At 73.0% G+C, this 115,343-nt stretch carries 91 protein-coding genes, 1 tRNA gene, 15 pseudogenes and 1 riboswitch (2 of these 108 only partly in view); of the genes and pseudogenes, 69 read left to right on the top strand and 38 right to left on the bottom strand.

Annotated features, from left to right (window positions below; translation table 11 throughout):
* Positions 1-811, bottom strand: the 5' portion of a protein-coding gene (locus QQK45_RS01740) for an NAD(P)/FAD-dependent oxidoreductase (RefSeq protein WP_284291699.1). 491 nt of this gene lie to the left of the window's left edge; the window shows 811 of its 1,302 coding nt (coding positions 1-811); its start codon is at positions 809-811; its stop codon lies beyond the left edge, outside the window.
* A 69-nt stretch (positions 812-880) separates the two neighbouring features.
* Between QQK45_RS01740 and QQK45_RS01735 the strand changes: the two genes are divergently transcribed.
* The gene (locus QQK45_RS01735; protein ID WP_284291696.1) at positions 881-1,186 is read left to right on the top strand and encodes a DUF3017 domain-containing protein; all 306 of its coding nucleotides are present in this window, start codon (positions 881-883) and stop codon (positions 1,184-1,186) included.
* Positions 1,187-1,286: 100 nt separating this feature from the next.
* On the opposite strand, the gene QQK45_RS01730 is transcribed toward QQK45_RS01735, so the two are convergent.
* Entirely contained in the window at positions 1,287-2,324 is a 1,038-nt protein-coding gene (locus tag QQK45_RS01730; RefSeq protein ID WP_284291694.1) for an aquaporin, read from the bottom strand.
* Between the two features lie 288 nt (positions 2,325-2,612).
* Here QQK45_RS01730 and QQK45_RS01725 point away from each other — a divergent pair, with 288 nt between their 5' ends.
* From QQK45_RS01725 to QQK45_RS01710, 4 genes are all read left to right on the top strand, one after another.
* Positions 2,613-3,827: an NADP-dependent isocitrate dehydrogenase gene (locus tag QQK45_RS01725; RefSeq protein WP_284291691.1), complete on the top strand. Its 1,215-nt coding sequence runs from the start codon at positions 2,613-2,615 to the stop codon at positions 3,825-3,827.
* 147 nt (positions 3,828-3,974) lie between these two features.
* A complete protein-coding gene (locus QQK45_RS01720; RefSeq protein ID WP_284291689.1) occupies positions 3,975-4,292 on the top strand; it encodes a hypothetical protein in 318 nt (105 codons plus the stop codon).
* A gap of 95 nt (positions 4,293-4,387) precedes the next feature.
* The gene (locus tag QQK45_RS01715; protein WP_284291687.1) at positions 4,388-4,741 is read left to right on the top strand and encodes a type 1 glutamine amidotransferase family protein; all 354 of its coding nucleotides are present in this window, start codon (positions 4,388-4,390) and stop codon (positions 4,739-4,741) included.
* A gap of 44 nt (positions 4,742-4,785) precedes the next feature.
* Positions 4,786-5,826: a malate dehydrogenase gene (locus QQK45_RS01710; protein WP_284291684.1), complete on the top strand. Its 1,041-nt coding sequence runs from the start codon at positions 4,786-4,788 to the stop codon at positions 5,824-5,826.
* Between the two features lie 144 nt (positions 5,827-5,970).
* On the opposite strand, the gene uppS is transcribed toward QQK45_RS01710, so the two are convergent.
* Positions 5,971-6,762: a polyprenyl diphosphate synthase gene (uppS, locus tag QQK45_RS01705; RefSeq protein ID WP_284291682.1), complete on the bottom strand. Its 792-nt coding sequence runs from the start codon at positions 6,760-6,762 to the stop codon at positions 5,971-5,973.
* 94 nt (positions 6,763-6,856) lie between these two features.
* On the opposite strand from uppS, the gene QQK45_RS01700 reads away from it, so the two are divergent.
* From QQK45_RS01700 to QQK45_RS01680, 5 genes are read left to right on the top strand one after another with little or no spacing between them, the layout of a single operon-like run.
* Entirely contained in the window at positions 6,857-7,543 is a 687-nt protein-coding gene (locus QQK45_RS01700) for a bifunctional transcriptional activator/DNA repair enzyme AdaA (RefSeq protein WP_284291681.1), read from the top strand.
* Positions 7,544-7,545: 2 nt separating this feature from the next.
* Positions 7,546-8,490, top strand: coding sequence for a DNA-3-methyladenine glycosylase family protein (locus QQK45_RS01695; protein WP_284291678.1), 945 nt, complete (start codon positions 7,546-7,548; stop codon positions 8,488-8,490).
* Positions 8,487-8,999, top strand: coding sequence for a methylated-DNA--[protein]-cysteine S-methyltransferase (locus tag QQK45_RS01690; RefSeq protein ID WP_284291676.1), 513 nt, complete (start codon positions 8,487-8,489; stop codon positions 8,997-8,999). Before QQK45_RS01695 ends, QQK45_RS01690 begins: the two co-directional genes overlap by 4 nt.
* 52 nt (positions 9,000-9,051) lie before the next feature.
* On the top strand, positions 9,052-9,444 hold the full coding sequence (locus QQK45_RS01685; RefSeq protein WP_284291674.1) for a VOC family protein: 393 nt from the start codon (positions 9,052-9,054) through the stop codon (positions 9,442-9,444).
* Positions 9,444-9,734: a DUF167 domain-containing protein gene (locus QQK45_RS01680; protein WP_284291673.1), complete on the top strand. Its 291-nt coding sequence runs from the start codon at positions 9,444-9,446 to the stop codon at positions 9,732-9,734. The genes QQK45_RS01685 and QQK45_RS01680 overlap by 1 nt, the downstream gene beginning before the upstream one ends.
* 43 nt (positions 9,735-9,777) lie before the next feature.
* On the opposite strand, the gene purU is transcribed toward QQK45_RS01680, so the two are convergent.
* A complete protein-coding gene (purU, locus tag QQK45_RS01675) occupies positions 9,778-10,668 on the bottom strand; it encodes a formyltetrahydrofolate deformylase (RefSeq protein ID WP_284291671.1) in 891 nt (296 codons plus the stop codon).
* A gap of 47 nt (positions 10,669-10,715) precedes the next feature.
* Here purU and QQK45_RS01670 point away from each other — a divergent pair, with 47 nt between their 5' ends.
* From QQK45_RS01670 to QQK45_RS01655, 4 genes are all read left to right on the top strand, one after another.
* Positions 10,716-11,216, top strand: coding sequence for a GNAT family N-acetyltransferase (locus QQK45_RS01670; protein WP_284291669.1), 501 nt, complete (start codon positions 10,716-10,718; stop codon positions 11,214-11,216).
* A 472-nt stretch (positions 11,217-11,688) separates the two neighbouring features.
* Entirely contained in the window at positions 11,689-13,236 is a 1,548-nt protein-coding gene (gene mmsA, locus QQK45_RS01665; RefSeq protein ID WP_284291667.1) for a multiple monosaccharide ABC transporter ATP-binding protein, read from the top strand.
* Positions 13,237-13,321: 85 nt separating this feature from the next.
* Positions 13,322-14,587, top strand: a complete 1,266-nt coding sequence (mmsB, locus tag QQK45_RS01660; RefSeq protein WP_284291665.1) for a multiple monosaccharide ABC transporter permease — start codon at positions 13,322-13,324, stop codon at positions 14,585-14,587.
* Positions 14,588-14,692: 105 nt separating this feature from the next.
* The gene (locus QQK45_RS01655; RefSeq protein WP_284294908.1) at positions 14,693-15,784 is read left to right on the top strand and encodes a substrate-binding domain-containing protein; all 1,092 of its coding nucleotides are present in this window, start codon (positions 14,693-14,695) and stop codon (positions 15,782-15,784) included.
* 240 nt (positions 15,785-16,024) lie between these two features.
* Here the strand turns inward: QQK45_RS01655 and QQK45_RS01650 are convergent, their stop codons facing one another.
* From QQK45_RS01650 to QQK45_RS01635, 4 genes are all read right to left on the bottom strand, one after another.
* Positions 16,025-17,251 (bottom strand): sugar ABC transporter permease, encoded by a 1,227-nt coding sequence (locus QQK45_RS01650; RefSeq protein WP_284291664.1) that lies wholly within the window; start codon positions 17,249-17,251, stop codon positions 16,025-16,027.
* Positions 17,248-18,003, bottom strand: a complete 756-nt coding sequence (locus tag QQK45_RS01645; RefSeq protein WP_284294907.1) for an ATP-binding cassette domain-containing protein — start codon at positions 18,001-18,003, stop codon at positions 17,248-17,250. Before QQK45_RS01645 ends, QQK45_RS01650 begins: the two co-directional genes overlap by 4 nt.
* 85 nt (positions 18,004-18,088) lie before the next feature.
* Entirely contained in the window at positions 18,089-19,237 is a 1,149-nt protein-coding gene (locus QQK45_RS01640; RefSeq protein ID WP_284291662.1) for a substrate-binding domain-containing protein, read from the bottom strand.
* The gene (locus tag QQK45_RS01635) at positions 19,227-20,414 is read right to left on the bottom strand and encodes an ROK family transcriptional regulator (RefSeq protein WP_284291660.1); all 1,188 of its coding nucleotides are present in this window, start codon (positions 20,412-20,414) and stop codon (positions 19,227-19,229) included. The genes QQK45_RS01640 and QQK45_RS01635 overlap by 11 nt, the downstream gene beginning before the upstream one ends.
* A 72-nt stretch (positions 20,415-20,486) precedes the next feature.
* Positions 20,487-20,582: riboswitch (ZMP/ZTP riboswitch) on the top strand.
* A gap of 58 nt (positions 20,583-20,640) precedes the next feature.
* Here QQK45_RS01635 and glyA point away from each other — a divergent pair.
* The 3 genes and pseudogenes from glyA to QQK45_RS01620 all read left to right on the top strand — a co-directional run bounded on the left by glyA (position 20,641) and on the right by QQK45_RS01620 (position 24,104).
* Positions 20,641-21,933: a serine hydroxymethyltransferase gene (gene glyA / locus QQK45_RS01630; protein ID WP_284291658.1), complete on the top strand. Its 1,293-nt coding sequence runs from the start codon at positions 20,641-20,643 to the stop codon at positions 21,931-21,933.
* Positions 21,930-22,816, top strand: a pseudogene (locus tag QQK45_RS01625) (bifunctional methylenetetrahydrofolate dehydrogenase/methenyltetrahydrofolate cyclohydrolase). Before glyA ends, QQK45_RS01625 begins: the two are co-directional and overlap by 4 nt.
* Positions 22,817-22,824: 8 nt before the next feature.
* Positions 22,825-24,104: pseudogene (locus QQK45_RS01620) on the top strand (aspartate aminotransferase type Ic).
* 81 nt (positions 24,105-24,185) lie between these two features.
* On the opposite strand, the gene QQK45_RS01615 reads toward QQK45_RS01620, so the two are convergent.
* Positions 24,186-26,132 carry a glycosyl hydrolase family 18 protein gene (locus tag QQK45_RS01615; protein WP_284291655.1) on the bottom strand — a complete coding sequence of 649 codons (1,947 nt, stop codon included), beginning with the start codon at positions 26,130-26,132 and terminating at the stop codon, positions 24,186-24,188.
* A 277-nt stretch (positions 26,133-26,409) separates the two neighbouring features.
* On the opposite strand from QQK45_RS01615, the gene QQK45_RS01610 reads away from it, so the two are divergent.
* The 5 genes and pseudogenes from QQK45_RS01610 to QQK45_RS01585 all read left to right on the top strand — a co-directional run bounded on the left by QQK45_RS01610 (position 26,410) and on the right by QQK45_RS01585 (position 37,479).
* Positions 26,410-28,050: a beta-1,3-glucanase family protein gene (locus QQK45_RS01610; RefSeq protein WP_284291654.1), complete on the top strand. Its 1,641-nt coding sequence runs from the start codon at positions 26,410-26,412 to the stop codon at positions 28,048-28,050.
* A gap of 199 nt (positions 28,051-28,249) precedes the next feature.
* A pseudogene (locus QQK45_RS01600) lies at positions 28,250-31,818 on the top strand (GH92 family glycosyl hydrolase).
* On the top strand, positions 31,815-32,354 hold the full coding sequence (locus QQK45_RS01595) for a hypothetical protein (protein WP_284291653.1): 540 nt from the start codon (positions 31,815-31,817) through the stop codon (positions 32,352-32,354). Before QQK45_RS01600 ends, QQK45_RS01595 begins: the two are co-directional and overlap by 4 nt.
* A gap of 176 nt (positions 32,355-32,530) precedes the next feature.
* Entirely contained in the window at positions 32,531-33,979 is a 1,449-nt protein-coding gene (locus QQK45_RS01590; RefSeq protein ID WP_284291650.1) for a glycoside hydrolase domain-containing protein, read from the top strand.
* Positions 33,865-37,479 carry a glycoside hydrolase domain-containing protein gene (locus QQK45_RS01585; RefSeq protein WP_284291648.1) on the top strand — a complete coding sequence of 1,205 codons (3,615 nt, stop codon included), beginning with the start codon at positions 33,865-33,867 and terminating at the stop codon, positions 37,477-37,479. Before QQK45_RS01590 ends, QQK45_RS01585 begins: the two co-directional genes overlap by 115 nt.
* Before the next feature lie 16 nt (positions 37,480-37,495).
* On the opposite strand, the gene QQK45_RS01580 is transcribed toward QQK45_RS01585, so the two are convergent.
* The 3 genes and pseudogenes from QQK45_RS01580 to QQK45_RS01575 form a co-directional block, all read right to left on the bottom strand.
* Positions 37,496-37,741: a hypothetical protein gene (locus tag QQK45_RS01580; protein ID WP_284291645.1), complete on the bottom strand. Its 246-nt coding sequence runs from the start codon at positions 37,739-37,741 to the stop codon at positions 37,496-37,498.
* Positions 37,742-37,764: 23 nt separating this feature from the next.
* Positions 37,765-38,100, bottom strand: a pseudogene (locus QQK45_RS22805) (P-loop nucleotide/nucleoside kinase family protein); the annotation flags it as partial.
* Positions 38,097-38,738 (bottom strand): bifunctional 4-hydroxy-2-oxoglutarate aldolase/2-dehydro-3-deoxy-phosphogluconate aldolase, encoded by a 642-nt coding sequence (locus tag QQK45_RS01575; protein WP_284291643.1) that lies wholly within the window; start codon positions 38,736-38,738, stop codon positions 38,097-38,099. The pseudogene QQK45_RS22805 and the gene QQK45_RS01575, both read right to left, overlap by 4 nt.
* A gap of 122 nt (positions 38,739-38,860) precedes the next feature.
* Between QQK45_RS01575 and QQK45_RS01570 the strand changes: the two are divergent.
* From QQK45_RS01570 to QQK45_RS01510, 13 genes and pseudogenes are all read left to right on the top strand, one after another.
* A pseudogene (locus tag QQK45_RS01570) lies at positions 38,861-39,825 on the top strand (ABC transporter substrate-binding protein); the annotation flags it as partial.
* A gap of 36 nt (positions 39,826-39,861) precedes the next feature.
* Positions 39,862-40,134, top strand: coding sequence for a hypothetical protein (locus tag QQK45_RS01565; protein ID WP_488803260.1), 273 nt, complete (start codon positions 39,862-39,864; stop codon positions 40,132-40,134).
* A gap of 196 nt (positions 40,135-40,330) precedes the next feature.
* Complete coding sequence (locus QQK45_RS01560; RefSeq protein WP_284291639.1) at positions 40,331-41,143, top strand: carbohydrate ABC transporter permease; 813 nt, start codon at positions 40,331-40,333, stop codon at positions 41,141-41,143.
* Positions 41,140-42,003, top strand: a pseudogene (locus tag QQK45_RS21730) (carbohydrate ABC transporter permease); the annotation flags it as partial. The gene QQK45_RS01560 and the pseudogene QQK45_RS21730, both read left to right, overlap by 4 nt.
* A 31-nt stretch (positions 42,004-42,034) precedes the next feature.
* On the top strand, positions 42,035-43,027 hold the full coding sequence (locus QQK45_RS01550; protein WP_284291636.1) for a Gfo/Idh/MocA family protein: 993 nt from the start codon (positions 42,035-42,037) through the stop codon (positions 43,025-43,027).
* Entirely contained in the window at positions 43,024-44,013 is a 990-nt protein-coding gene (locus QQK45_RS01545) for a Gfo/Idh/MocA family protein (protein ID WP_284291634.1), read from the top strand. Before QQK45_RS01550 ends, QQK45_RS01545 begins: the two co-directional genes overlap by 4 nt.
* Positions 44,010-44,558: pseudogene (locus tag QQK45_RS01540) on the top strand (LacI family DNA-binding transcriptional regulator); the annotation flags it as partial. The gene QQK45_RS01545 and the pseudogene QQK45_RS01540, both read left to right, overlap by 4 nt.
* An 86-nt stretch (positions 44,559-44,644) precedes the next feature.
* A complete protein-coding gene (locus QQK45_RS01535; RefSeq protein WP_431310315.1) occupies positions 44,645-45,004 on the top strand; it encodes a substrate-binding domain-containing protein in 360 nt (119 codons plus the stop codon).
* Complete coding sequence (locus QQK45_RS01530; RefSeq protein ID WP_284291629.1) at positions 45,001-45,567, top strand: VOC family protein; 567 nt, start codon at positions 45,001-45,003, stop codon at positions 45,565-45,567. Before QQK45_RS01535 ends, QQK45_RS01530 begins: the two co-directional genes overlap by 4 nt.
* A pseudogene (locus QQK45_RS01525) lies at positions 45,564-45,842 on the top strand (sugar phosphate isomerase/epimerase); the annotation flags it as partial. The gene QQK45_RS01530 and the pseudogene QQK45_RS01525, both read left to right, overlap by 4 nt.
* A gap of 103 nt (positions 45,843-45,945) precedes the next feature.
* On the top strand, positions 45,946-46,458 hold the full coding sequence (locus QQK45_RS01520) for a sugar phosphate isomerase/epimerase family protein (protein ID WP_284291628.1): 513 nt from the start codon (positions 45,946-45,948) through the stop codon (positions 46,456-46,458).
* A gap of 136 nt (positions 46,459-46,594) precedes the next feature.
* Positions 46,595-47,434 (top strand): Gfo/Idh/MocA family protein, encoded by an 840-nt coding sequence (locus QQK45_RS01515; protein ID WP_284291625.1) that lies wholly within the window; start codon positions 46,595-46,597, stop codon positions 47,432-47,434.
* Between the two features lie 52 nt (positions 47,435-47,486).
* The gene (locus QQK45_RS01510; RefSeq protein WP_284291623.1) at positions 47,487-48,227 is read left to right on the top strand and encodes an SDR family NAD(P)-dependent oxidoreductase; all 741 of its coding nucleotides are present in this window, start codon (positions 47,487-47,489) and stop codon (positions 48,225-48,227) included.
* A 30-nt stretch (positions 48,228-48,257) separates the two neighbouring features.
* Here the strand turns inward: QQK45_RS01510 and QQK45_RS01505 are convergent, their stop codons facing one another.
* Positions 48,258-48,380 (bottom strand): hypothetical protein, encoded by a 123-nt coding sequence (locus tag QQK45_RS01505; protein WP_284291621.1) that lies wholly within the window; start codon positions 48,378-48,380, stop codon positions 48,258-48,260.
* Positions 48,381-48,436: 56 nt separating this feature from the next.
* Entirely contained in the window at positions 48,437-51,793 is a 3,357-nt protein-coding gene (locus tag QQK45_RS01500) for a phosphatase PAP2 family protein (RefSeq protein ID WP_284291619.1), read from the bottom strand.
* A 207-nt stretch (positions 51,794-52,000) separates the two neighbouring features.
* Here QQK45_RS01500 and QQK45_RS01495 point away from each other — a divergent pair, with 207 nt between their 5' ends.
* The 8 genes and pseudogenes from QQK45_RS01495 to QQK45_RS01460 all read left to right on the top strand — a co-directional run bounded on the left by QQK45_RS01495 (position 52,001) and on the right by QQK45_RS01460 (position 65,383).
* Positions 52,001-52,918, top strand: coding sequence for a LacI family DNA-binding transcriptional regulator (locus tag QQK45_RS01495; RefSeq protein WP_284291616.1), 918 nt, complete (start codon positions 52,001-52,003; stop codon positions 52,916-52,918).
* Positions 52,915-53,070, top strand: coding sequence for a substrate-binding domain-containing protein (locus QQK45_RS01490; protein ID WP_284291614.1), 156 nt, complete (start codon positions 52,915-52,917; stop codon positions 53,068-53,070). The genes QQK45_RS01495 and QQK45_RS01490 overlap by 4 nt, the downstream gene beginning before the upstream one ends.
* Before the next feature lie 487 nt (positions 53,071-53,557).
* A pseudogene (locus QQK45_RS23555) lies at positions 53,558-56,631 on the top strand (GH92 family glycosyl hydrolase); the annotation flags it as partial.
* A 45-nt stretch (positions 56,632-56,676) separates the two neighbouring features.
* Positions 56,677-59,499: an Ig-like domain-containing protein gene (locus tag QQK45_RS23550; protein WP_488803259.1), complete on the top strand. Its 2,823-nt coding sequence runs from the start codon at positions 56,677-56,679 to the stop codon at positions 59,497-59,499.
* 122 nt (positions 59,500-59,621) lie between these two features.
* Positions 59,622-61,463 (top strand): HSP90 family protein, encoded by a 1,842-nt coding sequence (locus QQK45_RS01475; RefSeq protein WP_284291612.1) that lies wholly within the window; start codon positions 59,622-59,624, stop codon positions 61,461-61,463.
* A gap of 55 nt (positions 61,464-61,518) precedes the next feature.
* Entirely contained in the window at positions 61,519-61,710 is a 192-nt protein-coding gene (locus tag QQK45_RS01470; RefSeq protein WP_284291610.1) for a hypothetical protein, read from the top strand.
* A complete protein-coding gene (locus tag QQK45_RS01465) occupies positions 61,683-64,547 on the top strand; it encodes a hypothetical protein (RefSeq protein WP_284291608.1) in 2,865 nt (954 codons plus the stop codon). Before QQK45_RS01470 ends, QQK45_RS01465 begins: the two co-directional genes overlap by 28 nt.
* A gap of 14 nt (positions 64,548-64,561) precedes the next feature.
* Positions 64,562-65,383: an exodeoxyribonuclease III gene (locus QQK45_RS01460; RefSeq protein ID WP_284291605.1), complete on the top strand. Its 822-nt coding sequence runs from the start codon at positions 64,562-64,564 to the stop codon at positions 65,381-65,383.
* Here QQK45_RS01460 and QQK45_RS01455 read toward each other — a convergent pair.
* From QQK45_RS01455 to QQK45_RS22790, 9 genes and pseudogenes are all read right to left on the bottom strand, one after another.
* Positions 65,371-65,664 carry a hypothetical protein gene (locus QQK45_RS01455; protein ID WP_284291603.1) on the bottom strand — a complete coding sequence of 98 codons (294 nt, stop codon included), beginning with the start codon at positions 65,662-65,664 and terminating at the stop codon, positions 65,371-65,373. The genes QQK45_RS01460 and QQK45_RS01455 overlap by 13 nt on opposite strands.
* 29 nt (positions 65,665-65,693) lie before the next feature.
* A complete protein-coding gene (locus QQK45_RS01450; protein WP_348525325.1) occupies positions 65,694-66,212 on the bottom strand; it encodes an MFS transporter in 519 nt (172 codons plus the stop codon).
* On the bottom strand, positions 66,110-66,661 hold the full coding sequence (locus tag QQK45_RS01445; RefSeq protein ID WP_284291601.1) for an MFS transporter: 552 nt from the start codon (positions 66,659-66,661) through the stop codon (positions 66,110-66,112). The genes QQK45_RS01450 and QQK45_RS01445 overlap by 103 nt, the downstream gene beginning before the upstream one ends.
* Positions 66,662-67,325: 664 nt before the next feature.
* Positions 67,326-68,585, bottom strand: a complete 1,260-nt coding sequence (galK, locus tag QQK45_RS01435) for a galactokinase (RefSeq protein WP_284291599.1) — start codon at positions 68,583-68,585, stop codon at positions 67,326-67,328.
* Entirely contained in the window at positions 68,582-69,805 is a 1,224-nt protein-coding gene (galT, locus tag QQK45_RS01430) for a galactose-1-phosphate uridylyltransferase (RefSeq protein ID WP_284291596.1), read from the bottom strand. Before galT ends, galK begins: the two co-directional genes overlap by 4 nt.
* Positions 69,802-70,191 (bottom strand): DeoR/GlpR family DNA-binding transcription regulator, encoded by a 390-nt coding sequence (locus tag QQK45_RS01425; RefSeq protein WP_348525324.1) that lies wholly within the window; start codon positions 70,189-70,191, stop codon positions 69,802-69,804. Before QQK45_RS01425 ends, galT begins: the two co-directional genes overlap by 4 nt.
* A gap of 8 nt (positions 70,192-70,199) precedes the next feature.
* Entirely contained in the window at positions 70,200-70,592 is a 393-nt protein-coding gene (locus QQK45_RS01420) for a DeoR/GlpR family DNA-binding transcription regulator (RefSeq protein ID WP_284291594.1), read from the bottom strand.
* Positions 70,593-70,677: 85 nt separating this feature from the next.
* Positions 70,678-71,064, bottom strand: a complete 387-nt coding sequence (locus QQK45_RS01415) for a TetR/AcrR family transcriptional regulator C-terminal domain-containing protein (protein ID WP_284291592.1) — start codon at positions 71,062-71,064, stop codon at positions 70,678-70,680.
* Between the two features lie 68 nt (positions 71,065-71,132).
* Positions 71,133-71,273 (bottom strand): annotated as a pseudogene (locus QQK45_RS22790) (TetR family transcriptional regulator); the annotation flags it as partial.
* On the opposite strand from QQK45_RS22790, the gene QQK45_RS01410 reads away from it, so the two are divergent.
* Positions 71,220-71,417 carry a hypothetical protein gene (locus QQK45_RS01410; RefSeq protein WP_284291590.1) on the top strand — a complete coding sequence of 66 codons (198 nt, stop codon included), beginning with the start codon at positions 71,220-71,222 and terminating at the stop codon, positions 71,415-71,417. The pseudogene QQK45_RS22790 and the gene QQK45_RS01410 sit on opposite strands and share 54 nt — an antisense overlap.
* Positions 71,418-71,442: 25 nt before the next feature.
* On the opposite strand, the gene QQK45_RS01405 is transcribed toward QQK45_RS01410, so the two are convergent.
* From QQK45_RS01405 to QQK45_RS01395, 3 genes are all read right to left on the bottom strand, one after another.
* Positions 71,443-72,597 (bottom strand): Mrp/NBP35 family ATP-binding protein, encoded by a 1,155-nt coding sequence (locus tag QQK45_RS01405; protein WP_284291587.1) that lies wholly within the window; start codon positions 72,595-72,597, stop codon positions 71,443-71,445.
* A 156-nt stretch (positions 72,598-72,753) separates the two neighbouring features.
* Positions 72,754-73,287, bottom strand: a complete 534-nt coding sequence (locus tag QQK45_RS01400; RefSeq protein ID WP_284291585.1) for a DUF1003 domain-containing protein — start codon at positions 73,285-73,287, stop codon at positions 72,754-72,756.
* Positions 73,280-74,587 (bottom strand): magnesium transporter MgtE N-terminal domain-containing protein, encoded by a 1,308-nt coding sequence (locus QQK45_RS01395; RefSeq protein WP_284291583.1) that lies wholly within the window; start codon positions 74,585-74,587, stop codon positions 73,280-73,282. Before QQK45_RS01395 ends, QQK45_RS01400 begins: the two co-directional genes overlap by 8 nt.
* 152 nt (positions 74,588-74,739) lie before the next feature.
* Between QQK45_RS01395 and QQK45_RS01390 the strand changes: the two genes are divergently transcribed.
* On the top strand, positions 74,740-75,744 hold the full coding sequence (locus QQK45_RS01390; protein ID WP_284291580.1) for an ROK family protein: 1,005 nt from the start codon (positions 74,740-74,742) through the stop codon (positions 75,742-75,744).
* 78 nt (positions 75,745-75,822) lie between these two features.
* Positions 75,823-76,743, top strand: a complete 921-nt coding sequence (locus tag QQK45_RS01385; protein ID WP_284291578.1) for a YflT domain-containing protein — start codon at positions 75,823-75,825, stop codon at positions 76,741-76,743.
* A 25-nt stretch (positions 76,744-76,768) separates the two neighbouring features.
* Here the strand turns inward: QQK45_RS01385 and QQK45_RS01380 are convergent.
* Both QQK45_RS01380 and QQK45_RS01375 read right to left on the bottom strand, forming a co-directional pair.
* A pseudogene (locus QQK45_RS01380) lies at positions 76,769-78,369 on the bottom strand (aminopeptidase P family protein).
* Between the two features lie 30 nt (positions 78,370-78,399).
* Entirely contained in the window at positions 78,400-79,290 is an 891-nt protein-coding gene (locus tag QQK45_RS01375; RefSeq protein WP_284291576.1) for an alpha/beta fold hydrolase, read from the bottom strand.
* A gap of 95 nt (positions 79,291-79,385) precedes the next feature.
* On the opposite strand from QQK45_RS01375, the gene QQK45_RS01370 reads away from it, so the two are divergent.
* From QQK45_RS01370 to QQK45_RS01355, 4 genes are all read left to right on the top strand, one after another.
* Complete coding sequence (locus QQK45_RS01370) at positions 79,386-80,252, top strand: PHP domain-containing protein (protein ID WP_284291573.1); 867 nt, start codon at positions 79,386-79,388, stop codon at positions 80,250-80,252.
* Between the two features lie 7 nt (positions 80,253-80,259).
* The gene (locus tag QQK45_RS01365) at positions 80,260-80,877 is read left to right on the top strand and encodes a MarC family protein (protein ID WP_284291571.1); all 618 of its coding nucleotides are present in this window, start codon (positions 80,260-80,262) and stop codon (positions 80,875-80,877) included.
* 78 nt (positions 80,878-80,955) lie between these two features.
* On the top strand, positions 80,956-81,411 hold the full coding sequence (locus tag QQK45_RS01360; protein WP_284291568.1) for a pentapeptide repeat-containing protein: 456 nt from the start codon (positions 80,956-80,958) through the stop codon (positions 81,409-81,411).
* The gene (locus tag QQK45_RS01355; protein ID WP_284291566.1) at positions 81,384-82,316 is read left to right on the top strand and encodes a pentapeptide repeat-containing protein; all 933 of its coding nucleotides are present in this window, start codon (positions 81,384-81,386) and stop codon (positions 82,314-82,316) included. The genes QQK45_RS01360 and QQK45_RS01355 overlap by 28 nt, the downstream gene beginning before the upstream one ends.
* Positions 82,317-82,321: 5 nt before the next feature.
* Here the strand turns inward: QQK45_RS01355 and QQK45_RS01350 are convergent, their stop codons facing one another.
* Positions 82,322-82,642: a DUF3467 domain-containing protein gene (locus tag QQK45_RS01350; protein ID WP_284291564.1), complete on the bottom strand. Its 321-nt coding sequence runs from the start codon at positions 82,640-82,642 to the stop codon at positions 82,322-82,324.
* Between the two features lie 127 nt (positions 82,643-82,769).
* On the opposite strand from QQK45_RS01350, the gene QQK45_RS01345 reads away from it, so the two are divergent.
* On the top strand, positions 82,770-83,489 hold the full coding sequence (locus QQK45_RS01345) for a GTP pyrophosphokinase (RefSeq protein WP_348525113.1): 720 nt from the start codon (positions 82,770-82,772) through the stop codon (positions 83,487-83,489).
* 14 nt (positions 83,490-83,503) lie between these two features.
* Here the strand turns inward: QQK45_RS01345 and QQK45_RS01340 are convergent.
* Positions 83,504-84,848 (bottom strand): annotated as a pseudogene (locus QQK45_RS01340) (uracil-xanthine permease family protein).
* A gap of 144 nt (positions 84,849-84,992) precedes the next feature.
* Here QQK45_RS01340 and QQK45_RS01335 point away from each other — a divergent pair.
* Positions 84,993-86,843: a beta-N-acetylhexosaminidase gene (locus tag QQK45_RS01335; RefSeq protein ID WP_284291562.1), complete on the top strand. Its 1,851-nt coding sequence runs from the start codon at positions 84,993-84,995 to the stop codon at positions 86,841-86,843.
* Between the two features lie 78 nt (positions 86,844-86,921).
* Here QQK45_RS01335 and QQK45_RS01330 read toward each other — a convergent pair whose 3' ends face one another.
* Complete coding sequence (locus tag QQK45_RS01330; RefSeq protein WP_431310209.1) at positions 86,922-88,628, bottom strand: DEAD/DEAH box helicase; 1,707 nt, start codon at positions 88,626-88,628, stop codon at positions 86,922-86,924.
* Between the two features lie 298 nt (positions 88,629-88,926).
* Here QQK45_RS01330 and QQK45_RS01325 point away from each other — a divergent pair, with 298 nt between their 5' ends.
* On the top strand, positions 88,927-89,796 hold the full coding sequence (locus QQK45_RS01325; protein WP_284291558.1) for a ferritin-like fold-containing protein: 870 nt from the start codon (positions 88,927-88,929) through the stop codon (positions 89,794-89,796).
* Here the strand turns inward: QQK45_RS01325 and QQK45_RS01320 are convergent.
* Together QQK45_RS01320 and QQK45_RS01315 are read right to left on the bottom strand one after the other, a co-directional pair.
* A complete protein-coding gene (locus QQK45_RS01320) occupies positions 89,693-89,920 on the bottom strand; it encodes a DUF3107 domain-containing protein (protein ID WP_284291556.1) in 228 nt (75 codons plus the stop codon). The genes QQK45_RS01325 and QQK45_RS01320 overlap by 104 nt on opposite strands.
* 641 nt (positions 89,921-90,561) lie before the next feature.
* Positions 90,562-91,242, bottom strand: coding sequence for a TetR/AcrR family transcriptional regulator (locus tag QQK45_RS01315; RefSeq protein WP_284291554.1), 681 nt, complete (start codon positions 91,240-91,242; stop codon positions 90,562-90,564).
* Between the two features lie 141 nt (positions 91,243-91,383).
* On the opposite strand from QQK45_RS01315, the gene QQK45_RS01310 reads away from it, so the two are divergent.
* Genes QQK45_RS01310 through QQK45_RS01295 form a run of 4 tightly spaced genes read left to right on the top strand, consistent with a single transcriptional unit; the run spans position 91,384 to position 98,605 of the window.
* Positions 91,384-91,767, top strand: coding sequence for a hypothetical protein (locus tag QQK45_RS01310; protein WP_284291552.1), 384 nt, complete (start codon positions 91,384-91,386; stop codon positions 91,765-91,767).
* Between the two features lie 33 nt (positions 91,768-91,800).
* A complete protein-coding gene (locus QQK45_RS01305) occupies positions 91,801-93,120 on the top strand; it encodes a UvrD-helicase domain-containing protein (RefSeq protein ID WP_284291550.1) in 1,320 nt (439 codons plus the stop codon).
* On the top strand, positions 93,045-95,114 hold the full coding sequence (locus tag QQK45_RS01300) for a UrvD/REP family ATP-dependent DNA helicase (RefSeq protein ID WP_284294898.1): 2,070 nt from the start codon (positions 93,045-93,047) through the stop codon (positions 95,112-95,114). The genes QQK45_RS01305 and QQK45_RS01300 overlap by 76 nt, the downstream gene beginning before the upstream one ends.
* A complete protein-coding gene (locus tag QQK45_RS01295) occupies positions 95,111-98,605 on the top strand; it encodes an ATP-dependent helicase (RefSeq protein ID WP_284291547.1) in 3,495 nt (1,164 codons plus the stop codon). Before QQK45_RS01300 ends, QQK45_RS01295 begins: the two co-directional genes overlap by 4 nt.
* An 11-nt stretch (positions 98,606-98,616) precedes the next feature.
* On the opposite strand, the gene QQK45_RS01290 is transcribed toward QQK45_RS01295, so the two are convergent.
* A complete protein-coding gene (locus QQK45_RS01290; protein ID WP_284291543.1) occupies positions 98,617-99,543 on the bottom strand; it encodes a macrolide 2'-phosphotransferase in 927 nt (308 codons plus the stop codon).
* 156 nt (positions 99,544-99,699) lie between these two features.
* Between QQK45_RS01290 and nudC the strand changes: the two genes are divergently transcribed.
* Together nudC and QQK45_RS01280 are read left to right on the top strand one after the other, a co-directional pair.
* A complete protein-coding gene (gene nudC, locus QQK45_RS01285) occupies positions 99,700-100,782 on the top strand; it encodes an NAD(+) diphosphatase (protein ID WP_284291541.1) in 1,083 nt (360 codons plus the stop codon).
* Positions 100,779-101,711: a class I SAM-dependent methyltransferase gene (locus QQK45_RS01280; protein WP_284291539.1), complete on the top strand. Its 933-nt coding sequence runs from the start codon at positions 100,779-100,781 to the stop codon at positions 101,709-101,711. Before nudC ends, QQK45_RS01280 begins: the two co-directional genes overlap by 4 nt.
* Positions 101,712-101,837: 126 nt before the next feature.
* Here QQK45_RS01280 and QQK45_RS01275 read toward each other — a convergent pair whose 3' ends face one another.
* Complete coding sequence (locus QQK45_RS01275; RefSeq protein WP_284294896.1) at positions 101,838-102,056, bottom strand: mycoredoxin; 219 nt, start codon at positions 102,054-102,056, stop codon at positions 101,838-101,840.
* Between the two features lie 212 nt (positions 102,057-102,268).
* On the opposite strand from QQK45_RS01275, the pseudogene QQK45_RS01270 reads away from it, so the two are divergent.
* Positions 102,269-104,347, top strand: a pseudogene (locus QQK45_RS01270) (ATP-dependent DNA helicase UvrD2).
* Between the two features lie 364 nt (positions 104,348-104,711).
* A pseudogene (locus tag QQK45_RS22785) lies at positions 104,712-105,044 on the top strand (WhiB family transcriptional regulator); the annotation flags it as partial.
* Here QQK45_RS22785 and QQK45_RS22780 read toward each other — a convergent pair.
* The gene (locus QQK45_RS22780) at positions 105,043-106,281 is read right to left on the bottom strand and encodes a ThiF family adenylyltransferase (protein WP_431310208.1); all 1,239 of its coding nucleotides are present in this window, start codon (positions 106,279-106,281) and stop codon (positions 105,043-105,045) included. The pseudogene QQK45_RS22785 and the gene QQK45_RS22780 sit on opposite strands and share 2 nt — an antisense overlap.
* Positions 106,282-106,454: 173 nt before the next feature.
* On the opposite strand from QQK45_RS22780, the gene QQK45_RS01255 reads away from it, so the two are divergent.
* The gene (locus QQK45_RS01255; RefSeq protein ID WP_036952184.1) at positions 106,455-106,961 is read left to right on the top strand and encodes a SprT-like domain-containing protein; all 507 of its coding nucleotides are present in this window, start codon (positions 106,455-106,457) and stop codon (positions 106,959-106,961) included.
* A gap of 12 nt (positions 106,962-106,973) precedes the next feature.
* On the opposite strand, the gene QQK45_RS01250 is transcribed toward QQK45_RS01255, so the two are convergent.
* Positions 106,974-108,494 (bottom strand): zinc-dependent metalloprotease, encoded by a 1,521-nt coding sequence (locus QQK45_RS01250; RefSeq protein WP_284291531.1) that lies wholly within the window; start codon positions 108,492-108,494, stop codon positions 106,974-106,976.
* A 177-nt stretch (positions 108,495-108,671) separates the two neighbouring features.
* Between QQK45_RS01250 and QQK45_RS01245 the strand changes: the two genes are divergently transcribed.
* From QQK45_RS01245 to QQK45_RS01215, 7 genes and pseudogenes are all read left to right on the top strand, one after another.
* Positions 108,672-109,670: a Rossmann-fold NAD(P)-binding domain-containing protein gene (locus tag QQK45_RS01245; protein WP_284291528.1), complete on the top strand. Its 999-nt coding sequence runs from the start codon at positions 108,672-108,674 to the stop codon at positions 109,668-109,670.
* 58 nt (positions 109,671-109,728) lie between these two features.
* Positions 109,729-110,556, top strand: coding sequence for a PDZ domain-containing protein (locus QQK45_RS01240; protein ID WP_284291526.1), 828 nt, complete (start codon positions 109,729-109,731; stop codon positions 110,554-110,556).
* Positions 110,526-110,840 (top strand): S16 family serine protease, encoded by a 315-nt coding sequence (locus tag QQK45_RS01235; RefSeq protein ID WP_284291524.1) that lies wholly within the window; start codon positions 110,526-110,528, stop codon positions 110,838-110,840. Before QQK45_RS01240 ends, QQK45_RS01235 begins: the two co-directional genes overlap by 31 nt.
* A 132-nt stretch (positions 110,841-110,972) precedes the next feature.
* Positions 110,973-114,018 (top strand): annotated as a pseudogene (locus QQK45_RS01230) (UPF0182 family membrane protein).
* A gap of 85 nt (positions 114,019-114,103) precedes the next feature.
* Positions 114,104-114,180 (top strand) — tRNA-Met (locus QQK45_RS01225).
* Between the two features lie 252 nt (positions 114,181-114,432).
* Complete coding sequence (locus tag QQK45_RS01220; protein WP_284291522.1) at positions 114,433-114,942, top strand: dsRBD fold-containing protein; 510 nt, start codon at positions 114,433-114,435, stop codon at positions 114,940-114,942.
* A 40-nt stretch (positions 114,943-114,982) separates the two neighbouring features.
* Positions 114,983-115,228 carry an acylphosphatase gene (locus QQK45_RS01215; protein WP_284291519.1) on the top strand — a complete coding sequence of 82 codons (246 nt, stop codon included), beginning with the start codon at positions 114,983-114,985 and terminating at the stop codon, positions 115,226-115,228.
* A gap of 7 nt (positions 115,229-115,235) precedes the next feature.
* On the opposite strand, the gene QQK45_RS01210 is transcribed toward QQK45_RS01215, so the two are convergent.
* Positions 115,236-115,343, bottom strand: the end of a protein-coding gene (locus QQK45_RS01210; protein ID WP_284291517.1) for a LacI family DNA-binding transcriptional regulator. 882 nt of this gene lie beyond the right edge of the window; the window shows 108 of its 990 coding nt (coding positions 883-990); its start codon lies beyond the right edge, outside the window; its stop codon occupies positions 115,236-115,238.

Raw genomic sequence — 115,343 nt, 5'->3', positions numbered from 1 at the left:
GCCCGACGGCGTCGCCCGCGATCGACCCGCGAGCGTCCACGGGCAGGGTGTCGCGCAGCCAGTCGGTGGCCGGGCGCGCACCGACCGCAGCGAGCACGACGTCGCCGTGGAGCACCGCACCCGAGGCGAGCTCGACGCTCGCGCCGTCTCCGCCGTCGTCGGGCCGGATCGCGACGACGGCCTCGCCGAGCCTCAGCTCGACCCCTGCGGCCGCGTACCAGGGAGCGAGGTGCTTCCCGACGTCCGCGCCGAGCTGGCGTTCGAGCGGGACGTCGAGGGCCTCGACGACGACGACCTCGCAGCCCGCCTTCGTGGCGACGCCCGCGACCTCGGCGCCGATCCACCCCGCCCCGACGGACACGAGCCGCGCGCCGGGTGTCAGGCGGGCGCGAAGACGGGCGGCGTCGTCCCAGGTGTGCAGGACCGCCGCGGCCTCCCAGCCGGCCGGGACCACGGGTCGCGACCCCACGGCGAGCACCACCGCGTCGGCCTCGACCTCGCCCGACGACGTCGCGACGACCACCCCGTCCGGCCGGACCTCGAGCGCGTGCGCGGGTTCGGCGGGGCGGAGGTCGTCGGCCAGGGCCGCGACGTCGACGCCCACCTCGTGCACGAGGTCTGCGGGGGAATCGCGTTCGAAGAGCTCCTTGGACAGCGGCGGGCGGTCGTACGGCGCCCGCCCCTCGGCTCCGAGCAGCGTGACCCGGCCGTCGAACCCCTGGGCGCGCAGCGCGGCGGCCGTCTGCGCGCCCGCGAGCCCACCGCCGACCACGACGACGCTGCGCAGGGAACCCTCACGATCTGACGTCACCCGCCCACCGTAGCCGCGCCCCCGCACCGGTAGGCTCAGGGCGACAGCCCCCCGCACCGTACGGAGCCCTTGCGTGTCCGAGCACCGCCCCCGACCGACGAGATCGTCGTCCCGCATCGCACCAGCGCGGCCGTGTGGCTCGTCGTCGTCGCGGTCGTCGCGGCCACCGTCACGTTCGCGGTCGTCGGGCCGCGCGCCGGGTGTTCGGTCGTGGCGGGTGTGCTCTTCGCGCTGGCGATCGCGCGCGCCGTCGGGCCGGAGCCCGGTCTGCCGGGGGTGGCGGTGCGCGGGCGGGTGATCGACGTCGTCGGCTACCTGCTGCTCGGTGCGGCCATCGCGGTGCTCGCTTTCACGTCGCCGAGCCTCGTCGCCTGAGCCGCAGGCCGGCCCTTCGCACGTGGGCGCGTGCGGACCCCGAACGCGCGAGAGTCGGTCGCCTGGCGGCGACCGGACTCTCGGGTGTGGTTCGGGTGGATCAGGCCTGCGGCTTGTCGGTGCTCTCGGCCTCGGTGCTCTCGGCGGCCTCGGTGCTCGCGGCTGCCTCGACCGTGTCGCGCAGCTCCGCGGTGGCCTCCTCGACCTTCTCCTCCGCTGCCTCGACGGCGGCGGTGACCGGGCTCAGCGGCTCGTCGGCGACGGCGCGCCGCGGTGCGGCGAAGGCCAGGTAGAACAGCGCGGCGATGCCACCGCCCACGAGCGGGGCGACCCAGAACAGCCAGAGCTGCCCCGCGACGCCGTCGAGCGTGAAGATGTTGCCCGTCGAGAAGATGGCCGACGCCGTCGAGCGGGCCGGGTTGACCGACGCGTTCGTGATGGGGCCGGAGACGATGATCGCTGCGAAGAGCGCGAAGCCGATCGCGATCGGCGCGAACTTGATCTTGGCTCGCTTGTCCGTCACGCCGATGATGACGCCCACGAAGACCGCCGTCACGACGACCTCGATGAGGAGTGCGGCGGTCAGCGAGAACTGCGCCTGGCCGGAGGAGAGGCCGGACAGCGGAGAGTGGTTCGCCCAGCCGTTGGCGGTACCCGAGAACAGCGAGCGCGTGCTCTTCTCGCTGAGCGCCTTGACGAGCGTGTCGGGGATGGTCGCGAAGAGCAGGGCGGTCGCGGCGGTACCGCCGACGACCTGGGCGATCCAGTACGGGACCAGGTCACGCCACTGGGCGCGCCCGGCGATCGTCAGGCCGAAGGTCACGGCCGGGTTGAAGTGCCCGCCCGAGACGTGCCCCACCGCCGCGATGAGCGCCGCGACGCCGAGCCCACCCGCGATCGCGACCGGGAACACGTAGCTGCCGTTCGAGAACCGGTTGTAGAGCGCGACACCGACGATCGCGAGCACGAGGCCGAACGTTCCGAACGCCTCAGCTCCGAGCCGTGCGGCGAGCGACGACTCCGTCCGGGCCGGGGGCGCCGCCTCCGCGGGCGCCGGGGCGACTGACTCCTGCGACATAAGGTTGACCTGTCCGTTCTGGTGAGGCGCAGCGGTGATCGCCACGCGGCGAAAGGGCATGCAGGCGCCATCTTGCCACCTGCTTCACCCGCAAACCCGCAGATCTTCCCGTCCGAGCGTGTGTTTCTCCTGGGAAGCGGCCGCTCCGTGGCTACTCCTGCTCGGTCTGCCCGCCGGCGCTCCGTGCCGAAGTCTCTTGACATCAAGTAATCTGGGTTACGGTGCCCGCGATCGCGGGCCGGCCCGCGCGGTGCGGGCGCCGACGTGCGGCACGAACGACGTCCCGTCATCGGTGCTCGGGCCTCGGGCCCCAGCAATCCAGGCGAATACCCCGGGAGTGACCCGCGCATGGCGAAGATCAAGGTCGAAGGTCCGGTCGTCGAGCTCGACGGCGACGAGATGACCCGCATCATCTGGCAGTTCATCAAGGACCGCCTCATCCACCCCTACCTGGACGTGGACCTCAAGTACTACGACCTGTCGATCCAGAACCGCGACGCGACCGACGACCAGGTCACCATCGACGCCGCGAACGCGATCAAGGAGCACCACGTCGGCGTGAAGTGCGCCACGATCACGCCCGACGAGGCCCGTGTCGAGGAGTTCGGCCTGAAGAAGATGTGGAAGTCCCCGAACGGGACCATCCGCAACATCCTCGGTGGCGTCGTCTTCCGCGAGCCCATCATCATCTCCAACGTGCCGCGCCTCGTGCCGGGCTGGACCAAGCCGATCATCATCGGTCGCCACGCGTTCGGCGACCAGTACCGTGCCACCGACTTCCGGGTCCCCGGCGAGGGCACGCTCACCGTCACCTTCACCCCGTCGGACGGGTCGGAGCCGATCCAGCACGAGGTGTTCCAGTACCCGGCCGGTGGTGTCGCGCAGGTCCAGTACAACCTCGACGAGTCGATCCGTGACTTCGCGCGGGCGTCCTTCGCCTACGGCCTGCAGCGCGAGTACCCCGTGTACCTGTCGACGAAGAACACGATCCTCAAGGCCTACGACGGGCGGTTCAAGGACCTGTTCGCCGAGGTGTTCGACGCCGAGTTCAAGGATCAGTTCGCCGCGAAGGGCCTGAGCTACGAGCACCGTCTGATCGACGACATGGTCGCCTCCGCCATGAAGTGGGAGGGCGGGTACGTCTGGGCGTGCAAGAACTACGACGGCGACGTCCAGTCGGACACCGTCGCCCAGGGCTTCGGGTCGCTCGGCCTCATGACGTCGGTCCTCCTGACGCCTGACGGCCAGACCGTCGAGGCCGAGGCCGCGCACGGCACCGTGACGCGCCACTACCGTCAGCACCAGCAGGGCAAGCCGACGTCGACCAACCCGATCGCGTCGATCTTCGCCTGGACCGGTGGGCTCAAGCACCGTGGCAAGCTCGACTCGACCCCCGAGGTCACCGGCTTCGCCGAGACGCTCGAGGACGTCGTCATCAAGTCGGTCGAGTCCGGCAAGATGACCAAGGACCTCGCGCTCCTCGTCGGCCCGGAGCAGAGCTGGCAGACGACCGAGGAGTTCCTCGGCACGCTCGACGAGAACCTCAAGGCGCGCCTCGCCTAGCTCTGGTACGCCCCGCCCGAGGGACGAGTGCACGCGATCTTCCATCCGCGCGCTCGTCCTCGCGCGCTCCCGCCAGACCCGCCACGATCGCGCGCACTCGTCCCGCCTTCGCCGACGGTGCACGGGCCGCACCCGTAGGCTCGGGTCATGAGCGTTCACCTCGTCGGCGGTGGTTGGTCGGTCGGCGTCGAGCCCGACGTGTTCGGGCGGTTCGTCGAGGAGGCCGGCGAGCGGGCGACGGCTCGCGGTTCCCGGACGGCGCGCGTCGTCGTCGTGGCGGTGCGCGACGGCGACCAGGTCGAGCACGCCGCGAAGCTCCAGGCGGTGCTCCGTGCCGCGGGCGACGCGCTCGACGTCGACGTCACCGTCGTCCCCGTCGCGGTCGCCGAGGGCGAGCCGCTGCCGGGCGAGGCGCTCGCGCCCGAGGGCAACCCGGTCGACGGGATCGTCGTCGGGGAGGGCTGACGCCCGCCTACCTGGACGCCGTCGCCCCGCACGCCGACGCGATCCGCGCGCACGTCGTCGCGGGTGCGCCGTACCTCGGCTTCTCGGCGGGCGCGATGATCGCGCCCGACCAGGCGCTGATCGGCGGGTGGCGGATCGGGGGCGTGGAGGTCAGCCCGGAGGACGGCTCCGAGGACCTCGACGACGTCACGGTCGTGCCCGGCCTCGGCCTCGTCGACGTGACGGTCGACGTCCACGCCGCCCAGTGGGGCAACCTGTCGCGGCTGGTCGCGGCCGTGGAGTCGGGGCTGCTGGACGGCGGCGTGGCCGTCGACGAGGACACGGTGCTCGTCGTCGGGCAGGGCGGGCTCGTCGTCGGCGGGCGAGGGAACGTCTGGCGTGCGGTCGGGACGGGCGGCGACGCCGAGGCAGGCGCTGCCGGTGTGATCGTCAGCACGCTCGTCGGGTGACCGCTCCGGGTGCCGGGCGCACCCTCGCCTGACACAGTGGGCTCATGCCCGCCATCCCCGCGAACGCCGCACCCGTCACCGTCACGGTCACCGGCGCGGCAGGCCAGATCGGCTACGCGCTCGTCTTCCGGATCGCCGCCGGCGACATGCTCGGCCCCGACGTGCCGGTCCGGCTCAAGCTGCTCGAGGTGCCGCAGGCCGTGCGGTCCGCCGAGGGCGTCGCCATGGAGCTCGACGACGGCGCGTTCCCGCTCCTCGCCGGGGTCGACGTGACCACGGACGCCCGCATCGCGTTCGACGGCGCCAACCTGGCCCTGCTCGTCGGGGCCCGCCCGCGCGGCCCGGGGATGGAGCGCAGCGACCTCCTCGAGGCCAACGGCGCGATCTTCGGCCCGCAGGGCGCCGCGATCAACGCGGGTGCCGCCGACGACGTCCGGGTGCTCGTCGTCGGGAACCCCGCGAACACCAACGCGCTCATCGCGCGCGCGGCGGCGCCCGACGTCCCCGCCGAGCGCTTCACCGCGATGACCCGCCTCGACCACAACCGCGCCCTCACCCAGGTCGCGAAGCACGCCGAGGTGCCCGTGTCGCAGGTCCGCCGCGTCACGATCTGGGGCAACCACTCGGCCACCCAGTACCCGGACGTCTTCCATGCGACCGTCGGCGACCGGCCCGCACCCGAGGTGCTCGAGGTCCCCGACGACGGCGCCGGCTGGCTGACCGAGACCTTCGTCCCGACCGTCGCCCAGCGCGGCGCGGCCGTCATCGAGGTGCGCGGCGGCTCGTCGGTCGCGTCGGCTGCGAACGCGGCCCTCGAGCACACGCGCGACTGGGTGCTCGGGACGCCGGTCGGCGACTGGACGAGCGCCGGCCTGGTCTCCCGGGGCGAGTACGGCGTGCCCGAGGGGCTGGTCTGCTCGTTCCCCGTGATCTCCGACGGCGGTCCGGCGCTCGGGCCCGACGCCGCCCGGTGGAGCGTCGTCGAGGGCCTCGAGCTGTCCGAGCTCTCGCGCGCGCGGATCGACGCGTCCGTCGCGGAGCTCGAGGCGGAACGCGAGGCGGTGCGCGCCCTCGGGTTGGTCTGAGGGGCGGCAGCGTAGCGGGACCCACCACCACAGCGGCTGTTGCGAGGTGCCGTGATATCTGGCATATCGGGACAGAAGCACCGGTGATTGCCCTGTGTGGTCGGCCTCTGTGGGGGTGGGCGCCGCTACGTCAGCGCGCCCGGCTCACGCACCGTGGCGACGCCCCCACGTGCGCAGGGCGCGCAGCAGGTCGAGCTCGCGGAACGCGGGCCAGTACACGTCGCAGAACTCCAGGTCCGCGTTCGCGCTGCGCCACGGGAAGAACCCCGACAGCCGCTGCTCGCCGCTCGTCCGGATGACGAGGTCGATGTCGTTGCGCGGTGAGGCGATGTGCTCGTCGATCGCGTCGGCGCTGACGAGCTCCGCGGCCGCGAGGGCGCCGAGCCCGTGGTCCGCAGCGTCGTCGAGCACGCACCGGATGGCCTCGACGATCTCCCGGTAGGGGTCGTAGCCGACCGCGAGCGTGAGGCGCAGCGGGCGCCCGCGCGTCGCGTCGGCGGCGTCCTTGAGGGCGCGGGTGACGTCGTCGGGCAGGAGGTCCGGCGCGCCCGACACCTCGAGCGCCCACAGGCCCCCGGGGCGGGAGACGCGGTCGGGGATGGTGGTGCGCAGCAGCTCGAGGAGGAACGCGACCTCGTCGCCCGCACGCTTGGCGAGGTTGTCGGCCGACAGCACGTACACGCTCGCCGCGCGCACGCCGGTGTCGGCGCACCAGCCGAGGACGTCGTCGAGGTGGTCGGCCCCGGCGCGGTGCCCGAACCGCGCGTCCGTGACCCCGAGGCTCCGGGCCCATCGGCGGTTGCCGTCCATGATGATGCCGACGTGCCGCGGGACGGGCCGCCGCGCCACTTCGCGGCGCAGCCGCCGCACGAGGGTCCGCTCGACCAGGGCACGGACGGGCACGCGCAGGGCGGCAGGAGAGGGAGGCCTGGGCACGTCTCAGGATACGGGTCGGGCACGCTCCGGCCGCCTCCACAGTCGTGTCCGAAACTCGCGAGTATCTGTCGGCGTGACCGCGCATGATGGACGCATGGTCCCCGACACCGAGAGCTGCGTACGGGCCGTCGCGAGCCGCGACGCCCGCTTCGACGGCCAGTTCTTCACGGCCGTGCGCACCACGCGCATCTACTGCCGGCCGAGCTGCCCGGCACCCACCCCGCGGGCCGAGAACATGACCTTCTACCCGACCGCCGCCGCCGCCCAGCGCGCCGGCTACCGCGCCTGCAAGCGCTGCCGCCCCGACACCACGGCCGGGTCGCCCGAGTGGGACGTCCGGGCCGATGTCGTCGGGCGGGCCATGCGCCTCATCGGCGACGGGGTCGTGGACCGCGAGGGCGTGCCCGGCCTCGCCCACCGCCTCGGGTACTCGCCCCGCCAGGTCCAGCGTCACCTCGCGGCGGAGCTCGGCGCGGGCCCCCTTCAGCTCGCCCGCGCGCAGCGCGCCCAGACCGCCCGCCTGCTCGCCGAGGGCACCGACCTCCCGCTCGCCGACGTCGCGTTCGCCGCCGGCTTCGGCAGCCTGCGCACCTTCAACGAGACCGTCCAGGAGGTGTACGCCCTCACCCCGGGCGACCTGCGCCGTCGGGCGCAGGAGGGCATCCGCCGCGGCCGCGCCGTCGTGCCCGACGACGTCGCTCGCCCCGGCCGGACGGCCCACCCGGGCGCGGGGGAGCCGGTGGCCGGCGCCCCAGGGGCGACACCGTCTGGACCACGCTGACGGTGCGTCTGCCGTACCGCCGGCCGCTCACGCCGGACAACCTGTTCGGGCACCTCGTCGCGACCGCCGTCCCGGGCGTCGAGGAATGGCGGGACGGCGCGTACCGGTCCACGGTCGCGCTCCCGCACGGCCCGGGGATCGTGGCGCTCGCGCCGCGCGACGGGCACGTCGAAGCCCGGCTCCACCTCGCCGACCTGCGCGACCTCGCGGCAGCGATCGGCCGCTGCCGTCGCGCGCTCGACCTGGACGCCGACCCCGAGGCCGTGGACGCGGCGCTCGCGGCCGACCCCGTGCTCGCCCCGCTGGTCGCGGCCGCACCGGGGCGTCGGGTGCCGCGCACGCTCGACCCGGACGCGTTCGCGCTGCGGGCGGTGCTGGGCCAGCAGGTCTCGACGGCCGCGGCCCGGACGCACGCGGCACGCCTGGTCCGGGCGCTCGGTGACGAGCTCGTCGACGCGGAGGGCGGGCTCACGCACGTCTTCCCCGCGCCGGACCGGCTCGTCCGCGCCGCCGACGACCCGTCCGAGGCGACGTCCCTCGCGCTCGGCGCCGCGCTCGCGATGCCCGCGTCGCGGCGCGCGACGCTCCTGTCCGTGGCGCGGCTGCTCGCCTCCGGCGAGCTCGACCTCGGTGCGGGCGCCGACTGGGAGCGTGCGCGCGCCCGGCTCGGCGAGGTGCGGGGCATCGGCCCGTGGACCGTCGAGATCGTCGCGATGCGCGCTCTCGGCGACCCGGACGCGTTCGTCCCGGGTGACCTGGGCGTGCGCGGCGCGGCCGGCGCGCTCGGCCTGCCCACGTCGCCCGCCGCCCTGACCGCTCGCGCGGAGGCCTGGCGGCCCTGGCGCGCGTACGCCGTCCAGCACCTGTGGGCGACCGGAGACCACGCCGTCAACCGCATGCCCACCGACCAGAATGTTCTTGTCCACCAGGAAGGGGACGCGGCATGACCATCAACACCGTCACCACCACGACCGTGCACACCGTGATCGACAGCCCGCTCGGCGCGCTCACGCTCGTCGCCGACGACGGTCGGCTCGCCGCCCTGTACATGACGGCGCAGCGGCACTTGCCGCCCGACGCGCGGCTCGGCGACGAGGTGTCCGTGGACGACCCGGTCTTCGCCGGTGCCGTGCGGGAGCTGCGCGAGTACTTCGCGGGGGACCGCACGTCGTTCGACCTCGACCTCGCGCCACGGGGCTCCGACTTCCAGCGGGCCGTCTGGCTGCGCCTGCGGGAGATCCCGTTCGGCGTCACCACGACCTACGGCACGATCGCCGCCGACCTCGGCCTCCCGCCGAGCGCGGCGCGCGCCGTCGGCGGGGCGGTGGGGCGCAACCCGCTGGGTGTCGTCGTGCCGTGCCACCGCGTCGTCGGCGCGAACGGCGCGCTCACCGGGTACGCGGGCGGCCTCGACCGCAAGGTGTGGCTGCTCGAGCACGAGGGTGTCCTCGTCTGAGCCTCGCCCCCTCGGCCGGCCGATATCCCGTTCTCGGCCTTAGCGTGGGCCGATGACCTCGTTCGTCGCCCACACGACCGTCGACTGCCGCGACGCGTACGCGCTCTCGGAGTGGTGGAAGCAGGTCCTCGGGTACGTCGACCTCGACGGTGACCCGAACGCTCCCGGGCACGAGGAATGCTTGGTCCTCGATCCCGACACCGGCCACCGGCTGCTGTTCGTCGAGGTGCCGGAGCCGAAGTCGGTCAAGAACCGCCTCCACCTCGACCTGCGCCCGCGCGAGGGCACACGCGACCAGGAGGTCGAGAGGCTGCTCGGGATCGGGGCGACGCTGGTCGCCGACCGGCGCGAGCCCGCGACCGGGCTCGGCTGGGCCATCCTCGGCGACCCCGAGGGCAACGAGTTCTGCGTCCTTCGGAGCGAGGCCGAGCTGGCGGACGCCTGATGCGGGTCGCGGTCCGCGTCCGCCCCGGCGCCTCGCGCACTCGGGTCGGCGGCAGCTACGGCGACGACGCGCGGCTCGTGGTCGCGGTGAGCGCCCGCGCCGTCGACGGCAAGGCGACCGAGGCGGTGCTCGCCGCGGTCGCGGACGCCCTCGGCGTCCGGCGACGCGCGGTCACGCTCGTGTCGGGTCAGACGTCACGCGACAAGGTCCTCGACGTCGACGCGTCCGCGGCCGGTCTGATCGACGCCGATCTGGCGGCCCGCCTCCGGACCCTGCTCACCGCCCCCTGACCGCGAGGTGGTACGGCCGCCGGTATACCTCGCGGGCTGGCGGTCAACGGAAGACGACGGTCCTCAGCCCGTCGAGCAGGACCCGGTGCTCCGCGTGCCACCGCACGGCCCGCGCGAGCGTCCGACGCTCGACGTCCTGGCCCAGCGCCACCAGCTCGGCGGGGTTGCGGGTGTGGTCGACGCGCTCGACCTCCTGCTCGATGATCGGCCCCTCGTCGAGGTCGCCGGTCACGTAGTGCGACGTCGCACCGATGAGCTTGACGCCCCGCTCGAACGCCTGGTGGTAAGGACGCGCGCCCTTGAAGCTCGGCAGGAACGAGTGGTGGATGTTGATCACGTGCCCGGCGAGCCGGGCGCACAGCTCGTCGGACAGGATCTGCATGTACCGGGCGAGGACGACGAGCTCGGCGCCGGTGCCCGCGACGATGCGGAGCAGCTCGGCCTCGGCCTCTGGCTTGGTGTCGCGCGTGACCGGGACGTGGTGGAACGGGACGCCGTAGAAGGTCGTGAGTTCGGCGAGGTCGGGGTGGTTCCCGACGACGGCGACGACGTCGAGCGGCAGGTCGCCCGCACGCTGCCGGAAGAGCAGGTCGTTGAGGCAGTGCGCTTCCTTGCTGACCATGATGACGGTGGGCACGGCACGGCCGACACGGTCGAGGCCCCAGACCAGGTCGAACTCCGCGACCACGGGGCCGAGCGCGTCGCGCAGCGCCGCCGCGCCGTCGTCGGGCGCGCCCGGGAGGGCGACCTGGACGCGCATGTAGAACCGGCCGGTCACGGGGGACCCGAACTGCTGGGACTCCGTGATGTTCCCGCCGAGCCCCGCGATCACGCCGGAGACGGCGTGGACGATGCCGGGGCGGTCGGGGCACGAGAGGGTGAGCACCCACTCGGGCCCGGCCGAGGGGGCTGCGGGGTCGTTCGCCGGATGCACCCGCCCAGGGTACGCGCGGGCCCACGGTTCTCTGCGACGATAGAGCCATGAGTGAGAAGCAGATCCGGATCGACCTCGTCGACGACGCGAGCGCCGGCGAGCTGCTCACCTTGAGGCGTGCGGCGTTCGTCACCGAGGCCCAGCAGTACGGCGACCCGAACATCCCGCCGCTCACGCAGACGCTCCACGAGCTGCGCGAGGACCTGGCGCGCGACGACGTGACGACGATCGGCGCGTGGGAGGGGCACCGGCTGGTGGGGTCGGTGCGTGTCGAGATCGAGGGGCAGAAGGCGACGTTGGGCCGGCTGGCGGTCGCTCCCGACCAGCAGGGCCACGGCGTCGGCACGCAGCTCATGTGGGCGGTTCTGCCGTACCTGCCGGAGGAGACCAAGGAGATCTGGGTCTTCACGGGCAAGGACTCGCTCCAGAACCTCGCGATGTACCAGCGCCAGGGCTACGAGGAGCAGTACGACAAGGCGGCCGGCGACCTGACGTTCACGTATCTGCGGCGGATCCTCGGTGAGGCGCAGGCCCGCTCTGCCGGCTGAGGAGAGCCGCTCGGGGGCGGTTCGTCCGACCTCGTGCGGGCGGCTCGGAGAATCGTTGTGATTCCGTGACGTTTTCGCCGTGACTGGTCAGCGATCTCGGGAGATCCTGGCCATGCCAGAAAGACCTGGACGACGCTCGGCGGGGGTGCGGACATCGGATCCGGTTCACGAGGGTGGTGCTTTCACCTTGCGTCGTACGGTCTGCCGATGCTCTGACCTGCGACGATGCTCGTCTCGATGTGACAACGGTGTCATTCGGACGGTGCGCGGCGGGGCGAGAGGAGCTCGTGTGGCACTCGAGGTTCACTGCTTGAACGATTGACCGGGCTCCGGTGCGCCAGGCCGCGCCGTCACGGTCCGAGCGACACTCCGCTTGAGTTCAGGAGTTGACGACAAGATCGCCGACGACCTACCGTCGTTCCCGCTCGCCGTTCGATGTCGACGACCTGTTCAGTGTGGAGAAGGAGGAGCGATGGCTGCAGCACCCGCCGTGCTCGAGATGCGGTCCATCACCAAGGAGTTCCCTGGTGTGAAGGCCCTGGACAACGTGTCGCTGACCGTGCGCTTGGGCGAGATCCACGCGATCTGCGGCGAGAACGGCGCCGGCAAGTCCACCCTCATGAAGGTCCTGTCCGGGGTCTACCCGCACGGCACCTACGAGGGTGAGATCTACTACCAGGGCGAGCTCGTCGAGTTCAAGGACATCCGCTCCAGCGAGCACGTCGGGATCGTGATCATCCACCAGGAGCTCGCGCTCATCCCCGAGCTGTCGATCATGGAGAACATCTTCCTCGGGAACGAGGTCCGCGGACGGTTCGGCATCGACTGGGGCGAGACGCGTCGCCGTGCCGAGGAGCTCATCGCCCGGGTCGGCCTGCGCGCCTCGCCGGACAGCCTCATCAAGAACATCGGCGTCGGGCAGCAGCAGCTCGTGGAGATCGCCCGGGCGCTGTCGAAGAACGTCCGCCTGCTGATCCTCGACGAGCCCACCGCCGCGCTCAACGAGGACGACTCCGAGCACCTGCTCGACCTGCTCCGCGGGCTGCGCTCCAAGGGCCTGACGAGCATCATGATCTCCCACAAGCTCAACGAGATCGAGGAGATCGCGGACTCCATCACCATCATCCGGGACGGACACACGGTCGAGACGCTCGACGTGCGCGCCGGCGAGATCAACGAGGACCGCATCATCCGCGGCATGGTCGGACGATCGCTGTCCTCGCGGTTCCCCGAGCACGAGCCGAAGATCGGCGAGACGTTCTTCGAGGTCAAGGACTGGCGGGTCGAGCACCCCGAGGTTCCCGGCCGCCTCGTCTGCAAGGACTCCACGTTCCACGTGCGGCGCGGCGAGATCGTCGGGTTCGCCGGCATCATGGGCGCCGGCCGGACGGAGCTGGCGCGCTCGATCTTCGGCCGCAGCTACGGCCGGTTCCTCTCCGGCACGATCACGATGGACGGCAAGGAGATCTCCATGCCGGACGTCCTGTCGGCCATCAAGCATCGTGTGGCCTACGTGTCAGAGGACCGCAAGGCGCTCGGCCTCAATCTCCTCGACACGATCCAGGAGACGGTGATCTCGGCCAACCTCCCGCGCGTGTCCAAGCACTCGGTCATCGACGACGACCGGTCGTACCTGGCCGCCGAGGAGTATCGCAAGTCCCTCAACATCAAGACCCCGACGGTCAAGGAGGGCGTCTCCAAGCTGTCGGGCGGCAACCAGCAGAAGGTGCTGCTGGCCAAGTGGATGTTCACCGAGCCCGACCTGCTGATCCTCGACGAGCCGACCCGCGGCATCGACGTCGGCGCGAAGTACGAGATCTACGGCCTCATCCAGCGACTCGCCGACAGCGGGAAGGGCGTCGTCGTGATCTCGTCGGAGCTGCCCGAGCTCATGGGGCTGTGCGACCGCATCTACACCGTCTTCGAGGGCCGGGTCACCGGCGAGATCCGTGGCGCGGACGCCACGCAGGAGGAGCTCATGCGGCTCATGACCGGAACCGGGCTCGCGCGGGCCCGCTGACCGCGCCAGTACCCCGCCCCACGACCACCAGGTCCGGGTGCCCGACGCAAACCCGGCACCCGGCAGAAGCGAAGGAAACTCAACGATGTCCTCCATCCGCCAGTTCGGCATGGGGCTCGCCCTGATCGTGCTGATCCTGTTCTTCCAGATCACGACGGGCGGGGACGTTCTGACCTCGACGAACGTCCAGAACCTCATCATCGGCAACTCCTACATCCTCATCCTCGCGATCGGCATGGTGCTCGTCATCATCGCGGGCCATATCGACCTGTCGGTCGGCTCGGTCGCCGCAGTCACCGGCATCATCGTGGCGCTCGCGATCCGCGACTGGGGCATCCCGTGGTGGCTCGGCGTGCTGCTGGGCCTCGGCGTGGGTGCCGTGATCGGTGCCTGGCAGGGCTTCTGGGTCGCCTACGTCGGCATCCCGGGGTTCATCACCACCCTCGCGGGCATGATGCTCTTCCGCGGTGCGAACCAGTGGATCGGCCAGTCGAACTCGGTGCCGGTGCCTCAGGGCTTGCAGGACTTCGGCGCCGGCTACCTGCCCGAGTGGGGTCCGAACACACAGCTGAACAACTCGACGCTGCTGCTCGGCATCCTCGTCGCCGTCTGGATCGTGTACTCAGAGGTCCGCCGTCGGCGCGCCGCGATCCGCCTCGGCATCGCACCGCCCTCGACCCGTGCCGCGGTGACGCGTGTGGTCGTGAGCATCGTCGTGATCGGCTACGTCACCTACCTGTTCGGCAGCGGCCGCTACGGCACCTCGTTCCCGATCCCGGGCATCATCCTCTTGATCGTCGCAGTGGTCTACCACTTCATCGCGTCGAAGACCGCCGAGGGACGCCACGTCTACGCCGTCGGCGGCAACCGTGCGGCTGCTGCGCTGTCAGGCGTCAACATCCGCCGGACGAACTTCCTCGTGATGATGAACATGTCTGTGCTCGCGGCCCTCGCCGGGATGATCTTCGTCGGTCGCGCGACCTCGTCGGGCCCGGCCGACGGAACCGGCTGGGAGCTCGACGCCATCGCGGCCGTCTTCATCGGCGGCGCCGCGGTGTCGGGCGGTGTCGGCACCGTCCTCGGCTCCGTCATCGGTGGTCTCGTGATGGCGGTCCTCAACAACGGACTCCAGCTCAGCGGCGTCGGCTCGGACAAGACCCAGGTCATCAAGGGCCTCGTGCTCCTGGTCGCGGTCGCGTTCGACGTCTACTCCAAGTCGCAGGGGCGGCCGTCGATCATCGGAAAGATCTTCCCGTCTCGCAAGGGTCGCGAGACGGGCACGACCCCGGGTCTCGAGGAGCCACGACCCGAGGTTCCCGTCGCCGACGGGGCGACGGCTGCCCAGGGCTGAGCCCGACCGTCACGGCAGCATTCCCACGCCAGTAATCCCCAGATCGTCCACACCGGGGCCCGACGAAGGGTCCCGCAACACAGAAGGATGGACAACACCATGAAGATGAAGGTCGCATCGACGATCCTCGCCCTCGGTGCCGCCGGAGCGCTCGTGCTCTCGGGCTGCTCCAGCTCCGACCGCGGCGGCGACTCGGACAAGACGTCCGACGCCAAGGGGTTCGCTCAGGACTCCGTGATCGGCGTCGCGCTCCCCCAGAAGACCTCGGAGAACTGGGTGCTCGCCCAGAACCTCTTCGAGGACGGGCTCAAGAGCGCCGGCTACAAGCCGATCGTCCAGTTCGCGAACAGCGGCGTGTCGGAGCAGCAGAACCAGATCCAGGCCATGGTCGAGAAGGGCGCCAAGGTCATCGTGGTCGGCGCGATCGACGGCTCGCAGCTGGGCAACCAGCTCAAGGCCGCGGCCGACCAGGGCGTCAAGGTCATCGCCTACGACCGCCTGCTGCTCAACACCGACGCGGTCGACATCTACGAGGCGTTCGACAACTTCAAGGTCGGCGAGCTCCAGGGCCAGGCGCTGCTCGACGGGCTCAAGGCGCGCAAGGGCGGCGGGCCCTACAACATCGAGCTCATCTCGGGCTCGCCCGACGACGCGAACTCGAAGCCCTTCTTCGAGGGCGCTATGAGCGTGCTCAACCCGAAGATCAAGGACGGCACGCTCAAGGTCGTCTCGGGTCAGACGACCCAGCAGCAGACGGCGACGCAGGGGTGGAAGCCCGAGAACGCGCAGAACCGCATGGACACGATCCTGTCGGCGAACTACAAGGACAAGGACCTCGACGGTGTCCTGTCCCCGAACGACACGCTGGCGCGTGCGGCCCTCACGTCCGCCAAGCAGGCCGGCAAGCCGGTGCCCGTGATCACCGGTCAGGACTCCGAGGTCGAGTCGGTCAAGTCGATCATGGCCGGCGTGCAGTACTCGACCATCTACAAGGACACCCGTGAGCTCGTGAAGGCCTCGATCGACGCGGTGAACGCGTACCAGAAGGGCGACGAGCCGACGGTCACCGACACCAAGTCCTACAACAACGGTGTCAAGGTCGTCCCGGCCAACCTGCTCAAGCCGATCATCGTGACCAAGGACAACGCTGCCGAGGTCTACGCGAACGACTCGACGCTCGCGCCGCTCACCAAGTGAGTTCCCCGTCCGGGGCCCGCACCGCGAGCCCCGGACGGCCAGAAGGGCCGCGGTCTTCGGACCGCGGCCCTTCGTCGTGCGCCGTGTCGTGCGCCGCGTCGCGCGCCGCGTCCGTGCGGTCTGCAAGGCCGCCGTGGCTGGCGACGTCGCACGACGGCGGTGAGGTTGGTGCGGTGGCAGCCGGGTGGCAGCCGGGTGGAAGCCAGATGATGGCAGCCAGTCGTCGTCTCGCAGCCGTCGTCAGACGGTCCCGTGGTTCTGGCGGCTGCGACGCGAGACGGAGTCGACGATCACGGCGAGCAGGAGGACGACGCCGGTGACGATGAACCGCGGCGCGTCACCCTGGAAGTTCATCAGGCTCAGCCCGTTGGCGATGGACTGCACGACGATGACCCCGAGGAGGGCGGACCACGCGCTGCCACGACCACCGAAGAGGCTCGTCCCGCCGATCACGGCAGCCGCGATGGCGTTCAGGTTCACGTCGCCGGTCCCGGCCGACAGCGTGACCGCGGTCAGGCTGCCGGCCGAGACGAGGCCACCGACCACAGCGAAGACCGAGCAGAGCATGAAGACGGTGAGATACACGACGTGCACGCGTACGCCTGCGCGCCGAGCGGCCTCGACGTTGCCGCCGACGGCGTAGATGGACCGCCCCCAGCGTGTGCGCCCGACGAAGAAGTTGACGACGACCACGACCACGACCAGGAACGCGAAGGAGACTCCCGTGCCGCGGTCCGTCGCGAGGTATGCCGCGACCCCGAGCAGCACGGCGAGCAGGAGACCCGCCTTGAGCGCCGAGACGGCGAGCGGGCGGCTCGCCAGCCCGGCGCGCTCGCGGCGCCTGCTCGTGCGCAGGTCGGACAGGAACAGACCTCCCGCGCCGAGCACGGCGAGCAGGTAGGCCTGCCAGGGGAGGAGGTACTCGAAGAGCGAGAACCGCACGATGAACGAGTCCGCCGGCAGGTTGATCGAACCGCTCGTGTTGAGGAGGGCGAGCTGGACCCCGAGGAAGGTGAGGAGCCCGGCGAGCGTGAGCACGAAGCTCGGCACGCCGAAGCGCGCGAAAAGGAAGCCGTAGAGGAGACCGATCACGGCCCCGGCGCCGAGCGCGACCGCGAGGACGAGCGGGAAGGGCCAGCCGTGGTTGACGAGCCCGACGCCGAGGACCGCCGCACCGAGTCCGCTCACGGAGCCGACGGACAGGTCGATCTCGCCCAGCAGGAGGACGAGCACCACGCCGACGGCGATGAGCCCCGGTCCGGCGCACTGGACGGCCAGGTTGACGAGGTTCTCCGCCCCGAAGAAGTCCCCGCCCGTGGCCACACCGAAGACGGCCCAGATGATGACGAGACCGACGACGACGGGCAGAGGGCCGAGCTCGCCGTGCCGGACGCGCGTCGTGAGCCGGGTGAGCAGGCTGGGGCCGCCGGGGATGGCGGGGCGCGTCGTGGCGAGCGGCGCGCTCATGCAGGCTCCTCGGTGAACGGGTTGCGGCTGGCGCCGTGGTCGGTGGCGCCGGTGATGGCGGCGATGATGTCCTCGTAGCTGATGTCGCGCGTGTTGAAGGTGCCGTTGTTGCGCCCGAGCCGCAGGACGACGACGCGGTCCGCGACGGCCTGGACGTCCGCGAGGTTGTGGCTGACGAACACGACGCCGTGGCCGCGCTCGCGCAGCCGCTCGATCAGGTTGAGGACCTCGGCCGTCTGCGCGACGCCGAGTGCGGCGGTCGGCTCGTCGAGCACCACGACCTTCGGCTCGCCGACGAGGGCACGCGCGATGGCGACGCTCTGGCGCTGGCCGCCGGACAGCGCCGCGACGTGCGTGCGGACCGACGGGATGCGTGCCGACAGCTGGCGGAGCAGCTCCCACGAGCGACGCTCCATCTCCTCCTCGTCGATGACGCCGCCGGTCGTGACCTCGTGGCCGAGGAACAGGTTGGCCACGACGTCGAGGTTGTCGCACAGCGCCAGGTCCTGGAACACCGACGAGATGCCGAGCTCCCTGGCGGCGGCCGGATCGGTGATGCTCACGACGGCGTTCTCGAACGTGATCGTGCCGTCGTCCTGCTGGTGCACCCCGGCGAGGATCTTGACGAGCGTCGACTTGCCCGCGCCGTTGTCGCCGACGAGCGCGACGACCTCGCCGGGGTAGACGTCGAGGTCGACCCGGGAGAGTGCGCGGACCGCGCCGAAGCGCTTCGTGATGCCGCGCAGCGACATCACCGGCTCGGTCGCCGGGACCCGCGGTCTGAGGTCGAGCTCGGTCGTGGTCACCCGTCGTACCCTTCGTCGGCGATGGCTCGCTTCATTCGAGGCCGATCCTTTCGCACGCCGCGGCATAGGGCGCGGTGCACAGGTCCTCGACCGTGAAGACGCCGTCCTTGACGACCGTGTCCGCGATGTCGTCCGCCGTGACGGGCACGGTGTCGAGCAGCATCGCGGGCACGACCTGCCCGGTCGCGGTGGTCGCGGTCGTCGGCAGCGAGACGCTCTTGCCGGCGGCGAGGTCCAGGGCCAGCTCGGCGGCCTTGGTGGCCTCGGGCTTGAAGGCCTTGTAGACGGTCATGTACTGCTCCCCGGCGATGACGCGCTGGAGTCCCGCGAGGGAGGCGTCCTGGCCGGTCACGGGCGGGAGCGTCGCGACCCCGGCGGACTGGAGGGCGGAGATGGCTGCGGCGGCCAGGTCGTCGTTCGCGGCGTAGACGCCCTTGATCTCGTCGGCGCCGACCTTGGCGATCTGGCCGGAGGCCCACTGCTGCGCCTTGATCGGGTCCCAGCCGGGCGTGTCGAACGAGCCGAGCACGCGGTACCCGGTGGTCTTGAGCACGTTCCTGGCGCCCTGCTGGTAGAGCCTGGCGTTGTTGTCCGTGGGCGAGCCGTTGATCTCGAGGATCCCTGCGTCGTCGGGCAGCCCGAGCGCTCGCATCCGGTCGACGAGGGAGCGTGCCTGGAGCTCGCCGATCTTCTCGTTGTCGAACGAGACGTAGGCGGCCAGGCCGCCCGAGTCGACGAGCCGGTCATAGGCGATGACCGGGATGCCCTTGGCCCGGGCCTGGGTGACGATGGCCGCCGCGGCCTGGCGGTCGAAAGGGTCGAGCACGAGGACGGAGACGTCCTGCGTGATCATCGCCTGGGCCTGTTGCTGCTGGGCGGCGGCGCTCCCCGCGGCGTTCTGGTACAGCACCTGGCATCGCGGGCAACGCTCCGCGACGGCCGCCTTGAACAGCGGGTAGTCGGCCGTGGAGTACCGCGGCGTGACGCTGTCGGGCAGCAGCAGGCCGATCTTCGCCTCGGTGGCTGGGCGCGTGCCGGTCCGGGAGCCTTCCGGGGAGACCCCGTTCGCGCAGGCCGTCAGCGTCACCAGCGCTCCGGCCACCGCCGACGCCGCCATGACGCGGACGAGCGGACCGCGCGCCGGGCGCCATCGGCGTCGGGCGCGGGCCTCACTCGTCATGGATCACGAGGTCCTGGATGTCGAGGGCATCGATCGCGAGCGCCAGTGCGCCGAGCACGGGAGCTCGGCCGCCGAGCTCGGTCTGGACCAGCTCCGGAAGGGCCCCGACGTCGCGCAGCAGACCGGCTTCGAACGCGTGGCGGATCGGACCGACGAGCAGCTCGCCCGCGCGTGCGAACTCTCCGCCGACGACGACCCGCTGGGGGTCGAGCACGTTGGCGAGACCGGCGACGGCGCGTCCGACGGCGCGACCCGCGTCGGCGATCGCGCGGATCGACTCGTCGTCGCCCGTGAGCGCCGCCACGACCAGGTCGGTGAAGTTGACTGCGCGGCTGCGCCCGGAGTTGACGACGTCGAGCACCGCGTCGATGCCCGCGACCGCCTCGAGGCACCCTCGGTTGCCGCACCGGCACACCGGCCCGTGGGGATCGACGACGACGTGGCCGAGCTCGCCGGCCGTCCCGTGCTGCCCGGCGAGCACCCGGCCGCCGGTGACGATCCCCGCGCCGATCCCGTCGCTCAGCTCCAGGACGACGACGTCGGACCGGCCGCGTGCAGCGCCGAGCCGGAGCTCGGCGAGCGCCGCGAGGTTGGAGGAGTTGTCGACGTAGGTGGGGCAGCCGACCCGCTGTGCCATGCTCTCGGCGATGGGGATGCCGTCCCAGCCGCGCATGAGCCCGCGGCGGGCGATCATGCCCGTGCCGTGGTCCACGGGCGCGGCGACGGCGATCCCGACGCCGAGGATCTCCTCGCGGTCCGCGTCGACCGACTCGATCATGTCGGCGATGAGGAGCGCCGCCTTGTCGAGCTCGCTGTCGGCCCGGTGGTGGCGGGCGAGCGGCATCCGGTGCTCGGTCACGACCGTGTACCGGGTGTCGGCGAGGGCGACGTGCATGTGTCGCGTCGAGACGTGGATCCCGACGGTCAGCCCGAGCTGGTGAGCGAGCGTGACGCGCTGCGCGCGGCGCCCGCTGCGGGTGCTGGGGGCGGTGTGCAGGACACCCGAGGTGCTGAGCTCCTTGACGATGTTCGAGACGGTCGCGGGAGAAAGGCCGGTGGTTCCGGCGAGTTCGACCTGCGTCAGGGCGCCATGGTGCTTGACCGCGTCGATGATGCGGCTGCGATTCGCCTCCCGGAGCGCGGCCTGGTTGCCGGTGGGGCGTCGTGGCTCAGGCACGTTCACATCGTAGCCGGGGCGGGCTCCCGAGCCGGGTCGGGGGCTTCCCGTCCGGCGGAGGTCGGCTAGCATGGGACGCGTCGCGACTGGCGCATCAGGTGGATCACCACCGGGGAGCGACGTGCTTTCTGACCGACGCAACACGGGTCGTTCGCCTGGGCCCCGGTCTCCGACCCTCGTTCCGTCGACGCGAGTCCGCGGGACACCGGCCCCGACAGGGAGAAGCATGAGCGCCCAGCCCAGCCAGAACGACGTCCTCGACCAGTCTCTCGCCGAGCTCGACCCCGAGATCGCGGCGGTCCTCGACGGCGAGCTCGCCCGCCAGCGCGACACCCTCGAGATGATCGCGTCCGAGAACTTCGTGCCGCGCGCGGTCCTGCAGGCGCAGGGCTCCGTCCTCACGAACAAGTACGCCGAGGGCTACCCCGGCCGTCGCTACTACGGCGGCTGCGACCAGGTCGACATCGCGGAGAACCTCGCGATCGCCCGCGCCAAGGCCCTCTTCGGTGCCGAGCACGCGAACGTCCAGCCGCACTCCGGCGCGACGGCCAACGCCGCGGTCCTGCACGCCCTCATCAACGCGGGCGACAAGATCCTCGGCCTCGAGCTCGCGCACGGCGGGCACCTCACGCACGGCATGAGGATCAACTTCTCTGGCCGCCTCTACGACGTCGCGGCGTACGGTGTCGACCCGCAGACCTACCGCGTCGACATGGACAAGGTCCGCGAGGCCGCGCTCGAGCACCGCCCCGACGTCATCATCGGCGGCTGGTCGGCGTACCCGCGCCACCTCGACTTCGCGGCGTTCCGGGAGATCGCCGACGAGGTCGGCGCGAAGCTCTGGGTCGACATGGCGCACTTCGCCGGCCTCGTGGCCGCCGGGCTGCACCCGAGCCCCGTGCCCTATGCCGACGTCGTCTCCTCGACCGTGCACAAGACGATCGGCGGTCCCCGCTCCGGCTTCATCCTGTCCAAGGAGGAGTTCGCCAAGAAGATCGACTCCGCGGTCTTCCCGGGCCAGCAGGGTGGACCCCTCATGCACGTGGTCGCCGCGAAGGCCGTGTCCTTCAAGGTCGCCGCGAGCGAGGGCTTCAAGGACCGCCAGGAGCGCACGCTCCGCGGCGCGCAGATCATCGCCGAGCGCCTCGCATCCACCGACGTCGCCGACAAGGGCGTGTCCGTCCTGACCGGTGGCACCGACGTCCACCTCGTGCTCGTCGACCTGCGTCACAGCGCGCTCGACGGCCAGCAGGCGGAGGACCTCCTGCACGACGTCGGCATCACCGTGAACCGCAACGCAGTGCCGTTCGACCCGCGCCCGCCGCGCGTGACCTCGGGTCTGCGGATCGGCACGCCGGCGCTCGCCACCCGCGGGTTCGGCGACGCCGAGTTCGCGGAGGTGGCCGACATCATCGCGACGGCGCTGCGCGACGGCGCGTCGTCCGACGTCGAGGGTCTGAAGAAGCGCGTGGACGCGCTCACCGCCCAGTTCCCGCTCTACCCCGGGCTGCAGCAGTGACCGCGCAGCGCCTCGACGGCACGGCGACCGCGGCCGCGATCAAGGACGAGCTGCGGGTCCGGGTCGTGGCGCTGCGCGAGCGTGGCGTGGTGCCCGGCCTGGGCACCCTGCTCGTGGGGAGGACCCCGGCTCGCTCAGCTACGTGGGTGGGAAGCACCGCGACTCCGCGGAGATCGGCGTCGAGTCGATCCGGGTCGACCTCCCGGCGGACGCCGGCGAGGACGAGGTCCATGCGACCATCCAACGCCTCAACGCGGACCCCGCCGTGACCGGCTATATCGTCCAGCTCCCGCTGCCCGCGGGGATGGACGAGCACGCCGCGCTCGTCGCGGTCGACCCGGCCAAGGACGTCGACGGGCTCCACCCGGCGAACCTCGGCGAGCTCGTGCTGGGCGTCGACGGCGAGATCACGACACCCCTGCCGTGCACGCCCGCCGGCTGCCTCGAGCTCCTGCGGCGGCACGACGTCCCGCTCGCCGGGCAGCACATCGTCGTGATCGGGCGCGGTCTCACGGTCGGGCGCCCGCTCGGGCTGCTGCTCACCCGCAAGGGCGTCGATGCCACCGTGACGCTGACCCACTCGCGCACGCGCGACCTCGCGGCCGAGGTGCGCCGGGCGGACGTCGTCGTGGCCGCCGTCGGGGTGCCGCACCTGGTGAAGCCCGAGTGGGTCAAGCCGGGCGCCGCGGTGCTCGACGTCGGCGTGACGCGCGTCGGCACGGCGGCGTCGGGCAGGGCGAAGCTCGCGGGCGACGTCGACCCCGGGGTCGCCGAGGTCGCGGGCTGGCTGTCGCCCAACCCGGGCGGCGTCGGGCCCATGACGCGCGCGATGCTCCTCAGCAACGTCGTCGCCGCGGCGGAGCGCGCCGCCGGCATCGCCTAGGAGGCCGCATGACCACGCTCGACGCCCTCGACCCCGAGGCGCTCGCGGAGCTCCACGAGCGCCTCGTGGCGCAGTACACGGAGCTGCAGGCCCGCGGGCTGAGGCTCGACCTGACCCGCGGCAAGCCGTCGGCCGAGCAGCTCGACCTCTCGAACGTGCTGCTCGCGCTGCCCGGCGAGGACGACTTCCGCGCCGCCGACGGGACGGACTGCCGCAACTACGGCGGGCTCGCGGGCCTGCCCGAGCTGCGGGCGATCTGGTCCGAGCTCCTCGGTATCCCGACGACTCAGCTCGTCGCCGGTGGGGCGTCGAGCCTGACGATGATGCGCGACGTCCTGACGTACGCGCTGCTCCACGGCCGCGACGCCTCGCCGCGGCCGTGGGGGCGCGAGGAGGCCGTCCGGTTCGTGTGCCCGGTGCCCGGCTACGACCGGCACTTCGCGATGCTGGAAGCGCTCGGCATCGAGACGGTCACCGTCGACATGACGGAGACCGGGCCCGACGTGGACGCGATCGAGCGGCTCGTCGCGACCGACCCGACGATCAAGGGCATGTGGCTCGTGCCCACGTACGCCAACCCGACGGGCGACACGACGACGCTCGAGGTCGCGGCCCGGCTCGCGGCCATGCCCGCGGCGGCGCCCGACTTCACGGTGATGTGGGACAACGCCTACGCGGTGCACCACCTGACAGAGGACGAGGCCAAGGCCGTGGACATCCTGGGGCTGGCCGCGGGCAGCGGGCACCCGGACCGGTTCGTGGTGTTCGCGTCGACGTCGAAGATCACCTTCGCGGGCGCGGGCGTGGCGTTCCTCGCCGGGTCGGACGCCACCGTCGCGTGGTACCTGGAGCACCTCGCGTACGGGTCGATCGGGCCCGACAAGCTCAACCAGCTCCGGCACGTGCGGTTCCTCCAGGACGCCGAGGGGGTGCGCGCTCTCATGCGGCGGCACCGGGACATCCTGGCCCCCAAGTTCGCGGCGGTGCAGGAGATCCTCGAGACGCGCCTGGGGGGCAGGGCGTTGCGACCTGGAGCAAGCCGCTCGGCGGGTACTTCGTCGATCTGGACGTCGTCGACGGGACCGCACGCCGGGTCGTCGAGCTCGCCAAGGACGCCGGGATCGCGCTGACCCCCGCCGGGTCCGCGTACCCGCACGGCGACGACCCCCGCGACCGCAACATCCGCCTGGCCCCGAGCTTCCCGCCCGTCGAGGAGCTGCGCGAGGCGATGGACGGGGTCGCGACCTGCGTCCTCCTGGCTGCAGCCGAGGCACGGTCGGCCCGCTGAGCGCGGGCCTTCTCCCGCCCCACGCGCGAGGGCGCCGCACCCATTGCGGGTACGACGCCCTCGCGCCACCTCGTCAGGCGGTCAGCAGGTGCCCTTGAGGGCCCATGGGCCCCACTGCTCGGCACCGGGCTTGTCGCCCTGCGTCCACCACTGGGCGGTGTAGATCTTCCCGTCGTACGAGACGGTGTCGCCGCCGGTGTAGACCTTCGTCGCGTCCCAGGCGGTTGCCGAGCAGTCACCCGGGTCGGTGGTGCCCGGGTCGGTCGGGTCGGTGGTGCCCGGGTCGGTCGGGTCAGTGGTGCCCGGGTCGGTCGGGTCGGTGGTGCCCGGGTCGGTCGGGTCCGTCGTCCCGCTGCACGTGCCGGTCGCCTTCCACGGGCTCGAGCCCGACGCACCGGGCTTGTCGCCCTGCGTCCACCACTGGGCGGTGTAGATCTTCCCGTCGTACGAGACGGTGTCGCCGCCGGTGTAGACCTTCGTCGCGTCCCAGGCGGTTGCCGAGCAGTCACCCGGGTCGGTGGTGCCCGGGTCGGTGGGGTCCGTGGTGCCCGGGTCGGTGGGGTCGGTGGTGCCCGGGTCGGTGGGGTCGGTGGTGCCGCCGCCTGCGAGGGGACCGGTCGCGCCGGTGCCCAGCTTGGCCATCAGAGCGGTGAGAAGCTCACCGCTGCGGTCGCCGTCGAGCTCCCACCACATGCCGCCGCCGAGGCCCTTCGACCGGATGTAGTCGGCCTTGAGCGCGACCGTCTGCGGGGTGTCGAGGCTCCACCAGTTGGTGCCGTCGTACCGCCACGCCGCGCCGACGTTCGCGTCGAACCCGCCGGTACCGAGGTTCTTGATCTTGTCGTAGTCCTCGATGCCCTTCTCGTAGGTCCCGTTGGCGGCGCCTGTCGCCGACGACCACGGAGTGGACGACGTCACCCCGGTCCAGCCCCGTCCGTACATCGCCATGCCGAGGCCGAGCTGGGCGGGCTTGATGCCGGCGTCCGTGTACTGCTTGATCGCCTTGTCCACGCTGAACTGCTTGTCGGAGTCGCGCGGGTCGGCGGGGTCGTCGTAGAGGTTGATCTGGTGGCCGTCGAGCGACGGGTTCCAGGCGCCCCACAGGTCGTAGCCCTGCACGTTCGCGTAGTCGAGCGACTGGAAGAGGGCGGGGTCGTTCCAGTGCCCCGCGGTGATGTCCTCGGGGTTGGCGGGTGCGAACGCCGACAGGATGTAGCGCTTGCCGTTGGCCGCGCCGTAGGCGTCGAGCTGGGTGCGGAACTCCTTGGCGAGCAGGACGAAGTTCTTGCCGTCGTTCGCCGGGTCGACGATGTTGCCGGTCAGGCCGTTGTTGGTGCCTGGCCACTCCCAGTCGAGGTCGAAGCCGTCGAACACGCCGGCGCCCGCACCGGAGCCGCCGCGTCCGTCGATGACGGGGAGATCGCCCTTGATGAACATGTTGACGCACGAAGACACGAACTTCTTGCGGGACGCGTCGGTGGCGGCGACCTGCGACCAGAACTTCGAGTAGCTCCAGCCGCCGATCGACATGACGACCTTGAGCCCCGGGTGCTTGGCCTTCAGCTCCTTCAGCTGGTTGAAGCTGCCGGCGAGCGGTTGGTCCCACGCGTCGGCGGTCCCGCTGACGGACGTGGCCGCGTCGTACGACTTGCCGTAGTCCGCGTAGGCGTCGCCGGCGCCGACGCCGTCGTCGGCGGTTCCTCCGGTGCCGACCGCCTTGATCGCTTCGAAGCACTGGCCGTCCTGGCCGATGTTCGCGAAGGCGTAGTTGATGACGTTGACCTTGTCGGCGGCGCCGGACCGCTCGAAGTCGCCGACCTGGTAGTTGCGGCCGTAGACGCCCCACTGGGCGAAGTAGGCGACGTTGCGGAAGCCGTTGATCGGGGTGTCGGGAGTGTCGGACGGCGATACCGCCGTGGCGATGGTCGCGGACTGGGCGGAGGGAGCCACTGCGAGCAGGGATCCCGTCAGGGCGGTCGTTGCCGCCAGCGCTGTGGCGACGCCTCGTCGCCGGAGGGTGAGCTGCATATCTCGTCCTCGAGTTCGGTGACCCGGCCACCCTCCCTGGGCGCCGAATCTGTGAGCAGGGTGAACAAAATGGTGGTACGTCCCGGCCTCTGACGCCATGAGGGAACACCGCAGAGTTCGTGGCGTGGCGCGCGGACACGTAGGGGATTTCCCGTACGTCCCTGCCGGTTGCTTGACCCCTCACGGGCCGCCTGACAGCGTTGCCGCGACGCACCCGAGCCCTGAGATCACTCACAGAAGAGGAAGTGGCAAAGCTATGCGTTCCATTCGAAGACTCGTGACGGCCGCCTTGGGGGCTGCCGCCCTGCTCGCGGGCGCGCTCGTCGGGCTGGCCCCGGCCCACGCCGCGCCGAGCACCATCCCGTTTACCATCACGAACGACTCGGGCCGCGGCGATGCGGTCTACGTCTACGTCCTCGGGCACCAGCTCTCGGCGCCCGACGTCGACGGCTGGTTCGACGCTTCCGGGCACTTCACGCCCTGGGGTGACGCGGGTCCGACCCCCGTGCGGATCGACGACTCCGCCGTGCGGATCGCGGGGCCCGCGAACCGCCAGTCGAAGACGATCACCCTCGCGCAGATGTCAGGCCGGATCTACTTCTCGTACGGTCAGCCTCTGCACCTGTTCAAGGTGAACAACTCGAAGTTCGTCCAGCCGTCGCTGGACAACCCGCAGGACGAGAACGCGAACGTCGACTTCAACTGGTCCGAGCTCACGTTCGACGCGGGCGGCCTGTGGATCAACAGCACCCAGGTCGACATGTTCGGCTCGCCGTACCAGGTCGGCGCGAAGGACGGCGCCGGCACCATCCACTCCGAGGGCCGGCTCAAGACCGACGGATTCCAGCACGTCGTGGACGCCGTGCGCAGCGCCGGGTGGAACGCGAGCGTGGTGGAGTCCGGCGGCAGCGTGCTGCGTGTCCTGTCCCCGGGCCATTCGCTGAGCCGGGGCCTGTCCGGCTCGCTCCTCGACTCGTCGATCAACGACGCGTGGAGCTACTACACGAGCCACGACCTCGTCTTCGTGCCGTACGAGGACCAGCCCTCGAATCAGTTCGTGGGTCGCGTCGGCGGTGACGGCGTGATGCACGTGCGCGACGGGGCGGGCAACGAGGTCTCCGCCATCGCGAAGCCCTCGACCAGCGACGCGTTGCTGTGCAACGGCGCGCTGGCCGACCACAACGCCGTCGACGGGGTCATCAAGCGAACGATCTGCGCCGACCTGCACCGTTCGGTGCTCTCGAACCCGGGCACGCACCCGATCACGAACGTCGATGCCTTCTACCAGGCGAACCCCACCAACCTGTACTCGAAGGCGATCCACGCGCAGATGGTCGACGCGAAGGCGTACGGCTTCCCGTACGACGACGTCACGCACCAGGAGTCGCTGGTCCACCAGCCCGACGTCACCGCCGCCTACATGCAGCTCGACCCGCGGACCGGCTCGGCGCCGGCGCTGGGCGAGTCCGGTGGCGGGACCGACCCGGGTGACGGTGGTACGACCGACCCGGGTTCGGGTGGTCTTCCGGTGGGTTCGGGTGCGATCACGTCGGTGGGGCACAACTTGTGCGTGGACGTGCCGTGGGCGAATCCTGCGGACTCGACGCAGGTGCAGATCGCGAGCTGTTCGGGTAATGGTGCGCAGACGTGGTCGCGGGGTTCGGACGGGACGGTGCGGGCGTTGGGTGCGTGCTTGGACGTGCGGGGTTCGGGGACTGCGGACGGGACGGTGGTGCAGGTGTATCACTGCAACGGGACGGGGGCTCAGCAGTGGGTGTACGACGCGGGGTCTCAGGCGTTGAGGAATCCGCAGTCGGGCAAGTGTCTGGATGTGCCGAACGGGCAGTTCAACGACGGTCAGCTGTTGCGGTTGTGGACGTGCAACGCGTCCGCTGCGCAGCGTTGGGCGCTCGGCTGAGTCCTCTGGGCTGAGCCGGACGGCGCCGAACGCGGACGTCGCGGGCCCGGTGTCCTTCGGGGCGCCGGGCCCGCGGTGTGTCCGGATCAGGCCACCGCTTGACATCAGCGTGCCGGTCCGACAGCGTTGTCAGTCACGTCGGGTCGCGCGATCCGGGCGGTCATCACCCAGGTAGTGGAGCCGTGCTCGAGGAGGAGCCATGACACCCAGGACCGGCATCGTCGGCGGCCTCGCCGCGCTCGTACTGGCAGGAGGTGGGGCGCTTGCGGTCGCGCCCGCCGCGCAGGCGGCGTCCGCGGGGGCCGTCGCGGACCCCGCGTCCTACGTGAACCCGTTCACCGGGACCCAGGACGAGGGCAACACCTACCCCGGCGCGACCGTGCCGTTCGGGATGGTCCAGCTCTCGCCCGACACCGGTCACAACACCGGCTACGACTACACGCAGTCGAGCATCCGGGGCTTCTCCCAGGTCCACCTGTCGGGCGTCGGCTGCGGCCTCGGCGGGTTCGTGCCGATCCTCCCGACCACGGGCGACGTCACGAAGACCGACGACGCGGCGTACGCCCTGAAGTTCAGCCACGACGACGAGACCGCCTCCCCGGCTCGTACGAGGTCGGCCTCGCCGCCCCCGACGGCACGGTGAAGGCCGAGCTCACCGCGACCGCGCACACGGGCGTCCAGCGCTACACGTTCCCGGCCACCACCAAGGCGGACGTGCTGGTCGACGCGGGCCAGGCCCTGTCGAGCGTGTCGAGCTCGAGCGTGAAGATCGTCGACGACCGCACGGTCGAGACCGCGACCACGGTGCACGGGTTCTGCCAGGACACCGAGCCGTTCACGGTCTACACGCGCACGACGTTCTCGCGGCCGTTCACGGCGTCGGGCACGTGGACGGGCGACACCGTGACCGCCGGGTCCGCCTCCGCGAGCTCGACCCAGCGGACCGGCGCGTACCTGCAGTTCGACACCACCGGGAGCGGTGACGGCGCCCGCGTCGTCGAGGCGCAGACGTCGCTCAGCTACGTCGACGCCGACGGCGCGGCCGCCAACCTGGCCGCCGAGGCCTCGGGCTTCGACGACGCGCTCGCCGCGGCCACGAAGGCGTGGGACGACCGTCTCGGCCAGGTGGCGGTGACGTCGTCCGACACCTCGGAGGCGGGGCAGACGCAGCTGAAGACGTTCTACTCGGCGCTCTACCGGACGTTCCTCGCGCCCAACACCGGCACGGACGTCGACCACCGCTACCGCGGCTGGGACGGCGACGTCCACACGGCCGACGGCTTCACGTACTACCAGGACTTCTCGCTCTGGGACACCTACCGCACGCAGCAGCAGCTCCTCTCGCTCCTCGCGCCCGAGCAGTCCGCCGACATGGCGTACTCGGTGGTCCTCGAGGGGGAGCAGGGCGGCTGGGCGCCGCGCTGGAGCTACGGGCCCGTCGAGACCAACATCATGACCGGTGACCCGGTCACGCCGTTCCTCGTCGACGCCTGGACCCAGGGCCTGCTGAAGGGACACGAGGACGAGGCGTACGCCGTCCTGAAGCAGAACGCGGACGGGGTTCCGCCGGCGTCGTCGCCGTCGAACGGGCGCGCCGGGAACGAGACGTACATCGCGGACGGCTACGTGCCGTACGAGTCGAGCGCGTCGGGCAAGCCCGGCGACTACGACCTCCAGCACGGCGGGTCCGCGACGCTCGAGTACGCGCTCGCCGACGCCGCGCTCTCGGTGATGGCGCAGGGCCTCGGTCACACCGACGACGCGGCCCGGTACGCCGACCGCGCGGAGAACTTCCGGTCGATCTGGGACTCGACGACGGAGTCGTTCCGTGCCCGCGGCGCGGACGGGCTCTTCGATGCCGAGACCGACCCGGCGAGCGCGCCGGGCTTCCACGAGGGCACGGCCGTGCAGTACCAGTGGCTCGTCCCGCAGGACATGCCCTCGCTCGTCGGGCTGATGGGCGGCAAGGATGCGGCCGAGCAGCGGCTCGACGACTTCTTCGCCTACGACAAGGTGCTGGCGAACCCGGCGGGCACGGCCAAGAACGTCTGGGTGAGCGGGTCGTACGACTACTACAACCAGGACAAGTACAACCCCAACAACGAGCCCGACCTCGCCGCCCCCTACAGCTACCTGTGGACCGGGCAGCCCTGGAAGACGACCGACGTCGTGCGGGCCGCCCTGACCCTGTTCACCGACGGGCCGACCGGCGTGACCGGCAACGACGACCTCGGTGAGATGTCCGCGTGGGACGTCGCGTCGTCGCTCGGGATCTACCCGATCCAGCCCGGCGCCGACCTTTGGGGGCTCTCGACGCCTGTGTTCGACCGGGTCGACATCGCGCTCGACACGGACTACTACCCGGCCGGGAACCTCACGATCACGGCCGACGGCGTCTCGGACTCCTCGCACTACGTCCAGTCCCTGACGACGCGGGCCGGCGGCGCCGACGACTCCGTCGATCGCGCGTACCTCACCGGCGACGAACTCACGTCGGCCGGGACGCTCGCGTACACGGTCGGCTCGAAGCCGTCGTCGTGGGCCACGGGCGACGACGCCGCTCCCGGTGCGCTGGTCTCCGGTGCGTCGATCCCCGACCGCCTGACCGCGGGGGTGTCCGTCCCCGCCGTCTACGGGACGCCGGGCACCGACGTCACGATCCCCGTCGCCGTCCTGGCCCAGGGCACGGGCACGCGGCACGGCACCGTGACCGCGACGTCCAAGGACCGGAGCCTGCGGGCGACCGGGGTGGGCACGTGGTCCGTGACCGCCGACGGCGGCGCCGCCCAGACCTCGGTCGACGTCACGGTGCACCTCGCGCCCGACACCACGTTCGGGAACCACGAGGTGAAGATCGCCGTCCGCGACTCCGCCGGGACGACGATCCGCGACACCATCGAGGTGGTCGTGGCCGGGAGCTCCCCGCTGCAAGGGGCGTTCAACGACGCCGGGATCGCGGACCGCGGCAAGGCCGCCTCGGGCGACTTCGACGGCCTCGGCTGGGCGTTCCTGCGCGACGAGATGGCGGGCGCCGGGCTCTGGGCCGGCGGCGAGCACACCGTGCCCGGCACCGACCTCACGTACGTCCTGGGCGGCGCGAAGACCGGACCGGACAACGTGGTCGGCTCGGCCACGCCGGCGACGACGGATGTGTCCGCCGCGCTCGGGAAGGCGCACCGGATCGCGTTCGTGGGAGCCGGGGCGAGCGGCAACCAGACCGGCGACCTGACGCTCGACTACGCCGACGGCACCACCCAGAAGGTCTCCGTGACGCTCACGGACTGGTGCTCCGGCAGCCCCGCGCAGGGCAACGTCCTGCTCGGGCGGACGGCACACCGCTCGTCCGGCGGCGGCACCGGCACCGACTCGGTCGCGTGCGGGCTGTTCGCGACCGACCCGGTCGCGCTGGCGTCCGGGAAGCACCTCGCGAGCATCACGTGGTCGACCAACGCCAAGCTCCACGTCTTCGCCGTCGCCTCCGATGCGCGGCCTGCCGCGGTCGTCGCGAAGAAGCCCATGAGGATCGCCGGCAAGGTGCGCGTCGGGGAGACGGTGCATGCCGTCGCACCGACGTGGAAGGTCGCCGGCGCGGCGACCACCTACCGGTGGAGCCTCGACGGGACGACGGTCGACGGCGCGAGCAGCGCGGACTACGAGGTCCGGGCCGCGGATGTCGGCAAGAAGCTCGTGGTCACGGCCGTCGGCCGTGCGGAGGGTACCTCGACGGCGCCGTCACCTCGTCCGCCGTCCGGGTCCGTCCTGCCGTGATCACGGCGAAGGACCCGGTGTGGATCTCGGGTGACGTCGTCGTCGGGGGCACGTTGACGATCCACCCGGGGACCTACTCGGTGACGGACCCGTCCTTCGCGTACTCCTGGTACGCGGACGGTCGCCGGATCGCGGGCGCGGACGCCGGCACGCTGGTGCTCGGCCTCGCGCAGGCGGGCAAGCGGATCACGGCGGCGGTCGTGGTGAGCGCTCCGGGTCACGAGGACCTCCGGGTCACGACGGGCCGGACGGTCCCGGTCGAGAAGGCGACGATCGGCATCACGACCAAGCCGGCCGTGAGCGGGACGGCGCGGGTCGGCTCGACGCTGCGGGTCACCGCGGGCGCGTACGACGTCGACGGCGTCAAGGTCTCGTTCCAGTGGCTGCGTGACGGGCGCGAGGTCCGCGGCGAGCGAGACTCTCGCTACGTCGTCGGGCAGGCGGACCGCGGGCACCGGCTCAGCGTGCGCGTGACCGCGACGAAGGCGGGCTACGAGGAGCGGGTCGGCGTCACCACGTCGACCCCGGTGCGCTGACCCGCCGAGATGGCGGGGAACGGCCGAGATACCGCGTCTGCAGCGGTACCTCGGCCGTTTCGCGGTATCGCGAAGGCCGACGTCCAGAACATTCATCCGGGCGCCTCGTCCGGGTCGCCTGCAGCGCTCGCGGCGCTGATTGACTCCGGCGCGTGAACCTGCGTACAGTCCCGCTCATGACAGCGTTGTCGCACGAGGGCTCTGCCCCGACGTCTCCCCGCACGCTCCGCCCCGCACGCCTCCGGCGTGCCGTGCTGCCCGCGGCGATCGCGCTCGTCACGAGCGCCGCCGTGGTGCCTCTCGCGGGGCCCGCCAGCGCCGCGCCCGCGAAGGCGGCCACGGACTACACGCAGTACGTCAACCCGTTCATCGGGACCGAGGGCGACCACGGGCAGGACGGGCCCGGCGCGTTCGCGCCGTACGGGCTCGCGACGGTGACCCCGACGACGACCAACGGCAACCACGTCGGCTACGAGTACACGTCCGACACGCTCCTCGGCTTCACGAACGTCGCGCTCGACGGCGTCGGGGGCGGGGGCGGGGCCGGCGACGTGCTCGTGGTGCCGACCTACCAGAGCTACACGTCCCGGCCGTCCACGAGCAGCTACCAGAAGGACATCCGCACCAAGGACGGCGCCAAGGACGAGTCGGCGACCGCCGGCTCCTACCAGGTCGGGCTCGACGAGTCCGGCAAGGACATCGACGCGCAGGTGACCGCGGCGACGCGGACCGGCGTCCACGACTACGCGTTCGACTCCGCGGGCCACGCGTCGCTCGTCGTCGACCTCCAGCACACGGGCAACGGGCGGCGGGCGACGGACCTCAAGGTCGGCACGATCTCCGACGGTCGCGCCACCCTCTCCGGCTCGTTCACCGGCTACTTCTACAACTCGGCCTACAAGCTCTACTACTACGCGGAGACGACGGTCCCGACGTCCTCGGTGCAGACCTGGGGCGCGGGCGGCCTGAGCAGCACGAAGACCTCCCAGGACGGCACGGACATCGGCGCCGTCCTCAACTTCGACGCGACCGCGGGCGAGCACGTCGGGCTCCGCGTCACGCTCTCGCCCGTGAGCGCCGCGCAGGCGAAGCGAGACGCGGCCGTGGAGGTCGGGGGCAAGACGTTCGACCAGGTCCGCAGCGCGACCAAGGCCGAGTGGAACGATCGCCTCGGCAAGGTCGACGTCGACGCGAGCACGACGAACGACCCGACAGGCGACCTGAAGACGGAGTTCTACACGCACCTGTACCGGCTGGCCGACACCCCCATGAACGCGACGTCGACCGACGGGACGTACCGGGGCGCCGACGGCGTGATCTACCACGCGGACGGCTACACGCACTACGACTCGTGGTCGCTGTGGGACGACTTCCACAAGTACGCGGCCGTCGCGTCGGTCTACCCGGACGTCTACCGCGACGTCGTCCAGTCGCTCGTCGACCTCTACGCCGAGGTCGGGACGAGCGGTAAGGGCGTCGGCAGCCTCCTGCAGTCCGTGCCGACCGTCCGGTGGGAGCGCGCGCCCGTCGTCGTGGCCGACGCCGTCTCCAAGGGGTCCAGCTCCAGGGCCTCGCGCAGGCCTACCCGGCTCTCGTCGCGCAGGTCGGCGGCCCCGCCAGCCTGACCAATCTCGACTCCCGCGCCGGCGGCCTGCTCGGCTACTCCTACGACGCCGACGGGCTCGCGGTGATCGCGGACGCGCTCGGCAAGACGTCCGACGCCGCGCACTACCGTGACGAGGCCGCCCGTTGGGCCAAGGACTACGACTCCGACGCCCTGACGACGGACGCCCGCGCGAAGGCGGCGACCGGCGCCGCGGCCGGCGTCGACCAGGTGGGGCTGCTCATGCCGCGCTCGTCGAACAGCGACACCGCGCCCTTCACGTACACCGACCCCGAGACGTGGCAGGCCGCGGGCCTCTACCAGGGCACGATCTGGCAGTACAACTGGTACGACGCCCAGGACCTCGGCGGCATGGTCGACCTCATGGGCGGCAAGCAGCAGGCCGCGAAGGCGGTGAACTACTTCTTCGGCACCTACACCGACGACTGCTCGCGCAACCTGCACCTGTACGCGAACGAGATCTCGGTGCACGCGCCGTTCCTGTTCAACTACGTCGGCGAGCCCGCCCAGACGCAGGACCTCACCTACCGCACGCTCACCGAGCCCGTCTGCACGAGCTACACGGCCGACGGGTCCTCGACGTCCGCGTCGAAGAAGTGGGTCTACCAGAACGCGCCCGACGGCATGCTCGCGACCATGGACAACGACGCCGGGACGATGTCCGGGTACTTCGTGTCCAGCGCGCTCGGGCTGTACCCGGTGAAGGCCGGCGGCGACACGTTCCAGATCACGTCGCCGATCTTCGACCGCACGACGATCCACTACCCGGGCGGCAAGGACCTCGTGATCGAGGCGCCCGGGGTGAGCGCCGCGAAGCACGACATCCAGAACGTGACGCTCAACGGCACGCGGCTGAACCGCACCTGGCTCACCGCGGCCGAGATGAACGCGGGCGGCGTGCTGCACTTCACGATGGGCTCGAAGCCCTCGTCGTGGGGCGCCGACGGCGTCTCCGAGGACTCGGCGGACGCGCACGTCTCCAGCGCCCTCTATCACCCGGGCGACGCGGTCTCGGCGTCGTCCCAGGTGTTCGAGGAGTCCGGCGCCAACGACGGCTCGATCGCGGCCCCGATCACGGTGACGGTCACCGGTGCCACGCTCACCGGCAAGGACGGCGCCGACCTCACGTCGAAGGTCTCCGTGACCGGGGTGCCGAAGGGGCTGCGGCTCAAGGCGACGAAGACGGGTCCGAGCACGCTCTCGCTCACGCTCACCGGACACGCCAGCCGTCACCTCGTCGACGACTCGACCGACGGCCTCGCCGTCACGCTGGGCACCGGTGCGTTCGACGGCACCGCGCCCAGTGCCGCCGATCGGGCGCTCACGCTCCAGGTCCGCTTCGCGGGCTACACGCTCACCCCGAGCACGACGACCCTGACGGCCGACACGCACCACGTCGTGCACGCCGTGGTCGACCTGACGCTCGCCGGCGGCGCGACGTTCGCCGGGCGGAACCACGCCACGCTCGGCCACGGCGCGGTCACCTTCCCCGGCCTGGACAGCGAGGTCAGTGCCCGGATCGCGAAGACCGGCGCCACGACCGCCGCGGTCACCTTCACGGGCAGGCTGCGCGACGCCGCGACCTCCCACTTCACCGTCCGGCTGGCCGACTCGGCGCTCGCGGGCGCGAAGGCGGCGCAGGTGACCGGCGCAGGGACGACGGCGCTCGACCCGTTCACCCTCGGCGCTCCGACCACGACCCGCGCGGACCTGCAGAGGCTGTACGACGACGCGCGGCTCGTGACGCAGGACCACTACTCGGCTGCGTCGTTCGCGACCCTCGAGTCCGCTGTCGCGGGCGCGAAGGCAGCCCTGGCCGACAAGGCCGCGTCGGAGTACGGCCTCTCCTCGGCGCTCGCGATCCTCAGGTCCGCCGCGGACGGGCTCGAGATCGGCGGCGACGGCTACCGGGTCCTGCAGGCCGAGGACTACGACCAGTGGTCGGGCGGCACGCTCAAGACCGAGAACGGCGGCAGCGGGACCGACGTCGGCGGCGTCTCGCCCGGGTCCTGGCTCGCCTTCCGCGGGCTCGACCTGTCCGACGCCCCGCTCGACTCCGTGGTGATCGACTACTCCCACAACCCGGGCACCGCGTCGGCGAGCTCCGCCGTCGAGCTGCACACGGGCTCGGCGACCGGCCCGCTCGTCACCACGATCAAGCTCCCGACGACGAACGGCTGGGCCAACTACACGGCCCTGACCCACACCTTCACGGCCGACGAGGCCGCGAAGCTCGACGGCACCCAGGACGTCTACTTCGTCTTCACCGGCGCCCTGGCCGCGGGCCAGAGCTGGGTCGCGAACGTCGACTGGTTCCAGTTCCTGGCCAAGGCCGACACGGTCGAGACCTCGAAGACCGTGCAGTTCGAGTCGATCCGCAGCGGGTACGGGATGCTGAACGCGGCCGACTCGGGGCTCGTCGCCGGGACCGACTACTCGGGGGCCGACCTCAAGACCGAGGCCGGATCCGTGGGCGGTCAGCTCGCCGGCACGAAGGACGGCGCCTGGGTCCGGTACCAGGGCGTCGACCTGGGCTCCCACCGCGCCACGACGCTGAGCGTGCGGTACGACGCGCCGACCACGAAGGTGGTCGACGGGAGCCTCGCGTTCTACGTCGACGCGGCGCCGTCGTCGGGGAGCGAGCCGTTCGTCACGGTGCCGCTGGCGGCCACGGGCTCGGGCTGGGGGACCTACGGCACCGCGACGGTGACCCTGCCGTCCGAGCTCACCGGCAGCCACACGATCTACGTCGCGCTCCACAGCACGCCGACGTCGAGCCAGCCCTATGTGGGCAACCTCGACTGGTTCGTGCTCGGGTACGGCGTCGACAAGACGGCGCTCGAGGCGGCGATCGCGAAGGACGCCGGTCTCACGAAGGACGCCGACCTCTATCTCGCCACCGACTTCGGGGTGTTCACCCGAGCCCTTGCCGCCGCGAAGGCCGTCGACGGCGACTCCGACGCCACGGCGGACGAGGTCGCGACCGCCTTGCGCGCGCTCACCGTCTCGGCCGGCCAGCTCGAGTGGAAGGTCACGAAGCAGGTCACCGAGCTCCTGGCCCAGGCCAAGACGGTCGACCAGGACGACGTCACCGCGGCGTCCTGGGCGAGGCTGCAGAAGGCGGTCGCTGCCGCCGAGGCGCTCGACCCGGCGACGAGCAGCCACCGCGCCTACGAGACGGCGCTCGCGAACCTCCGGTCCGCGTACGACCGGCTCGAGCCCGCGCCCATCGTCGCGAAGGACCCCGTGTGGATCTCGGGCGTCGTCGTCGTCGGGGGCACACTGACGATCCACCCGGGGACCTACTCGGTGGCTGACCCGACGTTCGCGTACTCCTGGTACGCGGACGGCAAGCAGATCGCCGGCGCCGACGAGGGTACGCTCGTGCTGACGAAGGCGCAGGCGGGCAAGCGGATCACCGCAGCGGTCGTCGTGAGCGCACTCGGGCACCCCGACCTCCGGGTCGTCACGGGCCGCACCGTTCCCGTCGCGAGGAAGTGATCCGCCGGTTCCGTGCTCACGGGGCGAGCGTGCCGGCCACGGCATCGAGCGACGTCAGGTCGAGCTCGGGCGCGTCCGTCCGGATCTCGATCTGACGGTCGACGCCCCGCCACAGGCAGGGCATGTCCCCGTAACGCGCCCAGAACTCGTCCCACGCGGCGAGCTTCGCACCGTCCCGCTGCAGACCTCGCGCGTGCACTCGCTCGCGCACCACCCCGGACGCCGCCGATGCCCGGACGAGCACCACGCGTGCGGGGGCCACCCTGCCTGCGTGCGCATCCGCTCGAGGAAGTCGTCCTGCTCGGTGAGGCCCGCGAAGGGTGCGTCGACGACGACGTCGGCGCCGGCCTGCAGGCAGTCGCCCGTCAGCAGGAACAACGAGCGATACTCCAGCGGCATCACGACGGACCGGTAGAGCGTGCTCGTCTCGCGATCGGCAGGTGACGTCCTGTGGGCGCGCAGGGTCTCCTCGACCAGCGGCGCGAGCCGGTCCTTGTCGACGAGTCCGCAGCGGTAGCGTGCCGCGATAGCGCGCGCGAGAGTGCTCTTTCCCGAGCCTGCCGGTCCGACGACGAGCCACGCCGTGGGGAGCGGAGGGCTCGTGTCCCGCGTCGCCGTCATCGGGCCTGGGCGACTGCGTCGAGGAACCGGCGGGCGCTGCGTGTGACGGCGCCGAGGTCGCCGTCCGGACGGTGTGCCTTGGTGATGCAGCTACCGACGCCGATCGCGGTCGCGCCGGCGCGGACCCATTCGTGCACGTTGTCGGGTGTGGCCCCTCCGGCGGGGACCAGAGGGATGTGGGCCAGGGGCGCGAGGACCGCGCGGGTCGCTGCGACGCCCATGGCCTCGGTGGGGAAGACCTTGACGAGATCGGCTCCGGCCTCGGCGGAAGCGAGGATCTCGGTCGGGGTCATGGCTCCCGCGACCGTCGCGACCTGGTAGCGATTGGCGACGCGCAGCATCGCCGGGCTGAGCTGCGGACTCACGAGGAAGCGCGCCCCCGCCTCGATCGCCGCGTATGCGGCGTGCTCGTCGAGGACGGTGCCGGCGCCCACGTGGAGCTCGGGTCGTTCGCGGGCGAGCCGCTCGACGACGCCGAGGGCGCCGGGAGTCGTGAGCGTGATCTCGACGGCGCGGACACCGCCGTCCGCGGCGGCGAGCGCGACGTCGTACGACTCCTCGGCAGTGTCCAGGCGGACGATCAGCACGGTCCCGGTGTCGACGATCGAGCTGAGCGTCGCGAGCTTGGCAAATCCCATGTGGAGGTCTCCTTCGACGGTCACAGGAGCGGGGGTTGACATGCGCCGTGGGGCGGTGCTTCCATCATACAACCGATTGCAGCAACCGATCGCATTGCTCTCGCGGAGCAAATGCCGACTCAATGGAGAGACGCATGAAGAGGACTCGCGCACTCGTCGCGGTCGCCGTGACGGCCGCGGTCGTCGCCCTGGCGGCCTGTTCGCCGGCTGACGACTCGGACGGTGGCGACGGTAGCGGCGGCAAGACGACGCTCACCTACTGGGACTTCATCGACCCGACGCAGGACAACGCGCGGTCCGAGGCGCTCAAGGAGAACGTCGCTGCCTTCGAGAAGGCGAACCCCACGATCGACGTCAAGCTCGAGGTGGTCTCGTTCGGCGACATGCTGAGCCGCCTGCCACAGGCGGCCGCAGCCGGACAGACGCCGGACGTCATCAAGATGTACAGCCCGATGCTCCCGCAGCTCGCCGACGCCGGCGTCTACCAGGCGCTGCCCGACGACTACAAGCAGATCACGGACTGGCTCCGCCCGATCTCCGCGTTCACGGACGCCAAGAAGGCCCAGATCGCTGTGCCGTACGAGTACCGCACCTGCTCCCTCGTCTACAACAAGAAGATCCTGTCGAAGATCGGTGCCAAGGTGCCGACGACCTGGGACCAGGTGGTCGACGTCGCGGGCAAGGCCGCCAAGGCCGGGTACGTCGGCTTCGGGGCGGGCTTCTCCGAGGAGGACAACTCCTCGCTCATCTCCGAGCTGTTCGACTGCTTCATGAGCGAGCTCGACGTGCCCGTCTCCACGGACGGGAAGGCATCGTTCGCCGTCCCGAAGGCCGAGGAGTTCAGCCAGTTCCTGATCAACCTCAAGCAGGCCGGCGGGCTGGGCAAGAGCGTCGTCTCCGACCAGTACACCAACGTGACCGACGGCCTGTCGAACGGCACCACGGCGATGGCCGTGATCGGCACCCACCGCATCCAGACCGTGCAGTCGGTGAACAAGGACGTCGACTGGGCCCCCTGCCCGCGTCGTCGGACGGGAGCACCAAGGGCACCACGTTCGGCTGGACGCTGGGGATCGGGTCGAGCAGCAAGCACGCGGACGCCGCCTGGAAGTTCATCGAGTACATGACCGGTCCCGAGGCTCAGGCCCGGATGGCGACCGGTGGTGAGGTCCCCGTCCGCTCCTCGACCTACGACCAGCCCTACTTCAAGACCGACGACGCGAAGCTCGTCCTCGCGATCAAGGACTACGTCACCAAGAACAGCGAGCCGCGCGAGTACTCCGCCAACTGGCTGTCCATCGCCAACGGACTCGCGAACGCGGCACAGCAGATGTACCTCAAGGGCGGCACCGCGGCGCAGTTCCTCGAGTCCGCCCAGTCCGCAGCGAACGGCTGACGGCCAGGAATCAGCGCGGGACGCCCCCGCGGGCACCCCGCCGGAAAGGCGAAGCGATGTCTTCACTCACGGTCTCGTCCGACACCGCGGGCCTGGCCGACGCCTCGGGAGGCGTCGCGTCCGCGGGGACCGGCGCCAGCCGGCTCCCCGCGGGCCCCGCACGCCCACGCTCTGGTGGTACTTCGCCCCGGTCTGCGTGGTCGCGCTGCTCGTCTTCGTGATCCCACTGGGCTACACGGTCTGGACCGCGACCCACCACACCAGCTACTACGAGATCGGCAGCTACTCCGGGCTCGACTCCTTCTCGAAGCTGTTCAGCGACGGCGACCTCGGCCACGAGGTGGTCACCACGCTCGTCTTCGCCGTCGGGGCGCTCGTCGTCGCGCTCCCGGTCGGGCTCGTCAGCGCCGTGGTCGTCAACAACGCGCGACGGCTCAAGCGGAGCGTGCGCAGCCTCTTCCTCCTCCCGTGGCTCATGTCCCAGGCGACCGTAGGGACGATCTGGTTCTGGTTCCTCAACCCGAACTACGGGCCGGCGACGCAGTTGACGAAGGCCCTCGGCTTCGGGCCGACCAACGTGTTCTCGACCCCGACGGCGGCATTGGTCGCCGTGACCCTGATCACGGCCTGGTGGTCCTACCCCCAGGCGATGCTGCTCTTCCTCGGCGCACTCCAGACCGTGCCCGTCGAGCTCAAGGAGAGCATGCGCGTAGACGGCGGGAACGCGTGGCAGACGTTCCGCAACGTCACGCTGCCCTACATCCGCAACGCGATCGTCTCGGTCGTGGTCGTGCTCCTGATGCTCTACGTCCAGATGGTCACGATCATCCTCGTCACGACGCGCGGCGGTCCGCTCAACTCGACGGAGACGCTCGCGATGCGGACCTACAACGAGATGTTCGTCGACTTCAACATGTCGGGTGCGGCGGCGACCGCGCTCCTGCTCTTCGCGATCAACATCGTCCTCACGCTCGTCGCCGTGAGGTTCCGTCGGAAGGAGTCGTTGTGACCACCACGGCACCCAGGCACGTCGTCGCCGACCGCCCGACCGACGAGGCCGCCCAGACCCGTCGAAGGCGAGGCGCGCTGATCCGCGCCGTCCCGCGCTGGCTCGTCACGCTGCTCGCCGCAGCGATCGTCCTCCCACCCGTGGCGTGGGTCCTGTCGACCTCCCTCAAGCGTGACGCGGACACGGTGAGCTTCCCTCCGCGATGGATCCCGAACCCCTTCTCCTGGGCACAGTACGAAGGCATCTACACGATCACCAACGTCCGGTTCCTGATCAACTCGACAGTGCTGGCCGTCGGCTCGATCGTGCTCGCCCTGGTGATCTGCGTGCCCGCGGCCTACGCGGCCACGCGGTTCCGGTCCGGGCGCACCGAGGCGCTCATGACCGTCGTGCTCGTCCTCACGATGGTTCCGGGGATCGTGGTCTTCATCGCGCTCTATGCGATGCTCGTGCGGACCTCGTTGATCAACACGTATCCGTTGCTGATCGTCGTCTACACGGCCCTGATCTCCGGGCAGGCCATCCTGTTCCTGCGCAACTTCTTCGAGAACATCCCGGTGGAGATCGAGGAGGCCGCCGCGATCGACGGCTGCAACCGTCGGCAGATCCTGCTGCGCGTCGTCCTGCCGCTCGTGCGGCCCGGCATCGCCGCGATCGCGGTCTTCATCTTCGTCTTCGTCTGGAACGACTTCCTCGTGTCGACCGTGCTCGCGACCAGCGAGGACATGAAGACCGTGCAGAACGGGATCGTGCGCTACATCACGACCGGCTTCGGCAACTTCTGGGGCCTCTTCGCGGCGTTCGTGATCGTGAGCTTCGCACCGGTGCTCGCCGTCTTCGTCGCCTTCCAGCGCTGGTTCATCGCCGGGATGACGTCGGGGGAGTCAAGGGATGAGCGCGACCTCAGCAGCGCGACCGGTCGTGCGCGTCGCCGTCGTCGGAGCGTGCGGGTGGGCCGGGTCCAGGCAGCTCGAGGCGTTCCGGGCGGTCGGGGCTCGTGTCACGGCGATCGTGGACGAGGACCCGCGAGCGGCCGACCTCGCACGTCGACTCGGAGCCCGGGTAGCCCGCGCCGACGAGCTCGAGCCGGGTGACGTCGACCTCGTCGTCGTGGCGCTGCCGACCCAGGTGCAGCCGGACGTGTGCGCCCTGCTTCTCGCTCGAGGGCTGCGAGTGCTGTGCGAGAAGCCCGTCGGGGCCGACCTCGGTGCGGTCGCTGCTCTCGGCGTGCAGCGGCGGGCGCGGGAGAACCTGGCCGTTGGCTACATGCTGCACCACCACCCGTTCTTCGGCGCGTTCACGTCCTGGGCGGCCCGTGCGGACGTCCGCGCCGTGCGGATCCGTACCGTCGCGCACAAGGACGAGGTCACCGCCTGGCGTGCCGACGCCTCCGGGGGCGGCGTCGTGGTCGTGAACGCCGTCCACGCGCTCGAGCTCGTCGGGGCGGCCGTCCCCGGCGAGGTCGAGGTGCTCGACGCCTGGAGCAGCTCCGGCCTGTACGGCTCAGGGGTGCCCGAGCTCGTGCACGCCTCCTACCGGATCGGGGGCGCGGTGCACGTGCAGCTCGAGACCTACTGGTCGCCCTGGCTCAACGACGAGGGCCTCAACGACCGGGACTTCGACCTCGAGATCGACGCCGTCGCGACCGGCTCGAGGAGGCACTGGCGCAACTGGACGCTGCGGAGCTGGGACCGCGGCGAACGTGAGCGGGTCGACCTGGTCGAGCCGCTGGACCTCTTCGCCGCACAGGCGAGGAGCGCCCTCGACTTCGCGCGCGGCGGGCCTCCCGACGTCGGGATCGAGGCCGCGGTCGCGCCGATCGAGCTCGCGACGTCGATCAACGAACTCCTGGCAGACGACCGAAGGACGGTGGGCACCCGATGAGCGGCGCGAGGACGGTAGTCATAGGCACGTCGCACTGGCACGTCCCCCTCTACGCCGCGGCCATGCGAGAGCACCACGACGTCGTCGCCGTCACCGACGCCGACCCGGCGGCCGCCGTCGCCGGGAGCCGGATGTTCGGCGCGCCCGCGCTGACCGAGGACGCGATCCTCGACCTGCCCGACATCGAGCTCGCCTACGTCTTCGGGCGTCACGACTCGATGGGAGCCCGCTGCCTCGAGCTGATCCGCCGGGGAGTCCCGTTCGTCGTCGAGAAGCCACTCGGCACGGACCTCGGGACACTCGAGGAGGTCCGTGACGCCGCGGCGGCTGCAGGAGTGCCGGCCACCGTCCCGCTGGTCCAGCGCGGCGGGCCCGTCGACGCGTGGCTGCGTCGCGCCGGACGCCCGGTCTACTCGCGGACGAGCTTCATCGCGGGGCCGCCGGAACGCTATCGCGTGAACGGGAACCCGTGGATGCTCGACCCCGTCGCGGCAGGCGGCGGATGCCTCGCCAACCTCGGCCCGCACTTCGTCGACCTGTTCCTCGCCCACGTCGGCGAGGGCGCCTCGCTCGTCTCGTCGAGCCTGCGGTCGACGATGCACGGGGAGGCCGTCGAGGATCACGCGAGCCTGGTCGTCGCGACCGGCTCGGGTCGGGAGGCGTTGATCGAGGTCGGCTACGCGTTCCCCGACGCGCCGAGCAAGCGGTACTGCTCGTTCACCGTCGCGGGAGAGGAGGGCTTCGCGAGCATCGACGAGCGCGGCCAGGCGGAGCTCGTCAGGAAGGACGGGCGCCGCGAGGAGCGCAGGATCGACGTGGACAGCGACCCGCTCTACGCTCCGTTCGTCCGGGACGTCGCGCGCACGGTGGCACGCGACTTCGACGGGCTCCCCACGCTCGACGACCTCCATGCCGCGATGTCGATCGTCTGGGCCGCCTACCGGGCCGCGGGGACCACGACGACCGAGGGAGCGAGCGACCGATGAACGGCCCCAACATCGAGGAAGTCGCGAGGGCGGCCGGGGTGCACAAGTCGACGGTGTCGCGTGCGTTCTCACGCCCCGAGGTCGTCCGTGAGGAGACGCGCGAGCACATCATCCGGGTCGCCGAGTCGCTCGGGTACACGATCAGCCCGCTCGCGCAGGCCCTGCGGCGCAAGACGTCGAACCTCGTCCCGCTCATCGTGCCCGACATCACCAACCCGTTCTTCGGTGAGCTCGCCCGCACCATGACGGCCGCCGCCGAGGCGCACGGGTACCAGCTCGTGCTGTGCGTGACCGATGGTGACGAGCAGCGGACCGAGCACTACCTCGAGTCGATGCAGAGCCTCTACGCCCCGTTCGCGATCGTCGCGCCGTCGACGCGGATCGACCCCGGCAAGCTTGAGGGATCCGCGTTCGGCCACCGGGTCGTCGTCATCGACCGGTTCGACGAGGACAGCGCGGTGCCGACGGTGACCGTCGACAGCACGCGTGGGATCGAGCTCGCCTTCCACCACCTGACCGAGCTCGGGCACCGGTCGATCGGCTACGTGTCCGGGATCGTGGGCACCCATACGGCCGCGGACCGGCGAGCGGCCTTCGAACGGTTCTCCGCCGAGCGGGGACCGGCGCGCGCCTGCTCGGTCAGGGGCGAGGCCCCGGCGCGAGTGCGCGGGCCGCGGCGGAGTACGCCGCCTCGGACGACCGACCCAGCGCAATCATCGCGGCCAACGACGTCGTCGCGTTCGCGCTGGTGGGCGAGCTCGCACGGCGCGGGGTCCGTGTGCCGGACGACGTGTCGGTGATCGGGTTCGACGGTCTGGACCTCGGAGCGAGGTCCAACCCGCGGCTCACGACGATCCGCCAGCCCATCGACGCGATGGGGGAGATCGCGTTGCAGCTCGCGTCGCGGCTGATCGCCGGCGATCCCGCCGAGCACATCGTGCTCGAGCCGTCTCTCCTGGTGCGGGACTCGACGAGAGCAGTGACATCGTGACCTCGTCGACGGGGGTCGCGGACCTGGTCACCTGGGTGGACCACGTCGCGCTCACCGTGCCCGACCTCGACGAGGGCGTCGCTTTCTTCCGTGACGTCTTCGGCGCCGAGGAGCTCTACCGGTCCCGGCGCGGTCCGGACCCCGACTTCATGCCCGAGCACTTCGGCGTGCCCCCGGACGCGCACCTCGAGCTGGCGATGCTGCGCATGCCGCCCAACCTCAACCTGGAGCTCTTCCAGTGGTGGTCGGCGGACGCGCGGGCGGACCGGCCCCGCCACTGCGATCCGGGCGGCCACCACCTCTGCTACTCGGTGACCGACGTCGACGAGGCGATCGCACGGCTCGAGGCGGTCCCCGGGGTTCGGGTTCTCGGTGGCCGCAAGGAGGTCGGCGGCGACAGCCCGAGGGTCGCGGGGAACCGCTGGACGTATGTCACCACCCCCTGGGGCCTGCTGATCGAGCTCGTGGACCGGTCGCGCGTGCGTCACCCACCCGACCTCATCGGGCCTGCGGACGAGCGGGCGGCCGGACCTGACCACGACACGAGGATGACGGACGGATGAGAATCGCAGGACACACGCTGGGCACGCCCCACCTCGACCTCCCGGAGGCGCTCGAGCTCTTCCGTGGGGCGGACCTCGACGCCGCGGAGGTGATCTGCCAGGTCGACTATCCGGCGGCGATCGTTCCCGCGGACCGCAGCTCGGTACGGCGCGCGGCGCGCGCCGCAGACGCGACCGGGGTCGAGATCGTCGCCCTGACCCCCTACACCACGGCCATCAACGCCCTCGCGGCGAGCGTGCGGACCGACGCCGTCGACGAGCTGCGCGCGGCTGTCGACGCGGCGGCCGAGCTCGGGGCGACGCGCGTCCGCGTCTACGGGGGAGTGGCAGGAGGGGCGGTCGGACCACGACCGCCACTGGTCGGCGCTCGTCGAGTCGATGGTGGAGCTCTCCGACCACGCCGAGGGCACGGACGTCGTGCTCTGCGTCGAGAACCACTTCGGGACCATGACCCGGACGGCGGAGACGACGGCGCGCTTGGTGCGGGAGGTCTCGTCGCCGCGCGTCCGCGTGCTCTACGACCAGGCGAACCTGACCTTCACCCATGACGAGGACTATCACGAGGCGCTCGCCGTACAGGGAGACCTGGTAGCGCACGTGCACGTGAAGGATCTCGTCTTCAAGGATGCGTCGCGGCCCTTCGTCGCGAGCGAGACGGCGCGGGTCCGCGAGGACGAGCGCGCCGTTACCTCACGTGTGGTCGGCGACGGGATCGTCCCGTGGGGGAGCATCCTCGGAGAGCTCGCGGGCCTCGGATACGACGGGCTGCTCTCGATCGAGTACGAGTACCGGTGGCATCCACAGGATCTGGAGGCGCCCGCCGTGGGCTTCGCGCGCTCGGCCGACGTATTGCGAGGCTTCCTCGCGGCGGTGCGTGAGGGAGCCCGATGAGCCGGCTGAAGGTCGGTGTCGTCGGCGCCGGGAACATCGCGTCGGTGGCGCAGCTGCCCACGCTCGTTGCTCGTGACGACGTCGAGCTGACGACGCTCGTGTCGCGACGTCTCGACCCTGAGCCGTTGCGCCGACGATGGGGTTCGTCGCCGTCAGCCCGACGGTCGAGGAGGCCGTCGCCGCGCACGAGCTCGACGCCCTCTTCGTCCTGACCCCGAGGTCCGCGCACGCTCACGCGGTGGAGGTCGCGCTCGCGGCGGGCCTCGACGTGTTCTGCGAGAAGCCGCTGGCGCCGACCACGGCCGAGGCGGCTCGCCTCGCCGACCTCGCCGAGGCAGCCAACCGGGTCCTCATGGTCGGCTTCAACCGCAGGTTCGCACCCACCTATGTGGCCGGGCACGAGGCCTTCGGTCGCGGCGGGGCACGCATCTGCGTCGCGCAGAAGAATCGGGCGGGCTCGGAGTACCGTGCCACGTTCGAGAACGCCGTCCACATGGTCGATCTCCTGCGCTGGTACTGCGGCGGCGAGGTCGAGTCCGTGAGCGCTCGGGCGTACGGTGACGACCCCTGGCAGGAGGAGGGGCTGTCGGCGCACGTGCGCTTCGCGAACGGCAACACCGGCGTGCTTGTCGCAGCGCGTGACGCGGGTGCCTGGTCGGAACGGCTTGACGCGCACGGCGGCGGTGTGAGCGTGCACGTCGAGGCACCCGACGTGGTCGCGGTCACGCGCGACGGCGCGACGTCGGTGCGGTCGATGTCGCCCGAGGCGTTCGGCTGGGCGACAGCGACCGAGACGTTCGGGTTCGCCGCGGCGGTCCGTCACTTCCTCGACCGGGTCCGCGATCGCGGCGAGCCCCTCACCAGCGGGCGGGAGGCGGTGCGCACGCAGGAGCTGCTCGACATGATCCTGACGGAGGCCGGCCTGCCTACGACGGAGCAGCCCGGTCGCGTCTGGCGGAGCCGTGCGCGGCGCTGAGTCCGACCACGGCCCCGCGACCGCGGGGCCCGACGAACGAGGAGATGGACGGATGAGCGGCAGGAACGGCCAGGTCGTCCTGGTGACGGGCGCGGCGGGCGGCATCGGGCAGGACGTGGTCCGGACCCTTCGGGACGAGGGCGCGGTGGTGATGGAGGCCGATCTTGGGGTCGGTGAGGGACCGGACTCGATGCACCTCGACGTGACGGACGAGGGATCGTGCCGGGACGTGGTGCGGCGGACCGTCGAGCGGCACGGGAGGATCGACGCGCTCGTGCACGCCGCCGGCGTGCTCGGCGCCACGCCGGACCCGTTCGAGACGACCACGGCCGAGTTCGAGCGCGTGCTCGGGATCAACACGGTCGGCACGTTCACCATGGCTCGCGAGGTGGGTGCGGCGATGCGTGCCGCCGGTCACGGCGGCACGATGCTCTTCTTCTCCTCCGTGGCCGCCAAGGAGGCCCGCACCGACTACATGCCCTACAACGTCAGCAAGATCGGCGTGCTGCACGTGATGTTCTCGTTCGCCGGGATCCTCGGACCCGACGGGATCTCCGTCAACGCGGTCTGCCCCGGTCCGGTGAACACGGCGATGTGGGCGCAGAAGGCGGCGGACGCCGGCGAGGCCGACGCCGCCCGGCGTGCTCGTGCGGCGCAGCTGCCGATGAGGCGGTTCGCCGAGCCGCGCGAGGTCACGGAGGCGGTCCTGTTCCTGACGGACCCGGCGCACCGTTACATCACCGGCGTGAGCCTCGACGTCGCCGGGGGAGCGCACCTGGGCATGGGATCCTGAGGCGCGCGCACGTGGCGGTCGGGGCTGCGATCAGCTCCTGACGTACCGGTCCGTCGTGGACGTCGTCGCCCGCAGCGAGACGCTGCCGCCGTAGACCACCTCGAGCCAGCCCGTGCGCCGCAGGACGTCGGTGCGGACCGTCGCGGAGCTCACCCCGTCGCGGGTGCGCACCGGGGCGCTTCCGACCGTCCGTCCGTCGACCGTCAGCGTCACCCTTCCGGTGGGGGGACCGAGCCCGGCCCGGCCAGCCGGACCGTCACGGTGGCGCGTTCGCCCTTCCGGAGGTGCCCGGAGCCGACGGCGACCCGCGTGATCCGGACCGTGCCCTTCGTCACCCGGAGGGTCGCCGTCGTCGTGGCCGCGGTCGTCACGACCGGATCGGTAGGCACGAACCGCACTGCGAGGTGATGGCTCCCGACCGCGAGGGTCCGCGGCAGCGCGACGATGGCGATGCCCCGCGCGCCGAGGCGGGCCGTGCCGAGCGTGGTGCGGCCCTCGCGGACCGTCACCGTGCCGCGCGGCACGACCCCGTGGGCCGCGCTCGCCGTGACCAGGACCGACGCCTTCTCGCCGTAGCCGGTGCGCTGCGCCGTCGCGTGCAGCCTGGTCCGTGCGGGTGCGGTGACCGGCAGCCCGTCGGCGCCGACGCGGGTCCCGTCGACGGTGAGCGTGCCGTCGTGGTTCACGGTGACCTTCGCCGCCATCGCGGCTGCGAGGTCGAGCCGCTGGTAGCTGCCCGCGCCGGACTCGTCGTCCAGCACGTAGCCCGACGGGACTTCGGTGGCGGCCAGGACTGTCCGGCGCTGGGCCGCGGTGAGGTCGGGGAACGCGCTCAGGAGCAGGTTCTCCGCGCCCTGCGGGACCGACGGAGCCTTGTCCGTCGCTGCGACCTGCGGGAACCCGTACGTGAGGCGCTCGTGGTAGACGCTCAGGGCGTCGGACGTCGGGAGGTACTGCTGCTGCCCGGCGATGCACGCCGTGAGCGTGCTGCCGGCCCCGACCTCCCGGCACTTCTGCGCGAGGACCGACTGCAGCTCGGTCCGCGCCGCGGTGAGCAGGGTGCGGTAGCCCGCGTCCGACCAGCGCCTCGTCGTCGTATCCTCCCCGACGATCCGGCCTCCCATGATGTCGGTCGGGTAGTGGAAGGCGAGCACGATGCGGTTGTTCCCGTACTCGGACGCGCGCGCGAGGATCTGCGGCGCGAGCTGGGGAAGGAGAGTCGCGAGCGTGATCCCCTGCGAGTAGCCGTGCGAGGTGTGGCCGCTCGGGAACGACCCGTCGCCCGCGAGACCGGCGTAGCCGCCCGCGCTGTCCCACTGCTTGATCAGGCCGCCGTCGGAGGTGAAGCCCATCCGCACGAACGGCCGCTTGTACTGGTAGCTGTTCTTCGCGGTCTGGTAGCTGTCACCCGACGACGACGTCGCCTTCTCGACGCGGTAGGAGAGCAGGGCCTTGGTCTTCGGCAGTTCGTCGTCGGCGAGCGCCTGAGTGTACAGGGGGCCGAGGACGCTGCCGAGGCCGTCCGCCATCGTCTGGTGCGGGCTGTGCGCGCCGTCGTCGAGCGCCTTGACGACCTGCGGGTCGCTCTTGCTCGTGTAGGCGTTGTTGATCTCGACCACCTTCGTGTCGTCGAGCGCCTGGAGGTCGTCCACGGTGGTGCCCGTCGGGTAGATGGTGTTGGGACCCATGATGCTGGGGGTCTGCTCGGCGTCCGTGAAGGACCGCAGGAGCCACGTGTCGTAGTCCGCGCCGTCCGGGGCCGCGGGGAGCGTGTCCGAGGCGTAGGTCGGGGCGAGCTGGTCGGTGGTGAACCCCGTGGCCGCGGTGGACGGCGCCAGGTTGAGCCCGAAGTAGGCGTCAGAGCTCGTGCTGTTGCACTGGTGGACCTCGACCGCGAGCGTGTTCGTGCCCGCGACGAGGTCGGCGGCCTGGACGGTGAACGTGCTGGTGACGGGGTCGCCCCCACCTGCGGTGCCGTCGGGCGTCTCGTACTGGAGGTTGCTCGTGACCTTGTCGTCGTTCCAGCCGGCGATCCGCTCGCCGTTGAGGTAGACGGTCGCTGTGTCGTCGTAGGTCAGGGTGCCGACGAGGTCCGGCAGCGAGCGGAGGGCGTCTGCGTCGAGGGTGAACGTGGTCCGGAAGAAGTACGCGGGGACGTCCGGCGCCGCGGAGCCGTCGGTGTACAGGCGGAGCTTGGTCGTCACGGGGTAGCCGGAGCCGAGGGCGGTCCCCGTGCCCTTGACGCCGAAGGGGCCACTCGCGTCCCTCCAGCCGTCGCCCAGGGTGGCGTCCGTCCGTGTCCAGGCGGTCCGGTCCGTGGCGCTCCCCGCGGGATCGACGTTCCCGGCGTCCAGGTAGGTCCAGGTGGTCGACCCGTCGACGAGCGGCCGGCCGAGCCGCACCTGGTCGATCCAGCCCTCGAGCGGTCCGGCGTGGGCGTCGTCGTCCGCGTAGCCCAGGAGCAGCTCGGTCACGTGCTTGCCCGCGAGCTCCGCGAGGCTGACGGTGACCTCGTCCCACCGTCCCGGAGCGGGCGTCGTCGTCGCCGGTGCGGTGAACCGGTGGGGCGAGCCGCCGTCGACATCGGTGTAGGCGACGTCGACCGTGGTGTGCGCGGACGCTGCATCGGTCGGCCGGACGAGGTAGGTCAGATCGGTCGTGGAGCCCACGGGGACGTCGAGACCGGACTGGAGCACGACCGTCGACGCGGCCTTGCCGTCGGCGAGCACGTCGGCCGACCACCGGACCGCGCGCGTGCCGGCCCCGCCTGGCACCGTGTCGGCATTCTCCACGGACGCGCCGAGCGGGGCCGTGCCAGTCGTGTCCTGGCTGCGGAGCGTCCAGTCCGCGATCTGGGTGTTGGCGTTCTTCGCTGCGCCGCCCGCGTTGGCGGTCACGCGGAGCTGGTAGTAGCGGTACGACGCCGGCTGCTCGACGTGGTAGAAGCGGGTCAGGCCGTTCGAGGCAAACGTCTGGTCCGTCCGTGTGTCCACGGTCTGCCACCCGGACGAGCCGGGGTCGGCCGCGACGGCCGCGTCGTCGGTACCGAGCACGGTCCAGGACCTCGGGTCCCGTTCGGGGAACGTGGCGCTGTCGCCGCCGGCGGTGACGGCGTACGTCGTGACCCGCGCGCTGGTGGCGAGCGTGTAGACCACGGACAGCGGCGACGTCTCGGACGGGGCACCGGACCCGGCCGCGTACCACTTGGTCGAGGGGTCGCGGTCGGCGAGGCTCTGGACGTGCTCGGTCGTGCTCTCGGCGTTCGCGTGCGCGGAGACGACCGAGGTGATCGACGACGACGGGACGAGTTGGTCTCCTCGCACCTCGACGGTGCTCCCGGCCGCCGGGAACCCGGCTGGCTGGGGCGTCCCGGTCTCGTACGAGGCCGACCAGTAACCGCCGGCCGTCAGGGCGGTCGGGGTGCTGGCGGCCGCCTCCGCCGGCGCGGCGACCAGAGCGCCGGCGAGCCCCAGGCCTAGCGCGGTGGCCAAGGCGCCCGCGCGCCGGAGCGTGCGGCCCCCGAGGGCGCGGGGAGCGCGGGTGGATGGTGTCCGGTGCGACTTCATCAGGGCATCTCCGTCTCGACGTTGGGCGGGGCTACGCCAGGTGCGTCGTGCGCAGCGCAGGTGAAGCGGGGAGCGGCTGTCACTGAGCTCGACGACGAACTGCAACGTGACAACGCTGTCACGATGATGGTCGACCCCATCCGATACGTCAACGCCTGAAGCGGTAGGCTGGCGCGACCATCGGGAGCGCGGGAGAGGCAGGGCTCAATGGGCGCGGACGGCACCGAGAGCGGCGTCAGGGCGGACCAGCACGACGGCGCGAGCGCCGCGACGAGCACGGGGCGACGACCGACGCTGGCCGACGTCGCCGAACGCGCCGGCGTGAGCCTCAAGACCGCGTCCCGGGTCATGAACGGCGAGCGCTACGTCGCGGAGCAGACCCGCGAACGCGTCCTGGGCGTCGCCGACGACCTCGGGTTCCGCCTGAACCCGATGGCCAGCCTGCTCAAGCGCGGCGTGGTCCCTGGTGTCGTCGCGTTCATCACGGGCGACCTCGCGAACCCCTTCTACTCGGTGATGGCGAAGGGCGTGGAGCAGGAGGTCCGGGCGCTCGGGCTCCAGCTGACGATCGCGAGCTCGGACGAGGACCCGGACGCGGAGGTCACGCTCGTCGACGAGTTCGCGCTGCGCCGGGTCCGCGGACTCATCCTGACCTCGACGCTGACGTCCCACGCGTCGTTCGCCGACGTCCAGGAGCGTGGTGTCCCCATCGTCTTCGTCGACCGTCCACCGGCGGGCATGGACGCGGACGCGTTCCTCCTGGACAACTACGGGGGCACGCGGGCCGCCGTCGAGCACCTGCTCGCGGCCGGGCATCGTCGGATCGCGTACGTGGGCGACTACGCGCGCCTGCATCCGCAGCGCGAGCGGCAGCGTGCGTTCGGCGACGCGATGGAGGCCGCGGGCGTCGTGGACTGGCGCGCACTCGTCCGCGAGGGCGCGCACGACGCCGAGTCCGCGGCCGAGGCGGTCAAGGCGCTGCTCGTGGACGACCCGGACGCCACCGCCGTGTTCTCCGCCAACAACCGCATCACGACCGGCGTGCTGCACGCGATGGCCGAGGTCGCCCCGAGCTTGCGCTCGTCGGCTTCGACGACTTCGACCTCGCCGACCTGCTGGGCGTGACGACCGTGTCCTACGACCCCGCTGAGATCGGGCGGCAGGCCGCCCGCGCGCTGCTCGCGCGGCAGGGCCGTCGGGTCGAGGACCCGCAGACGTGGGTGCTTCCCACGCGCCTGGTCGCCCGCGGCTCGGGTGAGCGTCCGCCCGCCTCCTGACGCGCCGCGCACCGACCCGGCGTGCGCGGCCCACTCGACGAGGGACGGCCGGCTGCGGCCGTGACGGCTCGCCCCTGTTGACACCCTCCTTCGGGCTGTCTACTGTCTGGCTTGACTGACAGCGATGTCAGAGGGGCGCAGCCCGTGCGGGCCGCACCGGATCGAACGTCATTGACGACGGACCCCAGGAGTCGAGGATGAGCCTGCAGTTCAGCGATGCCGGGCGGCCGCCCGGTCGCACCCGGAGACGAGCGGTCTCCGCCGCCCGCGTCGGTACCGTGAGCGCGGTCAGCGCCGCTCTGGTCGCTACGCTCGGCGGCCTGGTCGCACCCGCAGCCCACGCCGACGACGCCCCGCCGGGGGCACGTTCGCGTCGTCGTTCGAGCAGGGCGACGCCGCCCCGCTGCTCAGCACCGCGTTCAGCGACCCGGTCAACGTCACCGGGGCGCGGTACGCGAACGGGAGCCTGCTCCCGCACGTCACCGGGGTGACGGCGTCGGGCGAGAACCCGCCGTCGGAGACCGCAGTCAAGGCCGCCGACGCCGACAGCTCCACCAAGTGGCTCGTCCGGACCAACACCGGCTGGCTGCAGTACCAGCTCGACGCCGCGCAGACGGTCAAGCAGTACACGATCACCTCGGCCAACGACTCGCCCACGCGCGACCCCCAGGCGTGGACCGTCCAGGGCTCCACGGACGGGAAGACCTGGGTCGACGTCGACAGCCAGACCGGCCAGACGTTCTCCGACCGCTTCGTGACGAACACGTACACCGTCGCGAACCCCGGCTCCTACGCGTACTACCGGCTCAACATCACCAAGAACAGCGGCGACAGCCTCATCCAGCTCGGCGACTGGGACATCCTCGACGGGACCGACAACCCCGTCCCCGCGAGCCCCATGCACACCGAGGTCGGCGCGGGGCCCGTGTCGTCGCCCACGGCCAAGACGAAGGCCGGCTTCAGCGGGACGCAGGCGCTGTTCTACTCCGGCTCGCACCTCGCCGACGGCACGGCGTCCTCGACGGACGTCCTCTACTCCGACGTCGACATCCCGATCGGCTCCGACAGCGAGCTGTCCTACACCGTCTTCCCGACGATGAACCCGAGCGACCTCGAGTACCCGGCCACGTACGTCGCCGTCGACCTCCAGCTCGACGACGGCACGCTCATGTCCGCGAAGGACCTGACCGACCAGTACGGTTTCGGCGCCGACGCCAAGGACCAGGGCCGCGAGAAGGCGCTCTACGCGGACCAGTGGAACAAGGTGCGCGTCGACCTGTCGTCGCTCGCCGGCCGCCACATCACGAAGATCCTGCTCTCGTACGACAACCCGGGCGGCACCGCGAAGACCGTGTTCTCGGGCTGGCTCGACGACGTCGACGTCCAGCACGCCACGACGATCGACGGTTCGAGCCGCACGAACTACGTCGACACGCGCCGCGGCACGAACGCGAGCGGCAGCTTCTCGCGCGGGAACAACATCCCCGCGACGGCCGTCCCGAACGGCTTCAACTTCTTCACCCCGATGACCGACGCGAGCTCGCAGAGCTGGCTCTACAACTACGCGTCGAGCAACGACGCGAAGAACCTGCCCGTCCTGCAGGCGATCGGCATCTCGCACGAGCCGAGCCCTTGGATGGGTGACCGCGACCAGCTCGCGATCATGCCGTCGCTCGCGACCGGGACCCCGACGCCGGCCTGTCGGCCCGCGGGCTCGAGTTCTCGCACGACGACGAGACGGCGCAGCCCGACCTGTACTCGGTGAAGTTCACCGACGGGATCCAGGCCGAGGTCACGCCGTCCGACCACGCCGGCGTGTACCGCTTCACGTTCCCGTCAGGCGCCGCGAGCGGCACGGCGATCGTCGACCAGGTGGCCGGCACGTCGTCGCTCAAGGTCGCCGCGGACGGCACCGTGAGCGGCTGGGTCGACGGCGGCAGCGGGCTCTCCGCAGGCGCGAGCCGGATGTTCGTGTACGGGCAGTTCGACCGCGCCCCGAGCGCCGTCGGCACCGCGACCGGCCGCACGACGGCCCAGTTCGCGCGGTTCGACACGTCGTCCGACAGCTCGGTCGAGCTCCGGATCGCGACGTCGTTCATCTCGCTCGACCAGGCCAAGCACAACGCCGACCTCGAGGTCACGGGCCAGTCGTTCGACCAGGTCCGCAGCGCGGCCCAGAAGCAGTGGAACGACCGGCTCGGCGTGATCGACGTCCCGGACGCGACGCAGGTGCAGAAGATCAACCTGTACTCCGACCTGTACCGCCTCAACCTGTACCCGAACTCGCAGTCCGAGAACACCGGGACCGCCGACGCTGCGAAGTGGCAGTACGCCAGCCCCGTCTCGGCCAAGAGCGGCACGGCCACCGACACGGCGACGAACGCCAAGGTCGTCGATGGGAAGATCTTCGTCAACAACGGGTTCTGGGACACGTACCGCACCGTCTGGCCGCTGTACTCGTTCCTCTACCCGGACGTCGCGACCGAGCTCGTGAACGGGTTCGTTCAGCAGTACCGCGACGGCGGCTGGATCGCCCGCTGGTCCTCGCCGGGCTACGCCGACCTCATGACGGGCACGAGCTCCGACGCGTCGTTCGCGGAGTCGTACCTGTCCGGCGCGATCCCGACGGACCTCGCGCTCGAGGCGTACGACGCGGCCGTGAAGAACGCGACCGTGCTCCCGACGTCGAACGCGGTGGGCCGCAAGGGCCTCGACACGTCCGAGTTCATCGGCTACACCTCGAACGCCACGGGCGAGAGCGTCTCGTGGGGCCTCGAGGGGTACATCAACGACTTCGCGATCGGGAAGATGGCCGAGAAGCTGGCCGCCGACCCCGAGACCCCGAAGTCGCGCGTCGCCGAGCTCACGCAGGAGGCGTCGTACTTCACCAAGCGGGCCACGAACTACGTCAACATGTTCGACCCGGCCGTGAACTTCTTCCAGGGCAAGACGCCGGCAGGCACGTTCGCCAAGGACCCGTTGACGTACGACCCGACCCAGTGGGGCGGGGACTACACCGAGACGGACGGCTGGAACTTCGCGTTCCACGCGCCGTACGACATCGACGGCCTCGCCGCGCTGTACGGCGGCACGGACGGCCTGCTGAAGAAGCTCGACACCTTCTTCTCGACCCCCGAGAAGGGCACCTACGGCATCCACGAGGCCAAGGAGGCCCGTGACGTCCGGATGGGCCAGCTCGGCATGAGCAACCAGGTCTCGCACCACATCCCGTACCTGTACGCGGCGGCCGGCGAGCCGTCCAAGACGCAGGCGGCGGTCCGCGAGATCACCCAGCGGCTGTTCGTGGGGTCTGAGATCGGGCAGGGCTACCCGGGCGACGAGGACAACGGCGAGATGTCGTCGTGGTACGTCTTCTCGGCCCTCGGCTTCTACCCGCTCGCGCTCGGCTCCGGCCAGTACACGATCGGCTCGCCGCTCTACAGCGACGCCACCGTCCACCTCAAGGGCGGCGACCTCACGATCAAGGCGGCGAACAACAGCAAGCAGAACGTGTACGTGAAGTCGGTCAGCCTGAACGGCAAGGCGCTCGACGGGGTGAACCTCGACGAGTCCGCGCTCAAGGACGGCGGCACGCTCACGTTCGACATGAGCGCCACGCCGACCTCGTGGGGCGAGCGCACGAGCGACACGGGCGTGCGCACGCCGGAGGTCGACGGGACCAAGCCGTCCTACGGCGACACGTCCTCCGACGACGGCACGGACACGAGCTCGCTCGTGGACGACAACTCCCGCAGCGCCGTGACGTTCTCCTCGGCGACGCCCACGGTCACGTGGTCGTCGACGAGCGGGCCGGTCGCGGTCGCGTCCTACACGCTCACCAACGGGGCGAACGGCTCCACGCCCACCGCCTGGACCCTCGAGGGCTCCAACGACGGCGAGAGCTGGACGGCGCTCGACACCCGGACGGACCAGAAGTTCGCCTGGGCGACGCAGACCCGGCCGTTCACGGTCGCGAAGCCGACGCTGTACTCCCAGTACCGGCTGCACGTCACCGCGACGAGCGACGGCAGCGCGCCGACGCTCGCCGAGCTCGAGCTGCTCGTCGACACGACGGTGCAGTCCGACACGTTCGCCCTGTACCCGGGCAAGAAGCTCGCCGGCAAGGTCGGGACCTCGTTCACGGGCGCGTACGCGACCGTGACCGGCGGCACCTCGACCGACCCGAAGGACTTCACCGCCACCGTCGACTTCCTCGACGGCAACGGGCCGCAGGCGGCCACCGTCACCAAGTCGGGCCTCGGCGCGCTCCAGATCACGGCACCGCACACGTTCGACAAGGCCGGCGTCTACACGGCGCGGGTCTGGGCGAAGCAGGGCGACAAGCAGGCCTCCGAGCCCGTCACGGTCACGGTGTCGCGTGACGACTCCCTGGTCGGCGCGTACTCGATCACCTGCTTCACGACGCTCGGCGCCGGCATCAGCGGCGACTGCGACGGGAACGGGTACACGTTCGACGCCGCGTCGCTCGCGACCAAGGGCTACGTGCCCGGCACCATGGTCGCGGTGCCCGGCACGGACCTGACGTTCGACCTCCCGAAGGTCGCGGCGGGCAAGCCTGACACCGCGGTGGCGAAGGGTCAGCGCATCGCGCTCGACCTCGGGACCGGTGCCACGCAGCTCTCCGTCATCGGGACGGCGAACGAGACGGCGCAGCACGGGACGGCGACGCTGACGTTCACCGACGGCAGCACGCAGGACTTCGCCATCGACTACGGCGACTGGGTCGGCGCGGCGAAGAGCCCGCAGTTCGGGAACATCGCCGTGGCGCTCTCCGACGACCGGCTCAAGGGCTCGGGCGCCGGCGACAACCAGGCCGCCGCGGTCTTCTCGACCGCACCGGTCGACATCCCGGCAGGCAAGACGGTCGCGTCGATCACCCTGCCCGACCAGGAGAACGGTCTCGGCGACGGCCTGATCCACGTCGTCGCGATCGCCTCGAACGGGCAGCGCACCACGCACCCGGCCCTCGCGGCCGAGGGCACGGACGTCGCCCAGCAGGCCACCGGCCAGGAGTTCACCGCGGCGCTCGCCACGGTGACCGGCGGGCTCGGCGGCCAGGACACGGCGACCGTCAACTGGGGCGACGAGACCCCCGTCGACGCCGCCGAGGTCGCGGACGGCACCGTCACCGGCACGCACACCTACGCGCAGGCCGGCACCTACACCGTCTCGGTGACCGTCGACGACGGCGAGAAGAGCGTCGTCGCGACCACGAAGGTCGTCGTCAAGACGGAGTACCACGCGGCCCTCGCCGTCACCCCGGCGAAGGTCCACCCCGGTGGCATCGTGACGATCAAGGGCACCGGCTTCGAGCCGGGCGAGACGGTCGACGTGACGCTCAGCGCCACACCGGTCGCCACCTCGGCCCGCTCGCTCGCCGCCCAGCCGGGCGTCGTCGCCGACAAGGGCGGGTCCTTCACCACCACGAAGACCATCCCGGCCAAGGCGGACGACGGGACCTACCCGGTGCTCGCCGTCGGGCGCGACTCGCAGGCGTCCGCGACGGCGAGCGTCGTCGTCGAGCACGCGAAGAAGGCGTCGTCGGTGACCCTGAGCGTGAACGCGACCAAGGTCACGCTCGGTGACCCGGTCAAGCTCACCGCGGACGTCACGAACCACGCGACCGGTGCCGTCGAGTTCTTCGACGGGACGACGTCGCTCGGGCTGGTCGCGATCGTCGGTCACAAGGCGCGGCTGACGCTCGACACGGTCGGGGTCGGCACGCACGCCTACAGTGCGCGCTACGCCGGTGACGACGTGTACGCCGGCAGCACGAGCAAGACCGTCAAGGTGACGGTCGCCAAGGCGCACACCGCGGTGGGTGTCCCGGCCTTCTCGAAGCCGTCGCAGGTCTACGGCTCGAGCAAGGTCGCGAAGGTGACCGCGTGGGTCACCGGCGCCACCAACGGCACCGTGACGTTCCGCAGCGGCTCCACGGTGCTCGGCCACGCCAAGGTCGAGCGGAGCGGCTGGGGCTACCGAGCGGTGGCAACCCTGTCGTCGACGCTCAGGCCGGGCACCTACCGGGACGTCGTGGCCGTGCTCGGGGCGACCGGGACGGCCGACGGCGCGGCGTCGCGACCCTCGCACACGCCGTTCCGCGTCGCGAAGGCCACGACCGCGGTCGACGTGACCGGTTCGTCGTTCCGGTCGGGGACCCACCCGACGGTCAAGGTCCGGGTCGCGAAGCTCTCCAATGGCGCCTGGCCGGTGGGGACCGTCGAGATCCGGGTCGACGGCGACACGGTCAAGAGCGTCAAGCTCACGTCGGCCGACGAGGGCCGCGCGACCATCACGCTGCCGCGGACGTACACGCGGATCATCACGGTCAAGGCGGTCTTCACACCGTCCTCGGAGTACGTCGAGAAGGCCACGTCGCCGGCGGTGCGGCTCACCGCCCACCGCTGACGACGTAGCCCCACCACCGCTGTGGGCATCCGTTCGGCTGGTCCGGCTCTCGCCGGGACAGCCGCACGGATGCCCACAGCGCTTTTCCGGGGTGTGGGTCGCGTCTGGCAGGATCGACCGTGATGACCGAGACCACGCCCGCCACCCGTCCCTTCCAGGTCGACCTCCGTGGCGTCGTCGACCTCCTGGGCCGGCACCTGTACTCCGGGCCGCGCGTGTACCTGCGTGAGCTCGTCCAGAACGCCCGCGACGCCGTCCGCGCCCGCGCGGACCTCGAGCCCGACGGCGCGGGCCGCCCGTGGGAGGTGCGCATCCACCCGACCGGCGGTCCGGGCGGCGTGCTGCGCGTCGTCGACGACGGCGCCGGGCTGACCGCGGCCGAGGTCGGGGACCTCCTGGCGACCGTCGGGCGCAGCTCCAAGCGCGACCTGCTCGACCTGCCGCGCGAAGGGCTCCTCGGCCGGTTCGGGATCGGCCTCCTGAGCTGCTTCATGGTGACCGACGAGATCGTCGTGCGGTCGCGCTCGGCCACGGGTGCTCCGCCCGTCGAGTGGGTCGGCAGCGCGGAGGGCACGTTCTCCGTGCGCGAGCTGACCGGCGACGAGGCGGCCGGGGTCCCCGTCGGCAACGAGGTCCGGCTCACCGCCCGGCCCGACGACGTCGCCCTCCTCGACCACGACGGCGCGCTCGGCCTCGCACGCACGTACGCGCGGTTCCTCGACGTGCCGGTCCGGGTCGAGCGGCCCGACGGCGCCTGGGAGACCGTCACGCAGGAGCCGGTGTTCGCGGCCACGGGGGAGCGGCGGGCCGACCTCGCCGAGCAGGTCCGCGCGTTCGGGCGCGACCTCGTCGGAGCCGAGCCGTTCGACGCGATCGAGCTCTCCGTCCCCGCGACCGGCACGCGCGGCACCGCCTACGTCCTGCCGTTCGCGCCGCCGCCCGGGGCACGGCAGGCGAGCGTCGTGCACCTCGGCGGCATGCTCCTCGACGAGCGCTGGGACGGGCTGCTGCCCGACTGGGCGTTCTTCGTCCGGGCCGTCGTCGACACGACCGGTCTGCGCCCCACCGCGTCCCGCGAGGCGCTCGTCGAGGACGACGCGCTCGAGCACACGCGGGCCGAGCTCGGCGCCGCCGTGCGCCGCTGGGTCCTCGACCTCGGGCTGCGCCGACCCGCGCGGCTCGCCGAGTTCGTGGCGGTGCACGAGCGCTCGCTCAAGGGCCTCGTCGTGCACGACGACGAGCTCGCCTCGTTCGTCCTGCGCTGGCTCCGCCTCGAGACGTCCGTGGGCGTGCTCACGGTCGACGAGCTCGTCACCCGGTACCCCGAGGTCCGCTACACCGAGACCGTCGACGAGTTCCGGCAGGTCGCCGCGCTCGCCCCGCCGGACCGGCCCGTCGTCAACGGCGGCTACGTCCACGACGCCGACGTGGTGCGGCGCCTGCCCGACGTCTTCGACGGCGTGCGCGTCGCGCGCGCGACCGTCGAGGACGCGCTCGACGCCCTCGACGTGCCCCCTCTCGACGACCGCGCCACCGTCGCCCGGCTCGAGGACCGCGCGGGCACCGTCCTGGACGCCGTCGGGTGCGACGTCGTCGTGCGCCGGTACGAGCCCGCGGACGTGCCCGCCCTGTACCTGGCGGGCCGCGACGCGCTGCGCGCGGTCGACCGCGGGGCCGCGCGCCGGGTCGCGCCGAGCCTGTGGGCGGGCGTGCTCGGCAAGGCGTCGGAGGCCGCGCCGGGCGGCGGTCCCGCGGCGCCCACCCGGCCCCGGCTCTGCCTCAACTGGTCCAGCCCGCTCGTCCGGACCCTCGCCGCGACCGACGACGACGCCGTCCTCGCCCGGACCGCCCAGCTCCTGTACGTGCAGGCGCTGCTCGCCGGGCACCGGCCGCTGCGGCCGGGAGACCGCGCGCTGCTCACCGGCGCACTGACCGACCTCGTCCAGCTCAGCGCCGCGCACTGAGCCGCACCCCGCACCCGACGACGCACCGCACCGAACCGAAGGAATGACCGCAACCATGACGACGCACGCCTCCGACGCCGAGGCCGCCGGACGCCGGATCGACGCCCTGCTCGAGGAGGTCGACCAGACGCCGTTCGGGCCGCACGAGCGCGCGCTGCTCGACCAGGCGCTCGCGCTCGCCGTCGAGGGGAGGACGAGGTCCGGGAGTACCGCGCCCGCATGCGCCTCACCGCGTCGGCGAACATGACGGGGGACACCGACACGGTGCTGTCGTCGTTCGCGTGGTGCGTGGGCATGCACGACCGGGACCCCGAGCGCTTCCCGACGTCGGGCCCCGAGATCGGCGGGGACCTGCTGTGGCACTACAAGTGGATGTCGGGCGCGCTGTCCCTCAACCCGGTCTTCCCGGCCGAGCAGATCCACGCGGTCCTCGACGACATGGCGCAGCGGTACGACCGGGCCGGGGTGGGGCGCAGCGGCGTCGTGATGGCGCGCTTCGGCGCGGCCGCGGCGAACGGCTGGGCCGACGAGGCCGAGGCCGCGTACGCCGAGCTGCAGGTCACCCCCGACGACGAGTACAGCCACTGCGACGCGTGCGTGCGCTCCGAGACCGCGGACTGGCTCGCCGCGGTCGGGCGGGAGGACGAGGCGCTGCGCCTGTACGACGAGATGGTCACCGAGGGGTACGCGTGCGGCGAGGAGCCCGAGCGGGCGCTGTCGCAGGCGCTCGTCCCGATGCTGCGGGCGGGCCGGTTCGACGACGCCCGCGCCGCGCACCTGCGCAGCTACCGGGACGCCCGCGGGAACGCCGGCAACCTCGGCATCGTCGCGCGGCACCTGGCGTTCTGTGCGATCACCGGCAACGAGGCGCGCGGCCTGTCGATGCTCGAGCGGCACCTGCCGTGGTTCGGGCACGACGGCCTCAACGCGCTCGAGCACTTCGAGGCGCTCGCGTCCGCCGCGCTGCTGCTCGACGCCGTGGCGACGGCAGGTCACGGCGACGCCCCCGTCCGGGGTTCGGACGGGGCGGAGCTCGCGCCTTTCGTGGGGGAGCACGAGGGGCGCTGGAGCGCCGCCGAGCTCGCGCCCCGCGCGTGGGCGGCGGCGGCCCGGATCGCCGAGGCGTTCGACACCCGCAACGGGAACGACCACTTCGCCGGCCGGCTGGCCTGGTTCCGCGCGCTCGGAGACGAGCGGTACGAGGTGCCCGTCGAGACGGACGCGCCCGCGCCGGCCCCCGTCGTCGTGCCCGATCCCGACCCGGCGGACGCACGCGGCTGGGGCGTCCGGGCCCGCGAGCGGGCGATCGTCGGGGACGTGGTCGGCGCGCTGGCCGCGGTCGACCGTGGCCTGGCGATCGCCGGCGCCAGGGAGCGCGCCGCGCTCCTCGGCACCCAGCTCGGGATCCTCGTGACCGCTGAGCACCACGACGACGCGCGGCTCGTGCTCGCCGAGCGCATCGCGGCGCTGCGCGCCTCCGGGCAGGCGTACCAGGCGGACCTCGAGGAGCGACTCGGCCTCGTGCTCTTCGGCACCGCGGTGCCCGACGACGTAGCCCGGCTCGAGGCCGAGACGCAGGCGGCGCAGGCGGCGGGCGAGCCCGCGGCGGCCGCCGACGCGTCCCTCACGCTCGCGGTCCTGCTCGGGCGGTCGGCCGAGGACGACGGCGATGCGGCGGTCGTCGGCCCCCAGATCGTGGAGGCGGCTCGCCGGGCGACAGTCCTCGCTCCGCGCGGTGCCGAGCGCGTCGACGAGCTGTGGGAGGGGGCGACGTTCGTGCTGGCGCTGTCGCTCGCGCAGAGCGCCCCGGCCGAGCCCGGCGCGCCGGGTGGCGCCGGACCGTCGGGCGGAGAGCAGGCGCTGGCGGCGCTCGACGAGCTCGTCGCGTCGCTGCACGCCGCGCCCGGCAGCAACCGCGCCCGGCTCGCCGACGCGCACCGCCTGCGTGCCCGCCTGCGGGCCGGGGCGGGCGACCTCGACCGGGGGCTCGCCGACGCGTCGGCGACGCTCGAGCTCGACCTCGCGCTCGGCGCCCGCGAGCGTGCGACCGACGCCGCGATGCTCGGAGCGGCGATCCTCGCCGACCTCGAGCGCCCGCACGAGGCCGTCGCGCGGCTGCGGCTCGCCGTGCGACAGGCGGAGCTCGCCGAGTCCCCGCGCGTCGTCGGCGCGCGGTACGCGCTCGGGCGACAGCTCGCGGCGGTCGGAGCGGCGGCCGAGGCCGTCGAGGTGCTGCAGACCGTGCTGGACCAGGAGGAGGCGGACGGCGCACCCCCGGCGGCACGGGCCGAGACGCTCGAGGCGCTCGGGCACGCGTCGCACGACGCGGACGAGCCCGGCGCCGCGGCGTCCGCCTGGTCGCGGGCCGTCGACCTGTTCGAGGAGGACGACGCGGAGGTCGGCGCGGCGCGGGTGCGGCTCGCCAACGGGACGCTCCACTTCCAGGCCGGGTACGCGCGCGACGCCGTCGAGCTGCTCGAGCCGGCGGTGGCGCAGGCGCGCGAGGCCGAGCAGCTCGGCCTGCTCGTCGACGTCCTGCACCTGCTCGGGCGCGCGCTGCGCCGACGGCGACCCGGCGGGCCTGCAGGACCTCGACGCGGTGCTCGACCTGGCGCGACGCCACGACGCCTCGTGGCTCGTGGCCGACGTCACGGACTCCCGGGCCCGTTCCCTCGTCGCCCTCGACCACCTCGACGAGGCCGTCGCGGCCGCGCTCGAGGCGTCCGACCTGTTCGCCGAGACGGGCGACGCCCGCAGCGGGGCCGGCTCGCTGCTGTTCGCGGCCCGGGCGCTGCTCGAGGCGACGCGCGAGGACGAGGCGGCCGCCGTCTACCGGTCCGCCGCCGACCAGTTCGCCGCTGCCGGCGAGGCGGACGGCGAGGCCGTGACGCGCCTCGAGCTCGCGGACGTCCTCGAGCGCCTCGGCCGGACGGCGGAGGCGGCCCAGGAGCGCGAGGCCGCCGAGAGCGCTGCGGGCCGGGCCACCACCGCCCGCCCGAGCCTCCCGTGAGTGCGGAACTTTTGTGCGACACGCCCGGCGTGTCGCACAAAAGTCCCGCACTCACGGCGTTGTCAGGGGCGTAGGAGAGGATGTCCCGGTGCTGACCGTCGCCACCGTCAACGTCAATGGAATCCGTGCCGCCGTGAAGCGCGGCATGCTCGACTGGCTCGCCGGCCGCGCGCCGGACGTCCTGCTCCTGCAGGAGGTCCGCGCGACCGACGAGATCCTCGACGGGTTCTTCCCCGAGGGCTGGCACGTCGCGCACCAGGCGAGCGACCTCAAGGGCCGCGCCGGCGTCGCAGTGCTGTCCCGGCTCCCGGTGTCCGCGGTGCGCGTGGGGCTCGAGCACCTGCACCCGGACGGAGCGGCGGAGCCGCCCGTCGACACGGGCCGCTGGGTCGAGGTCGACGTCGAGGTCCCGGGCTGTGCGGAGGCCGTGACCCTCGTCTCGGCGTACATCCACTCGGGCACCGCGGGGACACCGAAGATGGACGAGAAGTACGCCTACCTCGAGAAGGTCACCGCGCGGCTCGGCGAGCTCGTCGCGGACCCCGAGCGGCTCGCCGTCGTCGCCGGGGACCTCAACATCGCCCACCACGAGGCCGACCTCAAGAACTGGCGCGGCAACAAGAAGGCCGCGGGCTTCCTGCCCGAGGAACGTGCCTACCTGGACCGTTGGTTCGACGACCTCGGCTGGGTCGACCTCGGCCGCCGGTTCGCGGGCGACGTCGAAGGCCCCTACACCTGGTGGTCGTGGCGCGGGCAGGCGTTCGTCAACGACTCGGGCTGGCGGATCGACTACCAGCTCGCGACGCCGGCTCTCGCAGCCCGGGCGAAGTCGGTCGAAGTGGACCGCGCCGAGACCTATGAGGCGCGGTTCTCCGACCACGCGCCGGTGGTCGCGACCTACGACGTCTGAGGCTCGGGCTCCGTGGCCGGCTCCTCCTCGTAGCGGGGGAGGGCGGTCATGGTGAGGAGCGGTGAGAGCACGACGGGCAGGCTCGAGGCGGCCGAGATTCCCACCCCGACCCACAGGGCCGGGACGACGCCGAGCCACGCACCGAGCCAGCCACCCAGCAGGCCGCCGATCGGCATGGACCCCCAGACGATGAACCGGACCGACGCGTTCATGCGCCCGAGCAGACGGGGCGGGCACAGCCGCTGGCGGAAGCTCACGGTCGCGATGTTGTAGACGACCATCGCGAAGAACGTGAGCCCGAGCCCGACGATCAGGCTCGCGACGGGCGGCCAGGGCAGGGTGCCGGCGAGGGGATGAGGACGCCCGGCGCGACCATCGCGACGGCGGACACGGGGATCAGGCGTGCCTCGCCGACGAGCCGCGCCGCCCTCTCCCCGGCGAGCGCGCCGAGCAGGCCGCCGACGGACGCCGCGGAGAGCGCCGTCCCGAGGGCGGCCGGACTGAGCCCGAGCGTGCGCAGGACGAACAGGGTCTCGAGCGCGCTGATGACGGACCAGCCGAGGTTCCCGATCGACGTGCACGCGACCATGCGGACGAGCAGCGGCTGGTGCACGACGAACGCGAGCCCTTCGCGGATCTCGTGGAGGATCGGCTTGCGCTCCTCGCGCGGGGGCAGCTCCTCGACGGCGCGGATCCGGGACACGAAGACCACGGACAGCAGGTAGGTCACCACGTTGACCCCGACGACGGCACCCGCGGAGACGATCCGGAGGAGCTGGCCGCCGAGCGCCGGTCCGGCGACCTGTGCGACGGACGCGGTGGCCTGCAGCTTGGCGTTCCCCTCGACGACGTGGTCGAGCCCGACGAGGAGGGAACGTAGCTCTGGTGGGCGACGTCGAAGAACACGGTCGCGCAGCTCATCACGAGCGCGGCCGCGTAGAGGATCGGCATGGTGAGGGTGTCGGTGAGCGCGCACGCGACGACGACCGCGAGGACGGTCGCGCGGACGAGGTCGGCCCCGATGAGGACGCGCCGCTTGCGCAGGCGGTCGACCCAGGCGCCGGCGGGCAGTCCGATGAGCAGGAACGCCGCGGACTCGGCAGCGGTGAGCGCACCCATCTCCCACGCGCTCGCGGCGAGCGTGTTCACGGCGAGGACGGGGATCGCGAGCATGGCGAGCTGGGCGCCGAGCTGGCCGAACGCGTCGCCGGCCCAGAGCGCGCGGAAGTCGGGGTGCCGGGCGAGGGAGCGGCGTCGGGCGGGGGTCTCGGTGCTCACCGGCCCATCGTGGCGCGACTGATTGAGAAAAGTCAATCGGTAGGATGAGGGGTATGACGACGTCGGCATGGAGAGCACTCGGGCTCGGCCCCGTCCCGGAACCCGACCCGGACCCGGACCCCGACGCCGACGCGCGCGCCCTCGCCTCGGCCCTGCGTCTGCGGATCCTGCGGCTGTGCCTCGACGAGCCGCGCACCAACAAGGAGATCGCGCACGCGCTGGGGCGGAACCCGGGCAGCATGCTCCACCACGTCCGCACGCTCGTCGCGCGCGGCTTCCTGGCTGCCCTGCCCGAACGCGAGGGCCCACGCGGGTCCCGCGAGGTCCCGTACCTCGCGACCGGGCGCTCGTGGCTCACGCCGCTGCCCCCGTCCCAGTACCCCGTGCTGGTCGAGGCGTTCGTCGAGGAGGTCGGCGAGGCGCCGCCCGAGTCCACCCAGCTCGTCCGCCTGGGCCTGCGCCTCGACGAGGCGGGCCGCGCCGAGCTCACCGAGCGCGTCGTCGCGCTCTTCCAGGAGTACGCCGACCGGGAGCCCGACCCCGGCGGCGAGCCCTACGCCGTCTTCTACGCGTTCTACGAGGACGCCCAGCGCCGTCGCGCCGCCGGCCCCCGCCGCCTCCCGCGAAGTAGGCCCCCGGGGAGGCCTGCTTCACGAGGAGGGGGTCAGGGCTCGCGGTGGGCCGGGCCGGAGGGCTCGGCGGTGAGGAACTGCGGCTCCGCGAAACCTCGCTCCGCGAACGCCCGCACGACGGCGCGCGCCACGTCCTCCACCTGGCCCGCCGGCACGAGGGCGATGGCCGAGCCGCCGAACCCGCCGCCCGTCATGCGCGCCCCGACGGCGCCGGCCGCGAGCGCGGTCTCGACCGTCACGTCGAGCTCGGCGCACGAGACCTCGTAGTCGTCGCGCAGCGACCGGTGCGAGGCGACGAACAGTGCGCCCAGCTCGTCGGCGTGGGCGCCCAGGCCCCCGGGGGACTCCAGCAGCGACACGAACCGCTCGACCCGCTCGACCTCGGTCACGACGTGGCGCACCCGGCGGCGTGCGACGTCGTCGGGCAGGGCGGCGAGCGCGGCGTCGAGGCCGTCCGGGCTGACGTCGCGCAGCGTCGCGACGCCGAGCCTGGCGGCGGCGGCCTCGCACGTCGCGCGGCGCCGGGCGTACTGGCCGTCGGCGTTCTCGTGCGGCGCCCGCGTGTCGACGACGAGGAGCTCGAGCCCCGCGGCCGCGAGGTCGTACGGCACGCGCCGGGCGGACTCCTCCGCCGACAGGCCGGGCCGGAAGTCGAGCAGCAGCGCGTGCCCCTCGGCGGAGCGCAGCGCGGCGGACTGGTCGAGCCCGCCGGTCGGCGCCCCGGCCACGTCGTTCTCCGCACGCACGCACGCCGCGACGAGCCGCACGCGGCCCGCGTCGGTCGCCCCGACGCTCTCGCCCGCGGCGTCGTCGAGCGCGACCGCGACCGCGGTGCTCAGCGACGCCGACGACGACAGCCCCGAGCCGAAGGGAACGCACGCGTCGACCGCGGCCTCGAACGCGGGGACGGCCGGGAGGACGCCGTCGTGCGTCAGGGCCCACGCGACGCCGCCGGTGTAGGCCGGGAAGCCGTGCAGATCGCCCGGGCCGAGCCGGTCGGTCCGGCCCTCCCAGACGGCGCCGCCGTCGGCCTGCGCGGACGTGAGCAGGACGCGGTCGTCGTCGCGCACGGACAGTGCGACGTACGTGCGGTGGGGGAGCGCGGTGGGCAGGCAGAGGCCGCCGTTGTAGTCGGTGTGCTCGCCGATGAGGTTGACGCGGCCGGGTGCCGACCACACGCCGTCGGGCTCGTGGCCGAGCCGGTCGCGGAACAGGGTGCGAGCCCGCTCCGCCCCTTCGGCCTCAGGCCACGCGGTCGCCCACTGCGGCGGGGCGACGGGCTGCTCGCTCACGCGAGGACCTCCGTGAGTCGGGCGGCGATGCGTTCGGGGGTGGTGTCGGAGATCCAGGCGCCGGCGCCCGACTCCGACCCGGCGAGGTACTTGAGCTTCCCGGCGCCGCGGAGCACCGAGAACACCTCGAGGCGCAGGCGACCGAGCTCGCGGCGCGGGTCCCGGGCGGGGGCCTGGGACCAGCCCGCGATGTACGGGAGGGCGACGGGGCCGCCGTCGGGCCTGACGAAGAACCGGTCCAGCGCCGCGAGGACGCGCAGATACGCGGCGGCGAAGTCGTCGCGCTCGGCGTCGGTGAGGCCGGGCAGGTCGAGGACGTCACGGCGCGGCGCCAGATGCACCTCGACGGGCCAGCGCGCGGCGAACGGCACGTACGCGACCCAGTGCGCGGTCTCGAGCACGACGCGGCGGCCGTCGGCCAGCTCCGCGTCGAGGACGTCGCGCAGGAGCGACCGGCCGGTGGCCTCGTGGTGCGCCGCGGCCTGCGCGAGCAGCCGCTCGGTGCGCGGCGTCAGGTACGGGTAGGCGTAGACCTGGCCGTGCGGGTGGGTCAGCGTCACACCGATCTCGCGCCCGTGGTTCTCGAAGACGAACACCTCGCGCGTGGTCGGGAGCGCTCCCAGCCCGGCGGTGCGGTCGGCCCAGGCGTCGACGATCGTGCGGACCCGGCGCGCGCCGAGCGACGCGAGCGACGCGTCGTGGTCGCTCGAGAAGCACACGACCTCGCAGCGGCCCGCAGCCGGTGCGTCGAGCCACAGTCCACCCGGCACCGCGGCGGGGGTCGCGTCGACGACGGACTCCGGCCCGTGGTCCTCGCCCGGCACGCTGAGCAGGGACGGGAAGCGGTTCTCGAAGACGGCGACGTCGTACTCGGTGTCGGGGACCTCGCCGTCGGTGTAGTCGGCGCCGGGGCGGCGGGGGCAGAGCGGGCACGCGTCGTCGGGCGGGAGGAGCGTGCGGTTCATGCGGTGCGTCGCCATGGGGATCCAGTCGCCCGTGAGCGGGTCGCGGCGCATGCGGGGGCCCTGGAACGGCGCGCCGTCGACGGGCGCGAAGCGGTCCGGAAGGGGGCGCGGGTCGTGCAGGGCGTGGGGCGCGCGCGGTGCCTCGCCGGGCAGGGGTGCGTCGTCGAAGTAGATGAGCTCGCGACCGTCGGCGAGGTGCGTCGCTGTGCGGGTGCCCTTGGTCCCGGTGGTTCCGGTCTCGGTGGCGGCGCTCACCGGGCCACCTCCGCGACCACGAGCCGGCCCACGAGCTCGCGGGCCTCGGCCTGGTCCGGCTCGGACAGGCCGTCGTCGGTCACGAGGACGTCGACGTCGTCCAGCGCGGCCCAGCGGGAGAGCCCGGTCGCGCGCCACTTGGTGTGGTCGGCGAGGACGACGACCTGGGCGGCGCTGGCGACGAGCGCGCGGTCCGTGGCCGACTCCGCGAGGTTGGGGGTGGTGAGGCCCGCGTTCGGGCTGATGCCGTGCGCGCCGAGGAACGCGACGTCGACGCGCAGCGTCGCGAGGGCGGCTTCGGCGAGCGGCCCGACGAGCGCGTCGGACGGGGTGCGCTCGCCGCCGATGAGCACGGTCGTGACCGTCGTGTCACCCGTGCGGAACAGCGTGTCCGCTACCGGGAGCGAGTTGGTGACGACGGTGAGGGGCGCAGCCGCGACGAGCTCGCGAGGACCCGGGCGAGCGCGTGCGTCGTCGTGCCGGCCGACAGGGCGACGGCGGAGCCGGGCTGGACGAGCTCGGCGGCGGCGCGGGCGATGGCGTCCTTCTCGGCGCCCTCGCGGTCGGCCTTGGCCTGGAACCCGGGCTCGTACGACGCGGGGTGCTGGTCGGCGGCGACGGCGCCCCCGTGCACCTTGCGCAGGAGGCCGCGTCCCGCGAGCTCCGACAGGTCGCGGCGGACCGTCATGTCGGAGACGTCGAGCTCGGTGGCGAGGTCGGTGATCCGCACCGAGCCGCGCGCGGCGAGCGCGGCGAGGATGCGGTCCTGGCGGACAGTCGCAAGCATGGACACAGTTTCCAACATGACCGCACAGAACACAACACGGCTGCTGATGTGGGGTGGCAGGCCACCCCGAGGACGCGCGGGCGGGTCAGGTCGACGCGTCGTGCAGGATGAGGTCGAGGCTCGCCGCGAAGGCGTGCTCGGCGTCGAAGCCGTCGACGTCGCTCTGCGCGACGGCCCGGCGGATCGACGGGTAGGGCGCGAGCGCGGCGGCGATCTCCTCCGCGCTGAGCGCCGGCGGCTCCTGCTCCTCGATCACGTGGCCGTACGTGAGGTGGAGGGCGGTGTAGACGACCACGCTGCTCGACCGGACGTCGAGCCCGGCCGCGAGCGCTCCGGTCAGCGCCGCCTCGGAGATCCGGGCGAGGGTGGGCGCGTGGTCGAGCCGCGCGCCCGTGACGAGGCGGGCGCCGTTGGGGTAGGCGAGCATCGCGCGGCGCAGGCGCAGCAGGACCCCCGGAACCAGGGTGCCCACGGCTGTTCGGCCACGAGCGGCTCGTCGCCGAACTCCTCGCGCAAGACGGCGTCCGCGACGGCACCGAGCAGCGCCTCCTTGTTCGCGAAGCGCCAGTAGATCGACGGCGCCGTCACACCCAGGGCCTGCTGCAGGCGCCGGAACGTGACGGATCTATGCCTCCGGTCGACGACGTCGAGTACCTCGCGGCGGTCCGGTACGGCGACCACGGCTCCGTGGCGCTGCGCCGTGTCAAGGACGGCAAGCCCCTGCTCTACCAGTTCGTCTGGCGGCTCGCCGACGGCGAGTGGCGCATGGTGCACGAGTTCACCGTCGAGACGGACCTGTCCGCGGTCCTCGCAGCCGCGCGCTGACGGCGCGGGTCCGGGCGCGGGGCCGTCAGACGGGCGACAGCCCCAACGACCGGCCGGCGAGCCCGCGGGGACGCGCGGCGAGCGAGCGGGCGACGTCCCGCAGGGCGACGGCGGCGGGCGACTCGGGCGCCGCGACGACCACCGGCACGCCGGCGTCCCCGCCCTCGCGCAGCCGCACGTCGAGCGGGACCCGGCCCAGGACGGGCACGTCGTGGCCCAGCGTCTCGGTCAGGCCCGCCGCGACGGCGTCTCCGCCGCCCGAGCCGAACAGCTCGAGCCGGGTCCCGTCCGGCTGGTCCAGCCACGCCATGTTCTCCACGACGCCGACGACGTCCTGCTCGGTCTGCGCCGCGACGAGCCCCGCGCGCTCCGCGACCTCCGCGGCGGCGAGCTGCGGCGTCGTGACGACGACGATCTGCGAGCCGGGCAGGAGCTGCGCGACCGAGATCGCGACGTCCCCGGTGCCGGGCGGCAGGTCGAGCAGGAGCACGTCGAGGTCGCCCCAGAACACGTCGGACAGGAACTGCTCGACCGCGCGGTGCAGCATCGGCCCGCGCCACACCACGGCCTTCCCCTGGGGTGCGAACATCCCGATCGACACGACCTTGACCTCGTGCGCGATCGGCGGGAGCAGCATGTCGTCGACCCGCGTCGGCTTCGACGTGACCCCGAGCATACGGGGGATCGAGAAGCCGTGGATGTCGGCGTCGAGCACGCCGACGCGCAGGCCGTCCGCCGCCATCGCGGCCGCCAGGTTCGCGGTGACCGACGACTTGCCGACCCCGCCCTTGCCCGACGCGACCGCGAAGACCTTGGTCAGTGAGCCCGGCTCGGCGAACGGGATCCGCGGAGTCCCGTCGCCCCCGCGCAGCTGCGCACGCAGGGCCTGACGCTGCTCGGCGTCCATCGCCCCCAGCTCGACGCTCACGTCGTCCACGCCCTCGACCGCGAGAGCCGCGGCCGTGACGTCGCGGACCAGGGTGCTGCGCAGCGGGCACGCGGGGGTCGTCAGGTCCACGCCGACGACGGCGCGCGCCTCCCCGCTCGGTGCCTCGCCCGGGTGCACCTCGACCGAGCGGACCATGCCGAGGTCGACGATCGGGCGCCGGATCTCGGGGTCGATGACCACGCGCAGGGCGGTGCGGACGGCGTCGAGGAGCGGGGGAGCGGAGTCGGGCACGCCTCCATCGTACGGAGCGCAGGCTCGTCGCTAACCTGCTCGGATGGAGACGCTCGACACCATCGCCGCCCGGTTCGACGCGCGCGCCCCGCGCTACGGCGAGAGCGCCCTGCACGTCGCGCTCGCCGGGCCGCGCTCGGCCTGAGCGGGCCGCGCCTACGCCGGGCTCGCGCTGCCCTTCGCCGTCGGCTCCTCGCCGGCGTCGGGCTCGTCGCGCGTCGACAGCTCCTCGAGGAGGTTGCGCAGCTCGCCGCGGACGAAGTCACGGGTCGCGGTCTCGCCGAGCGCGAGCCGCAGCGCCGCCATCTCGCGCGCCAGGTACTCGGTGTCCGCGAGGTTGCGGGCGGCCTGCTGCCGGTCCTGCTCCGAGCTCACCCGGTCGCGGTCCGTCTGCCGGTTCTGCGCGAGGAGGATGAGCGGCGCCGCATACGACGCCTGCAGCGACAACACGAGCGTGAGCGCCGTGAACCCGTTCGACGCCGAGTCGAAGCGCAGGGTCTCCGGACCCCACGAGTTCCACACCAGCCAGGCGATGCAGAACACCGTGAGGTAGACGATGAAGCGCGGCGTCCCCAGGAACCGCGCGATGCCCTCGCTGACCCGGCCGACCGTGTCGTCCTCGACCTCGAACCGAGGCAGGAGACCGCGCCGCTGCTCCTTGGGCAGATCCAGGCGGGAGCGCTCAGCCACGGGTCGCCTCCTGCGCGGCGGTGCCCGGTGGTCCGGCCGGGCCCGGGTCCTCGTCGTCGTCGGTCTCGCGCCAGTCCTCGGGCAGCATGTGGTCGAGGACGTCGTCGACGCTGACCGCGCCGACCAGGCGCCGCTCGGGGTCGACGACGGGCACCGCGAGCAGGTTGTACGTCGCCAGCAACCGGGTCACCCGGGTCAGGGACGCGTCCGGCGCGACGGGTTCGATGTCGGTGTCGAGGATGGACCCGATCGACTGGTGCGGGGGCTCGCGGAGCATCGCCTGGATGTGGACGACGCCGAGGAAGCGCCCGGTCGGGGTCTCGATCGGCGAGCGCACCACGAAGACCATCGAGGCGAGCGCCGGCGGGACGTCCTTGCGGCGCACGTGCGCGAGCGCGAGCGCGATCGGGGTCTCGGGCCCGAGGATGACGGGCTCGGTCGTCATGAGACCGCCCGCGGTGTTCTCCTCGTACGCGAGGAGCCGTCGGACGTCCTTCGCCTCGTCGGGCTCCATCAGCTCGAGCAGCTCGGCCTGCTGGTCGTCGGGGAGCTCGCCGAGCAGGTCGGCCGCGTCGTCGGGCTGCATGGCTTCGAGGACGTCGGCCGCGCGGGCCGTCTCGAGGCTCTGGAGGATCGCGACCTGGTCGTCCTCGGGCAGCTCCTCGAGGACGTCGGCGAGGCGCTCGTTGTCGAGGGCGGTCGCGACCTCGAGGCGGCGGGTGCCGCCCATGTCGTGCAGCACGTCGGCGAGGTCCGCGGCCTTGAGCTCGTCGTAGGCGGCGAGCAGGAGCGTCGCGGCCTGGGCCGAGCCGCTGCCGGCCAGCCCGGTCACGGCGTCGACGTCCACCACCTGGGTCTCGCCGCGTCGTCGGATGCCGATCGCGCCCTTGTGCGTCGCCGCGCGGCGCACGAACAGCTTGTCGACCTCCCAGTCGCCGTTGCGCTGTTGCGCGATCGACAGGTCCTCGACCGTCACCTCGCCCGAGCCGTCCCGCAGCTGCACCCGACGCTCGAGCAGCTCCCCGATCGCGAGGGTCTCGTGCGGGTGCTGCTCGAACCGGCGCATATTGACGAGGCCCGTCGAGATGATCTGCCCGGCGTCGATGCTGGTCACGCGGGTCAGCGGCAGGAAGACGCGCCGCCGGCCGGGCACCTCGACGACGAGACCCACCGCGCGCGGGGCGCGGCGGTCGCGCAGGAGGACGACGACGTCGCGGACCCGACCCACCTGGTCGCCGTTCGGATCGAACACGGCGGTTCCGGCGAGCCGCGCGACGTAGACCCTGGTGGCGGCGCTCACGCCCTCAGCCTAGGGGCGCGGCGCGACGCACGGCGGGCGGGCGCGCACGGCGGAGCCCGAAACACGGCTGTAACCTGAGACCCGGTTCGCAGCGCCGGGAACCGTCGAGCCTCGCTCCTTCCCGATCCCTGCCCACCCCCGGACGGTCCACCGTGCCCCACGTCCCTCCCGACGTCCCCGCTGAGGGCGACTCGGTGCGCCCCCGTGCCCCTCGTGCCACCGAGCCCGTCGTCCTCGCGCTCGACGTGGGCGGGACGTCCGTCAAGGGCGCGGTCGTGGACGCGGCCGGGATCGTCGCCCGCCGCTCCGCACCGACGGGCGGAGGCCCCACCGATCCCGACGGCGCCACGGACGCGGTCCTCGGCGTCGTGCGTGAGCTGTGGGCCGCGGTGCCGGCCGAGCGGCACGTCGCGGCCGTCGGAATCGTGACGCCCGGCCTGGTCGACGAGGACGCGGGCGTCGTCGTCGGGGCCGAGAACCTGGGCTGGCGCGACCTGCCACTGCGCGCGCTCGTCGAGGAGGCCACGGGCGTCCCCGTCGGGTTCGGGCACGACGCGCGGGCGGCCGGGCTCGCGGAGTGGCGCCTCGGCGCGGGCCGGGGCGCGGGCGACCACGCGTTCCTCGCGGTCGGCACCGGGATCGCGGCGGCGCTCGTGCTCGGCGGCCGCGTCTTCCCGGGTGGGGGCTGGGCCGGCGAGATCGGCCACGGCGGCGCGACGACGGGCGACCTCTGCGCGTGCGGCGGCCGTGGCTGCGTCGAGACCTACGGGTCGGCCTCCGGCATCGCCCGGCAGTACACGGCCCGCACCGGGACCGTGCCCGACGGCGCACGCGGCGTCCTCGAGCGTGCGCAGGCCGGCGACCGGGTCGCCGCCGAGGTCTGGCAGCACGGCGTCGACGGGCTCGCCGACCTCGTCTCCGGGCTGGTCCGCACGCTCGGGCTGCGCACCGTCGTCGTCGGCGGTGGCCTGGTCCTCGCCGGCAACGCCCTGCTCGACCCCCTCGACCGCGCGGTCCGCGCACGCCTCACCGTGCACCCGGTCCCCGAGCTCCGGACCGCCCGGCTGGGCGCCGAGGCCGGCACGTTCGGCGCCGCGCTGCTCGCGTGGCAGGCCTCGGGACGGCCGGTCCCGTCCGACCTGGGCATCGCCGCGTAGCGTCTCGCGGATGATTGCGGCGCCTCCTGTTCCGGTCGGCCTCGGCAATCGGGCCCGATCTGGGACAGACTGGGTGGCATGTCCATGCCGCGCGCGAACGCCGTGCCCCGCGTCCCGACCCCGCCGACGGGTGTCGAGATCGCCCGCTACCCCACCTACCTCGAGGCGCAGAAGGCCGTCGACTTCCTGTCCGACAAGCACTTCGCCGTCGAGAACGTCACGATCGTCGGCGAGGGGCTCCAGGCCGTCGAACGGATCACGGGGCGGCTCACGTACTCGCGCGTCGCGATCGCCGGGCTCGCGTCCGGCGCGTGGTTCGGCCTGTTCGTGGGCCTGTTGCTGTCGCTGTTCGGCGGGGGCAACGCGGCCGCGACGATCGTCGCGGCGATCGGTATCGGCGCGGCGTTCGGCGTGCTCTTCGGGCTGATCTCCTACGCCCTGACGGGCAATCAGCGCGACTTCACGTCGCAGTCGCAGATCGTCGCGACCTCGTACGCGATCCTGTGCGTCGCCGAGCGCGCGGGCGAGGCGCGGCAGGTGCTCAGCGAGCTCGGGCTCGGACAGCCCGGGGCGGCGCGCCCCGCACCGCAGGCCCCTCAGCCGCCGACGACGCCCGGCGCGTCGGGCTGGACCGTCCCGCCGACGCCGGCCCCGGGCACGCCCGGTCAGCAGCCGCCCGCTCAGCCGGCCGCACCGGCGGCACCCGCCGTCTCGTCGCGGTTCCAGACGCCGACGGGCGAGCCGAGGTACGGCCGCCGGCTCGAGGACGTCGCCCCGCCCGCGGCACCGGCCGCCCCGCAGCCCGCGGCGCCCCAGCCCCAGCAGCCCGCCGCCCCGGCTCAGCCCGCCGAGGAGCCGCCGGCCGCACCGGCCGCCCCGCAGGCGCCCGACGGCGCGACCCCGCAGGACGAGCCCCCGGTGCCCGCCCGGCCCGAGCCCGAGGCGGGCTCGGAGCGCGAGGAGGGGACGTCGTCGGGCCCGGACGACCCCGCGAAGTAGGCCTCCCGGTGGGGTACTTCGCGAGTCAGCGGAGGCCGGCCATCCACGCCTCGACGTCGTCGGGGCGGCGGGGAGCGCGGCGGACAGGTTCTCGTTGCCGTCGGCGGTGACGAGGACGTCGTCCTCGATCCGCACGCCGATGCCGCGGTACTCCTCGGGGACGGTGAGGTCGTCGGCCTTGAAGTACAGCCCCGGCTCGATGGTGAAGACCATGCCCGGCTCGAGCACGCCGTCGAGGTAGAGCTCGCGGCGCGCCTGGGCGCAGTCGTGCACGTCGATGCCCAGGTGGTGGCTGGTCCCGTGGACCATCCAGCGCCGGTGGTACTGGCCCTCGGGCGCGAGGGACGCGGCGGCGCTCACGCCGTCGGGCAGGAGGCCCCACTCCTCGAGCCGCGCGGCGATGACCTCCATCGCGGCCGCGTGCACGTCGCGGAACCTCGCGCCGGGGACGGCGACGGCGAACGCGGCGTCGGCGGCGTCGAGCACGGCCTGGTAGACGCGCCGCTGCACGTCCGTGAAGGTGCCGTCGACGGGCAGGGTGCGCGTGACGTCCGCGGTGTACAGGGACTCGACCTCGACGCCTGCGTCGAGCAGGAGGAGGTCGCCCTCGCGGACGACGCCGTCGTTGGTGATCCAGTGCAGCGTCGTGGCGTGCTCGCCCGACGCGGCGATGGTCTCGTAGCCGACCGCGTTGCCGGCGAGGCGTGCGTGCGCGTCGAACGTCGTCTCGACGACGCGCTCGCCCCGCGGGTGCGCGGCCGCGGCGGACAGCTCGCGCACGACCTCCTCGAACCCGTCGATCGTCGCGCCGACGGCGTCGCGCATCTGCTGGACCTCGTACTCGTCCTTGACGAGGCGCAGCTCGGAGACAGCCTCGACCAGCGCGTCGTCGGTGTGCTGCTCGATCTTCGCCGCGGCCTCCTCCACCACGCCCTCGGACGCGCGCACCTCGTCCACGAGGTCCTCGACGGCCTCGTCGGCGTCCGTCACGACGAGCACCTGGATGCCGCCGGTCCCCACGTCCTTGGCCAGGGCGTCGCGCAGCCCGTCGACGTGCTCGGCACGGATGCCGGTGAGCTCCTCGACGTCGTCGAGGCTCGGGCGCGCGCCGACCCAGAACTCGCCGTAGCGGGAGTCGGCGTAGAACTCCTCGGTGTCGCGGCCCGCGAGCGGCCGCACGTACAGGACGGCCTCGTGGCCCTCGGTCGTGCCACCCGCGCCGTCGGTCCCGGTGACCGGGTGCAGGACGAGCACCGAGTCGGGCTCGAGCTCCGTCCCGGTGCCCGTGAGGTGCGCGAACGCGGAGTGCGCGCGGAACCGATAGTCGGTGTCGTTCGAGCGGGTCCGGAGCCCGCCGGCGGGGATCACGAGGCGCACGCCGGGGAACCGCGCGGACAGGCGGGCGCGGCGCACCGCCGCGTAGTCGGCGGCCGCGGAGCGCGTGGTGCCCGTCGCGGCACGGGGGCCCCAGCCGCTCGTGATGAAGGACCGGAACGCCTCCGACTGCGGCCGCTGCGACCGGTTCTCGTTCCGCGACTCGACGGACTGGGCGTCCGCGGGCGCGCCCGTCTCGGAGGTCGGGGGTTCTCGGAAGCGGGGGACGTCGTCATGCGTCCAGTCTCGCACCGCGGCGCCCGCGGTCCCGGTCGGGGCGGCTCAGGCGCGGGTGGGCCCGAACGCCGCGAGCGCGTCGAGCACGGCCGCGTTGAACGCCGCGGGCGCCTCGAGGCTGACGTCGTGGCCGGCGCCCGGGACGACGACGAGCCGCGCCGCGGCACGGGCGTGGCGCCGCTCCTGCATGCGGAGCTGGTCGCGCGCGCCGTTGACGAGCCAGACGGGCACGTCGGAGGCGCGCAGGTTGCGGACCGACGACTCGCCCGCGAGGTGGCGCAGCGCGTCGGCGACGAGGTCCCAGCCCGGTGTCTGCGAGGCGCGGACGACGGGGAGGGGCGGGCTGGCCGGCGGGCGTCCGCCGGCGAGCGCCCGCCGCGTGGGTGGCGGGAGGACGAGCCGGGACAGGCGTGCGGCCGCGCGCCCGCCCAGCTCGCGGGTGAGGCGTCCGGCCGCCAGGGAGCCGTGCAGGCCCGCCTGGAACGTTCGCAGCGGCAGACCGCGGGTGTTCGTGCTGCACGACGCCGCGACGACGCCGCGCAGGAGCCCGCCGCGCTGTTCCGGGGCCCGGGCCGCGTAGGCCAGCGACGTGTAGCCGCCGAGAGACAGGCCGACGAGCGCGAGCGGGGTGGCACGTGCCTCGGAGGCGGGGTCGGCGAGGTCGGCGGCCGCCTCGTCGATGGCGTCGAACGCGCCCTGCATGGTGAACCGCTCGCGACGCCGCACGCCGTGCCCGGGCAGGTCGATCGCGGTGGCCCGGTACCCGGCGTCGTGCACGGCGTCGAGCTGCGCGTCCCAGATCGCTCCCGAGGTCCGCATCCCGTGGACGAAGACGACGGACGGCCGCACGGCGGCGGGCTGCGGGGTGGCGTCGTCGCCGGGGTGGGGGTGGTGCTCGGGTCCAACAGGGGCCTCACGATCTCGGGTGTCCTCCATCCTGGCACCCCAACCTGGGCGCGGCGGGCGCCGCGTGGGGAGGAGCGCGGAGCGCTTGCGGACGTCCTGTGCGCGTTCCTCGATACCCTGGGGCGGTGCTCATCGACCTCCACACGCACTCGACGGCGTCCGACGGCACGGACGCCCCGGGGCAGGTGGTGGCCGACGCCGCGGCGGCCGGCCTCGACGTCGTCGCGCTGACGGACCACGACACCGTCGCCGGCTGGCCCGACGCGACCGCTGCGGCGCGCCGGTGCGGCATCGCGCTCGTGCGCGGCGCGGAGCTGTCCGCTCAGGCGGTCTTCGACGCGGGCGGCCGTGAGCGCCACGTCTCGGTGCACATCCTGAGCTACCTGCACGACCCCGCCGACGCGCCGCTCGCGCAGGAGTGCGAGCGCGTGCGCACGGCCCGCCTCGACCGGGCCCGGCGTATGGTCGACCTGCTGGCGCGTGACTACCCGGTCGACTGGGACGAGATCGAGGCGCACACCGAGCCCGGCGCGACGGTGGGGCGGCCCCACCTGGCCGACGCGCTCGTGCGGCTCGGCGTCGTGCCCGACCGGTCGGCCGCGTTCGAGACCGTCCTGCACGCGGGCAGCCCGTACTACGTGCCGCACTACGCGCCGCGTGCCGTCGACACCGTGCGCCGGGTCCGTGAGGCGGGCGGGGTGCCGGTGTTCGCGCACCCTGCGGCGTCCGCCCGCGGACGCGTCGTGCCGGACAGCGTGATCGAGGAGCTCGCGGACGCGGGCCTCGCGGGCCTCGAGGCCCACCACCGTGACCACACCCCGGACCAGGTCGACCACCTGGTGGGGCTCGCCGCCCGGCTCGGTCTGCTCGTGACCGGGTCGAGCGACTACCACGGGAGCGGTAAACCCAACCGGCTCGCGGAGAACACCACGGCACCAGAAGTGCTGGAGAGGATCGAGGACATGGGGACGCTCGCCGTGATCAGGTCGTGAGCAGCTGATGGACGCCGTGCTCGACGGACGGCTGTTCATCGGGGTGTTCGTGACGCTGTTCGTCATCATGGACCCCCCGGGGACGGTGCCGATCTTCCTGGCGCTGACCAGCTCGATGACCTCGAAGCAGCGCAAGTCGGCGGCTCTGACCGCCGTGCTCGTCGCGCTCGGCGTGATCGTCGTCTTCGCGCTGTTCGGTCAGTCGATCCTCAACTACCTGCACGTCTCGTTGCCCGCGCTGCAGGCGTCGGGCGGGCTGCTGCTGCTGCTGATCGCGATGGAGCTGCTGACCGGCAAGGCCGAGGAGCCCGAGCCGAGCGCGCGCGGCGGGAACGTCGCGCTCGTGCCGCTCGGGACCCCGCTCCTCGCCGGGCCGGGTGCGATCGTCTCGATCATGGTGTTCGTCCAGGGGGCCGACGGCGCCGCGGACTACGTCGCCATCTTCGCCGGGCTCGTCGCCGTGTGCCTCTGCCTGTGGCTGGCCATGCGGTTCGCGAACGTCATCCACCGGGTGCTCGGCGAGTCCGGGACGACCCTCGTGACACGCATCGCCGGTCTGCTGCTGGCCGCGATCGCCGTCCAGATGATCGCGGACGCCGTGACCGCGTTCGTGAAGGCGGCCTGACCGCTGCCCTCCTCGGTGCGGTTCCCGCACCCGCCCGTCCCGCCGACCCGACGTCGTCCGACCGTGAGGACCTGACCTGTGCTTGAGCACACCCAGCGGCTCCGCCGCCCGACCGCCCGCCCGCATGCCGCCCTCTTCGGGTCGGTCGTGCTCGCGATGCTCGTCCTTCTCGTCGCTGGTGCGTGGACGTCGCCCGCGTCGGCGGCGACGCCTGGTCCGACGCCTGACGCCTCCTCGACGGTCGCCGCCGCGCGTGCCGCCGTTTGCGGGACCACCAAGGGTGCGGCGCTGCGGGGAAAGAAGCTCACGCAGCACGATGTCGACGGGCGCGACCTGCGGTGCGCGGACCTGCGGGGCGCCCACCTCGCGGGGCTCGACCTCACGCAGGCCGACCTGCGTGGTGCGCGGCTGGCGGGCGCTGACCTGCGTGGGACCGAGCTCGGCCAGGCGACCCTCACCGGTGCCGATCTGACCGCGGTGCGTGCCGAGGAGTGCACCTCACTCAGGTGCACGCCGAGCACGCCGTGCTCGTGAGCGCCGACCTCGCGAAGGCGGATTTCGTCCAGGCGACCTTGACCGGGGCGGATCTCCGGGGTGCGACCCTGCGCGAGGCGCACGCCGGCCAGGCCGACTTCCTGGGAGCTCGGCTCGACGGCGCCGACCTCACCGACGCGGACCTCACCCAGGCCGACCTCACGGGGGCGAGCGTCGACGGCACGATCCTCTCCCACGCCGACCTCACCCAGACGACGCGCCCCGAGGGGTACCGCGATGCCGACGGGTCAGGAGACGCGCCGCTCGACGCGATCGCGGCGCTCGCGACGCTGCTCCTCGCGCTGGCGGTCGTCGTCCCCGCCCTGCGTTCGGCCGCCCGCCGACGCAGAGGCGGCAAGGATCTGCGAGGCACGGGGCCGGCGGCCGTGCTCGCGGGCGTCGTCGTGCTCGCGGGGGCGGTGGCGCTCGCCGCCTACGAGCTGAGGGCCGATCCCGACTGGACGGACGTGCTCATGGTCCTCCCGATGATCACCGTGCTGGTCTTCGCCGCCCTGTTCGCCGGTCTGGTGATCTCGCGGGCGCGCTGGGGCGTCGTCGGGGCGCTGTCCACTGGCTTGGGCCTCGCGGGATACTTCGTCCTGGTCTCGACGATCATGTCGGCCCTGCTGGGCTCCGTGTTCGGCGAGTATCCGCGGGCGCCGAGCTGTACGGCGGCGACGTGCGCGTGGGGCTATTCGCGCGGCTGGACCGGCGCCTGGGTCGGGCTGGCACTGCTCGCACTGTGCTCGCTCGTCGGGAGGCTCACGCGTCGCCGGGGCCGCGTTCGCCCCGCACGGGTGTCCCGCCCCGACCCGACGGGCGTCGCGACACCTGTCGCCGCACCGTCGCCGGACGACGTGAACGCTGCTGCCTACCAGGCGGTGCGGGACTTCCGGAAGGGATGATCCGGTCAGGCTCCGGCCGGACCCCGGGCGCTTCCGTCCGCGCGTCGACCGGTCTCGCGCTCCCACGCGTCGAGCTGCGTCGTGAGCGCCTTGGCGAGCTCGAAGACCTGCTCGGGCGGGATCCGGACCCGGGTGACGACCCGCCCCGAGACCACGGGGCGGGTCTCGCCCGTCGACTCGTCGACCGCCGGCTGCGGCGGGTGCTTGAGCGCCACGAAGTCGATGACGAACGTCGCCGGCGTGTGCCACAGGGACGCGAAGTCGGCGGGGAGGCCGACCTCCACGTCCTCGGGGACGTCGATCTGGAGCTGCTGGGTCTCGGGCACGGTGCTTCTCCTCGGGCGGACGGACCGGGCGTCGGCGGCTGGCTGACGACGGCGTCCCCCAGCCTCGCAGGTCTCCGCGACGTCACGCTCAGGGAGCGCTCAGGTTGATCCGCGTACCGTAAGGAACGTGAGTCAGCACCCGACCGATCGCGCACCGTCGCTCAGCCCCGCCACGGCCAAGGACGTCCGTCGCCTCATGATGACGTACAAGTTCGGCATAGACGAGGTGATGACCAAGGTCGGGGTGCTCCGCGACGAGCTCAAGCACTTCCACGACGACAACCCCATCGAGCACGTCGGCTCGCGCCTCAAGTCCGTCGACTCGATCGTCGCCAAGGCGCGCCGCAAGGGCATCGCGCTCACGCCCCAGGCGATCCGCGAGCACATGCTCGACATCGCCGGCGTGCGGATCACGTGCAGCTTCGTCACGGACATCTACCGCGTCCGCGACATGCTGGTCGGCCAGCGCGACCTCGAGGTCATCGAGGAGCGCGACTACATCGCCCACCCCAAGCCCAACGGCTACCAGAGCCTGCACCTCATCGTGCGCGTCCCGGTGTTCCTGTCGGACCGGGTCGAGGAGGTCGTCGTCGAGATCCAGCTCCGGACCATTGCCATGGACTTCTGGGCGAGCCTCGAGCACAAGATCTACTACAAGTACGACCGCGAGGTGCCGCACCACATCACGGACGCGCTCAAGCTCGCCGCCGACGTCGCGATGACCCTCGACCAGACGATGGAGCGCATCCGGGACGAGGTCACCGCCGGGCCCGACGGCGCCCCCGAGGGCACGAGCGACCCGCGCCACGAGCCGCCCGGACCGGCGGAGGTCCGCACCGCGTCCTGACGTCGTCGCGCACGCTATCGGGCGGCGCCCTCGTCCGGGAGCGGCACGGACGCCGGGCTCGCGGGCTCCTGCCCGGTCCCGCGCCACCGCTCGACCCACCGCATGCCGTGGTAGATCACGAGAGCGGACGCGGCGCCGAGCGCGATCCCCGTGAACTCGAGGTTCCCGATCTTCCAGTCGAAGTTCGCGATCGCGACGACGAGCGGCACCGCGGCGCTCGCCAGGTGCACGGGGTCGGAGAAGTCGACCTTGTTCTGCACCCAGATCCGCGCGCCGAGGATGCCGATCATGCCGTACAGCATGGTCGTGGCGCCGCCGAGCACACCGTGGGGGATGGTCGCGATCAGCACGCCGAACTTGGGGAGAGCGACAGCACGAGCGCGGCTGCGGCCGCGACCCAGTAGGCCGCCGTCGAGTAGACGCGCGTGGCCGCCATGACGCCGATGTTCTCGGCGTACGTCGTGGTGCCGGAGCCGCCGCCGATGCCCGCGAGCGTGGTCGCGACGCCGTCGGCGAAGAGTGCCCGGCCAGTGAGCGGGTCGAGGTCCTTGCCCGTCATCGCGGCGACGGACTTCACGTGGCCGACGTTCTCCGCGATGAGCACGAGGACCACGGGCACGAACAGCCCGAGCAGCGACCACGAGAAGTGCGGGGTCGTGAACTCGGGGAAGCCGAACCACTTCGCCTCGTCGACTGTCTTGAAGTCGAGCGACCCGAACGTGCTCCAGCCCATGACGTTCCCGCCGAGCCACGTCACGAGGTATCCCACGACGACGCCCACGAGGATCGAGAGGCGCCCGAGGATGCCCCGGAAGAAGACGCTCACGACGAGGATCACACCGAGCGTGATGGTGGCCGACGACGGCTCGACCTTGAAGTTGCCCCACGCGGCGGGCGCGAGGTTGAGGCCGATCAGGGCGACGATCGTTCCGGTGACGACGGGTGGCATGAGCGCGTTGATCCACCCGGTCCCCGCGCGATGCACGACGAGACCCACGACGGCGAGGAGGACACCGGTGAGCAGGATCCCGCCGACGGCGAGGTGCTTGCCGCCTGCGAGCGTCGCCGCGCCGATGGGGGCGATGAACGCGAAGCTCGACCCCAGGTAGCTGGGGAGCCGGTTCCGCGTGATCGCGAGGAAGAGCGCGGTGCCGATGGCGGAGAAGAACAGGGTCGTGGCGGGGAGAACTTCGTGATCGTGGGCACGATGAACGTCGCGCCGAACATCGCGACCACGTGCTGCAGGCCGAGACCGATGGTGCGCGGCCAGGTCAGGCGCTCGTCGGGCGCGACGACCTGCCCGGGAGTGACGTGGCGGCCGTCGCCGTGGACGCGCCAGAGGGTCGGGGTCGAGGGCATCGATGCCTCCAAGAGGGATATGCAAGGGCCGCGAACGGATGGTTCACTAGGGGCGTGCGGTCGAGCCCGGCCGACCCGGCTCGCGAGGATTGTCGCACTCGCGAGCACTGTTCCGCGTCGTCCGCCCCGCCGTCCGGAGAATCCATGAGCCCGCACGACGACGTGCCGCCCTCGGCCGACCGCCGTCCGCCCCGTACCGGCCGCCGCCGCTGGGTCACGGTCGCCGTCGTGGCGGCCGTGGTCGTCGCCGGTGGGGTGACTGGCGTCGTGCTCGCGACGCGCGGCGACGACGGCCCGGCGACCCCTGCCGCCACGGGAGCGAGCGCCCCGCTCTCGCTGATCCCGCTCCCGTCGAAGGTCGAGCGGACGAGCGGCCCGGCGTTCGCGCTCGACGGCACCACGCGCGTCGTCACCGAGGTCGACCCGGCCGCGAACGCCGCGGCACGCAAGGCGACCCCCGGCGTCGGGGAGGACCTCGCCGCGCAGCTGCGCCGCTCGACGGGGCTCGCGCTGCCCACGTCGACCGTGACGTCGTCGGGCGCGAGCACCTCGCCCGCGCCCGAGGGCTCGACCATCACCCTGCGCCTCTCCGGCCCGCAGGCCGCGACGTGGGACCTGGACGCTCCGCTCGACGACCCGACCCTCGAGCGGTACACCCTCGACGCGGACTCACGCGGCGTCGTCGTCACGTCGGGGACCCCGGCCGGTCTGTTCCGGGGCGTGCAGACCCTGCGCCAGCTGCTCCCGGCGTCGTCGGCGGCCCCGGACGCCCAGCCTGCGCCGTCGGGCGGCTGGACCGTGCCCGCGGTGCGCATCACCGACGAGCCGCGCTTCGCGTACCGTGGCGCGCTCCTCGACGTCGCGCGCCGATTCTACCCGGTGAAGGACGTCGAGCGGTACATCGACGACATCGCGCAGTACAAGATCGACGCGCTCCACCTGCACCTCACGGACGACCAGGGCTGGCGGATCGTCGTCGACGGCGAGCCGACGCTCACGACGGTCGGGGCGTCCACGCAGTCGGGCTTCGCGCCCGGCACGGGCGGCCCCTGGTACTACACCAAGGAGCAGTACGCCCAGATCGTGGCGTACGCGGCCCGGCGATTCATCACGGTCGTGCCCGAGATCGACGGTCCCGGCCACACACTCGCGGCGCAGGCGTCGATCGGCTCGCTGCGCTGCGACGGCACGCGCGCGAAGCCCTACAGCGGCTTCGACGTGGGCAACCCGATGGTCTGCGCGTCGGACGCTAACCTCGCGAACATCCGCTCCTACCTGCGCGCCGTCACCCGAGCGGTCGTCGCGCAGAACCCCGGCCCGTACCTCCATCTCGGCGGCGACGAGGTCCCCGACCCGCCGAAGGGCTGGTACGAGAGCTACACGGCGGCCGCGAACCGGTCCGCCGCCGCGGCGGGCAAGACGGTGATCGCCTGGCACCAGTGGGTCACCGGGGCGCCGCTGCCGCAGGGCAGCGTCATGGAGTACTGGGGCACCGGCTCCGACCGCAACGCCTGGACCCCCGACAACGTCACCCAGCTCAAGAGCGCCGTCGCCCAGGGCGCAAAGATCCTCATGGCGCCCGCCGACCGCACCTACCTCGACATGCACGAGAGCCCGATCGACGACCTCGGCCTCGAGTGGGCGGGGATCACGGACGTCGAGCACGCCTACGACTGGGAACCCGAGACCGTGCTCGCCGACGACGGCGTCGACCTCACCGGGCACGTCTACGGCGTCGAAGCCGCGCTGTGGGCCGACCGCACCTACCCCGGCTCCCTGACACACCTGCCCACGTCGACCGACGAGTTCATGCCCGTCGACCAGTACATGGACGCCAAGGCCTTCCCGCGTCTGCCCGCGATCGCCGAGGTCGCCTGGACCGCGCAGAGCGCGCGCCACCCGGGCGACTTCAAGACCCGGCTCGTCGCCCAGGCGCCCCGGTGGAAGGCCGAGGGGATCGGCTACACCGAGGTGCCCGACCTCGACTGGGGTTGACGCGCGAGGGCTGACACGCGAGCAGCCCGCCCCGGCCGAGGCCGGGACGGGCTGCGTCAGCAGTGCTGCAGGGGGTCGTCACTCGCCGGACGGCGCGCCGCCCTCGGCGGAACCACCCGAACGGCGTCGGCGCGTACGACGGCGCGTGCGCGTGCGCTCGCCGCCCTCGCCCGACGACGCCGCCTGCGTGCCGCTCTCCGGCCCGGCCGAGGCGGCGGCCGCCTTCGGCTCGGTGGTGCCGCTGCCTGCGTCGTCCTGCTGCCGCCGCTCGGAACCGCCCCGGCCGCCGCGGTCACGCGAGCGTCCGTCGCGAGCGCCGTCGTCGGACCGGTGGCTCGACCGGCCCGAACCGCCGGAGCCGCCGCGCGAGCCTTGCCCGCGGGGCGAACCGCCGCGCTTGCCGGTCTCGCCGAGGTCCTCGAGGACCTCGGCGCCGAGGCCGGCGCGGACCTGCTTGTCCTTGGGCAGACGGCCCTTCGTCCCCTCGGGGATGTTGAGGTCGGTGTACAGGTGCGGGGACGACGAGTACGTCTCGACGGGCTCGGGGATGCCGAGGTCGAGCGCGCGGTCGATGAGGCCCCAGCGGGGGATGTCGTCCCAGTCGACGAACGTGACCGCGGTGCCCTTGTGCCCCGCACGGCCGGTGCGACCCGTGCGGTGCAGGTACGTCTTCTCGTCCTCGGGGCACTGGTAGTTCACGACGTGGGTGACGTCGTCGACGTCGATGCCGCGGGCCGCGACGTCCGTCGCGACGAGGACGTCGACCTTGCCCGAGCGGAACGCGCGCAGCGCCTGCTCGCGCGAGCCCTGGCCCAGGTCACCGTGGATCGCCGCGGCGGCGAACCCGCGCTCGACGAGCTCGTCGGCGACCTTCGCGGCCGTGCGCTTGGTGCGCGCGAACACGATCGTCAGGCCGCGGCCCTCCGACTGCAGGATCCGCGCGAGCATCTCGACCTTGTCGAGCGCGTGCGCGCGATACACGACCTGCTTGATGTTCTTGACGGTCGCGCCGCCGTCGTCGGGGTCGTTCGCGCGGATGTGCGTCGGCTGCGTCATGTACCGGCGGGCCATCGCGACGACGGCGCCCGGCATGGTCGCCGAGAAGAGCATCGTGTGGCGGCGCGGCGGGGTCGCGGCGATGAGCTTCTCGACGTCGGGCAGGAAGCCCAGGTCGAGCATCTCGTCGGCCTCGTCGAGCACCACGGTCGTCGCGTGCGACAGGTCGAGGTGGCGCTGGTTCACCAGGTCGATGAGCCGGCCCGGCGTGCCGACGACGACCTCGACGCCCGCGGCGAGCTGCGCGATCTGCGGCTCGTACGCGCGGCCGCCGTAGATCTGCGCGACGCGCACCGTGCGACGGCGCGACGCCGTGGTCAGGTCGTTCGCGACCTGGACGGCGAGCTCGCGCGTCGGGACGACGACGAGCGCCTGCGGCTTGCCGGGCGCGTCCAGGCGGTCGAAGCCCTCCTCGTCCGGTGCGACGACGTGCTCGAGCAGCGGGACGCCGAAGCCCAGCGTCTTGCCCGTGCCGGTCTTGGCCTGGCCGATGATGTCGTGCCGCGACAGCGCGACGGGCAGCGTCATCGCCTGGATGGGGAAGGGGTGGACGATGCCGGCGTCGGTGAGCGCGTCCACGATCGCGGCGCGCACCTTGAAGTCGGCGAAGGTCGGGGTGGGGGCGTCGGCCGGGGTGGTGGGAGCATCCGTCGTGGCGACGTCGTCCCGCCCGGTGTCGGCGCTCTCGGCGCCCGTCGGGGCGACGGGCGTGTCGGTGGTGCTGGTCACGGTTCCTCGTGTTCGTCGGGGCGCCGTCGCGCGCGGACCGGTCTCCCGCGCCGGGCTCGCGCCCATGAGGGGCGGCCGGGGTGCGGGACGGCGGTGTCCGGGGCGACGCGTGCGCCAGGGGCCGGCAGCCGATCGTGGAGATGCGCCGCCGTCGTGGCGGGACGAACCGGACCAGGTCCGGGGCGTCATGGTCGATGCGGACCGCGCGTCAGGACGAGCGCGGGCCAGGAAGCTAGACGACCGGGCAACCGAGGTACTGGGCCATGGTATCGGATGCGGCCCTGCCTATCCTGGACGGATGGCCGTCACGAGCTCCGCGTCCCCCGCCGACACCCCAACGCCCGGCACCGGCGACGGCCCGGCCGGGGGCGCGAGTGGAGGTGCGAGCCTCGACGAGATCGTCGAGCTCCTCGGACTCGTCGCAGCCTTCGAGCTCGACGACGTACCACGGTTCGCCGCGGAGGCGGCCGACGCGCTCGACGTCGAGGGGCGCCTCGCGTACAGCCGGCGCGCCGGGGCGTCGCTCGCCCGGTGCGAGCGCGTGCTCGTCCGGATCGAGGAGCTCGGCGCGTCACCCGTGGCCGCGATGACGCCGTTCGACGGCGCGTTCGACGACTTCGACGACCGCACCCAGGCCAGCACCTGGGAGGAAGAGGTGCTGCGCGAGTTCGTCGGGCGCTCCGTCGCCGAAGACTTCTGCCGGCTCTGCGCGCCCGCGCTCGACCCCGTCTCGCGCGACGTCGTCCTCGGCGTCATGGAGGCGAGCGTCGCCGACGAGGAAGCCGTGCAGCAGCTCGCCGAGGCCGCCGCCGCGGACCGCGTGCTCTCGGCCCGCCTCGCGCTGTGGGGGCGCCGCCTCGTCGGGGAGGCGCTACGGCTCGCGCAGTCGCTGCTCACCGAGAGCGGCACGTTTGTGCACCTGCTCGCGGTCGCGAGGAGGCCGAGTCCGACCCGGCCGCGAAGGACGCCGGGTCGGACACGCACACCTGGACGCTGCGCCAGCTCACCGAACGGCACGCGCTGCGCATGCGACGGCTCGGCCTCACGGCCTGAGCCGCCCGCGATCAGAGGGTGCCGAAGCCGACGCGGCGCGTCTCCTCGGTGCCGATCTCCACGTAGCCGACCGACGCGGCCGGGACCAGGTACTGGCGCCCGCGCGAGTCCTTGAGCTCCAGCGTGTTGGCGTCGCTCTTCAGCGCGGCCGAGACCGCGGCGGCGACCTCGTCGGCCGTCAGGTCCGTGTCGATGACGAGCTCGCGGGGCAGGTGCTTCACACCGATCGTGACTTCCACCACGGTTCCTTTCGATCGTCTCGCGGTGGGCCGACGGGCCTACCACCTCGGACGATCCTATGCGGGGGCGCGCGCCCGGTGGCGCCCGCCGGGCCCCTGATCGCTGAGCGCTGAACGCCGACGGTGACGCCCCGTTCTCCGATCGTGATGCCCGCGTGGTCGGGGCGGGCGGGGCGAGTGGGGTGCGCGCGGTCTTCCATCCGCCTCGCTCGTTCCTCGCTCGGCTCCCGCCAGACCCGCCACGACCGCGCGCACCCCACCCGCCCCGCCCTTCACGGTCGGCCTACCGCCCGCCGACCATGCGATCAGGCACGGTCTCGCCGCCCACCACGGGCTTGTGCACCGATGCGTCGCTCAACGGGTGCACAAACCCGTGCTCGGCACGTCGGAACGTGCACAACCCGGTGCTCGGCACGCACGGGACCTGACCCCCGGCGCCACCGTCACCATCGACGAGCGGAACGTCACCGTCGGCGAGGGTGAGACGACGGCCGGCCGGGTGGGGGCGGGGAGGTGGTGAAGGGCGTCAAGGAGTGCGCACGGCCCCCAGGGCCGAAGCACGACAGCCCGAACCAGCTCGCCGCACCCACCCGCGAACCCGACCGAGCGCACTCACCCCAGGAGGCGCACGGCGCGGGGGCTCAGGTCGCAGGGGCGACGAACGAGCGCAGACCCCTCCACGCGAAGGTCGACAGCAGGCTGCTGATCGCGGCGTCGTCGACGCCGATGCGGCTGCCGCGACCCTGCTCGTTCCGGCGCGCGGCGAGCCGGGCCTGTTCGGCGACCTCGGTCGCGGCGGACCGGGCGATCGCGGTGCACGTCCGACCGAGCACGAGCGCCTGGTCGCGTTCCATCCCGCAGCGCAGGACGAGGACGTCGGCGAACGCGTCGGCGTTCACGGCGTCGGGGCGCAGCACGCGCTCGCGGACGGCATCGTCGCGCATGACGTCCGACTCGAACAGGAGCGCCGCGGACTGTCCCGCGTCGACGGCGAACGACACGTAGGCCTCGACGACGGCCCGCACGACGTCGCCGCCGTCGAAGGTGACGGTCGGATGCGCCTGCCGGGCGGGCGCGAGCGCTGCGTCGACGGCGGTGACGAGCTCGTCGCCTCGGGCGTCGACCACCGCGAGGTAGAGCGCGAGCTTGGACGGGAAGTGGCGGTACAGGACGGGCTTGGAAACCCCCGCCTCGTCGGCCAGGTCGTCCATCGAGAGGTGGTGGAAGCCGCGCGCCGCGAACAAGCGCGTGGCGATTCCGAGGAGCTGGACCCGGCGTGCGGCGCGCGGGATCCGGTGGGTCAGCGTTGTGGTGGCGGGCACGACGTTCCCCCTTCGGGCCTGGCTTGCGAGCCGGTGTTCGGATGGTAGAGCGCTGTGCGGGCCCGTCCAAGGGCTTGCACACCAGGTGAGACGACATGGCTTTGACCTGCATGAACGTTCGTTTCATGAGAGGTGCGTCACATGGAGAGTGCGACCACCCGGCGTGTGCGACGCTGGGGCGTGCTCTCGGACCCCGGCGCCCGGCGACGTCCCGCTCCGCGGACGCGGCTGCGCCGGGCGGCGCTCGTCCTCGCGCTCGGCTGCGTCATGACGGGCGCGTCGTGGAGCTGGGACGTCGAGGTCGGCGGCGGCATCTGCGGCACCGCCTTCCGGGTCCATCCCGGGAGCGGGTATGCGGTCACGGGTGGGGAGATGTCCGACGACGTCCGGCAGGACCTGCGTGACGGGTGCCAGCAGGCGGGTGCCTGGCCGTGGCGAGCGGGCTGGGCGACGCTCGGTGCGGGCGCTGCCGGCGCGGTCGCGATCCTCGTCCTCCCGCTCGTCGTGCGCCGCCCCCGCGAGTGAGTCGATGTCGGCGGTGCGTGGTGGGATGAGGCCGTGCCGCCCGCTCCCGCCGCCAGCCTCCTGCCGCCTGCGCCCCCCGAGCTGCGCACCGCGGCGTCGGACGGCGGCCTGGACCCGGCGCAGACGGCGGCGCTGGAGGCGGCCGTCGGGCTCGGTTCGGGGGAGGCGCTCGTCGTCCTCGGGGCACCCGGCACGGGGAAGACGACCCTCGCCGTGGAGGTCGCCGCGCTCGCGCTGGCCCGGGGCCTGGCGCCGCACGAGGTGCTGGTGCTCGCGCCGTCCCGACGCGCCGCGGGCTCGCTGCGCGACGTCCTGACCTATCGGGCCGCGAGGACGCTCTCGGCGCCGCTCGTGCGGACGGCGGCGTCGGCGGCGTTCGCGGTCCTGTGCTCGCGCGCGGAGGCGCTGGGCGACCCGCTGCCCACGCTCGTCTCGGGCCCGGAGCAGGACCTCCTGCTGTCGGAGCTCCTCGCGGGCCACGTGGCCGGCGTCGGGGTGCCGCTGCGCCTGCCGCCCGGTCTGCCCGAGGACGTCCTCGGGCTGCGCGGCTTCCGGCAGGAGCTGCGCGACCTGCTCATGCGCGCCGCCGAGCACGACCTGCTGCCGTCCGAGCTGGCCGCCCTCGGCCGTCTGCACGACCGCCCCGAGTGGGAGCTCGCCGCCCAGCTGTACGACGAGTACCTCGCGGTCACGGCGCTCGGCGCGGGCACCCCGGACCGGGGCGCACGGGTGGACCCGGCGGTCGTCGTCGCGGAGGCCGCCGACGCGCTGCGGACCTGGGACGCGGACCTGCCGGGCGTGCCGCGCCCGCGGTGGCGGCTTGTCGTCGTCGATGACTACCAGGAGGCCACCGCCGCCACCGCGGCCCTGCTCGAGGTCCTGCGCGACGACGGCTCCCGCCTCGTCCTGCTCGGCGACCCCGACGTCGCGGTGCAGACGTTCCGTGGCGCGAGCCCCGCGCTGCTGGGGCAGGCCGGCGCCCGCCCGGGCCGCGGGTCGGGGCAGGTCGGCGCGTTCGACGCCCGGACCGTGCACCTCGGGACCACGTGGCGGCACCCGGGGGCCTGCGCGACGTGGTCGCGCGCGTCACGGCCGCGATCCCCACCCTCGGCGCCGCGGCGCACCGGCGCGCGACGCCGGCCGAGCAGGTCGACGGCGCGGACCCGACCGAGCCGGTCGTCGACGTCGCGACCTTCGTCTCCGGGGCGGAGGAGACCGCGCACGTCGCGCGGGTCCTGCGCTCGGAGCACCTGCTGCACGGCACCCCGTGGGCGCGCATGGCCGTCGTCGCGCGCGCGGGCGGTCAGCTCGCCGCCCTGCGTCGTGGCCTGCTCGCGGCGCAGGTGCCCGTGAACCTCCTGGGCTCGGACGTGCCGCTGCGCGACGAGCCCGCGGTCCGTCCGCTGCTGGAGGTCGTCGGGATCGCGCTGGACCTCGAGGCGGCGGTCGACCCGGACGTCGACGCGGCGTCCCCCGTCGACCCGGACGTGGTCGCCGACCTGCTCACGTCGCCCGTGGGCGGGCTCGACGTCGTCGGGCTGCGGCGCCTGCGCCGGGCCCTGCGCGCGGAGGAGCGGGCGGGCGGCGGCGGCCGCGCGTCGGACGCGCTGCTCGCGGAGGTCGTCGAGCACCCGAGCCGCGCGGCCACGCTCCCCGCCACCGTGCGGACGCCCGCCGAACGCGTCGCGCGCGTCGTGGAGGCGGCGCGCGTGGCGGCCCGCGAGCCCGACGCCGACGCCCAGTCCGTGCTCTGGGCCGCGTGGGACGCGACCGGCCTGGCCGAGCGCTGGCAGCGGCTCGCGCTCGAGGGTGGAACGGCCGGTGCGCGCGCCGACCGCGACCTCGACGCCGTCCTGGCGCTGTTCCGGGCGGCCGAGACGTTCGTCGACCGGCTCCCGCAGGCGTCGGCCCGCGCGTTCCTCGACTACCTGGGCTCGCAGGACCTGCCGGCCGACACGCTCGCCGCCCAGGCCGTCGGCGCGGGCTCGGTGTCCGCGCTCACGCCCGCCGGCGCGGCAGGCGGGGAGTGGGACGTCGTCGTCGTCACCGGCGTGCAGGACGGCGTGTGGCCGGACCTGCGGCTGCGTGACTCGCTGCTCGGCTCGCAGGCCCTCGTCGAGCTGCTCGCCCGGCGCGAGCTCGGCGGGACCGAGGGTGAGGCAGGGGCGGCGGCGCGCCGTGCCGTCCTCGCGGACGAGCTGCGCGCGTTCGCCGTGGCCGTCTCGCGCGCCCGACGGCGCCTCGTGGTGACCGCGGTCGACGACGCCGACGAGCGTCCGTCCGTGTTCCTCGACCTGGTCCAGGCGGCGCCCGAGGAGGGACGCACGCCCCGGCGACGGGAGGCCTCGCTCGACCTGCGCGGGCTGGTCGCGTCCTTGCGCCGCGACCTGGTCGAGGACGCGGTGACGGCGGGCTCGGCCGGGCCCGGCGCCGCGGAGCCGCGCAACGCCGCCGCCCTGCTCGCCGACCTCGCCCGCGCCGGCGTGAGCGGCGCCGACCCGGCCGGCTGGTACGGGGCGGGCGACGTGACGAGCGACGCCCCGCTCCACCCGGGCGACGAGCGTGTCGTGGTGTCGCCGTCGCGCGTCGAGCTCGTCGACGCGTGCGCGCTGCGCTGGGCGCTCGAGACGGCCGGCGGCACCGCACCCGACGCGACCGTCCAGACGCTCGGCACGCTCGTGCACGCCGTCGCCGAGGCCCTGCCCGACGGCGGTCACGCGGCGCTCGCGGCCGAGCTCGACCGCCGCTTCCCCGAGCTCGGGCTCACACCGGGCTGGCCCGCGACCCAGACGCGCCGCCGGGCCGACGCGATGGTCGAGCGCCTGGCGGGGTACCTCAAGGACCGCACGGCGCTCGCGGTCGAGGTCCCGTTCCGCGTCGACATCGGTGAACGGGCCACCCTGCGCGGGGTGATCGACCGGGTCGAGGCGACAGACGATCCGGGCGCCGTCGAGGTCGTCGACCTCAAGACCGGCCGCAACGCGCCCTCGAAGGCCGACACCGAGCAGCACGCCCAGCTCGGTGCGTACCAGCTCGCCGTCGAGCTCGGCGGGCTCGACGGCTCGAAGCAGCCCGAGGGCGGGCCGGGCGCGGACCTGCCCGACGGGGCCCGCCCGGCCGGAGCGCGGCTCGTCTACCTCGGCACCGGGCGCAACGCCGCCCTGCGGGACCAGCCCGCCCTCGACGAGCAGCCCGACGGCGGCGCGTGGGCCGCGGAGCTCGTCGACGGCGTGGCACGGACGATGGCGGGGTCGGCGTTCCTCGCCCAGGAGAACCGGCTGTGCGGGTCGTGCCCGGTGCGCCGGACGTGCCCCGCGCAGCCCGAGGGACGACAGGTGATCGCATGACCGAGCAGCTCGAGCGCATGCTCGTCCCCGTGGCGGACGGCGGGTCGGCCCCGGACGCGCGTCGCCGGTACGCGGCCCTCGAGATCGCGGAGATCCTCGACCGGCCGGCCCCGACGCCGGAGCAGGTCGCGGTGATCGAGGCGGAACCGGTCGCGCCGCTGCTCGTCATCGCGGGGGCCGGCTCGGGCAAGACGGAGACGATGGCGTCGCGCGTCGTCTGGCTCATCGCGAACGGGCACGTGCGGCCCGAGGAGGTCCTCGGCCTGACGTTCACGCGCAAGGCGGCCGGCGAGCTCGCCGTGCGGGTCCAGGATCGGCTCGCGCAGTTCGCGCGGCGCACGGGGGCGGCGGCCGACGGTCTCGCGCTCCTCGACCGCCCGACGGTCTCGACGTACAACGCGTACGCGGCGGGGCTCGTCGGCGACCACGCCCTGCGGCTCGGGATCGAGCCGGGCTCGCGCCTGCTCAGCGAGGCCAGCCAGTGGCAGCTCGCGGCGGAGGTCGTCGAGTCCTGGGCGGGCGACCTCGGCACGGACGCCGCCGTGTCGTCGGTGATCGACGCGGTCCGGTCGCTCTCCGGTGCGCTCGCCGAGCACCTGCTCGACCCCGTCGAGGCGAGGGCGCGGCTCGAGCGGCTCGTCGACGGGATCGCCGCCGTCCCGCTCGGGCGTCGCAAGACCCACTACGCCGACGTCACCAGCCTGCTCGCGAGCCTCGGCGAACGGGCCCGGCTGCTCGACGTCGTCGCCGCCTACGCCGAGCGCAAGCGGCGGCTCGAGGCGCTCGACTTCGGCGACCAGGTCGCGATCGCGGCCCGCCTCGCGCGGGAGGTGCCCGTCGTCGGGCGGCTCGAGCGCGGCCGGTACCGGGCCGTCCTGCTCGACGAGTACCAGGACACCTCGCACGCCCAGGTCGAGCTCCTCGCGGCGCTGTTCGGCGCCGGCCACGGGGTCACGGCGGTCGGCGACCCCAACCAGTCGATCTACGGGTGGCGCGGTGCGAGCGCGGGCGGCATCGGACGCTTCCCCGAGCGGTTCCGCCAGACGCCCACGGCCGCGAGTCCGCACGGCGCGCGCGCCCGGGTGCTCAGCCTGTCGACGTCGTGGCGCAACGACCGCGCGATCCTCGACGTCGCGAACCGGACGGCCGAGCCGCTGCGCGCGTCGTCGCAGGTCCCCGTGGACCGGCTCGCCGCGCGGCCCGGCGCGGGCGAGGGAGCCGTCCACGTGACGTTCCACGCCACGGAGGACGAGGAGGCCGCGCACCTGGCCGACGTGGTCGCGCGGGCACGGGACGACGCCGCGGCCGCCGGTCGGTCGATGCCGTCCGCGGCGGTGCTGTGCCGCGCGCGGCGCCAGTTCCTCCCCGTCGAGGCGGCGCTGCGCTCGCGCGGGATCCCGGTCGAGGTCGTCGGGCTCGGCGGCCTCCTGTCCACGCCCGAGGTCACGGACCTCGTGGCGTTCCTGCAGGTCGCGCACGACCCGTCGCGCGGCGACGCACTCGCCCGCCTGCTCACGGGCCCGCGCGTCAACCTCGGCGCGGCCGACCTGTTCGCGCTCGCGAGCCGGGCGCGCGACCTCGCCGACGCCCAGGACCGCAGGGCCGGTCGGGCCGCGGACGGCGCGGTGCCGGGTGGCGGCCCCGCTGCGGCGCCCGGGACGAGCGACGTCCCCGACGGTCCCGCGGACGACGAGCCCGCGATCCTCGAGGGCGACGTCGTCGACCACCGCTCGCTCGTCGACGCCCTCGACGACCTGCCCGCCCCGGGGCGCGCGGCGCGCGATGGCCGCACGCTCACGACGGCGGCGCACACCCGTCTGGCGACGCTCGCCCGCGACCTCAGGGCCGTCCGCGCACAGACGTACCTGTCGCTCCCGGAGCTCGTGACGCAGGCGGAGCGCGCGCTCGGCCTCGACATCGAGGTCGACGTCGCGGGCGCGCTGTTCGACGCGGGCGCCCAGGGCGGCAGCGAGCTCGGCCGCGCCCACCTCGACGCCTTCCGCGACGTGGCGGTCGAGTTCTCCCAGTCGGCGGACGTCCCGACGCTCGGTGCGTTCCTCGCGTGGCTCGGAGCGGCCCAGGCTCAGGAGGGCGGACTCGACCTGCCGCTGCGCGACGTCGACCCGGACGCCGTCCAGGTCATCACCGTGCACGGCGCGAAGGGTCTCGAGTGGGACCTCGTCGTCGTGCCCGGGCTCGTGCAGCAGGCGTTCCCGCAGGTCCGGTTCGGGGACGACGGCCCGACGGACTCGGGCTGGCTCACCGGGCTCGGCAACCTGCCGTACCCGCTCCGCGGCGACGCCCGTGACCTGCCGCACCTGGCGTACGACGACGCCGAGGACGCCACCGGTCTCCGCGACGCCCTGGCCGCGTTCAAGCTCGCGTGCGGCGAGCACGAGCTCGCGGAGGAACGCCGGCTCGCGTACGTGGCGTTCACGCGGGCCCGGCACCAGCTGCACCTGTCGGGGTCGTGGTGGCGCACCGGCACCCGGCCGAGCGAGCCGTCGGTGTTCCTGACCGAGCTCGTCGACGCCGGCCTGCACCCCGACACGTGGGCCGACGTCCCCGAGGACGGCGCGTCGAACCCGCTCGCCGACCGCGTCCGCACGGGCTGGTGGCCCGCGCGGCCCGGAGACGACGCACCGGACGGTGGGGCCGGCGGCGCCGCGGACGACGGTCCCTCACCGGCCGTGCGCGCCGTGCGGGCCGCCGCCCTCGCGGTCCGTGAGGCGGTCGCGTCGGGTGCCTCGGCCCTCGCCGACGACGCGGACTCCGCCGCCGACGACCCGTCGGGCCTGGCCGCTCTCGCGCGTCTGCTCCTCGCCGAGCGCGCCACGCACGAGGCCGCGCGCGCCGAGGTCGCGTTCCCGGCGCACGTGTCGGCGTCGGGCCTCGTGGCGCTCGCGGCGGACCGGGACGCGTTCGCCCTGGCGCGCCGCCGCCCGCTCCCGCGGAGGCCCTCGTCGCACGCACGTCGGGGCACGGCGTTCCACGCGTGGGTCGAGCGGTACTTCGGCGCCGCGGCGTTGCTCGACGTCGAGGACCTCCCGGGCGCCGACGACGCCGACGTCCGCACGGACGAGGAGCTCGAGGCGCTGCGTGCGACGTTCCTCGCCTCGGGGTGGGCGTCGCGCGAGCCCCTCGCGATCGAGGTGGACGTCGAGACGCCGGTCGCGGGCGTCGTGGTGCGCTGCCGCATCGACGCGGTCTTCCCCGAGCGGGCCGAGCCGCGGGGCGACGACCCCGACGGCACCCGGTCGGCGGCCGTCGTCGTGGACTGGAAGACGGGTCGCGCCCCGCACGACGACGCCTCGCGCCGTGCGCGCGAGGTCCAGCTCGCGGCGTACCGGCTGGCGTGGTCGCGGTGGTCGGGGCTGCCGCTCGAGGACGTGTCCGCGGCGTTCTACTACGTCGCGGACGACACGGTCGTGCGCCCGGTCGACCTGCTCGACGAGTCGGCGCTCGAGGCGCTGGTGCGCGGAGACGGCTGAGGCCGCGACCGCTACGAGCCGCCGGCCCCGTCCTCGACGGCCTCCTCGAGCTCGCGGAGCATGTCGACGGCGTCGGCGACGACGTCGTCCTGCCCGGTGCGCACCCCGTGCAGGAGCCAGCGCACGAGCTCGAGCTCGCCCGAGAGCAGCGCGCGCTCCTCGAGGTGCGGGTCGGCGAGCTCGGTTCGGCGCAGCCGGTACGCCTCGAGGATCGAGTCGGTCGCGTCCTCGGGGGCGGCGACGAGAAGCCAGGCGAGGTCGTCCGCGGGGTCGGCGACGCGCGCGTCGGACCAGCCGGTCACGGCGCGCACGCGGGTACCGGACGTGAGCACCTGCTCGGGGCCGAGGTCGCCGTGCACGACGACGGGCTGGTACTTCCACAGCGCGACGTCCTCGAGCGCGTCCTCCCAGCGGCGCAGGAGCGTGGCCGGGACGTGCCCGGTGGCGGCGGCGTCGTCGAGCTCGGCGAGCCGGCGGTCCCGGTACTCGTCGGCGGTGTAGACGGGGAGGCCGGCGTCGGCCACGACGCTCGCGGGCAGCTCGTGGATCGCCGCGACGACTCGCCCGAGGTCGGCGGCGAGACCGGGGCCGGGACCGAGCCGGTCGAGGTCGAGGGGTGCGCCGTCGAGCGCGGCGTGCACGACGGCGCGCCCGCCCTCGGGCAGCCGTGCGTAGCCGCGGGGCGCGGGGACCGCGAACGGCAGGACGCCGGCGTCGACGTAGGGGACCAGCCGGGCGAGCAGCGCGACCTCGGCCTCGAGGGCCGCCCCGGCGGCGACGGTCTGCGGGGCGCGGACGACCCAGCGGGCGCCGTCCTCGTCGGTCACGACGGCGACGTCGTAGTCCCCACGGTCGCGCACCGGCTCGGCGGTCACCGCCTGCAGCCCGTGCACCGCCTGGGTCGAGAGCGCGGCGAGGACGAGGGGCGAGCGGGTCACCCGCCCACGGTAGCGGGCGCGGGCCGGGTGCAGCCCCTCAACCCGCCCGGACGCCCCGCCCCGAGCGCTGTGGGCATCCGTTCGGCTGTTTCCGACGCGGCAGATCAGCCGAACGGATGCCCACACGGCTGGCTTGGCTGCGGCTACGGTGACCCGGTGACCGATGCCGTCCACCCCGTGCCCTTCGACCTGTCGTCTGCGCTGCCGCTCGCCACCCCGCTGGCCCGTGCGGCCGAGCGTCGGGCGGTCCCCGGTGAGCTCGCCCGCGCGCTCGCCGACGACGCGACCCGCGTCCTTCTCGTGCACCGGGCCCAGGTCCCGGTCGCGTCGACGGGCGGCCCGGAGGCGCCGGCCGAGGACGTCGGCTGGGGCGCGGGTCCGCAGGCGACGGCGACCGAGCGCCTCGAGCTCCTTCCGGCCGCCGCGGTCCGAGACCGTGCGTTCGGGGCGCCGTCGGACGCGCAGCCGGTCGCCCGGTGGCTGCTGCTGGGCGAGACGGACGGCGCGACCTTGCTGGGGCTCGTCGTGCCCGACGCCGCCGACGTGTCCGCGCCGGGGATCGAGGGCATCGCCCCGCAGGACGCGTGGTCGGCGCTGCTCCGTGGGCGCGCGTGGCGCACGGTCCGGGAAGCCGCTGTGACGGTCCCGGCCGAGGAGGCGGCGTTCGCGGCCGAGGCGACCGCGCTGGCGCAGTGGCATGACCGCAGCCCCCGCTGTCCGCACTGCGGCGAGCCGACCGTGGTGGCGGACGGCGGCTGGGTGCGCCGGTGCGAGACCGAGGGGATCACGCACTTCCCGCGCACGGACCCGGCGGTGATCATGGCGGTCGTCGACGCGGACGACCGGTTGCTGCTGGGCCGCTCGACGGCGTGGCCCGCGGGCCGGTTCTCGACGCTCGCCGGGTTCGTCGAGCCGGGGGAGTCGGCCGAGGAGGCGGTGCGCCGCGAGGTGCGCGAGGAGTCGGGCGTCGAGGTGGGGGACGTCGTCTTCCGCGGGAGCCAGCCGTGGCCGTTCCCGTCGTCGCTCATGCTCGGCTTCCGCGGCGTCGCCCGTACGACGGCGCTGCGCGCGGACGGGGTCGAGCTCGCCGAGCTGCGCTGGGTGAGCCGGGTGGAGCTGGCGGAGCAGGTCGCGGCGGGGACCTTGCTCCCGCCGGGGCGCGTCTCGATCGCGCGTGCGCTGATCGAGGAATGGTTCGGCGGGCCGCTGCCGACCTCGTCGACCGGGCCTCACCGATGACCGCGACCGACCTGGCGACGCCGTTCGACCGCTCGGAGCGCGCGATCTGGCGCGGTTCCGCGGACGCCTACGCCCGGTCGTTCGCCCACCTGTGCGCCCACCTGGCGCCGGACCTCCTCGACGCCGTCCAGCTCGCCCCGGTCCAGCCGTGTGGGCATGCGTTCGGTCGTTCGGACGAGGGCGCGGACAGCCGAACGGATGCCCACAGCGGGGCGGTGCGGGTGCTGGACGTCGGGACGGGCAGCGGCACCGTCGCGCGCCTCGCCCGGGACCGGGGTGCGGCCGTCGTGGCGTGCGACGCGGATCCCGGCATGGTGGCGCTCGCGACCGGCGAGGCCACCGACGGAGCGTCACGGGGACTGCGGGGAGCGCTCGCCGGAATCGTGGCCGCGCTCCCGGCGCTGCCGTTCGCTGACGGGTCGTTCGACGCCGTCACGGCGGGCTTCGTGCTCAACCACGTGGGGCGCCCGCGCGCGGCGGCCGCGGAGCTGGTGCGCGTCGCCCGGCCTGGCGGGCGCGTCGCGGCGACCATCTGGGCGAGCCCGCCGGGCGCGGGTCAGACGCTCGTGGGGCGTGCGGTCGCGGCCGCGGGGATCGAACGTCCGAGCACGTTCCCGCCGCTCGACCCCGACGACGACTTCCCCCGCACGGCCGACGGCCTCGCGGAGGTGCTGCGCGGGGCCGGGCTGGTGGACGTCGTCGTCGGGGAGCACCGGTGGGACCACCGGGTCGACGCGGACACGTGGTGGGCGGGACCGGCGTCGGGCGTCGCGACGATCGGGAAGACGCTCGCCGGTGCCGCGCCGGAGGCGCAGGCCGCGGCGCGCGCGCACTTCGACCGGCTCGCGGACGACTTCCGCAGCGACGACGGCCTCCTGGCGCTCCCGCACGTCGCCCTGCTCGGCCACGGCCGACGCCCGACGGCCTGATCATCGGCCCTTTCGCCGATCGCCGACCATGGGGTGACCCACCCGGCGTCTCGTCGACCATGACGATGTCCGGCGCGAGGGTACCGGGGGCCAATCACATGGTCGGCGCGGGGGTCGGGGCCGTGCTCAGAGACGCGAGCGGACCTCGGCGAGGCTGGGGTTCGTGGCGGCGGTGCCGTCTGGGAAGACGACCGTCGGGACGACCTGGTTGCCGTTGTTGATCTGCTCGACGTACGACGCCGTCTCGGGCCGCTGCTCGATGTCCACGACCGTGTAGCCGATGCCCGCGGAGTCGAGCTGGGTCTTGAGGCGGCGGCAGTAGCCGCACCACGTCGTCGAGTACATGACGACGGTCCCGGGCTCGGGCAGGACGGGGGAGATGGCGGTCTCGGTCACGGAGCAACTCCTCAGCTGGTGCACGTGCGGCGCGGCGACTCCCACGCCAACCCCGTACAACGCGCGGACTCGCGCTGTTCTTCCCGGCGGCCCGCACCCGACGACACCCGCCTGGGGACGGTCGCCGCACGTGTCACCGGCGGCTGCGAGAATCGCAGGCGATGTCCACGCCTGCCACGTCCTCGCCCCGATCCGAAGCGCCGGTCCCGCCGCGCACCGCCGACGCCATCCTCGACGCCCTCGACCCCGAGCAGCGTGACGTCGCGGTCACCCTGCAGGGGCCTGTGTGCGTGCTCGCCGGCGCGGGCACGGGTAAGACGCGCGCGATCACGCACCGCATCGCGTACGGGGTGCGCACGGGCGTCTACACGCCGACGAGCGTCCTCGCGGTCACGTTCACCGCGCGCGCCGCGGGGAGATGCGCACGCGCCTGCGCCAGCTCGGCGTCCAGGGCGTCCAGGCGCGCACGTTCCACGCGGCCGCCCTCCGCCAGCTCGGGTACTTCTGGCCGCGCGTCGTCGGCGGTGCCCCGCCGCGGATCCTCGAGTACAAGGCGCCCGCGGTCGGCGAGGCGGCGAGGCGGCTCGGCGTCGCCGTCGACCGGGTCGCGGTGCGCGACCTGTCGTCGGAGATCGAGTGGGCCAAGGTCTCTCTGGTCACCGCCGAGGACTACGAGCGCGCGTGCGTGGCCGTGGACCGGGAGACGCCTGCCGGCTACGACCCGACCACGATCGCCCGCCTGATCGCCTCCTACGAGGAGGTCAAGACCGAGCGCGGCGTCATCGACTTCGAGGACGTCCTGCTCCTGCTCGGCGAGATGCTGCGCTCGACGCCCGCGGTCGCGGACGAGGTCCGGCGCCAGTACCGGCACTTCGTCGTCGACGAGTACCAGGACGTCTCGCCGCTCCAGCAGTTCCTGCTCGACCAGTGGCTCGGCGGCCGCAAGGAGCTGTGCGTCGTGGGTGACCCGAGCCAGACCATCTACTCGTTCACCGGCGCCACCCCGCACCACCTGCTGACGTTCTCCAAGACCTACCCGGGCGCGCACGTCCTGCGCCTGGTCCGCGACTACCGCTCGACGCCCGAGGTCGTGACCCTCGCGAACCGGCTCCTCGCGAGCACGGGGCGGCGCCGCGGCCCGGGCGCGCCGCTCGAGCTGATCGCTCAGCGGCCGTCCGGCCCGCCCGTGGCCTACACGGCGTACGACGACGACGAGTCCGAGGCTGCGGGCATCGCCGCCCGGGTGGGGCGCCTGGTCGAGCAGGGCGTGCCGGTCAGCGAGATCGCCGTCCTCTACCGGACGAACGCGCAGTCGGAGGCGTTCGAGCAGGCGCTCGCCGATGCGGGCATCGGCTACCTCGTGCGCGGGGGCGCCCGGTTCTTCGAGCGCAAGGAGGTCCGCGACGCGATCGTGCTGCTGCGCGGCGCGGCCCGCTCGGCGGATCCCGACCAGCCCATGCCGGAGGCGGTGCGCGACGTCCTGATCACCGTCGGTTGGGCGCCGAAGCCGCCCGCGGCGCGCGGCGCCGTCCGGGAGCGCTGGGACGCCATGCAGGCGCTCGTGGCGCTCGCGGACGACCTGCCCGAGGGCGCGACGCTCCCGGACCTGGTGGCGGAGCTCGACGAGCGCGCGTCGGCCCAGCACGCGCCGACGGTCGAGGGCGTCACGCTTGCGTCCCTGCACGCGGCCAAGGGGCTCGAGTGGGACGCGGTGTTCCTCGCGGGCATGAGCGAGGGGCTGATGCCGATCTCGCTGGCCGAGACCGACGACGCCGTCGCGGAGGAGCGACGCCTCCTCTACGTGGGGATCACGCGTGCCCGCGAGCGGCTCGAGCTGTCGTTCGCGCGGTCGCGGCACCCGGGGGCCGGGCGACGCGCAAGCGCACCCGGTTCCTCGACGGGCTGTGGCCTGACGACCCGACGGACCGCGCACGACGCTCACGGTCCTCGGGCGGGGGTCGCGGTCGGGCGGCCGGGGTTCTCGTGGCGGCGTCCAGCTCACGGGCGAGTACGACCAGGCGCTGTTCGAGTCGTTGCGCGAGTGGCGCTCGGGCGTGGCTCGGGAGATTGACAAGCCGGCGTTCACGGTCCTCGTCGACTCGACGCTCGCGGAGATCGCGGAGACCCGCCCGTCGTCGGTCGCCGAGCTGGCCCGGGTGAACGGCATCGGGCCGGCCAAGATCGACCGCTACGGGACGACCCTGCTCGAGCTCGTCCGGGCGGCGGCCGGCCCGTCCTGACCGGCGTCGGGACCCGCGAAGAATTTCTGGAGAACTCGTCCGTTAATAAGTTGTGCGCCCTGCGGACCGGGGCGTACGGTCGACGAGTCCGATGCCCGAGGGTGTCGTGCGGGACGCTCCGCACGGTGCCGAACGAGAGAGGAGGTGGGTGCACCGATGAACATTTCGACGATCGAGATCATGACCCCGGCGACCGGCTTTGTGCCGTCTGCGGGCCAGAACTCTGTCTACGCGCGTTCCTGGAAGCGCGGGACGCGAAGCGATCTCCCCGCACCCAGCTCCGTACCCTGGACCCCTCTGTAGGTCGAACCGACCGAACAGCCTCCAGGCCGCGGAGCCCCGACAGGGATCCGCGGCCTTTCTCATGAGGCAGGCGCCGAGCCGGTGCCTCCGAGAGGCCCTCCGGAAACCCGTCGAAGCAATCACCACAAGCAACGACAGGACGAAACTGGAGGACATCGTGCGGCTCACGACGCTGCTCGACTCGATCCCGCAGGGCGGTTCCGGACCGTGGAACCCCGCCCCCGACACCCTCGCCCCTCTGACCGCGAACGAGGGCGTCGGTAGCACCGCTGCCGAGTTCGACCGCATCCTCGCGGAGATCCTGCCCTGCCGTACGAACGACGCCGAGCTCTGGTTCGCCGAGCGCCAGGCCGACGTCGAGCGGGCCAAGGCTCTGTGCCACGACTGCCCCCTCATGGAGGGCTGCCTGGCCGGCGCGATCGAGCGCCACGAGCCGTGGGGCGTGTGGGGCGGTCAGGTCTTCGTGGACGGTGTGGTCGTCGCGACCAAGCGCGGCCGTGGCCGGCCGCGCAAGGTGCGGCCCGCCGAGGCGGCCTGAGGCAAGGGCTCGATCGAGACTCACTGATCGACAGGTAGATCCACACCGTGGCACCCGCATCGTGGATGCGGGTGCCACGGTCGTGCCCGGGGACGGCGGCCGGCAGCCCGAGCTCGAGGGTCGCGGACAGGGTCGTCGCCGGGACCCCGTCGAGGTGGGCGAGCGCCTGCCCGGCGGCGAGCGCCGCGGCCGTGGCCGCGGTGACGGTCTCCTCGGGTGCCGCTGCGCCCTCGTAGCGCTGGCGGAGCTGGACGGCCATGGTGGGCCAGCGGGAGTCCGCGTCCCGCCGGTGCAGGTCGACGCACCGCAGGCACGGGGTGCGGCCGGGCACCACGAGCGGCCCGACGACGGCACCCGCCTCCTCGAGCACGACGGCCAGGTGGTCGGTCCCCGCCGCGACGAGCCGGGTGGCCCGTGCGACGTCGTGCGCGCGGTGACTCACGAGGACGACGAGGTCGGGCTCGCCCGACGTCGCGGCATTGCCGGTGCGCACGACGGTCGCGGGCGAGCTGGCGGCGAGGTGTGCCGCGAGCGACTCGTCCCGGCGCTCGCCGACGTCCGCGAGCACGAGGCCGCCGACGCCGACGTCGCTGGCCAGGACCGGCCGCGCGTCCTGCAGCAGCAGCGCGCCGACGCCCGCGGTCGCGAGGGTCCGGGCGAGCGCGGCCCCCGTCCGGCCGGTACCCGACACCAGCACGGTGCGCCGGGCGCGACGCTCCAGCACGTCGAGCCCGTCCCGGACGTGCACCGCGCCGAGAGCAGGGGCGTCGCCCGCACCCGCCCCCGGTGCGGTCACGGTCGCGGAGCGGTGCGGCCCGACCGTGACACCCGCCCGGTCGAGGAGCGCGACGAGGTCGCGAGCCCGGTCGGCGTCGACCCCGACCCGGGTCGCGGAGACGAGGAGCGGCTTGTCGCCCGTGGTCGAGAGCCAGCGCGTCTCGTGCGGCGCCAGACCGTCGAGGCGAACGGCGCTGCGCGGGTCGGACCCGAGCTGGAGCTCGCCCGTCGACCGCCACAGGACCTCGAGGCCGGGCCGCAGCCGGAGCCGTTCGAGGCGCGTCGTCGTCGACGTGCGGGCGGAAGGTGCGGCCATGGTGGACCTCCGGACGGCTGGCGGGGCGGTGCTCGGCCCCCACCGTGGCATGTCGGCGGCACGTCCGGACGGTCGTCCACAGGTCCGGCCCGGGGGCCGTCCGACCTGGTCGCGCGGCCGACGCGCCCGCCGCGGTCCTTTCGTCCGAGGTCAAGGACGGTTATGGTCGGGACGTGACCGACGTCACGCGCACGGTCGAGGTGCGGCGTAGCCGGCGGCGGGTCAGCACGGTCAGCGCGTACCGCGACGGCGAGCGCACGATCGTCGCTATCCCGGCGCGCTTCTCGCGCGCCCAGGAACGTGAGTGGGTCGAGCGGATGCTGGCCCGGCTCGAGGAGAAGGAGCAGCGGCGCCGTCCGTCCGACGAGCAGCTCCTCCAGCGCGCGACCGAGCTCTCCGAGCGGTACCTCGACGGACGGGCCCACCCGTCCAGCGTGCGGTGGTCGTCGAACCAGGGCCGTCGGTGGGGCTCGTGCACCCTGCTCGACGGCTCGATCCGCATCTCGGACCGTGTCCAGGGGATGCCGGGCTGGGTCCTCGACTACGTGCTCCTGCACGAGCTCGCGCACCTGCTGCACGCCGGGCACGGCCCCGAGTTCTGGGAGCTGCTCGAGGCGTACCCGCGCACCGAGCGGGCGCGCGGCTACCTCGAGGGCGTCACCTTCGGCAAGACGTCGTAGCGTCTGTCGAGCTCAGCCCTTCGGCTGCTCGTCCTCCGGCCCTTCGCCTTCCGCCCCGTCGCCCTCCGCGACGGCCCCGCCCTGCTCGGCGCCGTCGTCGGGAGCGTCACCGCCCAGGATCTCCGCGAGCGCGGCGTCGAGGTCCGCCGACGACGCGTCGGCCTCCGTGCGGCGCGCGGCGTACCCGGCGGGGTCGTCGAGGTCCTCGGCGGTGGGCAGCAGGTCGGGGTGGTCCCACACCTGGTCGCGAGCCTCGGGGCCCTGGTCGGCCCCGATACGCGCCCACAGGGCGGCGGCGTCGCGCGACCGGCGCGGCCGCAGCTCGAGCCCGACGAGCGTCGCGAACGTCTGCTCGGCGGGCCCGCCCGCGGCGCGGCGTCGGCGGAGCATCTCGCGCAGCGGCACGGCGTGCGGGAGCTGGGGGAGCGCGGCGGTGGCGGTGACCTCGTCGACCCAGCCCTCGACGAGCGCGAGCGTCGTCTCGAGGCGGGCGAGGGTCGCGGTCTGCTCGGGCGTGTGCTGCGGCCCGAAGACGCCGCCGCCCGACAGCGCGCCGCGCAGGGCGTCCATGTCGGACAGGTCGACGTCGGCGACCTTCTCCTCGAGCGCCCGGAGGTCGATCGTGATGCCCCGCGCGTACGCCTCGACGAGCCCGAGCAGGTGCGCGCGCAGCCACGGGACGTGCGTGAACAGGCGGGCGTGCGCGGCCTCGCGCAGCGCGAGGTAGAGGCGCACCTCCTCGAGCGGGGCGTCGAGCCCCTCGGCGAACGCGGCGACGTTGCGCGGGAGCAGCACGGTCAGCGGCTCGGCGAGCAGCGGCAGGCCGATGTCGGTCGCGCCGAACACCTCGCGCGACAGCGTGCCCGCGGCCTGCCCGACCTGCATGCCGAACATCGCGCTGCCCATCGAGCGCATCATCGTCGCCGGGTCGAGGCCGGCGAGGCCGCCCAGCGCACCGGCCGGGAGCCCGGGGATGCTCAGCCCCGGCAGCCCGGACTCGCCCTCGGGAAGGTCACCGAGCTGGTCGGCGAGGATGCCGGCCAGCGCGTCGGCCATGGACGCGGCGACGGGGGCCGCGAGCGTGTTCCACGCGGGCAGCGTCCGCTCGACCCACTCCGACCGGCTCCACGCGGCCCGGGCGCCGCCCGCGGGCGGGAGCTCGGTCGCGGTGTCCAGCCACAGGTCAGCCACGGTCAGCGCGTCGACGACGGCGCGTGCCTCGCCCGCGGTGACCACGGGATCCCCGCCGGTCACCGCGACCTGGCGGGCGACGTCGTGCGCGAGGTCCGTGTTGACGGGGCCCGAACCGGGCTGGGTGAGCATGCGCTGGACACGCTCGAGGATGGGGCCGAGGAGCTGCGGGTTCGCGGCGAGCTCGCTGTTCGCGCCGAGCGCCTCGGGGTCGAAGCCGTGGGCGCGCAGCTCGCGCATCGCCTCGTCCGCGTCGGCGCCGAAGACGGAGCGCAGGAGCTCCTCCCAGCCGGACCGGTCGGGCGATCCGCCGTGCGCGGCGTCGTCGGGCAGGTCGGTCATGAGTCCTCCTGGGAAGATCCGCGGTTGCGCCTGACGTCGGTGTTACCTTGGTCATATCTGGCCGTCAGGGGCCGTGACGTGGGCGGCTCCGGTCGTCTTTCACCGTAGCCGCTGCGGGGGCCGGGAGGGTGGTGGTGTACCGTGCCTGACGCCCGACTTCGCTCTCAGCGCAGCCGCGTGGTCGTCGTCGGGGACGGTCGCCTCGCTGAGCGCGTCGCCGTCGGGCTCGGGGCCACCCACGTGCCCGAGCTCCCCGACGACCCCGCAGACCTGCTGAGGGACGTCGGCGCCCTCGTCGCGGTCGGACACACCGCCGACTTCGCGCTCGAGACCACCGAGCGCAACCGCCGCGAACGGCTCGTCGAGCGGGCCCGCCGGGCCGCCCGCGCCGTCGTCGCGCACGAGCTGCACGGCGTCGTCGTGAGCTCGGCCATGGTGTGCGGGGCGTCGCCCGGGCGCCCCGTGATCGGCGACGACGAGCCCCGGGACGAGGTCGCGTCGACCTCGCCCGGCGTCGTCGGGCGGATCGCCGCGTTCGAGCGCGCCTTCGAGGCCGAGCTGTCGACCGAGCCGGGTGAGCACCGGTCGACGATCCTGCGGTGCGCGGCCCTGGTCGGGCCCGGCGTCGACACGCTCGTGACCCGGCACTTCGAGGCCCCGCGTCTCCTCGTGGTCCGCGACGCCGCGCGCGGCTGGCAGCTCCTGCACGTCGACGACCTCGTCTCGGCGGTCCGCACGGCGCTCGCCGAGGAGCTGACCGGCGTCCTCGTGGTCGGGCCCGTGCACGACGACGGCACGCCCGACGCGCTCACGTCCGCGGAGGCCGCCGAGCTCGCGGGCAAGCGGCTCCTCACGCTCCCGGCGTCGACCGCGTTCGCGCTGGCGGAGAACCTGCACCGCGTGGGAGCGGTCCCGGCGCCGCCGGACGAGCTCGCGTTCGCCGTCTACCCGTGGACCGTCGACCCGAGAAGGCTCGTGGCGGCGGGATGGCGGCCCTCCTGGTCGTCGGCGCGCGGCGTGGGCGCGCTCGTCGAGGGGCTGCGGTCGGGACTCACGCTCGCCGGGCGGCGCGTCGGTGCGCGCGACGCCGCCGCGCTGGGGGCCGCGGGGGCCGCCGTCGCGCTCCTCGGGACGGCCGCCGTGTGGCGCCAGGCCCGCGGGCACGGGCACCGATGACGCGCTCGCCGGCCCGCCGGTTCGCGTCCTCCCAGGTTGATCCGCCAGGATGTGCCCTGTGTCCGGACCGGTGAGCCCGCAGGGGAGCGGCAGCATGCCGTCGCCCGAGACCGGGCCGGTCGTCACGCCGCGCACCCGCACGCTGTCGTGGGCGGGGCTCGTCACGGTCCTCCTGCTCGCGGTGCTCGTCTTCCTGCCCGCCCCGTTCGTCGTCAACAGCCCCGGCCCGACGTTCGACACGCTCGGCGAGTCCGGCGGCAAGCCCGTCCTGCAGATCTCGGGCGCCAAGACCTACCCGACCACGGGCGAGCTGCGGCTCGTCACCGTGCTCGAGGCGGGCGGCCCCGGCTTCTCGGTCACGCTCGACCAGGCCGTCGAGGGCTGGTTCCGCAAGGACACGGTGATCCTTCCCCGCGACCTCGTGTTCCCGCCCGGGACCACGCAGGAGCAGGAGCAGGAGGAGTCCCACCAGCAGATGGTCTCCTCGCAGGAGTCGGCGACGGTCGCCGCGCTCACCGAGGTCGGCTACGAGGTCCCCGCGACGCTCACGATCATCGGCGCGGTGCCGAAGTCGGGTGCCGAGGGCGTGGTCGAGAAGGGCGACGTCGTCACGACCTTCGACGGCAAGCCCGTCACCACCTACACCGGTCTCCTCAAGGCGCTCGACGACGTCAACCCGGGCGACGACGTGACCCTCGGGGTGACGCGCGACGGCGCGAGCAAGGACCTGACCGTCACGACGAGCCGGGGAGCGACGGCAACGCCCAGCTCGGCGTCTATATCGACCCGACGTTCGACTTCCCGGTCGACGTCACGATCAACCTCGCCAACGTCGGCGGGCCGAGCGCGGGCCTCATGTTCTCGCTGGGGATCGTCGACAAGCTGACCCCCGCCGACCTCGCGAAGGGCAAGACCGTCGCGGGCACCGGGACCATCGACGTCGACGGGACCGTCGGCGCGATCGGGGGCATCCGGCAGAAGATGGTGGGCGCCCGGCGCGACGGCGCCACCTGGTTCCTCGCCCCCAAGACGAACTGCGACGAGGTCGTCGGCTACGTCCCGGACGGGATGCGCGTCATCGCCGTCGGGACGCTCCACGAGGCCCGCGAGGACCTCCTCTCGATCCAGAACGGCACGGCGTCCGGCCTGCCGACCTGCCAAGGACCCTGACGGGCTCGTCGCCCCCGGACCCGCAGCGGAGCCCGGTGACAGGTCGTCCCGACCCGTCCGGATCCGTCCACCTGTGGGAGCCTGGGGGCAGCCGCACGAGACCCCGCGTCCCAGCCACCCGAAGAGGTCGCCTTGTCCTTCGCCTCGTCCCCCTCCCAACCGCGTCGGCCCGCGCCCGGGGCGCGCCCCCGACGGCGCAGCCCCCTCCTCATCACCCTCCTCGTCCTCGTGGCGGTCGTCGTCATCGTCGTGGTGGCCTCGCAGCTCGGCACCGAGGTGCTGTGGTTCAACCAGCTCGGGTTCGGCCGGGTGCTCCTCACGGAGTGGAGCACCCGCCTCCTGCTGTTCCTGATCGGCTTCCTCGTCATGGGCGGGGCGCTGTACGCGTCGATCGCTCTGGCGTACCGCAACCGGCCGCTGTACGCGCCGAGCACGCCCGAGCAGGCGACCCTCGACCAGTACCGGGAGGCGATCGAGCCGCTGCGCCGGGTCGTCACGATCGGCCTGCCGATCCTGATCGGACTCTTCGCCGGTGCGTCGGCCGCCGGTGCCTGGAAGAAGGTGCAGCTCGCGCTGCACGCGCAGTCCTTCGGCACGAAGGACCCGCAGTTCCACCTCGACCTCGGCTTCTACGTGTTCTCGCTGCCGTTCTGGCGCTTCGTCGTCGGGTTCTGCGTCGCGGCGATCATCGTGTCGGGGCTGGTCGCCATCGTCACGCACTACCTGTACGGCGGGATCCGTGTCGGCGCGAGCGCGGGCGGGCGCCTGGCCACGACCCGTGCGGCGCGGGTCCAGCTCTCGATCACGGCGGCGCTCCTCCTGCTGTCGATGGCCGCGAACTACTGGCTCGACCGCTACTCGCTGCTGACGAAGAACGGCACGGACTTCGCGGGCGCCGGGTACACGGACGTCAACGCCGTGCTCCCGTCGAAGCTCATCCTTGCCGGCATCGCGGTGCTCGTGGCGGTCATCTTCGTCATCACGGCGTTCCGGGGACTGGCGTCTGCCGGTCATCGGCGTCGGGCTCATGGTCGTGGCCGCCATCGCGATCGGGGGCATCTACCCGGCCGTGGTCCAGCGCTTCACGGTCAACCCGAACGAGCAGGCCAAGGAGTCGCCGTACATCCAGCGGAACATCGACGCCACCAAGACGGCCTTCGGCCTCGACGACGTCGACGACCAGCAGTACCCGGCGACGACGACGGCCGAGAAGGGCGCGCTCAAGAAGGACTCGCAGACGACCGCGCAGATCCGCCTCCTCGACCCGCAGATCGTCAGTCCGTCGTTCCGCCAGCTCCAGCAGAACAAGCAGTACTACGACTTCCCGGACACGCTCGCGGTCGACAAGTACACGATCGACGGCAAGAGCCAGGACACCGTGATCGCCGCGCGCGAGCTCAACCTCGCGGGGCTCGGCGCCGACCAGCGCAACTGGACGAACGAGCACACCGTCTACACGCACGGGTACGGCGTCGTCGCGGCCTACGGCAACACGACGACGTCGGACGGTCAGCCGGCCTTCTTCGAGCGCGACATCCCCTCGGTCGGCGCGCTCGGAACCTACGAGCCCCGGATCTACTTCGGGCAGAACCTGACCGGCTACTCGGTCGTCGGCGCGCCCCAGGGCACGCAGCCGTGGGAGCTCGACTTCCCGGACGACTCGTCGAACGGGCAGGTCAACTACACCTACACCGGCGACGGCGGCCCCTCCGTCGGCAACCTGGCCGCCAAGGTCGCGTACGCGATCAAGTTCGGCGACGAGCAGCTCCTGTTCTCCGACCGGGTGACGTCCGACTCGCAGATCCTCTACGACCGCGACCCGCGCGAGCGCGTCCAGAAGGTCGCGCCGTACCTCACGCTCGACGGCCGGGTCTACCCTGCGGTCGTCGACGGTCGCGTGGTCTGGATGGTCGACGGGTACACGACGTCGAACGGCTACCCGTACTCGACCGGCACCGCCCTCGATTCCGCGACGGCGGATGCGCTCACCCAGCGCTCCGACGTGATCGCTGCGCTCGCGCCACAGGAGGTCAACTACATCCGCAACTCGGTGAAGGCGACCGTCGACGCGTACACGGGAAAGGTCACGCTCTACGCGTTCGACGATGACGACCCGGTCCTCAAGGCGTGGCAGTCGGTCTTCCCGAACACGGTCGAGCCCCTCTCGAAGATGTCGGGTGCGCTCATCAGCCACGTGCGTTACCCGGAGGACCTCTTCAAGGTGCAGCGCACGCTGCTGGCCCGTTACCACGTCGACGACGCCTCGCGGTTCTTCCTGGGCCAGGACTTCTGGAGCGTGCCCAAGGACCCGACCGCATCGACGTCCCAGGGTGTCACGGCCCCGCTGCAGCCGCCGTACTACCTCACGTTGCAGATGCCGGACCAAAAGTCACCGTCGTTCTCACTGACCTCGACGTTCGTGCCGGGCGGCAACACGGACAGACAGATCCTCACCGGGTTCCTGGCCGTCGACGCCGACGCGGGCGACCAGGACGGCAAGGTCGCGTCCGGCTACGGCAAGCTCAGGCTCCTCGAGCTGCCGCGCAACGCGACCGTGCCCGGACCTGGCCAGGTGCAGAACAACTTCAACACCAACGCGGCGGTGTCGGAGCAGGTCGGACAGTTCCAGCGGTCGAACGCGCAGGTGCTGCAAGGGAACCTGCTGACCCTTCCGGTCGGCGGCGGCCTGCTCTACGTGCAGCCGATGTACCTCAAGTCCACAGGCGACACCTCGTTCCCGCTGCTGCGCAAGGTGCTCGTCGGCTTCGGCGACCAGGTCGGGTTCGCGGACACGCTTGACGAGGCCCTCGACCAGGTCTTCAAGGGGGACTCCGGCACCAGCGCCGACGACAGCAACCAGGGCACCGGGGGGACGGGGGAGGGCTCCGGCCAGTCCGGCGGTTCGGAGGGGTCGGAGGGCTCCGGCGGCTCGGGGACGACGAACCCGACGGCGCAGTCGGCGCTCGACTCTGCGCTGGCCGAGGCCAACCAGGCCATCCAAGACGGTCAGAAGGCGCTCAGTGCCGGCGACTTCGCCGGGTACGGGGAGGCGCAGAAGCGCCTGCAGACGGCGCTCGAGGCGGCGACCAAGGCGTCCCAGGAGCTGGACGCCAGCGGCTCCTCGCCGACGTCGTCCCCGACCTCCTCACCCACGGCGACGACCGGCTCGGGCGGCTGACGAACTCTCAGCGCGGGCGACATGACGACCGGGGGCGGGCCGATTTGGTCCCGCCCCCGGTCTTCACGTATGGTTACGGAGTCGACGCGGGGTGGAGCAGCTCGGTAGCTCGCTGGGCTCATAACCCAGAGGTCGCGGGTTCAAATCCCGCCCCCGCCACCACAGAAAGGCCCTCGACCGGAAACGGTCGGGGGCCTTTCGCCTTGCCCGGGATCGTCGTCGTCGGGTCGCGCCGAGCAAGCATGTTCCTCGCCGAGCAAGAGGGCGTCTGACGCTTGCTCGGTGAGGTTTCCGCTTGCTCGGCGGAGGAGCCGGAGTGGTGGACGCGGGCACGCGGGCGACCACCTGCTGAGCCGCCCGACGTCGCGCGGGGGCGGGCGCCGTGCGCATGATGGGGTGACGGAGGTGAGACCGATGAAGGCTTCGGTCGGGGATCGCGTCATCACGGTGTCGGGCACGGTCGGGACCGCCGCGCGCGAGGGCCGGGTGGTCGAGCCGCGCCACCTGGACGGGTCGCCGCCGTTCGTCGTCGAGTGGGCGGACACGGGGGAGCGCAGCGTGGTCTTCCCGGGTCCGGACACGGTGCTCGAGCACGACGACGGCGCGCCACCCGTCGTGCCAGCGGCCGCACCCACGGCCGTGCCGCACACGACGTGGCGGATCCAGGTGGACGTGTTCGAGCACGGGGGCCACACGCACGCGCAGGCGCTGCTCGTGGCGCCGGGCGAGGACCTGGGTGCGGGGCTCGACGAGCTCCGGTCCGTCGGGCAGGCGCGCCGCGCGCCGGGGGACCCGGACCTGCCGCTCGTGGGCGACGAGCTCGCGGTGGGCCGGGCGCTGCGGCGGTTGGCGTCGCGGCTGCTCGGGGACGCGGAGCAGGACATCGCGCACGCGACCGGCGAGCACTCGCACGTGCACGCATGACGGCCGGCGCGACGCCGGCGGGGAGCGGCTTCGCGCCGTCGTGCACGGCCGCGTCCAGGGCGTGGGGTTCCGCTGGTCGGTGGGTCGCGAGCTGTCCCGCCTGGGCTTGCGGGGCTCGGCCGAGAACCTCGCGGACGGGACGGTCGTCGTGACGGCCACGGGATCGCGCGCCGGTGTCGACGGCCTCGTCGCCTGGCTGTGCGGCGACGGCACGCCCGGCGACGTGGTCCGCGTGGACGTCGACCGGGGCCCGGGAGCCGGGGAGCCGTCGTCCGGCGGGTCGTAGCGGGGGATCAGGCGACGGGGGCGCCGATCCTCCGGCAGGTCGCGCGCTCGACGAGCTCGGTGGGGAGCCGGACGTGCACGTCGCGCTCGACGCCGTCGATGACGTCGACGAGCAG

The organism is Luteimicrobium album, from assembly GCF_030161555.1.
GTDB lineage: Bacteria > Actinomycetota > Actinomycetes > Actinomycetales > Cellulomonadaceae > Luteimicrobium > Luteimicrobium album.
This window is presented reverse-complemented; position numbering and strand designations above follow the sequence as displayed.

Coding starts and splice junctions, on each gene's coding strand:
- QQK45_RS01730 (WP_284291694.1), bottom strand. CDS start 2,324: ATGCCCTTTCGCCGCGTGGCGATCACCGCTGCGCCTCACCAGAACGGA.
- QQK45_RS01725 (WP_284291691.1), top strand. CDS start 2,613: ATGGCGAAGATCAAGGTCGAAGGTCCGGTCGTCGAGCTCGACGGCGAC.
- QQK45_RS01720 (WP_284291689.1), top strand. CDS start 3,975: ATGAGCGTTCACCTCGTCGGCGGTGGTTGGTCGGTCGGCGTCGAGCCC.
- QQK45_RS01715 (WP_284291687.1), top strand. CDS start 4,388: ATGATCGCGCCCGACCAGGCGCTGATCGGCGGGTGGCGGATCGGGGGC.
- QQK45_RS01710 (WP_284291684.1), top strand. CDS start 4,786: ATGCCCGCCATCCCCGCGAACGCCGCACCCGTCACCGTCACGGTCACC.
- QQK45_RS01700 (WP_284291681.1), top strand. CDS start 6,857: ATGGTCCCCGACACCGAGAGCTGCGTACGGGCCGTCGCGAGCCGCGAC.
- QQK45_RS01690 (WP_284291676.1), top strand. CDS start 8,487: ATGACCATCAACACCGTCACCACCACGACCGTGCACACCGTGATCGAC.
- QQK45_RS01685 (WP_284291674.1), top strand. CDS start 9,052: ATGACCTCGTTCGTCGCCCACACGACCGTCGACTGCCGCGACGCGTAC.
- QQK45_RS01680 (WP_284291673.1), top strand. CDS start 9,444: ATGCGGGTCGCGGTCCGCGTCCGCCCCGGCGCCTCGCGCACTCGGGTC.
- QQK45_RS01670 (WP_284291669.1), top strand. CDS start 10,716: ATGAGTGAGAAGCAGATCCGGATCGACCTCGTCGACGACGCGAGCGCC.
- mmsA (WP_284291667.1), top strand. CDS start 11,689: ATGGCTGCAGCACCCGCCGTGCTCGAGATGCGGTCCATCACCAAGGAG.
- mmsB (WP_284291665.1), top strand. CDS start 13,322: ATGTCCTCCATCCGCCAGTTCGGCATGGGGCTCGCCCTGATCGTGCTG.
- QQK45_RS01655 (WP_284294908.1), top strand. CDS start 14,693: ATGAAGGTCGCATCGACGATCCTCGCCCTCGGTGCCGCCGGAGCGCTC.
- QQK45_RS01650 (WP_284291664.1), bottom strand. CDS start 17,251: ATGAGCGCGCCGCTCGCCACGACGCGCCCCGCCATCCCCGGCGGCCCC.
- QQK45_RS01645 (WP_284294907.1), bottom strand. CDS start 18,003: ATGTCGCTGCGCGGCATCACGAAGCGCTTCGGCGCGGTCCGCGCACTC.
- QQK45_RS01640 (WP_284291662.1), bottom strand. CDS start 19,237: ATGACGAGTGAGGCCCGCGCCCGACGCCGATGGCGCCCGGCGCGCGGT.
- glyA (WP_284291658.1), top strand. CDS start 20,641: ATGAGCGCCCAGCCCAGCCAGAACGACGTCCTCGACCAGTCTCTCGCC.
- QQK45_RS01615 (WP_284291655.1), bottom strand. CDS start 26,132: ATGCAGCTCACCCTCCGGCGACGAGGCGTCGCCACAGCGCTGGCGGCA.
- QQK45_RS01590 (WP_284291650.1), top strand. CDS start 32,531: ATGACAGCGTTGTCGCACGAGGGCTCTGCCCCGACGTCTCCCCGCACG.
- QQK45_RS01575 (WP_284291643.1), bottom strand. CDS start 38,738: ATGGGATTTGCCAAGCTCGCGACGCTCAGCTCGATCGTCGACACCGGG.
- QQK45_RS01565 (WP_488803260.1), top strand. CDS start 39,862: ATGACCGGTCCCGAGGCTCAGGCCCGGATGGCGACCGGTGGTGAGGTC.
- QQK45_RS01550 (WP_284291636.1), top strand. CDS start 42,035: ATGAGCGCGACCTCAGCAGCGCGACCGGTCGTGCGCGTCGCCGTCGTC.
- QQK45_RS01545 (WP_284291634.1), top strand. CDS start 43,024: ATGAGCGGCGCGAGGACGGTAGTCATAGGCACGTCGCACTGGCACGTC.
- QQK45_RS01520 (WP_284291628.1), top strand. CDS start 45,946: ATGGTGGAGCTCTCCGACCACGCCGAGGGCACGGACGTCGTGCTCTGC.
- QQK45_RS01515 (WP_284291625.1), top strand. CDS start 46,595: ATGGGGTTCGTCGCCGTCAGCCCGACGGTCGAGGAGGCCGTCGCCGCG.
- QQK45_RS01510 (WP_284291623.1), top strand. CDS start 47,487: ATGAGCGGCAGGAACGGCCAGGTCGTCCTGGTGACGGGCGCGGCGGGC.
- QQK45_RS01500 (WP_284291619.1), bottom strand. CDS start 51,793: ATGAAGTCGCACCGGACACCATCCACCCGCGCTCCCCGCGCCCTCGGG.
- QQK45_RS01495 (WP_284291616.1), top strand. CDS start 52,001: ATGGGCGCGGACGGCACCGAGAGCGGCGTCAGGGCGGACCAGCACGAC.
- QQK45_RS23550 (WP_488803259.1), top strand. CDS start 56,677: ATGAGCGCCACGCCGACCTCGTGGGGCGAGCGCACGAGCGACACGGGC.
- QQK45_RS01475 (WP_284291612.1), top strand. CDS start 59,622: ATGACCGAGACCACGCCCGCCACCCGTCCCTTCCAGGTCGACCTCCGT.
- QQK45_RS01470 (WP_284291610.1), top strand. CDS start 61,519: ATGACGACGCACGCCTCCGACGCCGAGGCCGCCGGACGCCGGATCGAC.
- QQK45_RS01465 (WP_284291608.1), top strand. CDS start 61,683: ATGCGCCTCACCGCGTCGGCGAACATGACGGGGGACACCGACACGGTG.
- QQK45_RS01455 (WP_284291603.1), bottom strand. CDS start 65,664: ATGGTCGTCTACAACATCGCGACCGTGAGCTTCCGCCAGCGGCTGTGC.
- QQK45_RS01420 (WP_284291594.1), bottom strand. CDS start 70,592: ATGCTTGCGACTGTCCGCCAGGACCGCATCCTCGCCGCGCTCGCCGCG.
- QQK45_RS01410 (WP_284291590.1), top strand. CDS start 71,220: ATGCCTCCGGTCGACGACGTCGAGTACCTCGCGGCGGTCCGGTACGGC.
- QQK45_RS01385 (WP_284291578.1), top strand. CDS start 75,823: ATGTCCATGCCGCGCGCGAACGCCGTGCCCCGCGTCCCGACCCCGCCG.
- QQK45_RS01375 (WP_284291576.1), bottom strand. CDS start 79,290: ATGGAGGACACCCGAGATCGTGAGGCCCCTGTTGGACCCGAGCACCAC.
- QQK45_RS01365 (WP_284291571.1), top strand. CDS start 80,260: ATGGACGCCGTGCTCGACGGACGGCTGTTCATCGGGGTGTTCGTGACG.
- QQK45_RS01335 (WP_284291562.1), top strand. CDS start 84,993: ATGAGCCCGCACGACGACGTGCCGCCCTCGGCCGACCGCCGTCCGCCC.
- QQK45_RS01325 (WP_284291558.1), top strand. CDS start 88,927: ATGGCCGTCACGAGCTCCGCGTCCCCCGCCGACACCCCAACGCCCGGC.
- QQK45_RS01310 (WP_284291552.1), top strand. CDS start 91,384: ATGGAGAGTGCGACCACCCGGCGTGTGCGACGCTGGGGCGTGCTCTCG.
- QQK45_RS01300 (WP_284294898.1), top strand. CDS start 93,045: ATGGCCGTCGTCGCGCGCGCGGGCGGTCAGCTCGCCGCCCTGCGTCGT.
- QQK45_RS01295 (WP_284291547.1), top strand. CDS start 95,111: ATGACCGAGCAGCTCGAGCGCATGCTCGTCCCCGTGGCGGACGGCGGG.
- QQK45_RS01280 (WP_284291539.1), top strand. CDS start 100,779: ATGACCGCGACCGACCTGGCGACGCCGTTCGACCGCTCGGAGCGCGCG.
- QQK45_RS01275 (WP_284294896.1), bottom strand. CDS start 102,056: ATGTACTCGACGACGTGGTGCGGCTACTGCCGCCGCCTCAAGACCCAG.
- QQK45_RS22780 (WP_431310208.1), bottom strand. CDS start 106,281: ATGGCCGCACCTTCCGCCCGCACGTCGACGACGACGCGCCTCGAACGG.
- QQK45_RS01250 (WP_284291531.1), bottom strand. CDS start 108,494: ATGACCGACCTGCCCGACGACGCCGCGCACGGCGGATCGCCCGACCGG.
- QQK45_RS01235 (WP_284291524.1), top strand. CDS start 110,526: ATGTTCTCGCTGGGGATCGTCGACAAGCTGACCCCCGCCGACCTCGCG.
- QQK45_RS01220 (WP_284291522.1), top strand. CDS start 114,433: ATGAAGGCTTCGGTCGGGGATCGCGTCATCACGGTGTCGGGCACGGTC.